This window comes from Gordonia sp. NPDC003504, from assembly GCF_053587995.1.
Window position 1 is genome coordinate 281093 of record NZ_JBSFPC010000005.1, and the last position, 85220, is coordinate 366312.

Consider the following 85220-nt stretch of genomic DNA (forward strand, 5'->3'; position numbering starts at 1 on the left):
GAGTCGGGCGGCCAGCGACATCTGACTGCCGAAGTCGAGGACCGCCTGCTCGGCCATGGTGCGCATCAGGGTGGCCACCAGCGGCAGCAGTTCGCGGCGTTCGTCGATGACCTCCTGCACGGTGCGCAGCGCGGCATTGGGTCCGCCACGTTGACGAGGCCCCTTGGGCAGCTCATCGACCATCCGGTAGAGGTCATCGCCCCACGCGGCGAGCGTGTCGAGATCCACCAGGTGCTCGGCCATCTCCCCGTAGAGGCGCAGCACCGCCTCGGTGACACTCGCCGGCATCTTGGTGGTGTGCAGGTCCCCGGTCCAGGTGGACACGATCGAGAACGCCATCTGCCACAACTCGGTCTCCGACAGCAGCGTCGCATGCGGTTCGACCGGCAGGAGCAATCCGTAGTCGGCGATCAGCCGCCCCGCGTACGCGTGGTAGGTGCTCACCTCCGGATCGCCGGCCCGCAGCCGCGCGGCGAGGCTGCCGTCGGGATCCCAGCCGATCAGCGCCGGGGATCCGGCGAGCATCGACAGTCGCCGTCGGATACGTGCACCGAGTTCGCTGGCCGCCTTCCGGGTGAAGGTGAGCCCGAGGATCTCGTCCGGTCCGACGATCTGATTGGCGACGAGCCACACCACCCGCGACGCCATGGTCTCGGTCTTGCCCGCACCGGCGCCGGCGACCACCAACATCGGTTCGCTGGGCGACTCGATGACCTCGATCTGTTCGGGGGTGGGCGGCGGCAGCCCGAGCGCCGCGGCCAGCGATGTTGCCGGGATACGTTGACGCACAACGGTATCGCGGTCAGCGGTATCGGGGTCAGCGGTATCAGGGTCAGCGGTATCGGGGTCAGCGGCTTCGGGGTCAGTCATCGGTGACCGCCTTGCCACGCAACTGGGCCGGGCAGCTCGTGACGAGACCGCAGTGCGCACAACCGGCGTTCGGGGTCGCCCGGAACTCCGGTCCGATACCCGAGCGCGCGGCATGGCGGACCACGCTCACCCACTCGTCGAGCAGTTCCGGCGTCAGCGCCGGCTGATCCCGTTGCGCCGCACCGGTGGACCGGTTCGCCGAGGACACATACACCAGCCGCCCACCACCGGGCTCGACCGATTCCCCGGCGAAATCCCGTGCGCCACCGTGCGCGATGGCCACCTGATAGGCCGCCAACTGTGGGTGTTCGGCAGCGTCGGCCTTGGACACCGGCGTCTTGGCGGTCTTGACGTCAACGATGACCGGCCGCCCCTCTGTATCGCGTTCGAGACGGTCGACGCGACCGCGGAGCCTGATCGGGAGATCGGATCCATCCTCGGCGGGCACCTCGCCGGCCGGCTCGGCCACCGGCGCGATCGTCGCGTCGATGACCGACTCGACGCCGACCTCGGTGAGATCGGCACGCGAGACCCGCAGCCATTCACGGAAATTCACCAACATCGCCTCGGCACGTTCGAGTTCGTGCGCCGAATGCCAGACGGCTCCGACCTCGACGCGATCCCAGATCTCACGCAGCGCGCCGGTCACCTCCTCCGTGTCGATCCTGCCGGCCACGGCCTGCACCAGGGTGTGCACGAGGCTGCCGGTGAGCGCGGGGGTGCCGTCACCGTCCCGGCCGCCGTTGCGTTCGAGCACCCACCGCAGCGAACAGTGCTCCAGCTGATCGACGTTGGAGGGAGACAACGTCACCGGGCCGTCCTCGCGCCGCCACAGTGGCGCGCCGGTACTCGATCCGGACAGCCCGAACCACTCCCGCGGATGTGCGCCGGCGATGTCGGAGTCGGCCAGCCGGGCCAGCAACTGCGCGGCGGCGCGAGTGCGTTCGTCGGGCTCCCCGGACTCTGGGCCCCCCGACTCTGGACCCCCCGCCTCTGTACCCCCCGACTCCATTCCCCCGACCACCACCGACCGCAGCGTCGCCACCAGCGACGGCAACGACAAGACGCGGTCCACACCGGGATCGATCGGCAGGTCCGACTCCGGGTCGGTGTCGAGCGAATCGCCGTCGGCGTGCTCCGCGTCACCGCCGTCGCGTCGTGCGTCGGCGCGCAGGGCGTCGGCAATCTCGGCGAGGAATCGCGAGGGCGACGAGTCCCCACCGCCGTCCTCGACCGCGGTGATGAGGAGTCGGCGTCGCGCACGGGTACAGGCGACCAGCAGGAGCCGGCGTTCGTCGGCGAGCGCTCCGGCGCCGCGCGCCACCTTGTCCACCGCATCGGGGTCGACGCCGTCCAGGATGTCGACCAATTGCGCTGTGGCCAAGACACTTCCACGGCTGCGCAACGACGGCCAGAGCCCGTCGAGCACGCCGGCCACCGCGACCACCTCCCATTCGCGACCGGCGGCCGCGTGTGCGGAGAGCACGGTGACCGACTCGGCAACGGCGGCCGGGGTGCGGCCGTCGCGCGGGATCTGCAGTTGGGACAGGTAGTGCACGAAGCCGGCCGGACCGGCGGCCGGCAGGTTGTCGGCGAATCCGCCGGCCGCCTCGAACATCGCCATCATCGCGTCGAGATCCCGATCGGCCTGCTCCCCGGCCGGGCCACCGCGGATGGCGGCTCCCGCCCAGCGCCGTTCCAGACCGGTGGCCTGCCAGGCCACCCACAGCGTTTCCTCGATGCCGCGGCCGGCGACGTGTGCGGCCACACCCGCGCCGATCACCCCCAGCGCCCGGGACAGTGGCGCACCCTCGTGCTCGGTGAGCGCGGCGAGGTAGTCGGCACCGAGATCCGGATCGAGCAGGGCCAGCCGCAACGAGGTGAGGGTGTCGCGGTCGGCGCGGTCACCGCCGGCCCGCTCGTCCCGGCGCCGGATGCCGCGACGCAACCGCCGCATCGCCCCGGGATCGGCCATCCCGATCGGCCCGCTCACCAGTGCGACGGTGTCCTCGACGGAGAAGTCCTCATCCGCCGGCTCACCGAGATCGCGGGCCGCGACCACCCGCAACACCAGCATCAACGCCGCCACTGAACGCTGACGGTGCAACGGGAGATCGGTGGTCGGCGTCGTCAGCGGCACCCCGGCCGACCGGAATGCCCGGCGCAACGCCGGCAACGCGAGGTGCGCGGACCGGACGATCACCGCCATCTGCGACCACGGCACCCCCTCGAACAGGTGGGCACGCCGCAGGAGGTCGGCGACCGCGGTGGCCTCCTTGGCGGCCGAGCTGAACACCCGCACCGAGGCGCCCCCGGGTATCACCTCCGCGTCGTCGTCGTCCGTACCGTCGATGTGCGGAAACGCGTGCGGCCGGGCCCCCGGCAGCCGGGCGGTCAGCGCCCGCCCGACGATGGCGATCTGGCGATGATGACGGAAGTCGCGGTCGAGCAGGATGTCGCGCTCGGTGCCCGGATCCACCAGTTCGTCGGCGAAACGTGCACTGGCACCGCGGAATCCGAAGATCGACTGATCGGAGTCGGCGGCGATGATCGTCGACGACGTGCCGGTACCGATCAGTTTCACCAGGGCGGCGGCCTGCGGGTCGAGGTGTTGGGCGTCGTCGACGATGAGGTGCCGGATGCGGCGACGCTGACCGGCGAGCAGATCCGGGTCGGTCGCGAACGCCGACAATGCCGATCCGACCAATTCGGCCGCGTCGACGGCGGGCGCCGACGCGCCCGGCGTCTGCGAACCGACCGCTCCGCGCAGCAGCATGTTCTGCTCGTACTGGGCGTAGGCGTGCCCGGCAGCGACCCACTCGGGGCGGCGATGACGACGTCCGAGGGCCGCGAGTTCCTCCGGGCCGACACCGCGTTCGGCCGCGCGCATCAGCAGATCACGCAGGGCCTGGGCGAATCCGTCGGTACCCAACGCCGGCCGCAGATGTTCCGGCCAGTAGAGGGCACCGTCCTCGATGTCGCCGGCGAGGAGTTCGCGCAGCACCACGTCCTGCTCGGACCCGGTGATCAGGCGTGGTGGCGGATTGCCGTGGGCCTGCGCCTGCAACCGCAGGATTGCGAAGGCGAACGAGTGCACGGTGCGGACCAGGGGTTCGCGCAGGGCCCCGCCGAGCGCCGGGGAATCGGATGTGGCGGCCAGCACCCGCCGGGTGATCTCCTCACGCAGGGCGACGACGGCCCGCCGGTTCGCGGCGAGGACCAGCACCGACTCCGGGTCCGTTCCGGGACGGGTCAGGCGTGCGACGGCGGCGTCGACCACGAGCGCCGTCTTACCCGAGCCCGGACCGCCGTGCACCCGATACGGCCGCCACGGCTGCGCCGCCGCCTGCCCCGCACCGGTATCGGAGGACGCATCGATGTCGTCGATCATGTGTTGCACGTGTGGCGCCCAGCTCCGGGGCGTCACCTCGTAGCGGCCCGACCCCACCAGATGCGCGCGCAGCGCCGTACCACCGGAACCGCCCGCCGTCTTCTCCGGCCGACGGGTGCGCCGCTTACCCGTCCCGGACGCGGCCGGGCCGGCGGCGGTGGAACGTGTGCGGGCCATGTGTCCATGCAAGCATGCCCCACCGACACATCCGTTCCCCCGGCTCCGTAGGGCACAATCGTCGGGGTGAGCGGACTGCAGCACGTCGAGTTCGGTGATCGCACCGGCCCCACCGTCCTTGCGCTGCACGGCCTCACCGGCCACGGGCTGCGCTGGGCGCCACTGGCCGCCGAACACCTGCCCGACCTCCACGTCGTCGCCCCGGATCTACTCGGCCACGGGCATTCGCCGTGGTGCCCGCCCTGGTCGATCGACGATCACGTCGCGGCGCTGTCGGCCTTCGTCGACGCCACCATCCCCGCCGAGAAGCGTCCACTGACCGTGGTGGCCCACTCGTTCGGCGGGGCGCTCGCCATCCATCTGGCCCACAAGCGACCCGATGCCATCGGCGGGTTGGTACTGCTCGATCCGGCGCAGGGACTCGACCCCGGGGTTGCGTTGACCGTCGCCACCGACAGCCTGCAAAACTGGGATTATCCCGACGCGGCGGCAGCTCGGGCCGCCAAACGCGCCGAGGGGTGGGCGGAGGTCTCCGACGCCATCCTCGACGCCGAGATCGCCGCGCATCTGATCGACCTCCCGAACGGGCGGGTCGGGTGGCGGGTCAGCGCCCCGATGGCCGCGACCGCGTGGAGTGAGATGAGCCGCCCGGCAGTCCTTCCGCCGGCCGGAGTGCCAACCCACATCGTCGTCGCCGACCGTGTCGAGCCACCGTTCGTCGGATCGGACTTCCTCACCGACTGCGCGCGAGACCACGGCTCCGAGGTCGAGATCCATCACGCCGACTGCGGCCACATGGTGCCCTTCGACGCACCGGAGTTGACGGCGTCGCTGATCAGATCACTGCTGTGAGTGCGATCACCGACGACGACGTCGAACGCGTGCGTGCGCTCGTCGCGGCCATCCCGCCGGGGCAGGTGAGCACCTACGGCGATCTCGCCGAGGCCGCCGGATTGTCCTCACCGCGCATCGTCGGCGCGATCATGCGTACCGATTCGGCGGATCTCCCGTGGCATCGGGTGATCTCGGCGAGCGGGCGCCCGGCGGCCCACCTCGCCCACCGGCAACTCGACCGACTGACACAGGAGGGCGTCCCGATTCGCGACGGCCGCGTCCTGCTCCGCGAATGTCGTTGGGACGCTGTGCTTTAGAGAAGTCAGGCCGGAGAGGATCAGCCCTACACCATCAACCGCACGATATCGACGACCCGCTTCAACCCCGGCAGCGCGCCGGCGGTGGACCGCGGATGCAGGGCATGAACGGCGAGGCGGAACATGGTGGCGCGCAACATCATCTGCGGCCACTCGGGCTCATCCGACCATCGCTGGACCAACTCGTCGTCGGCGCCACCCCAGGCCAGCGAATCCACCACCACGACGGCCGCGGCCCACGACGCCGGACGCCAGTACGGCACGATGTCGGTGATCCCCGGTGCCGCGGCCCCGGCGAACAATACGGTGCCGAACAGATCCCCGTGCACCACTTGGTTTTTGAGATCGACATTCTTACGCAGCGAGGCGAGGGTCTTGAGGATCTCGATACTTTCCTGGCCATCCGGCGACGTCGGCTCCGCCATCCCCGCCGCACGTGCCGAACGCATCGGCACGTCCTCCCACGCCGCCCGGTCCGCGGCCGCGAAGACGTCGACGTCGGTGTGCGGGGGTGCGGGCTGCTGCAACAGGAAACGGGGCCGCTCGAGATCGGCGATCGCCACATGCAGCCGCTCGGCCACCGACACCACCTCGTCGTGCCGCGGCTCCGGGGCGCCCGCGATATAGGTGTCGGCCCGCCACCCCGACACCACATAACGGCCGTCGGTGGCGCGGAACGGCCGGGCAATCCGCAGACCCTCGACAAACAGGTTCTCCCGCACCGACGCAGACCACGCGGCGCGCGCATGATCGGGTACCAACGACAGCACCACTTCACCCACGCGCCATCCACCGACCCAGGTATCGCCCATCGCGATGGGCGGGTGGGCGGTCAGCCCGAAGGTGTTGAGCACATGCTCGGGCGGCTCGACGCTGTTCACGTCTGCAGAGATTACCTCCGGGCACCGCCCGATCACGTGCAGCGACGCGGCGACATGCTCGATTCCCCGGCGTGAACCGACCGGGGAGTCAGTACACCGGCAGTTCCTTGTCGACCTGATTGGCCCAGGCGGTGATCCCGCCCTGCAGATGACGAGCATCGGCGAACCCGGCACGCTTGAGCGCCGCCAAGGCCTCCGCCGACCGGATACCGGTCTTGCAATACAGCACCGTCGGACGGTCCTGCGGGATCTCGGCCAGCGCCGCCCCCGACAGGATCCGGTCCTTCGGGATCAACGTCGCACCGTCGATGTGCACGATCTCCCACTCGACCGGCTCGCGGACATCGACCAGCGCGAGCGTCTCCCCCGCGTCGATCTTCTCCTTCAACTCCACGGCCGTCAGCGTCGCACCGGCAGCGGCCTGCGCGGCCTCATCCGACACGACACCACAGAATTCCTCGTAGTCGATGAGCCCTGCGATCCGCTCACCGTCGGGATCCTTGCGGATTCTGATGGTGCGGTAGGTCATGTCGAGGGCGTCGTACACCATCAGACGGCCCAGCAACGGCTCCCCGATCCCGCAGATCAGCTTGATCGCCTCAGTCCCCATGATCGACCCGATCGACGCGCACAGGATGCCCAGCACCCCGCCCTCCGCGCAGGACGGTACCATGCCCGGCGGCGGCGCCTGCGGATACAGATCGCGATAGTTCAGGCCACGCCCATCCGGCGCGTCCTCCCAGAACACCGAAGCCTGCCCCTCGAACCGATAGATCGACCCCCACACATACGGCTTGTGCGCCAACACCGCCGCATCGTTGACCAGATACCGCGTGGCGAAATTGTCGGTGCCGTCCAGGATCAGGTCGTACTGCGAGAACAACTCGATGGCGCCCTCGGGCTCGAGCCGCTGATCGTGGATGTTGACCGTCACGTACGGGTTGATCTCGGCGATCGAATCCCGCGCACTCTCGGCCTTCGGCCGCCCCACATCCGACTGCCCGTGAATCACCTGACGTTGCAGGTTCGACTCGTCGACCACGTCGAATTCGACGATGCCGATCGTGCCCACGCCCGCCGCCGCCAGATACAACAACGTCGGCGAACCGAGGCCGCCGGCCCCGATCACCAGCACCTTCGCGTTCTTCAGACGCTTCTGCCCCTCCATCCCGACATCCGGGATGATCAGGTGCCTGCTGTAGCGCGCAACCTCGTCATTGGACAATTCGGCCGCGGGTTCCACCAGCGGCGGCAAGGACGACACGGTACGGGCCTCCCGAAATAGATCAACCAAGAACTGGTGAGCACAACGACGGCCCGGACCCGGTCATTCCCCTCAGGTCGACGAACGCGCCGGGAACGGCCACGGATTGGGCTTGCAGACAAACGAACGATCCGCCTGCGAGATGTCCGGATCGAGCAGGATCAGCCCCGAATTCGACATTCCGTACGACTGCTGCATCATCACCGGCGCAAGAGCCCCGTTCGCCGGGCACGGCACATGATGCTCGTACCCGATGCCGTGGCCGGTCTCATGATTCACCAGGTACTGCCGGTACGCGACGTCATCACCCTGATACGACGTGGCCCCGCGCACCCACCGCGCCTCGTTGATCGTCACCCGCTCCATCGGCGGATAGAAACACGACGTCTCCGCCTGAACCTGATACCCGCACAACTCGCGCGTGGTCGCCGACGACGTCAATGAGATCCGCAGATCCGGCTCCCCCCGATCGATCCGCCGGAACGAGACCTTGCCGTCGCCGATCCAGCTGCGCTGATTGGCCAGAGTCGCATCCACCATCCGGCCGAACACCCGGTCCCCGCCATAATCGGCCGGGGTCAGCCCGTCCTCCACCTCGACGGTGTAGGTGTACACCTGACCACCGCTGCCGACCTGCGCGGTCGTACCCGGGACGACGTGAAACGTCTTCTTCCCGTCGACGGTGAAGTGGCCACCCTCCGGCAATACAGCCGCGGCCAGGTCGACACCCTGCCCATCCCCGGTCGGCGCACCGATCGCACGGGTCTCCGTCGTCACGTTGGCGTTGCGCGACATCGGGTCCGGGGTGATCGGAGCCGACGAATCGTCGTCACCGGTGTCACGCAGTGTGAACACCAACAACACGATCGTCAGGACCACCAGCACCGGGATCGCATACGCGCGCCACCCGTACGTCGTGACGAAGCGCCCTACCGCGCTCTGCTTCTTCCTGGTCGGGACCGCATCCCGGTCCGACCGTTGTCGCCCACTGTCATCGGTCGGATCCCAACGCGCCCGCAACGGTTGATCCGGAATCGGCCGACGACGCATCGGCGACTCGCCATCACCGCCATCTCCGGTGCCGGTCGCACCACTGCCGGTTCCTCCTTGAGTACGGCGAGCACCACCCGAGCGCGTACTCGACCGGGCCCGCGGCGCACGCGGACCCACATCCCTGGCCCGGACCCGACCGCTCGCCGCGCTCCCGGCGCCGGCGAAACCGGGCCCACTCGCATCGCTGTCGGCGCCCCCCAAACCGGGCCCGCTCGCTTCGCTCCCGGCGCCCGGCACGTCATCTGTGCGGCTCACGGTTCACACCCTCTCACAGCGACACGCCATTACCACGTAGGACATGAACCGACATCGACGATCCCTGTGCATTCACATGACGTCTCACCCGGTGATCCGGGGGCCATCGCCGAGGTTCACCCGAGTACCCTCGAACCATGTCTACCGCCGCAAACGTGTCCTCCGGACGCAATGGCGCCCGCCTGCCACGGAGTGCCCGGCGCCTGCAACTTCTCGAGGCCGCGAGCGAAATCTTCGTCGAACGCGGCTATCACTCCGCAGGCATGGATGAGATCGCCATCCACGCCGGCGTCAGCAAGCCGGTCCTGTACCAACACTTCCCGTCCAAGCTCGACCTCTACATCGCCGTCGTCGACTCCCACGCCGAAAAACTGGTCGTCGACGTCAACAACGCGCTGCTCACCACCACCGACAACCGGCAACGTGTCCGAGCCGCCGTCCAGGCCTTCTTCGACTTCATCGACTCCGACAACTCCGGCTATCGCCTGATCTTCGCCTCCGACGTGATGGATCCGGCCGTCATCCGGCGTACCGAAGGTGCCACCGAGGCCTGCGTCGACGCGGTGTACGGGCTGGTCATGCACGATTCCGGACTCGACCCCTACCGGTCCCGGATGCTCGCCGCCGGACTCGTCGGCGCCAGCCAGGTCAACGCGCGCTACTGGCTCGAGGCCAAGCGGCCCATCGACAAGCAGACCGCCGTCGACACCACGGTCGCACTGCTGTGGGGCGGCCTGTCCCACGTACCGCGCAACGACCTCGGTGACCCGGCCGACGACGACTCGTTCGCCGCCGAATAAAACCCGTCGAACGCAATCAGAGGCGCGACGCCTGCCACCCCACACAACGCGCCATCCCAAACGAAAGCGCACCGGGCCCCTTCGGCCGCGGTGCGCTTTTTCGTGGTCTGGACGCGGGTCAGGAACCGAATCCGACCCGGCGATTCTCGGCGGCTCCGACCTCCACATAGGCGATCTTGGTGACCGGCACCAGGTACCGGGCGCCACGGTCGTCGGTCAGGGTCAACAACTGTTCCTTGCCCGTGAGGGCCGCCTCCACCGCCGCAAGGGCCTTGTCACTGTCCAGGGGCGACTGGATCGCCAATTCGCGGGGGCTGTCGGTGATACCGATCTTCACTTCAATGGTCATGGCCAACCCTCTCTACGGCTTTCGTCGACATCACTGCGTGTCGAACACTCGGCTCGACGACGCTCGCGCCACGATCGGGCACGACCACGCCTGCGGCACCAGATTAATCGAGTCGTGCGCACCGGCGGCACCCACTCCGCTCACAGCGAAACGCGCCCGGACCGATCGCAGGTCAGCCCAGATCCATGTCCGACATCCGCTCGGCGTGACGCGCCGTCATCGAATCGAAGAAGTCGGCAACGCCGGACAACGACGACGTCGCGGAGAACAACAGGTCCATCACGCCTTCCTCGGCGGCCAGCACCCACTGCGCATGGGTCACCGCCTCGCCGAGCAACCGTCGTCCCCACAATGTCAGCGGTGACCGCAACGCCGGATCGGCGGCGATCGCCTTGCGGACCTGATCGCGGGCGAACTGCGAATTGCCGGTCTCGGCCATCACTTCGGAGATCACGTCGTGGGCCGCCGGCGGCAGCATCTCGGCGAGCTCGACGTAGAAATCGGCCGCCAGGCCGTCACCCACATACGCCTTGACCAGCACCTCGAGCCAGGTCTGCGGGGTGGTCGCCTCGTGATACTGGTCGAAGACGTTGCGATACCGCACGACCGATTCCGCCGGGTCCAGACCCCGACGGGTCACCTGCTCACTCAGCTTCTCGAAGTGCGCGATTTCCGAGGCCGCCATCCGGGCGATCGCGATGCCGCTGGGCACGTCGGGGGCCATCGCCGACTCCTCGATCAGCCGGTAGAAGGCGGCGTACTCGCCGGCCAGCAGCACGGCGAACAACTTGCCGACGGCAGCGTTCTCCTGCCCGACGGAGTCGGCCGGCAGTTCCGCGGCGGGGTCGGTCGGCACGGGCTCGGAGGAGGCGGAGGGCGACGACATGCCCCGATGGTAACGGGCCACCGGGCCGACCACGTACACTCGTGGTCGGTGTAGTACCGCGGACAACGGCGCTCGGGGGTCAAGGCCACCTGCGCCCGGACCGTCGCCAGGCCGCCGTCCGGCGCCCGACTCGTTCGCGGACCACCAGAAATGTGCGCGCACTTCGAGCCCACTGTCGCCCGCCGCGGCCTTTCCGCCGCGCGGTGACGCCGCGAGACGCCGGTATCCGTGGAACCCTTCGTGCGTGCTCGACGACACATGAAAGGCTCCACAACCCCATATGAGCGACTCCGACGTGCAGACAACCGACACGCAAACAACCGATGCGCAGACCAACGACGTCCAGACGACCATCGTCGACGACGCCCACACCTCGCCCACCTTCGCCGATCTCGGCGTCGACGACCGCATCGTCGACGCCCTCGCCAAGGACGGCAAAACCCACACCTTCGCGATCCAGGAACTGACCCTGCCGCTGGCTCTCGCCGGCGACGACCTGATCGGCCAGGCCCGCACCGGCATGGGCAAGACCTACGGGTTCGGTGTGCCCCTGTTGCACCGACTCGTCCATCCCGAACAGTCCGGTGTGCGACCACTCGACAACACCCCCCGCGCCCTGGTCATCGTGCCGACCCGGGAACTGTGTCTGCAGGTCACCGGTGACCTCGAGGTGGCCGCGAAGACCCTCGACGTGACACTTCCCGACGACACCCAGCGCCCGCTGAAGATCACCGCGATCTACGGCGGACGACCCTATGAATCGCAGATCTCCGAGTTGCGGGCCGGCGTCGACGTCGTCGTCGGCACCCCCGGTCGCCTCCTCGATCTCGCGCAGCAGGGGCACTTGATCCTGGGCAAGGTGGCAGTGCTGGTGCTCGACGAGGCCGACGAGATGCTCGACCTCGGCTTCCTGCCCGACATCGAGCGCATCATGGCGGCACTGCCTGAGAAGAAGCAGACGATGCTGTTCTCGGCGACCATGCCCGGTCCGATCGTCACCCTGGCCCGCACCTTCCTGCATCGGCCCACCCACATCCGCGCCGAACACGCCAACGATTCGGCCGTGCACGAGCGCACCACGCAGTACGTCTTCCGCGCGCACGCCCTCGACAAGGCCGAACTGGTCGCCCGCATCCTGCAGGCCGACGGTCGCGGCGCGACGATGATCTTCACCCGCACCAAGCGGACCGCTCAGAAGGTGGCCGACGACCTCGCCGAACGCGGCTTCTCCGTCGGCGCGGTTCACGGCGACCTGGGCCAGATCGCCCGCGAGAAGGCGCTCAAGAAGTTCCGGACCGGTGAGATCGACGTCCTCGTCGCCACCGACGTCGCGGCCCGCGGCATCGACATCGACGACGTCACCCACGTCATCAACTACCAATGCCCCGAGGACGACAAGACCTACGTGCACCGCATCGGCCGCACCGGTCGCGCCGGCCGTACCGGCACCGCGATCACCCTGGTCGACTGGGATGAGCTGCACCGCTGGGAGCTGATCAACTCAGCCCTGCAACTCGGTGTGCCCGAGCCGGTCGAGACGTATTCGACCTCGGAGCATTTGCGCGAGCAGCTCGGTATCCCCGCCTCGGCCACCGGCCGCGTCGCCAAGCCGAAACGCGAACGCGACTCGGCGGATACCGACGCCGGTGAACGCCGCCCCCGGTCGGAGCGACCGGCCCGCACCCGGACCCGTCGCCGCACCCGCGGGGGTCAGACCGCCGACAGCCACACCGCCGAGGCGGGTACCGCGTCGCCGGCGGCCACCTCGGATGCCACCGCCACCGACGCCGGATCGACGGGGTCGGAATCGGCCGATCCCGCAGCACGCAAGCGTCGACGCCGGCGCGGCGGTTCCCGCCGCCGAAGTGGGGCCGGCGCGAGCGACTCCTCGTCGAGCCCGGTGGCCTCCGCCGAGTAACCCGGCCGATCAACCCCTGACACGACCGACCAACACTGAACAGGCAAGGGACAACAAGCCATCTCGACGCCGACCGAACCCCGGACACCGCCGGTGAAACGGATCCGACCGGAGCGACGTACCCGGCTCGATCTCATCGTGAGCGCCCTGATCGTGGTGGTGCTCATCGTGGGTGCCGTGGTGGTGTGGTCGGTCAGCCCGGCTCGTCACACCACCAGCGAGCAGGCCGACGCCACCCCGTCGGCCGTTGAACCGGCGGCCGCGGTACCGGCCTCCTTTACCCCCCGCTGGCATGCCGCCTCCGGCGCGACGACGGTTCCCGCCGTGGCGGCGTCGACCATCATCACCGCCGACGATGGCACCGTCACCGGACGCGACCCGTCGACGGGCGGGCAACTGTGGACCTACTCCCGCGACGAACCCCTGTGCACCGCCGTCGCCGCCTGGCCGGACAGCCTCAACGAGGCCATCGCGGTCTACCGTAATTCGCGGGGATGCTCGGAGGTCACCGCACTCGACGCGGCGACCGGCGGGCGCAAGGGTGCCCGGACCAGTGACGCCGACGACGAGGTGACCGTGACCGCGGGATCGGGATACGTCCTGGCGCAGGGTTCGGGCCGGTTGGAGACCTGGGGATCGAACCTGGTCCGCGGAATCGAATACGGCCGGGTCACCGCACCGGTCAAGCCCGGCGTGCAGCCCGGACGCAGCGACTGCCACCTGTACTCCGCCGCGATCGCCGGTGATCGGATCGCGGTCATCGAGCGGTGCGCCGGCGACATCGGCTATCGACTGACGGTGCTCGGTGCGATCCTCGACAGCGACGAGCGGGTCAGCCAGTACGGATCCTCACTGATCACCGACCGCGCCACCGGCGCACCGCCGGTGGTCATCGGGATGAGCACCTCGGCCATCGCGGTCTACGACGGCGGCGCCAACGCCGCCGCACCCACCCAGCCGAGCGTGCGCCAGTTCGGTTCCGACGGCGCGCAGACGGGCTCCAACACCGTCAACGGGCTCGCCAGCCCGCCCGCCGACAGCGTCGCACTCACCTCAGGTGGGCTGGTCACCTATTTCACCGGCACCGACACCCTGGTCCTCGACGCCGGCACGATGCGCCCGAAGTATCAGGTCCCGGCGGCGCTCGGCCCCGGCGAGATGATGGGCGACGAACTCCTGCTTCCCGGGCCGTCGGGGATCAGCGTGCGCAACCCGGCGACCGGCGAACCGGTACGCACCATCCCGCTGACCCGCCACGACTACCAGCGTGGCGTGATCAGCCTGCGGGTGCTCGGCGACAACGTGATCGAACAGCGCGGCGGCATCGTCGAGGCGTTCGCACCGCAGAGCTGATCGACCGCAGGGCTTGCCGACCCGGGGGCGCGTCAGCTCAGATCCGAGTTGACCACGTCCGCGCCGCCATCCCAGTGCTTCCACAGATTCTCGGCCAGCTGACGATATGCGGTGGCGCCCTTGTTTTTTCGTCCCCGCATCACCGACGCACCGGATGCCGACGCCTCGGCAAAGCGTACGGTACGCGGAATCGGCGGATCGAGCACCGGCAGGTCGTAGCGATCGGCGACATCGGAGAGCACGTCACGGCTGTGGGTGGTGCGGGCGTCGTACAACGTGGCGACCGCACCGAGCATCGTCAGGTTCGGATTCGTGATCTGCTGCACCTCGGTGACCGTGCGCAGGAGCTGACCCACCCCGCGGTGGGCGAGTGTCTCGCACTGCAACGGCACCATGACCTCGTCGGCCGCGGTCAATCCGTTGAGCGTCAACACCCCCAACGACGGCGGGCAATCGATGAGGATCACGTCGAAATCCTCGGCCACCTCCGCCAGCGCGCGCTTGAGCGCGTATTCGCGCCCGGGTCGCATCAGCAATAGCGCCTCGGCGCCGGCCAGATCGATGGTCGCCGGCAGCAGGGTCACCCTGTCCTCGGTGTCGAGGAGGACATCGGCGATCTCCTCGTCCCCCAGCAGAACGTCATGTACCGATGCCTGGATCTGATCGGGATCGTGTCCCAACGAAAACGTCAGGCACCCTTGGGGATCCAGATCCACCACCAGAACCGACACATCCAAGTCGGCCAACGCCGCCCCCACGGATGCGACGGTCGTGGTCTTGGCCACGCCGCCCTTTTGGTTGGCAATCGCGAGAATGCGCGTCATGGCGTCCACCATACGGCCACCGGTGTGCTTATTCTGTGCGGCCGACCACATCGACGACGCGGATCCGATCGCACCACGCCGCGCACCGCCACACCCGCTCGGATCAGCGCGTTCCCCGCCGCTTCGACCCGGGCGGCGAACCCTTCGGGCGGCCCGATCGGGTGGGCGGCTCGGGTTCGGAGATCTCCAGATCGCCTGCGATCCAGCGCAGCGACGCCGGGGCGAACAGAAAGCCGAGTGTGATCAGCGCCAGCAGACCCAACGGCACCGCCCACAGCGGCTGATGGCTGGTGAACAGGTAGTAGGACACCGGTAGCAGCAGGATCTGGGCGACCACTGAGATCGCCCGACCCCACCGCCGTCCCGTCACCAGAGCCACACCGCCGGCCAGCACCCCACCGAAGATGATGGCCAGCCACAACGCCGTTCCGATGCCGTTGAACGCATCGTGCCGATCCTCGGTCAGTCCTCGGATCACCAGGACCGCCGCCACGATCAGTGCGAGCACTCCCTCGAGGGTCGTCAGGGCGCCGGCGACCCGGATCGGGGTCGGTGGCCGATCGGTGTCGGCCGCGTCCGTACCGGTGGCGGGATCACTGCGCTTGCTCACCCGTCCAGGGTAAAGGGGAAGGTGTGGCACGCCCTCGCCACCCGAACCTGCGCCGGTCGGGGTCGACCCCATATCCTCGGATGTCGTGCGCGTCATGCTCATCGTCAATCCATTCGCCACCGCGACCAGTCCGGCCGGCCGTGATGCGCTCGTGCACACCCTGGGCGCGCACTTCCCCGTCGACGTCGAACACACCACGCATCGGGGACATGCCGGCGAGCTCGGTGCCCGGGCGGTCGCGGAGAACTACGACGCGGTCATCGTCCACGGGGGCGACGGTTCGGTCAACGAGACGGTCAACGGCCTGCTCGGACCGCCGACACGCACGCCGCCCGCCCGACTTCCCGCGCTGGCGGTGATCCCCGGGGGCAGCGCCAATGTGTTCTCCCGCACCCTGGGCATCGACGCCGATCCCCTGCAGGCCACCCGGCAGGTGATCGATCTACTCGACCGCGGCAGCCACCGGCGCATCGGATTGGGACATTCCGCCGACCGCTGGTTCCTGTTCAACGCCGGTATGGGCATGGACGCGATCATCGTCCACGCGATGGAGGACAAACGCCACGCGGGCAAGCCGGCCACCCCGGTCCGCTACCTCGCGACGACCGTCACCAGTTTCTTCACCAATGCCGGGGGCACAAGCACTTTCACCGTCACCGCCGACGGCCACGAGCCGGTCGACGGGGTGCGTTTCGCATTCGTCAGCAACACCAGTCCGTGGACCTACCTCGGGCGCCGCGAGATCCGCACCAATCCGACGACCGGTTTCGGCACCCGCCTCGGCGTCTTCGCGGCCACCTCCACCGGAGTGCTGCGCAATCTCCCGTTGGCCCTACGACTTCTCGGCGGCGCCGACCCGAAGGCCCGTCACCTGTTCCGCGACGACGACGTGACGTGGGTGGCCTTTGCCGCCGCAGAACCGATCGACGTGCAGATGGACGGCGACTACATCGGCGCATTCACCGACATCCGATTCGACTTCCTGCCCGACGCCCTCGACGTCGTCGCACCCGAGCTCGATACACCCCAAGGGTGACCGACGCCACTGCACGTAACACCCGCGCCGCTTCGGTTGTGTCGCGAATCACTGCCCCTTGCGCGGGCGACGTGGCACCCATCGGTGACGACCTGCGAAAACACCTGACGAAAACGCCGAAGCCAGCGTAGAATAGATCATCGGAGTTCGAGGTGACACACTGCCCCCTGCAATTCGGGCGGCACCGACAGTGATATTGCACACGTGTTAACGGAACACCATTGACTTCGGCTGGATTCGTGAAAGTATTCACAAGCAACAGCGCGGAAACATTTGGTGCCTCCGCGTGAACTATCGGTTACAGCCAACACGAACCAACCAACGGTTATCGAGTGGTGCGCACGCGCACGTGAAGGAGAAGGAATGGACTGGCGTCACAAGGCCATTTGTCGCGACGAAGATCCGGAACTGTTCTTCCCGGTGGGAACCAGTGGTCCGGCCATCGCACAGGTCGCCGATGCGAAGCTCGTCTGCGCGCGGTGCCCGGTCACCGCAGAGTGCCTGTCGTGGGCACTGGAATCGGGCCAGGACGCAGGAGTCTGGGGCGGGATGAGCGAGGATGAACGACGCGCACTGAAGCGTCGCACCGCACGCACCCGCACACGCAGCAGCGTCTGAGCGATCAGATCAACACGCCGCCACTGTCCGGCGGCACCTAGAAGACCCGGCCACGGCAGGGTTTTTTGGTGTTCAGCGCATTGTCTCGCGTCGCAGCGGCACGGTGATCTCCACCTGTGCTCCCGCCCCGACCGGGTTGGGTCCCGCCGACACCTCGCCGCCGAGCTCGATCGACACGAGCGTCTGCACGATCCGCAACCCCAGCCGGTCCGACGACGCCAAGTCGAATCCTTCGGGAAGTCCCGAACCGTTGTCACGCACCAGGATTCGGAGTCGCCGCACATCACGATCGGCTCGGATCTCGATCAGCGCGTCGGGCCGTTCGGCCGCAAAACCGTGCTCGATCGCATTCTGGATCAGTTCGGTGAGGACCATCACCAGCGGCATCGCGAGATCCGAGGCCAGCACACCCAACCGATCTACCCGTCGCACCATCACCGGGCGTTCCCCGGAGGCCACGTCGACCAGCGTGGGGACCAGACGATCGACCGCTTCGTCGAGATCGACCTCCTCGTCGACACTGCCGGAGAGCAACTCGTGCACCAGGGCGATGGAACCGACGCGACGCACCGCCTCGGTGAGGGCCGCACGGGCCTCGGCGTTACTGGTCCGCCGGGCCTGCAGACGCAGGAGCGCCGACACCGACTGCAGGTTGTTCTTGACCCGGTGATGGATCTCGCGGATCGTGGCGTCCTTGCTGATCAGGGCCAGATCGCGACGTTTGACTTCGGTGACGTCGCGGATCAGGACAATCGCGCCGGTGCTCTCTCCACGGGGACGCAGCGGCACCGCACGCAGCAACACCGAGGCACGGCGGGCGTCGGCCTCCATCCGCATCCCGACGTCGCGGTACGGGCCGGCCGGCGGTGCGCTGACACCCGCCGCGGCGTCGATCATGAGGGCGGCGTCCTCGGAATCGAAGGGATCGGTGAGCAGCGAGGCGGTCACCGCCGACAGGCGCGCGCCGGTGAGTTCGGCGGTCCAGCCCATCCGGTGGAATGCCGAGAGTGCGTTCGGACTCGAATACACCACCATGCCGCGGGCGTCGACGCGCACGAATCCGTCTCCGGCGCGCGGCGTCGACAATCCACGCGGATTTCCCTCCAGTTGGGGGAACGTCCCGTCGGAGACCATCTGGCAGAGGTCGTTGGCGCAGTCCTGATAGGCCAGTTCCAGCGGCGACGGCAACCGCGGATGCGTGAGGTCCACCGCACGGGTGAGCACCCCGATCACCGCGCCGTCGTACCCCACCGGCACGGCCTCGCGCCGGATCGCCATCGCACCGAACCACGTCGGGTCCTCGTCACGCAGAATCCGCCGTTCCTCGAATGCACGGGGCACCTGCGGATTCTTGGCCGGGTCGACGACGGTACCCACCTCGTCGGCGGGGAAGACAGTGGAGGCGGTGTTGGGTCGGCATTGCGCCACGCTGACGATGTCGGAGGATTCGGTGCGCACCGACAACACGAAGTCCGCGAACGACAGGTCGGCGACCAGTTGCCACTCGGCGACCAGCCGCTGCAGATGGGCGGCGGCGTGATCGGAGAGTGTGGTGTGTTCGGCCAGCAGATCGGCCAGGGTCGACATGGGCGCCCGCGGTCACCGGTAGACGGCGATGACGTCGCCGGCTTGGACGACGTCGCCGACGGCGACCTTGACCTCGGCGATCACACCGGGTTCCTCCGCGAGAACCGGGATCTCCATCTTCATCGACTCCACGAGCACGATCGTGTCACCGACGTCGACTGATTGTCCCGCGGTGACCAGCACCTCCATCACGCTCGCGACGATCTCGGCCACGACGTCTTCTGCCATAGGGACAACCTAGCCGGGATGCGCGGGCGAGCCCCGACCACCGGCCGATTCTCGGATGCGGGCGACCTCATGGGACACTGGTGGGTACACATTTCGACGAAGGAGGCCCGCCATGGGTAAGCGCGGACGCAAAAAGCGCGCACGTAAGAAGAACGCAGCCAATCACGGCAGGCGCCCCAACTCCTGAGCATCTTGCGCAGCGACACGGGAAAACGCCCGGAACGGTGACGCCGGTCTGATCGACCGACTCCCGACCGGGCGTTTTTTGTGCCGTCACTCCCCGGTGGTCACTCCCCGGTGGAGTACCGCGTCTCGGTGACGACGACGGTCCGGCGGATCTCGACGCGCAGCCGGTCACGCAGGCCCTTCGGCGCCTGATCCCCTCCGCACTTTCGGTTGATCAGGGCCTTCAAGTCGCTCTCGATGCCGTAGTGGGCCAGGCACGACGGGCAGTTGTCCAGATGCGACTTGAGCCGCTCCCGCGCGTCGGGGTCGCATTCGTTGTCCAGCAGCAACCAGACGTCGGCGATGACCGCCGAGCAATCCAGCGAGGTGAACTCCGGGTCGTCGTCGGGTACCGGTGTAGTGGTGTTCTCGCTCACTGGGTCACCTCGCTCTTCGCCGTGGCCGACCGGTTGAAGCCGCGTTCACGTGCGACGTCGGCCAGCAGTTCCCGAAGCTGACGGCGTCCCCGGTGCAGCCGCGACATGACGGTCCCGATCGGTGTGTCCATGATCTCGGCGATCTCCTTGTACGGAAGACCTTCGACGTCGGCGTAGTAGACGGCCATCCGGAAATCCTCCGGCAACGCCTGCAGGGCTGCCTTGATCTCGTCGTCGGGGAGCGCGTCGAGGGCCTCGATCTCCGCCGATCGCAGCCCCGTCGAGGTGTGCTCGGCGGTGGCGGCGAGTTGCCAGTCGGTGATCTCGTCGGTCGGGTACTGCGCCGGTTGCCGCTGCTTCTTGCGGTAGCCGTTGATGTAGGTGTTGGTCAGGATGCGATAGAGCCACGCCTTGAGGTTGGTGCCCTCGCGGAACGATGCGAATGCCGAGAAGGCCTTGACGTAGGTCTCCTGCACCAGGTCTTCGGCGTCAGCCGGATTCCGAGTCATCCGCAGTGCTGCGCCGTACATCTGGTCGAGCAGCGGAAGCGCGTCGCGTTCGAACCGCTCGGTCAGGTCCTGGGACGATTCATTCGGATCGGCGCGGCGCGGCGCGGCGGATCCGGGTCCTTCGGCCGGCGCACCGGCAGCAGGAGCCGCGGCCTGGTCGGTCTGCTCCTGCTCGGTTGGGTCGGCTTCGGTCACTGCGATCCCTTCGACGCTGACGCTCGCGGGCACCGCCTCCGGCTGCCCGATGATGTCGATCAAGTCTAGCGAGCGCAGCCCGTCCAACGGCTCGCGACGGGGATCGAGGAGCATGTCCGCGGTCACCGGCCACCTGCCTTCCTCTGCATCGAGTGTGTTGCCGGACGCCGTGTCCGGTCAGTGTGGTGGGCGCCGCCGACGTCGTCACCGACGAATCGAGGTGCCCCGACATGTGGTCACAACAGGCTCGACGCGACAATTGTTCCGGTCTGTGCCAGACATGTTCGGTCCGCGCCGGACATCCGAACCCAGGAGGTAACCCGGTGGCCGCCACCCCCGCCATCGCCGCGCTCGTCGCGGCGGGCATCGCACACGAGGTGCACCGCTACGCCCACGACCCGCGCAACGACAACTACGGATCCGAGGCCGTCGAGGCGCTGGGGCAGGCGCTCGGCGTCACCGCCGAGCAGGTGTTCAAGACCCTGGTCATCGAACTGTCGGGATCCCGGTCGGGCCTGGCGGTCGCGGTGATCCCGGTGCCGCGGAAACTGTCGTTGAAGGCGGCCGCGGCGGCGTTGGGGGCGAGTAAGGCGGTGATGGGTGAGGCCAAGGCGGTGACCCGTTCCACGGGGTACGTCCTGGGCGGGGTCTCCCCGATCGGTCAGCGCACGGCACTGCCCACCGTCGTCGACGTCTCGGCGCTGTCCTGGCCGAAGGTCCTGTGCAGCGCCGGACGACGCGGCCTCGAGGTGGCCCTGGCACCGGCCGACCTGGTGTCGGTGACCGCCGCGGTGACCGCCGACATCTGCGCCTGACCAGCGACGACACCGCGGGTGTCGGGACCCCGTGCCACGATGGACCCATGTGTGGACGATATGCGGTGACCACCGACCCGGCCAAGCTCGCCGCCGAGATCGATGCCGTCAACGAGGTGCCGGCGGCGCCGGACGCCGCGACGGGCGACTCCGATGGCGGTGCGGCACCGCGGGCCCTGGGACCCAACTACAACGTCGCCCCCACCACGACGGTGATGTCGGTGGTCAAGCGGCACGACCATGACCATCCCGATGACGACCCCACGCTGCGCATCCGCGCGATGCGCTGGGGTCTGGTGCCGCCGTGGGCAAAAGAGGTCGGCAAGGGCCCGTTGCTGTTCAACGCGCGCGCCGAGAGCGCGGGTGAGAAGAGTTCGTTCCGGTCGTCGGTGAAGTCGCGTCGCTGCCTGATCCCGATGGACGGGTGGTACGAGTGGAAGAAGGGCCCGCCGGATACGAAGGGCAAGCCCACCAAGGTGCCGTTCTTCATGTCGCCGGCCGACGGTACCCGGCTGTTCATGGCCGGCCTGTGGTCGGTGTGGCACGACCGTACCGACGAGGCGGCCGCTCCCCTGCTGAGTTGCTCGATCCTGACCACCGACGCAGTCGGCGATCTGGTCCAGGTGCATGACCGGATGCCGCTGATCATGCCGTATGCGCATTGGGACGCCTGGCTCGATCCCGATCACCGGGCCCCCGACGAGCTGTTCGCACCGCCGAGCGCCGAGGTGGCCGCCGCGATCACGATCCGCGAGGTGTCACCGTTGGTCAATCGGGTCGCCAACAATTCCCCGGAGTTGCTCGAACCGGTGTAGCGCACACCGCCATCCGTCGTCCCGGCCTCACTCGTCGGCGACGAGCACCGCGGCGCCGTCGAAGCGCCCGGCCTTGAGGTCGGCGAGGGCCTCGTCGGCGCGGGTCAGTGGGTAGGGATGGGTGGTCGCAGTGATGCCGTATTCGGTGACCAGGCGCAGGAATTCGTGGCCGTCGGCCCGGGTATTCGCGGTGACCGAGCGGATCTCCTTCTCGTAGAACAACTCCCGCTCATAGTTGAGCTTCGGGATGTCGGTGAGGTGGATTCCGGCGATCGACAGCACTCCACCCCGGTCGAGGGCGGCCATCGCGACCGGCACCAACTCGCCGACCGGGGCGAAGGTGATCGCGGCGTCGAGCGGTTCTGGCGGTGCGTCGTAGGCACCGCTGACCGAGGCGACCCCCAGCGACCGCGCGAGTTCGGCGGCCTGCTCGCCGCGGGTCATCACGTGCACCCGGGCGCCCTGGGCTATCGCGATCTGCGTGGCCAGGTGCGCGCTGCCACCGAAGCCGTAGATGCCCAGCCGCCCACCCTCCGGCAGTGAGGCGCGCTTGAGTGCGCGATAGCCGATGATCCCCGCGCACAGCAACGGTGCGAGTGTCACGTCGTCGACGTCGTCGGGCAGGCGGTAGGCGAAGTCGGTGGGAACCGTAGTGAACTCGGCGTATCCACCGTCGACGTCCCATCCGGTGTATGTGGATGCCGGACAGAGGTTTTCCGCGCCGCGGCGACAGTAGGCGCAGGTGCCGTCGGTGTGGTGCAGCCAGGCCACCCCGACCCGATCACCGAGCGTGAACTCACCGGTGTCGGCGCCGGGGCCGAATCCGGCGACCTCGCCGACCACCTCGTGGCCCGGTGTCACCCCGGCGCGATGGACCGGCAGGTCGCCCTCGCTGACGTGCAGGTCGGTGCGACACACCCCGCACACACGTACCCGGACCAACAGTTCGCCGGTACCCGGTTCGGGTACCGGCCGCTCGATCAGGTCCAGCGGTCCGCTCTCGATCGGCCCCGGACGGTTGACTGCCCATGCGCGCATGACGCCACGGTAGTCCCGTGCATCGTCGAGCACGAGCCGTCAGCGAAAGCTGTAGTCCTCGAGCGGGAATCGTTCCATCTGACGCAGAGTGGTGAGGGTGGAGTTTGGCCGGAGCAGGGCGGCCTCCCCCTGGTGATTGAAGTAGTAACTGCGCGCCGACGCGCAGTCGCCCCGGTAGAAGACCGAGGACTGCAGGTGGTCGGTGACCTCGTCGAGGAACTCGGCGTTGGCCGCTTCGGTGACCTCGAACGTCTGCGCACCCCGGCGTCGCAACTCACCGAAGAGGCGCGCCATGTGGCGCATCTGTCCCTCGATGGTGGTGAAGTAGGACAGTCCGCTGTAGGAGTAGGGACTGTTGAGCGACAACAGATTCGGGAACCTCGGCATGGTGATGCCCTGATACGCCTGGAATCGGGTGTCGCGCCACCACCGGCCCAGATCGACGCCGTCGCGGCCGATGATCTCGAAGGCCGGGAAGTTGGTGTCCCACAGGTCGAATCCGGTGGCGAGCACCAGGGTGTCGATCTCGATCCGCCGGCCGTCGCCGGTGATGATCGCGTCCGGTTCGAGGTGTCCGATGCCGCCGGTCTCCAGGGTCACGTTCGGGCGGGTGAAGGACCGAAAGTAGGTGTTGGAGAAGGTCGGTCGTTTGCAGCCGAAGTCGTAGTCCGGCGTCAGCGCCCGGCGAAGGCCGGCGTCGGGCACCTGCGCCCGCAGATGCGCCTTGGCCAACAGGGCCGCGACACGGTTGCCGAGGCGGGCCTGCCGGAAGTGCAGCACACCGACCACCATCAGCAGTTCCAGCATCGAGGTGTTCACCAGGCGCACGGCCCGCTGCGTCAGCGGGAAACGGGCGAAGAGGCTCTGCACCCCACGTGGGATGGGAAAGTCGACCTTGGGCACCACCCAGATCGGCGTGCGCTGGAACACGGTGAGGTGGACCGCTTTTCGGGCCGCCTCCGGGATCAGCTGGACCGCGGTGGCGCCGGTGCCGATGATCGCGACGCGCCGGCCGGACAGATCCAGGTCGTCATCCCAGTCGGCGGTGTGGGCGATGGTGCCGGCGAAGGTGTCGAGGCCGTCGAAGTCGGGGGTGTGGGGTTGGGAGAGGAAGCCGGTGGCGGTGACCAGGTATCGGCAGGTGCGCTGCGCGCCGTCGGCGGTCGACACCATCCACGCCGCGGCCTCGTCGTCCCAGACGGCCCGTTCCACGACGGTCCCGAATTCCATCCGCCGCTTGAGGTCGTACTTCTCGGCGACGTCGGCCGCGTAGCGCTTGAGTTCGGGCCCGGGCGCGAACAGCCGCGACCACCGTGGATTGGGTTCGAAGGAGTAGGAGTACGTCGCCGAGGCGATGTCGACGGCTAGACCCGGGTAGTGGTTGACATGCCACGTGCCGCCGAGATCGTCCTCCCGTTCGAGGATCACGAAATCCTCGATGCCGAGCCGGCGGAACTCGATCGCGGCGCCGATCCCGCCGAATCCGGCGCCGACGATCACCGCCTCGTGGTCAACGCCCATGCCATCACCTCATGATTGTGTGTTACCCACGACAACACTAACGTGATGCGGTCGTCGACCGGAACCCCCGGCTCCCGGCGATCGGCGTCAGGCGATCGGCGAACCGTCGTAGAGCACGTCGAAGAACTGGGTCGCGACGAGCGTCTCACCCTTCTGACGGTTGATACCCAGCTGTTTGCGGTAGGCCAGGATGTGCTGCAGCGACAACGCCGAATACAGCAGCGGCATATGGTCCTTGCGCTGGTCGTAGACGCCCTTGGCGCCCTTGGCCGCGGCGACGTTGCCGCGGGCGTGCGACGGATGCATCAGTGCGTCGCGGATGACGGCGGCCTTGATCATCTTCTTACGGCCCGGCGGTACGACGACGAGCCCGCCGGGGTTGAACAGCGCGGTGTCGAACTCCTCGGCGGTGGCGACGGTGCAGCCGGCCGTCGGACGCGGGTTGCACTCCACCATGTGATGCACACCGTCGTCGGTCATCAGGTAGTCGAAGGAGAGTTGACCGTGCCAGTTGAGTTCCCGGGCGATGCGCTGTGCGGTCTCCAGCGACTCCGGCGAATCGACGGACTGGAAGATCACGCCGCCGCGGTTGTCGATCGCGAGGGGATGCTCGTAGCACGAGTGCAGCACCACCTCACCGTGGTGGACGACGCTCCAGCTGCAGCGGTCGACGCCGGAGAGGAACTCCTGCACGAGCCACGGGTCGTCGGCGCTGGGGTGAATGTCGTCGAGGTCGGTCTCGCCGGCCAGCGGGCCGGTGTTGGTCGCGATGTCCAGGCCGCCACGGCCGAAGGCGGCGCGGGCGAACCAGTGATCCCAGTGCCCGGCGGCCGCCCGCAGTTCGTCCTGGCTGGTCGCGGTGATCGTCTCGGCGACGGGCAGGCCGAGGGTGCGGCACAGGTCGGTGAAGCTGACCTTGTCGTGCACCCGGCGCAACGTCTCCAGGTCGGGGAAGAAGAGTTCGATGTCGCGCCCCTGGGCGAGCCGATCTCGGTGTGCGGCGAGGTAGAAGACGTCCTCGAACATCGGCAGCAGCCAGTTGATCTGGTACTCATCGAGGATCTCGACCACGGCGTCGACGAAGGCCAGGGTCTCCTGCGTGGGTGCGGGTACCGTCACATGCTTGCTCGCGCCCCGCGAGTGACTGCCGGGGGCAGCGCGGAAGGTGTCGGAGGCGACGACGAAGCGCCCGGTCTCGCCGAGTTTGTGGATCTCGTCGACGGCAAAGGGCATTCGGGAGGTGGTGGCGAGAATCAGCGGATCTGTCGACATGTTTGTGAAGGCTAGCGCACCCGGTGGCCTTGTCCGCGCCGCGTCGTGTCTGATTCTGTGCCGGAATAGATCGACGAGACCTCGTGCTTGGATGAGGCATGTCCGCTCACCGCACGATCGGCCCCTCGGCCGCATTCACCGCCGCGGTCGCCGCCTTCGCGGTGGTGATGCTGGGAACCACTCTCCCCACCCCGCTGTACGCGATCTACGGCGCCGAACTGGACTTCGGGGTCGCCACGACGACCATCATCTTCGCGGTGTACGCCGCCGGCGTCATCACGGCGCTGATCGTGTTCGGCAGGTGGTCCGACGTCGTCGGGCGCCGGCCACTGCTGATCACCGGTGTGGCACTCTCGGCGATCAGCGCGATCATCTTTCTCGCCGCGGGCGGACTGAGTCAACTCCTGGTCGGCCGCATCGTGTCGGGGTTGTCGGCCGGGATCTACACCGGCACCGCCACCGCGGCGGTGATCGAACTCGCGCCGCCGAATTGGCGATTCCGGGCACCGGCGATCGCCACGGCCGCCAACATCGGCGGGCTCGGCCTGGGACCGCTGCTCGCCGGCGTGCTCGCGCAGTACGCGCCGTCACCGTTGCACACCGTCTTCGTCGTCGACCTCGCGTTGCTGCTGGTGGTCGGGGTCGCGATCTGGTTCATCCCGGAACCGGCCCGGCCGACACCCGGCGCGCGCGTGGGAGTGCAGCGGCTGTCGGTGCCACCGCAGGTGCGTGCGGTGTTCACCGGGCCGGCCATCGCGGCTTTCGCCGGTTTCGCGGTGTTGGGGACGTTCACCGCGGTCGCACCGTCGTTCCTCGCCCACGTCATCGGGATCGACAATCACTTCATGGCGGGCGCCCTCGTCGCCATCCTGCTCGGCACGTCGGCTGTCACCCAGATCGTGGGGCGGCGCGCCCCCACCGGGACCGCCCTGATCGCCGGTTGCGCGGCGCTGACCGTCGGGGTGGGGGTGATCGCCTGGGCGCTGGCCGCCGAGTCCCTGCCGCTGCTCATCATCGGGGCCGTCATCTCCGGTGCCGGGCAGGGCATCTCGTTCAGCAAGGGCCTGGCCGCGGTGGTCGCGGCCAGTCCGGCCGATCGTCGGGCCGAGGTCACCTCCACCTACTTCGTGGTCGCCTACGTCGCCTTGTCGATCCCGATCGTCGCCCAGGGACTCGCCGCCGCCCGGTGGGGGCTGGTCCCGACGGGCATCGCCTTCAACATCGGAGTGGCGGTGCTGTGCGCCGTCGCCGCCGCACTGGTTGCCATCGCCATCCGGCGCGGGGCCACGGACGTCGACTGAGCGGCGGGGCGGGTCAGGCCCCGGCCGACTCCCCGCCCACCCCGACCGCCTCGAGCGCGGCCACCAGTGACGCGAACCGCGCGTTGGCGGGCAGGTCTTCGACGAGCACCGGACGCCGTTCGTCGTCGGCCAGCGGGATGCACCAGTTCGGGTACTGATCGGCGTCGGTGCCGGGCTGATTCTGGATGCGCCGCTCGCCCACCGCATCCACCAGTGCGACGCTGAGCAGCACCGACGGGCTCGCCGCGATCAGCTGATAGAGAGCGTTGATCGTGTGTTTGTCGGTCAGCGGGGTGTCGGGTGCAAGCAGACCACGTTCGATCGCCATCGCCAGGACCGCGTCGCGGTCGCGTTCCTCGCGGGCCCGGTCGTCGTCCTCGCTCTCGGTGAGTAGGCCTAGTTCGGAGCGCAGCGTGATGTGGTCGCCGGCCAGGTATCCGACCGTCGGCGGGAGGTCGTGGGTGGTGACCGCGGTCAGGCACAACTCGCGGTAGCGTTCCGGCGGGATCGGCGCGTACGGGCCGTGCTCGAACCACAGGATCGAGCAGCCGAGGATCCCGCGGTCACGCAGTGTGTCCTGCACCGAGGGTTCGAACACCCCGAGATCCTCGCCGATGACGACGGCACCCGCGCGTTGCGCCTCGAGCGCGAGGATCCCGATCAACGCGTCGTGGTCATAGCGGACGTAAGTGCCGTCGGCGGCCGAACCGCCGTCGGGGATCCACCACAGCCGGAACAGTCCGAGGATGTGGTCGACGCGTAGTCCGCCCGCGTGCCGCAGGACTGTGCGCAGCATGTCGCGGTACGGCGCGTACCCGGCCGACGCAAGCTTCTTCGGATGCCACGGTGGCTGATTCCAGTTCTGTCCCTGCTGATTGAATCCGTCCGGGGGCGCTCCGACCGTCGCCCCGGCCGCCAGGACATCGCCGAGCATCCACACGTCGGCGCTGTCGCGTCCGACGCCGACCGCGAGGTCGGCGATGATCCCGATGGACATGCCCGCCAACCGGGCCGCGCTCTGCGCGGCGGCGAGTTGTTCGTCGCAGATCCACTGGAGCCAGGTGTAGAACTCGATGCGGGTGGCCAGTCGCCGACGCTGGCGCGCCACATAAGCGGGATCCCGTAGCTTCCCCTGCCATTTGGGACTGTCCGAACCGAACTCCTCGACCAGCGCACACCAGGTGGCGAAGTCGGCGAGGCCGTCACCCTCGCGGCGCCGGAACGCCCGGTACGACGCCTCCCGGGCGGCACGTCGAGGCACCTCGTGGATCAACTCGAGCGCCGTCAGTTTGGCCCGAAATGCCTTGTTGCGCTTGATCTTCTTGGTCGACACATTGTCGCTCACAAAGCCTTTGGCCAGCCGGTCGATCAGTTTGCGGTGCCGCTTGGGCAGATCGGCCACCTCCGGGATGTCGACGACGGCGATGCAGAGCGGATTGACGAACCGCCGCGTCGTCGGCAGGTATGGGGAGTTCTCCACCGGGGGCACCGGCTCGGCGGCGTGCAGCGGATTGACCTGGATGAAGTCGGCGCCGTAGGTGCTGGCCGTGGACGCGGCGAGTTCGGCGAGGTCGGCGAAGTCTCCGACGCCCCACGACCGCGCCGACCGCACCGAGTACAGCTGCAGTGCCAGGCCCCACCGCTGGTCTCCGATCAGGTCATCGGCGGTGGTGAGGTGACGCGGGGTGACGATGAGTGGGGTGGTCTCGGTGCGCCCGGCCGCCGGATCGGTGGCGGTGATCTCGTGATAGCCCGCTTCGAGGTCGGTGGGCACGGCGAAGCTGGCACGTCCGGTGAGGACACCGTCGACCTCGACCGGTTCCCACCAGTGATCGACCTGATGCGGGCGACGCTGCACCCCGGATTCGGTGGTGATGTGCACATCGAGCGGATTGCCATGTGGCACATGGACCCAGAAGACGGCGCCGGCACCCTCGGTGACCACGGTGACCGGCGGGAGGAAATCCCGCCAGGGCGCCACCTCCGACTCGGCGATCGACCGCTCGATCTCCTCGTCGGAGCCGACGGCCACGCCCAGGGCGGTCAGCACCGACCTCAGAGTCTGATCGCTCACCGTGTGTTCGAGGGAATCCCATCCCACGTAGCTGGTGGCCACTCCGCTGCGGCGCGCCAACTCTGCCAACCGTGCATCCACGTGATCGGTCACGACTTGCATCGTCTCACCGACGACGGGTCCGCGCGCGGCTTGCCGCCAAAGGCTTCCGTGGTCTTCCATTGACTATGGCGCAGATCACCCGGCATTGTCTTCTGGGAGCCACCCCGCATCGCGCGAAGGAGAATCAGCATGACCGACACCCTCACCCTCGACCCCGCCACCACCGCCCTGGTGCTCATCGAGTTCCAGAACGAATTCACCTCCGACGGCGGGGTATTGCACGAGGCGGTGGCCGAGGTGATGGACAAGACCGACATGCTGGCCAACACCGTCGCGCTCGTCGATGCCGCGCGTGCCGCCGGGGTGACGATCATGCACGCACCGATCACCTTCGCCCCCGGATACGGCGAACTCACCCGCCACCCCTACGGAATCCTCAAGGGGGTCGTCGACGGCAACGCCTTCGTCAAGGGCACCTGGGGTGCGAGCATCGTCGACGACCTGACACCGGCCGACGGCGACATCGTCATCGAGGGCAAACGCGGGCTGGACACCTTCGCCTCCACCAACATCGATTTCATCCTGCGCAGCAAGGGAATCGAGACGGTGATCCTCGGTGGCTTCCTCACCAACTGCTGTGTGGAGTCGACGATGCGCTCGGCGTATGAGAACGGCTATCGGGTGATCACCCTGACCGACTGCACCGCCGCGACGTCGGTGGCCGAACACGACAACGCGATCTCCTTCGACTACCCGATGTTCTCGCATCCGCTGGAGTCGACGCAGGTGAGTGCCGCGCTCTGAGCCTCCCGCAACCGGTTCGGCTCAGCCGAAGATGACTCCCGGGTTGAGCAACCCGTCGGGGTCGAGTGCGTCCTTGATCGCCCGCATGGCCGCGAGGTCGACCGGCGATCGTCCCAGATGTGTCCACGCGGTCTTGGCGCGGCCGATCCCGTGTTCGGCACTGATACTGCCCCCGTGACCCGCGACGATGGTGAACACCCGGTCGGTGACCTCGGTGGTGTGCTCGACCGGCACGTCGAGCAGATTGACGTGTACGTTGCCGTCGCCGACATGCCCGAAAAGGATGGGGCGGCAGGCGAAATCGAGCTCGCCGGGCAACGCCTCGAGTTCGGTGACGGCGGCAGGCAACTCCCGGATCGGGAAGGACACGTCGAGTTTGACGACCGGTGTGGTGGTGGAGCGGGCGATGGATTCGGTGTGGCTTTCACGCACCTCCCACAGGGCCCGCGCCGGCCCGGGTTCGAGCACCGCGTCGACGATGCCGGTGCCGTTCTCGAGGAGGTCGACCACCAGTTCCTCGGGGTCGCCGGCCCCGGACACCTCGAGCAGCAGATAGTACGGGGCCGGGGTGGCCACCGGCCGCCGGGTTCCGTGCTCGTGCACCAGGTCCAGACCCGCCTGCGTCATCAGTTCGGCGGCCTCCACGGTCAGGCCCGCCTCCCGGGCCTGACCGATCAGGGCGATGGCGTCGTCGACGCGATCGTGCGCCGCCACCAGCACGACGGTGGCCGAGGCGGCGGTGACCAACCGGAACAGCACCCCGGTGATCACCGCGAGGGTTCCCTCGCTGCCGGCGAGGAGGCCCGGGATGTCGTATCCCACATTGTCTTTCACCAACGGCGACCAGCGTCGCAGCACCTGCCCGTCGGCGCGGACCGCCTCGATCCCGAGGATCTGCGCGCGGGTGTTGCCGTGCCGGATCATCCGCACCCCGCCGGCATTGGTCGACACCACCCCGCCGGCCGTCGCGGACTCCCGGGAGGCCAGGTCGACGGGAAACATCAGACCCACCGACTCGGCGCGGGCATCGATCGCGGCGATGGTGGCACCGGCCTGCGCTCCGACGGTCGCGCCGACCTCGTCGACGTCGTCGATGTCGGTCATGCGTGCGGTCGACAACAGGATGAGACCGTCGTCGCCCGGAGCCTCCGGCGGCGGAACCGAACCGCCGACCAGCCCGGTGTTGCCACCCTGCACGCAGATCCTAATCCGTTGTGCCGCAAACTCTCCGACGACATCCGCGACCTCGGCGGTGGTGCGCGGCCGGATCACCGCGTCGGCGTGGCCGTGGTAGCGGCCCATCCAGTCGGTCAGATACCCCGCCATCGCGTCGGGGTCGGTGAGGACGTTGGCATCGCCGACGATAGAACGCATCCGATCGAGGACACTCGGGTTGATGGTCACCTCTCCATTATCGACGCCGGGGCCACTCGTGCGGAGGAGTCGGATGTCCTCAGATCGCCTCGGTCACCGGAACGTCGCCGTCGTTGAATTCGATGACCTTGCCGACGGTGTCCGGTGCCGCGATCACCGCGGCGGCGACCTGCGCCACATTGTCCCGGCTCACCTCACCCTTCGAGTCGACCCCGCCACCGACCTCGACGCGGCCCGAACCGGGTTCGTCGGTGAGCCGCGACGGCCCGAGGATCGTCCACTGCAGTGGCGAGTCCTTCAGATGTGTGTCCGCGGCGGCCTTGGCCTCGGCGTAGGCGAAGAACGAATTCTCCTCCGGCACACCGTGATCTGGTCCGGCACCGTAGTAGGACACCATCACGAAACGATTCACTCCGGCCGAGGATGCGGCGTCGATGGTGCGGATCGCCGCATCGCGGTCGACGGCGTAAGTGCGGGCCGGGTCGCCACCACCGGCCCCGGCCGACCACACGATGACGTCGTGTCCGGCCAGCACCGACGCGATCGACGCGGTGTCCAGGTTCTCCACGTCCGCCACCACGGGGCTCGCGCCGGTGGCCGCGACGTCGTCGACCTGCGATTCCGTCCGGATCACCGAGGTCACCGAGTCGCCGCGTCCGGTCAGGATGCGGGCCAGCCGCAACGCGATCTTGCCGTGTCCTCCGATGATCACTACCTGTGTCATGTCGCCTCACTTCGTCGTCGTCGATGAATGTCTGCGTATCTCCCAACGTAGCGATCCGGACCTGTAGTCCGCTTTACCATTCGATTACTTAGCAACAAGCAACTATATTTGTCGGTATCCCACCCACCGAAAGGCGTCCGCCATGTCCGCATCCACCGATGAACTGCACACCGCGCCGACGGTCGATGTCGCCGTGCTCTACCACCAGTGGGTGCGCATCACACGGGCGTTGCGGGCCGGCGGGCAGGGAAACCTCAGCGCCGGGGTCGCCTCGGCACTGTGGACGATCATCAACCACGGCCCACTTCGCCTCTCCGCGCTGGCCAAACGTGAATCGGTCTCACTGCCGACGATGTCACGGATCGTGGGCAACCTCGAACAGGGCGGTTACGTCGAACGGCTCCCCGACCCCGACGACGGACGGGCCCGCCAGCTCGCCGCGACCCCGGCCGGCACCGAACTCATCAACCACGCCAAGTCGAAGAAGGCGCTGATGCTCGCGGACGCGCTGGACCGTCTCGACCCGCAGACCCGCGCCGAACTCACCCGCGGCATCGCCGCCCTCGCCGACGTCCTGACCGACGGCGAGTGCTCCACGCTCGGAGTCGATCGATGACGCGATCCGACGAGTGACGCCACGCCCCGTCAGCCGACCCAGCCCCACCACGTCAGGAGACACCATGACCGCCGCCACCGCGGCCCCCACGGCTTCCGATCTCGGGCCCCACTACAAGTGGATCGCCCTGTCCAACACCACCCTCGGCATGTTGATCGCGACGATCAACAGCTCAATCGTGCTGATCGCGCTGCCCGATATCTTCAAGGGCATCAACCTCAATCCGCTGGAGCCGGGCAACACCAGCTACCTGCTCTGGATGATGATGGGATTCCTCGTCGTCACCGCGGTTCTCGTGGTGAGCTTCGGCCGGCTCGGTGACATGTTCGGGCGCGCCCGGATGTACAATATGGGCTTCGCCATCTTCACCGTGTCGTCGATCTTCCTCGCCATCACCTGGTTCGACGGTCCCGAAGCGGCCATCTGGCTGATCTTCTGGCGCATCATCCAGGGCATCGGTGGTGCATTCCTGATGGCCAACTCCTCGGCCATCCTCACCGACGCCTTCCCGGCCAATCAGCGTGGTCTGGCCATGGGCATCAACGGCGTCGCGGCCATCGCCGGCTCCTTCCTGGGCCTGATCATCGGCGGCCTGCTCGCCCCGATCCAGTGGCACTACATCTTCCTGGTCTCGGTCCCGTTCGGCGTCATCGGCACCATCTGGGCGTACCTGAAGCTGCGCGACACCGGCGTCCGCCGCAAGGCCAAGATGGACTGGTGGGGTAACACCACCTTCGCCATCGGCCTCGTCGCGATCCTCGTCGGCATCACCTACGGCATCCAGCCCTACGGCACCTCCAACATGGGCTGGGGCAATCCCTGGGTGCTGGCCGCACTGATCGGCGGTGCGCTGATGCTGGCCGCGTTCGTCATCATCGAGACCCGGGTGGACAGCCCACTGTTCGAGCTGTCGCTGTTCAAGAACCGTTCCTTCACCTTCGGCAACATCGCGAACCTGATGGCGTCCATCGGGCGTGGTGGTCTGCAGTTCATCTTGATCATCTGGCTGCAGGGCATCTGGCTGCCGCAGCACGGCTACGACTACACCAAGACCCCGCTGTGGGCCGGTATCTACATGGTCCCGATGACTGTCGGCTTCCTGCTCAGTGCACCGGTGTCCGGCGCCCTGTCGGACAAGCTGGGCACCAAGTGGTTCACCACCATCGGCATGCTGATCACCGCCGGGACGTTCGCCGGCCTGATCGCGATCCCGGTTGACTTCAGCTACTGGGTGTTCGCACTGATCCTGCTCATCAACGGCATCGGCATGGGCCTGTTCGCCTCACCGAACCGCGCCGAGGTGATGAACAGTCTGCCGATCACCTCCCGCGGCTCCGGCGCCGGCATGATGACGACCTTCCAGAACGCGGCGATGGTGCTGTCCATCGGGCTGTTCTTCTCGATGATGATCGCGGGTCTCAGCGAGCACCTGCCCACCGCGATGTACGACGGCCTCACCGCCGGCGGAATGCCCTCGGCACCGGCCGACTCCATCGCGCACCTGCCCACGGTCGGCATCCTGTTCGCGGCGTTCCTGGGCGTCAACCCGATCCAGGAGGTCGGTGGCCAGGCGCTACAGGGTCTGCCGCAGGCCAGTATCGATCACCTCACCGGTCTCGAGTTCTTCCCGCACCTGATCAGCGATCCGTTCTCCGACGGTCTGACCGCGGCCTTCACCTTCGCCCTGGTGTGCTGCCTGATCGGCGCCGTCGCCTGCCTGTTCACCGGCTCGAAGACGTCGGTTCAGGAGTCCGTCGACGAACCCGCGGAGTCACTCGGTGAGGAGCTCGCCGCCGTGGCCGCCGACGCCTCCGGCGAGGCCCCCGCGGAGTTGGTGGTCGACGAGTACCCCGAGCAGGAACCCGCGGGGCGCCGGTAGGCGCGTGCTACCGTTCTCGGCGGTACATCGGGGCCCGCGGTGTTTGTGTCGCGGCTGTCTACTCCCCGATTTGTAACATGAGTACGCATGCCGTTCCCACCCGTCGGGTTCTGCCCGAGATCGGCCGGTCCGGTCCGTCCTGAGCGCCGCGATGCCGCCCATCGTGTACGCCTCCCTGGGCAGTTGGGAATTCGGTTGCTGCCGAACGGCTCCCCGAGTCGGGGGCCTGCTGGATGACTGTCACCGGCCCCCTGATGCTGAACGTGTCCTGGCATCCCGGCAATCCGCGGTGGCCGGCATACGACGTCCGGGTCGCGTCGATGTATGCCGACTATCGGCGTTGCCGCGTCGTCGGCGGCGGGATTGTGGCCGTTCCGGGTTCGCACATGTACGTCGAGGTCGACGCCGCGGACGAAAGGATCGGACACCAGCCGATTCCGCGGACCGAATTCGGGAACTTCATCAAGGATGAGTACCTGCTCGGGATCCGGGTCACCCCGCCTCGCCCGCTCAGCCGCTGACCGCCGACAGCATCGCCAGCTTCTCGTGACTGTCGCTGCCCGGTACGGCGGTATAAACCAGCAGGATCTGCGCGGTGTCCGGATCGAGGAGTGTCTGACAGAACACCTCGATGAGTCCGAGTTGCGGATGCACGATCCGCTTCTCGGTGTCGGCGAGCGAGGTTGCGACGTCGTGCCGGTCCCAGAGTTCGGCGAACTCCGCGCTCTCGCGACGCAGCGCATCGGCGATTTCCGCGGCCCGCGAGCGCGGCCCGTCGCGGGTGACGGCGGCCCGCAGGCGAGCGGTGTGGGCGGCGGCGTGATGGTCGTGATCCTCGGCCGGAAATCGACCGCGCGTCTGCGGGTCGGTGAACCATCGGTAGACGATGCTGCGTCGATACCCGGTCAGCACCGAATCGTCACCGAGCAACGCCACCGCCATTGCCGTCTGCCTCAACGTCTCCCCCGCACCGTTGACCACCATCGCCGGGGTGTCGGCGAGCCGGTCGACGATGCGCATCATGCCGGGACTGACATGATCGTCGCGGCTCACTCGGTCGGGCGCGTTCAACCCGGCGAGCCGGAACAGGTGGTCACGCTCGTCGAGACCGAGATGCATCGCCTGCGCGATGGCGGCAACCATCTGATCCGACGGGTGCGGTCCGCGTTGCTGTTCGAGCCGGCTGTAGTAGTCGGTGGACATTCCGGCGAGTGCCGCGACCTCTTCGCGCCGCAGTCCGAGTGCCCGACGTCGCGCACCGGGCGGCAGACCCACGTCGGCGGGTTGCAGTGCTTCGCGCCGGGCACGCAGGAACTGCGCCAGGCCCGCACGGTCGATGGACGTCATGACTCCACTGTTACCCGGTCGCCGCGACCCCGCCCAGGGATCGGCGGTCCCTGGATGACTGCGGCCTGGTGGCCGGTCGGTGAGCGCGATGAAGTGGAGTCATGAACCTCACCGACAACACCATCTTCATCCCCGGCGCCACCTCGGGTATCGGACTCGCCCTCGCATTGCGACTCCACGAGCGGGGCAACACCGTCATCATCGGCGGTCGACGCACCGCACTGATGGACGAGATCGCCGCAGCCCATCCGGGTATCGAGACTGTTCGCATCGACACCGCAGACGCCGACGACATCATGCGGGCCAGTACCGAGGTGCAGACCCGATTCCCCGACACCAATGTCCTCATCGCGATGGCCGGCATCATGCGCGCCGAAGATCTCACCGACCCGTCATTCCTCGACACCGCGGTCGCGGAGGTGACCACCAACATCCTCGGTCCCCTCCGCCTGGTCGCGGCGTTCACCGAATTCCTTTCGGGGACGCCGGGCGCCACCATCATCACGGTGTCCTCGGGACTCGCCTTCACCCCGATGGCCACCACCCCCACCTACAGCGCCACCAAGGCGGCCATCCACTCCTTCACCGACTCCCTACGAATGCAGCTGGCGCCCAACGGGATCAGCGTCCTCGAACTGGTTCCGCCGGCAGTGGCGACAGACCTGATGCCCGGTCAGGCGGAGGCCGAGTGGGCCATGCCGCTATCCGACTTCGTCGACGAGGTGCTGACCCTGCTGCCCGACGCCACCGACGAGATCCTCGTCGAACGCGTCAGGGCCCTGCGGTACTCGGAGACCGACGGAACGCGCCGCGACATGATGGGCGCCTTGGCCCGGTTGCACTGAGCTCCTCTGGGATCTCTACTGGCACGGTCAGATTGGTGATCGGCGTCGTCTGCGGGTGATGGTGCGGTTGTGGGTGGTTCGGCGGGGACGGCGTCGGATCGGTGGGTGGGGGCGTGCTGGTTGTGGCGCCGGTGGTTGGGGTCTGATGAGCGGTGGTGCGATGCTGCGGTAGGTGTGGCCGGTGGGGGTGCGGATGTCGAGGGTGTGGGGGCCGTCGGTGGTGGCGAGGACGGTGTAGGTCCAGCCGTCGGCTTCCTTGGAGTGGTTGTGGTCACTGCAGGTGCCGTCGCCGTTGGTGGCGGTGGTGGCGCCGCCGTGGCGGTGGGGGTCGGCGTGTTCGATCTCTTCGACGGGGGCGTCGCAGTACGGGACGCGGCATCGCTGGTCGCGCAGGGAGATGAAGTGCGCCAGGTTTTTGGGGAAGCAGCGGGAGCGGGCGTCCATGGAGACGAGGGTGCCGTCGGCGGGTCGGACGTAGAGTCGGCGGATGGTGGAGGTGGTGGTGGCGTCGGCGCCGAGGAGGAGCAGTCGTCGGGCGATCTCGGCGGGGATGGGGCCGTAGCCGGGGATGGCGGCGGGTGTGTCGCTGGTGCCGAGCATGGTCTCGGCGGACATGATCAGGTTGACCGCGACGGGGACGGCGTCGGCGGTGGTGTGTCCGGTGACGCGTTCGACGAGGGTGTCGGCCATGATCTGGGCGCGGGTGCGGCGGTCGGCGCCGATGATGGAGTCGGCGTGTTTTTTGAGGGCGGCGTACATGGCGATGCCTTGGGCCATGGGTAGCAGTGCCGAGAGGTGGGTCATGAGGTCGGGTGCGGGCCGGACGCTGACGCGACGGTCTTTGTCGACCTTGGCTTTGCGGTCGACGACGGTGCGGGGTTCGAGTTGGTAGGCGAGTTCTTTGGTTTTGGCCTCGAGTGCTTTGTCACCGACGCCGTCCAATGCTGTGGTGTCGCTGCAGAGTTCGCGGTCGATGGTTTCGCGGGTTTCGCGGGTGAGGTAGGCGGTTTCGCGGACGAGGATGGTGACTCGCCATTCGGTGAGGTGGCCGGCGGCGAGGGCGGCGAGGGTGTGTGGCATCTCGTGGGTCAGGGCGCGGGCGAAGCCGAGGTGGCTGGAGCCTTTGCGTCCGGAGGCTTTGCGGGCCAGGCCGATTTCGGCGCCGAGACCCTTGCCGCGCCGGCGTTGCGGTACGCGGCGGGCTTCTTCGTCGGCGGTGCGGAGTTCGTCGAGGCGGGCGGTTTCACGGACCTGCGCGGCGGTGGCCGCGGATTTCAGTTCCTCGAGGACGGTGAGGCGGTCGAGGGCGTCGGCTTCGGTTGCCGCCGAGGTCATCTCGACGAGTGAGGTGAGGACTTGACGGATATCGTCGGTCGTCTCGAACATCCCACCCCCACTTGATATCGAATATGTGTTCCATGGTACACGCGTGTGAGGATGCACGCCATAGGAAAATCGTTGACAGAGAACCTTTTTCCGTCGACCGAGCCGCAATTACGTTGACAGCGCTCGGTTTCCATTGATCGCGAGTGCGCCCACTGGATGTCACCCGCCGCGGGGCGATCGCGATCAGAAACCGCTCGGTGGTGTCGGGCCGGACTTCTTGCGTGAGGACCGGAAGAGCATGGCGCCGCCGTAGATCGCCAGGGCGATCAGGGCGACCCAGAACAGGCCCTTGAGGATCGGCCCGATCATCGCCAGGGCGATCAGTGCGACAGCGATGATGCCGAGGATCTTCCAGAAGGTCAGTCCGGATTCGGAGGTGGTCTTGTGTGATTCGGTTGATGTGTTCATGACTCCACGATGACGCGTCGGAAGGGAAATTTCACTGGTCAGAGCACGCTTTGGGGGAAAGATCAGGGGACTCCCCCATGCCGGGCACCGCACTCAGCCGATGTGCGGGGCCGCACTGGGCGCGGTGTAGCTACATCCGAGTGCCGTCGGACTCGGGAAGGCGCGGCGGTCGCGGAACCAGGCGACGCAGATTCCGGCCACGGTTCGCCGGGATCGACTGAGGAGGTAGCCGTGAGTGCAGTCGCGGAAGCGATCCTCGTAATTCCACCGGTCGAGCATCGCGTTCGGCACGGTGTACGCGGCCACCGCCGGAATATCCATCACCGCCGTCGACAACCGCACCATCATCGTCCGTTCACGCAGCACCACGATCTGAGCGCAGGGCACATCCAGGTCATCATCGTCGGCATCCCCGGACCCGTCATGATCGGACGGACCGAGATCGAGCACCGCACCGGCGGGCATACCGGCCAGGGAATCGACCAGCCAGTCGTACATCGCCGACCATGCCGCGGCCGGCCGGACACCCTCCGGATCGGAGCTGTGCGCGGCATCGGGGCCGTGTGCATCGAACATGAAAACCTCCTGGAGAAGATCGGATGTCCACAGTGAAGCACCGGCCACCGACAAGTTCGTCGAACGCGAGTGCGAAGCGTCGACGAGGCCGTCCCTACCGGGCGTCGTCCCCGGTCTCGCCACGCTCCCGGGCCGAATCCCGCTTCTGCTGCTCGTACTCCTCGGCGATGTTCTCGTCGTCGAAGGTGATGAGCGGCTCGCCGCCGAACTCCCGGTAGAGGGCAAAGGCGGCGAGCACCAGTCCCAGCACGCCACAGAGCCAGGTACTTCCCGGGACGTCGCCCACTCCGCGGTTGATGACGTCCACCAGCGCCCACACCACTCCGGTGAGACCGATGACGACCATGACCAGCCAGATCCCGATACCGCCCTGCGCGCTCGGTGCGCTACCGCCCTGAGGAGTGTTCACCCGGCGATCTTCCCACGATCGTCGATGCCGCGGGCCGATCCGACGGGCGCGTCGCCCGCCGGGCAAGATGGCACTCATGCCGATCCCCGAGTTCATCCGCGACCTACGCTCCCACGTCGGACATGCGCCGCTCTGGCTGTCCGGTGTCAGTGGGGTGGTCACCGATGACGCGGGACGGGTGCTGCTGACCCGACGCGCCGATACCGACGAGTGGGCCGTGGTCTCCGGGGTCCTCGAACCCGGCGAGGAGCCGGCCCGGGCGATCGTCCGGGAGATCGCCGAGGAGACCGGGGTGAGTGCCGAGGTCATCCGCCTGACCAGCGTCGATGTCACCGACATGATCACCTACCCCAATGGGGATCAGACCCGCTATCTGGACGTGTGCTTCCTCGCCCGACACATCTCCGGCGAGCCGCGGGTCGCCGACGACGAGAACACCGCGGTGGCCTGGTTCGCTACGGACACCCTCCCCGAACCGCTCGCCCAGACCTCGAGACTGCGCCTGGACAAGGCTCTCGCCGGCGACCCGCAGGCCTGGTTCCACCGCTGAGAAGATCGTCGGTCACCGAACCCCGGGAACCACGGGCGGATCACCCACCGGGCCGAGCGGCGTGGTGTCGGCTGCCACGCCGGTCGGCGCCTTGCCAACCTGGCCGAGGACCCGGGTCTCCCCCGGAAACTGCTCGAAATCACGGTCGTAGTCGCCGAACTCGTGATGGAGCGGGAGATTGAGGAACGGGCCGAAAGACGTGTGGTCGCCGGCGCCGTCGGTATGCAGGACCCTCGTCTGACCGTCGGGCAGATATTGATAGGTCTCCATTGACGGGTAATCGGTCACGTAACCCGAGATGCGGGCACCGCCCCCGTCACCCTCACCGGGCGTGATGATCGTCTGACCGTTGACCGACCAGCCGGCCTCCGCCGTCCCCGGCGGCGCAAGCGGATCCGCGGCGTCGTAGTTGACGAGAACGGTTCCGTCATCCAGTTGCGAAGCCCGAACCCGCGGCGTCCCGGTGCGCACGGTCGTCCCGTCGGCGGTCGCCGACGGATTCTGTCGGGCGATCACCAGTCCGGTCTCGTAGTCGACGACGTAGGTCACCCTCGTATCCTCCGGATCGAAGGCCGGGTCGAAACCGCGGTTGTCACCGAGGTGATCGTCGGTGCCGCCGTGCACCGTCGCAGTCGGGATGAACAGTCCGGTGGCCACAACCCCCTGCCCCGGAACCGGATTGATGCGCACCACGCTGATCTGCGGTGGTACGCCGTGGTTCTTCGGGGAGTAACTGTGCGGGTCGAGCACCTCGGCGACCCGCCAGTCGTTCTCCGAAATCGGCGGCCGCCCATAGAGCGAGCGGAACGCTGCGATCTGGTTGGCTTGTCGCGCAGCGGGATTGAAATCCGGGGTCTCGCCGTCGGCGGTGAGCGCGATCCCGCCGCTCGCGGCGTTGAGCAACGCCGCCACACCGTCGTCGAAACGCTCTGCCCGGCTGCAGATCTCGGCGACGCGACGCGTGATCTCGGCGATGGCATCCTGATGGGCCTGCCGCTCCGCAAATGACCACCCCGCCATCGACGGCCACAGCGGGTCGGTCACCGCACCGGTGACCGGATCGATGATGAATCCACGCCCATCGGCTTGCGCCTGAACACTTCTCGCGTCACGGACGAGTGCCGTCGCCTCGTTGAAGCAATCCCGGGCGGCGGCGGCCACCTTCGCGTTCTCCACACCGTAGCTGTCGATGTCGACGCGTACCCGCCCCGCTGCCGCGCGTGCCGCGTCGGCGGCATCACCCTGCCACGACGACAGACTGTCCAGTGAACGAACAGTGGTGCCCAGCGTCGAGCAGGTCGCCTGCTGCGCGGAGCAGATCGCGAAGATCGATGAGATCTGTCCAGGGTCGAACCGCAACACATCACCGAAACCGACCATCTACAACCGCAATTCGATGTCGGATGGTCCTGCCGCATCAGGGCGATAAGGCATCACGCGCAACGACGCAGCACTCGTGTCGTCGGCGGCGAGGTAGGCGGTATCGGCCGCGGTGAGCATGGTCCCGTGGTCACCGACCACGCCGGCCAGTCCCATCCCGCGCCGTCGCCACGATTCGGCGAGAGTCATCAGCGCCTGACCGCTGTTGTCCCACAATCCGGTTGAGATCTCACACAGCGATCGGTGATGGCCGTCGAACTCGCGCGCGGCGTCGTCGGCGCCCGCGACGAACACCGACGACATCCACCTGAGCTCCGAACCCACGGCCTCGACGCGTCTTTCGGTCATGCGCTCCCCCTTCGCGTATCCCTGTCTGCGTATCTCTGGCGGCCTCACGACTGCGCCGACCATACGGGGAATCCGACCCGCCGCCGGCGCTCCCGCGCCCGCCTGTGGACAACCGCCCGTGAACAACTCACGGTCACGCATTTCGGACAATCGTGAGCGCAACGGAATAGTCGATGACCCGCCCGCCTTGAAGCTGTCATGGCCGACACGAGTGAGACCAACGAGAACACCCTCGACATCGACTCCGCCGCCGTCACCGCACGGCAGATGGTCGCCACCGCCTACGGAGATCCCGCGCAGGTGATCGAGCTGATCAAGGTGGAGTTACCCGTCCCCGATCCGGGCCAGGTAGTCGTGACCGTGCAGGCCATCGGCGTGAATCCGTTCGACGCGAAAACGGTGAGCGGCGTGATGGGCACCGACAAGTCGAAACTTCCACTGCATCCGGGTAGCGAACTGGCCGGGGTCGTCAAGTCGCTCGGACCCGATGTCACCGAATTCGCCGTGGGCGACGCGGTGATCGGCTACCCGGTGGCCGGCGCGTACGCCGACCATGTGGTCGTCGACGCCGACCGGCTGCACCGGCGACCGGAATCGCTCGACGTCGAGCATGCCGCCGGGCTGCTCCTCGTCGGCGTCACGGCGGCCGACACGGTCGCCACCGCGGGCGTCGGCGACGGCGACGTGGTTCTCGTCCACGGGGGTGCCGGCGCTGTCGGGTCGATCGCGGTGCAGCTGGCGGTGCGCGCCGGGGCCACGGTGATCGCCACGGCCGCCGAGGCCAATCACGACGCGCTGCGCGCGCTCGGGGCGATCCCGGTGACCTACGGTGACGGCCTCGCCGACCGCGTGGGTGCCGCCGTGCCGGCCGCGGTGACCGCGGCCATCGACACCGCGGGCACCGACGAGGCGATCGACGTCTCGCTGGAACTCGGCGTCGAACCGTCGCGGATCGTCAGCATCGCCGCATTCGGCCGCGCCGACGACGGCATCATCGTGATCGACGGATCGTCGGAGGCGACAAAGCGCCACCACGCCGAGGCCGTCGAGCCACTCATCGCCGCGGCCGCCGACGGCTCGCTGACCACCGAGGTCGCCGCGACCTATCCGTTGGAGCAGGCCGGTCGGGCACTCGCCGACGTCACCGCCGGCCATCCGCGCGGAAAGCTCATCCTGCTGCCCTGAGCAGACCACGTCATCATCGTCCACAACAAGTGAAAGGTGTTCCATGACAGTCCCTTCCATCACCCTCAACAATGGTGTCCAGATCCCGCAGCTCGGCTTCGGGGTATTCCAGATCGAGCCGCAGGACACCGTCGAGGCCACCCTCTCGGCATTCGAGGTGGGCTATCGCCACATCGACACCGCGCAGATGTACGGCAACGAGAAGGAGGTCGGCGAGGCGTTCGCCAAGTCGGGCCTGCCTCGCGACGAGGTCTTCATCACCTCCAAGCTCAACAACAACAAACACGCCTACGACGACGCCCTCGCTGCGACCGATGAGACCCTGGAGCGGCTCGGCGTCGATCAGGTCGACCTGTTCCTGATCCACTGGCCGCTGCCGGAGGTCGGCGACTTCGTCGAGACCTGGAAGGCGCTGGAGAAGATCTACGCCGACGGCAAGGCGCGGGCGATCGGCGTCTCCAACTTCCAGAAGCACCACCTCGAGCGTCTGTTCGCCGAAACCGAGATCGTGCCGGCGGCCAACCAGATCGAGGTGCATCCGTATCTGACGCAGGACGAGTTGCGCGCCTTCAACACCGACCACGGGATCGCCACCGAGGCGTGGTCGCCGATCGCGCAGGGCGATGTGCTCGACGACCCGGTCCTGGTGAAGATCGCCGAGGAGAAGGGCCGCTCGACCGCGCAGGTCGCGCTGCGGTGGCACATCCAGCGCGGCGACATCGTCTTCCCCAAGTCGGTGACCCGGTCGCGCGTGGAGGAGAACTTCGCGCTGTTCGACTTCGAGCTGACCGCGGCAGACGTGTCCGCGATCGATGGCCTCAACAAGAACAAGCGCCGTGGCCCGGACCCGGACACGTTCAACTGGGTGCCCTGATCTGACGCCACCGGCCGAACCACCGCGCCCGTCGCGCAGAATGTACCCATGCACATCTCGCGACGGGCGCAGCACGTGGCGCCGTTCTACGCGATGGAGTTCGCCAAGAAGGCCGGCGCCGTGGAGGCGGCCGGGCATCGGGTGATCCGGCTCAACATCGGTGAACCCGACTTCGGTCCGACGCCGCAGTTCCTGGCCGCGGCCCGGGAGGCCGCCGATGGCAGGCCGATGACCTATACCGATGCGCTGGGTACCGCGCAACTGCGCGAGGCGATCGCCGGGTTCTACCGAACGCATTTCGGCGCCGACGTCGATCCGTCGCGGGTGGCGGTCACCACCGGCGCATCGGCGGCGCTGCTGCTGGCCTGCGCCGCCCTCGTCGACCCCGGTGACGGGGTGCTCATCGGTGACCCGTCCTATCCGTGCAATCGGCAGTTCGCCGAGAGCTTCGGCGCCGACGTCACCCTCGTGCCGACGACGCCCGACACCCGCTTTCAGCTGACCCCTGACCTCGTCGACGACGCGTGGCGGCCGTCGACCCGTGGTGTCATCGTGGCGTCACCGTCGAATCCGACGGGCACCTTGGTGCCGCACGACGATCTGGTCGAACTGTGTGCTCGGGTGGCCGCCCGCGACGGCTGGAGCATCGTCGACGAGATCTATCTCGGGCTCGCCGATCCGGGCCCGGACGGCCATCCGCCGCACAGCGTGCTCTCCGAACCCGGAGCGCATACCGCGAACACCGCGGTCATCAACAGTTTCTCGAAGTACTTCGGCATGACGGGCTGGCGACTCGGGTGGGCCATCCTCCCCGACTCCCTGGTCGATGTCACCGAGCGTCTGGCGCAGAACTTCTATGTCAGCCCGCCGACGCCGGCGCAGTACGCCGCGCTGGCCTGCTTCACGCCCGAGTCGCTGGCGGTGGCGGAGGACCGCCGCCGCGAGTTCGTCAACCGCCGGCGCCTGGTGCTCGACGGTCTGGAACACATTGGATTGCGGGTTCCGGTGCAGCCCGACGGCGCGTTCTACGTCTACATCGACGTCTCCGACACCGGCCTGACGTCGGCGCAATTCTGCGACCGGGCCCTCACCGACGCCCACGTGGCCCTCACGCCGGGCAAGGATTTCGGCATCGCCACCGCCGACGACCACGTGCGGTTGTCCTACGCGGCGTCCACCGCCGATTTGGAGGAAGCGCTGGCGCGGCTGGACGCGTTCATCGGCGTGCTGTCGCGAACCGTGTGATGGCCCAGAAGAAGCAACCGTCGGCCCGGACGATGCTCGTCTGGCAGGTCATCGTCGCAGTCGGCGGGCTGGGTCTGGGTGCGCTGTTCTTGACCATGGGGATCGGCGGCGGCTTCGTCCAGGGACCCACGTGCGCCGACCGGCCGATGGGGCCGCTGGATCGGTGCGTCTTGATGCCGGGCACCAAGTACACGCATCCGGAACTGCTGGTGCCACCGGCCTTCGACCCCGCACATCCGGGACAGGATGTGCCGGCGGCAGACGGCCGGACACCCGACGAGGTGATCCGGTCGCAGCGCATCGTCGGGGTGATCCTGATCGTCGTGGGGTCGGTGAGCCTGCTCATCGGGTTGTCATCGGCGCAGCTGGTCGCCCGCAAGATCATCGCGCACCGTCGCAGTTCGGACCCCTCCGGCGAGGTGCCGGCGCCCACGGGGCACGATGGCTGAGATGAGCCACGATCCGACACTGCCCGGCGTCATCACCGGGGTCACCAACCGCGACGCCACGATCCACCTCGATGCGCACGGTCCGCGGACGGTCGGCGAACCCGAGGAGTTGCGCACCGACGCGATCCTCGCGATGTATTCGGTCACCAAGTCGTTGACGGCGACCGTCGCCGTTCAGCTCGCCGACGACGGACTCCTGGATCTCGACGTCCCGGCCGCCGAGTACGAGCCCCGCCTTCGCGGCGTCGAGGTGCTCGACGGATTCGAGGCCGACGGCACAGTCCGACTCCGGCCGCCCCGAACGTCGTTCACCACCCGGCAGTTGCTCACGCACACATCCGGTTTCGGCTACACCTTCTTCGACGAGGCGACGTCCCGCGCGGCAGAGGCACTGTCGGTTCCCGACGTCGCCGCCGGCAGCGTCGAGTCGCTGGGCACTCCCCTGGTCTTCGATCCGGGGACCCGGTGGTTGTACGGGATCGGCCTGGACTGGGTGGGCCTGGTGATCGAGGCCGTCGCCGGACGCCGACTCGGCGAGGTCATGCGCGAACGTCTTCTCGACCCACTGGGCATGCGCGACACCGCGTTTGCGCGTGACGATGCGATGCTCGAGCGGGCCGCGAGTCTGCATGCACGGCTACCCGACGGCAGCCTCAAACCGCTGCGACGACCGACCCGGCCGGACGCTCCCGCGGTCGATCTCGGTGGTCAGGGACTGTATTCGACGGTCGACGACGTCCTGCGCTTCCTGCGAATGTGGCTGTCGGACGGTCGATCCGACGACGGCGAGCAGATCCTGCGCCCCGACACCGTGGGCGCAGCCACGGCCAATCAGCTCGGCGATCTCGCCGTGACGGCGCTTCCCGGGATCGATCCCCGACGCACACACGACATGGAGTTCTTCCCCGGCCTCCGCAAGGGCTGGTCACTCGTCGCGATGACCAACGAGCTCGACGCCCCGACCGGCCGGACCGCGGGCAGCCTCGGCTGGGCGGGTCTGGCCAACACCTACTTCTGGATCGACCGTCGGGCGCAGATCGCCGGTGTGTGGGCGACCCAACTGTTCCCGTTCGCCGATCCGGTGGCCCTGCACTCGGCCATGGAATTCGAGACGTCGGCGTACCGCGCGATGAGTTCCGGAGCCGGGATCGGTCCATCCTCCTGACCTCACCGCATCACCACCGGCTCAGCGGCAGCGGCCAACTGGTGCGCGCGATGCCGTCGGACGGCCTGATCGACGAACTGCACCTGCTCGTCTACCCGTCATCCTCGGTGCGGGCGCCCGGTTGTTCGACGGCACCGGCGAGGCGGGCTTGCAGCCACTGGACCAGGAATCCTTCGACAACGGCGTCGTGCATCTGAGCTACGGGCCGGTCCGACATTTCCCCACCCGCCATCCGGCGGGCATCAACCACCGATTTCGCGTCGGGTCGGCGGTACCGGGCACTCCACAACCCTGCCTAGACTGTGACCCATGACACGTCCGAGGCCCGAGTTCGATCCCGAGCTGCGGGCCGGTCTCGCCGTCGTCGGCGGAATGTTCCCACCCACCGTCACACCCGAGCTGATCGGTTTCATGCGGCAGTCCTATGCCTCCCGCCCCGTCGACGAGACAATGCACGGCCGAGAGGTCACCCACACCGATTATGAGGTCCCCGGATACCGCGGCGACCCGATCACGGTGTCGGTGTTCCGATCACCCCGAGCCAACGGAGAGCGGCCCGTCATCGTCTACGCCCACTCCGGTGGCCTGATGTTCGGCGACCGGTTCAACGCGCTCGACGCGACGCTGGACTGGGTGGAGCGTCTCGGCGCCGTCCTGATCACGCCCGAATACCGCCTGGCCCCCGAGTACCGGGATCCCTATGCCCGCGAGGACATGTACGCGACCCTCGAATGGACTGCCGGCCAGTCGAATTCACTCGGAATCGACTTGCGACGGCTGATGGTCGCCGGCGCGAGCTCGGGCGGCGGGCTGGCGGCCGGCCTGGCCCTGGCCGCACGCGAACGCGACGGCCCGGCGATTCGCGCCCAAATGCTCAGCTATCCCATGCTCGACGACCGCGGAATCGCGCCATCGACAACACAATTCGACGGCGTCGGAGTGTGGGATCGGGTATCCAACGAAACCGGTTGGCGCGCATACCTCGGCGATGCCTACCGGTCACCCGAGGTCAGTCCGCTCGCCGTCCCGGCACGAGCCACCGATCTCACCGGTTTGCCGCCCGCGTTCATCGACGTCGGCGACTGCGAGATCTTCCGCGACGAGGCCATCGACTACGCCGGAGCCCTGTGGGGTGCGGGGGTCAATACCGAACTCCACGTGTGGCCCGGCGCATTTCACGCCTGCGACATCTTCGCCCCGCACACCGCCCTGGCGAAATCCATGCTGCACACCAGATTCGCCTGGATTGCCCGCATGCTCGCCGACTGACCTCGTCGAGAACCCGGGACAACTTTCCACCGCCCCATCCGCTTCACGAGAAAGAGGAATCACCATGAGTACACCCATCGTCAGTTCCAAGCGGGTCGCCGACGCCGCGGACGCCGTCGTGGCAGCCGCATCCACCGGCGACGATCGAGTGCCCGGTGTGGTCGCCGGCGTCACCACCGACCGCGAGACGATCCATCTGAGCGCATCGGGTCTGCGAGCGCTCGACGAGGACACCCCGATGAGCACCGACTCGGTGTTCGCGATCTTCTCGACCACCAAGGCGATCACCGGGACCGCCGCGCTGCAGTTGCTCGAACGCGGCGAGCTCGACCTCGACGCACCCGCCCGCGACTACGAACCGCGGATCGGCGAGATCCAGGTGATCGAGGGCTTCGACGACGCCGGCCAACCCCGACTGCGCGCCCCGAAGTCCGATATCACCACACGCCAATTGCTCACTCACACAGCAGGCTTCGGCTACGACTTCTTCAACGAAACGTACGCCCGACTGGCCACCGAACACGGACAGCCGAGCATCGTGACCTCCAGCATGGCCGCACTCCAGTCGCCGCTGTTGTTCGACCCCGGAACACAGTGGGAATACGGCTCCAACATCGACTGGACGGGACTGGTCATCGAGGCCATCACCGGCAAACGCCTCGGCGAGGTGATGCGCACCGAGATCCTCGAGCCTCTCGGAATGACCGACACCGCGTTCACCCGCACCGACGACATGCGTGCGCGCACCGCCACCATGCATCACCGCAACGCCGACGGCTCGCTGACCCCCGATCACGACTTCGCCCTGCCGGACGATCCGGAGGTGCACATGGGTGGGCACGGCCTGTATTCGACGGTCGGTGATTACCTCACCTTCATCCGGATGTGGCTCAACGACGGCCGCTCGGATTCCGGGGAGCAGATCCTGCGTGCCGAGACGGTGTCACTGGCCGAGCAGAACCATCTCGGCGAACTGAAGGTGAAGATGCTGCCCGGCGTCATCCCGAGCCTGTCCAACGACGCCGAGTTCTTCCCCGGCATGCCCAAGTCGTGGGCGTTGACCTTCATGCTCAACGACGAGGTCGCCCCCACGGGCCGTCCGGCCGGCTCCCTGGCCTGGGCGGGTCTGGCGAATCTCTACTACTGGATCGATCGGCGCAACAAGATCGGCGGCTACTGGGCCACCCAGATCCTCCCCTTCGCCGATGCCAACTCGGTGGGCGGGTATCTCGACTTCGAGACCGCCGTGTACGGCGCGCTCGAGGGCTGACACGGCGTTCGAGGGCTGACACGGCGTTCGATCGCGCCGGGAGTCGCACCCAACGATTTCCCGGCGCGATCGCACCGTGCGCGAGACACTGGAGCGCGCACCCCGGCCGACGCATCATCGTCGGCCGACAGAGACGACGCCGACAGAGACGACGCCGACAGCGACGACGCCGACAGAGACGACAAGGACACCCACACGTGCAGGAACTCCTCGGACGGATCGCGGCGCTGGACCCGTCCGCGAGCCTCGGCCTGCGGGTGATCGCCTGCTTCGACGAACTCGTGGTGGGCAACGTCAACCTGCACGGACTGCTCGCCACCGCCGCCGCCCTGGCCGGATGCCCCGCCGGAGTGCGCCGCGGCGATGCGGTGACGCGGGTGTCGGTACTCGGTGAGGCCCTGAGCGGTGATGCGCCCGGCGAGGTGCACGCGCTGGAGGTCGACGCGGGCACCGGCGGCGTTGCCACCCGGGTGTGGCTGGAACGTCACGGCCCCGAACTGGCCAACGACGCCATCATCGTGGAGCGTTTGGCGCTGGCCGTCGGAATCCGATACTCGGGAGGGTCGGGCGGCGCCACCCGCGACGTCGCGCGGCTGCTCGATCGCGACGCCGATCTCGATCGCCGACGTGAGGCGGCGGCGCGGCTGCATCTGTCCCCGACCGCGTCCTACCGTGCACTGGCGACGCCGCTGTTCGCCGACTGGTCCAGCCATCCGTCGTGGCCGGCCGATGTGACCGCCACCGCCATCGGCACCATCCACGCCGTGATCGCCCCCGGGGATCTCAACGTGTCGGTCGCCCCATCGACACCGTGCGGGCTGGGCGTCGCGACGACGATCGACGGCCTGGCCGACTCGTTTCGCACGGCCCTGATCGCCCTGCAGCTGTGCGAGCGACCCACCACCACCGTCGTCGACGCGGCCGAGTACGGCGGTCTCGTCCACCTGCTGGCCGAGTCACCGTCGGACGCCCGCAACCCCGACGCCGACAGCCTGGAGTCGCTCATGACGCACGCGTGGGCGCGCCCAACCATCGCCGCGCTGCTCGATGCCTCCAGCGTCCGGCAGGCCGCCCGAGCGCTCGACATCCATCACTCGACCATGCAGACAAGGCTCGAAAACGTCAGTGCCGGATTGGGTTTCGACCCGTTGGACGGTATGGGCCGGGCGCGTCTGGGCGTGGCGTTCCTGACCTGGCGGATGCGACACTCCCGCGCCCTGGAGCTCCCGCCGCAGCGCTGAGCGGCACCGCCGGAGAACGTGGGTTCTGTTGGAGAATATGAGTGCTAGCGCCTCCACGTTCGCATACACGACCCACGTGCTGTTGGCGGTGGGTGACCCGGCTCATAACGCCATCATCTCCAGTTGGACCAGCCACTGACCGATGAGTTCGACGACGCGGCCGGCCTCGAGGTCTGCCCACGTCCAGCCGATGACCATGACGTCCATGCTGCGGAGCTTGTCCTCGCGGGCCTTCTCGCGCAGGCTTCGCCCCGAGGCGCAGCGCGGAGTCGAAGACGGCGAGTGCCTGCGGGAAGGTGGCTGTGGCACAGGCGATGTCGACTGCTGTTCGCTCGATGATGGTGACGGCGACCCCCGCCACACCACCGATCCAAGTCAGTGAATGTGTGGTCAGTCTCACAGTGAGACGGGTGTGATTGCCATCACGAGGTTGTATCAATAGCGCTTCAGCCCGCAGGCCGGCACGTAGCCGGCTCTTCTACAGGAGGCGCACATTGAGCAGGCAGAGCTTGACCAAGGCCCATGCGAAGATCACCGAGCTGTCGTGGGAGCCCACCTTCGCCACCCCGGCAACCCGGTTCGGAACCGATTACACCTTTGAGAAGGCACCGAAGAAGGATCCGCTCAAGCAGATCATGCGGTCGTACTTCCCGATGGAGGAGGAGAAGGACAACCGCGTCTACGGCGCGATGGACGGTGCCATCCGCGGCAACATGTTCCGTCAGGTGCAGGAACGCTGGCTGGAATGGCAGAAGCTGTTCCTGTCGATCATCCCGTTCCCGGAGATCTCGGCCGCCCGCGCGATGCCTATGGCCATCGACGCGGTACCCAACCCCGAGATCCACAACGGTCTCGCGGTGCAGATGATCGACGAGGTCCGGCACTCGACGATCCAGATGAATCTCAAGAAGCTGTACATGAACAACTACGTCGATCCGGCCGGGTTCGACATCACCGAGAAGGCGTTCGCCAACAACTACGCCGGCACCATCGGCCGCCAGTTCGGTGAGGGCTTCATCACCGGCGACGCCATCACCGCCGCCAACATCTACCTGACGGTGGTCGCCGAGACCGCATTCACCAACACACTGTTCGTCGCCATGCCCGACGAGGCCGCCGCCAACGGCGACTACCTGCTGCCGACGGTCTTCCACTCGGTGCAGTCCGACGAATCGCGCCACATCTCCAACGGCTACTCCATCCTGCTGATGGCCCTGGCCGACGAGCGCAATCGTCCACTGCTGGAACGCGATCTGCGTTACGCCTGGTGGAACAACCACTGTGTGGTCGACGCCGCGATCGGCACCTTCATCGAGTACGGCACCAAGGACCGCCGCAAGGACCGCGAGAGCTACGCCGAGATGTGGCGTCGGTGGATCTACGACGACTACTACCGCAGCTACCTGCTCCCGCTGGAGAAGTACGGCCTGACCATCCCCCACGACCTCGTCGAGGAGGCCTGGAACCGGATCGTCAACAAGCACTATGTGCATGAGGTCGCCCGCTTCTTCGCCACCGGCTGGCCGGTCAACTACTGGCGCATCGACGCCATGACCGACACCGACTTCGAGTGGTTCGAGGAGAAGTACCCCGGGTGGTACAACAAGTTCGGCAAGTGGTGGGAGAACTACAACCGTCTCGCCTACCCGGGCAAGAACAAGCCGATCGCCTTCGAGGACGTCGACTACGAGTACCCGCACCGCTGCTGGACCTGCATGGTGCCGTGCCTCATCCGTGAGGACATGGTCACCGACAAGGTCGACGGCCAGTGGCGCACCTACTGCTCGGAGACCTGCGCGTGGACCGATAAGGTGGCCTTCCGCCCCGAGTACGAGGGCCGGCCGACCCCGAACATGGGACGCCTCACCGGATTCCGTGAATGGGAGACCCTGCACCACGGCAAGGATCTCGCCGACATCATCACCGATCTCGGCTACGTCCGTGACGACGGCAAGACGCTCATCCCGCAGCCGCATCTGGATCTCGATCCGAAGAAGATGTGGACGCTCGACGACGTCCGCGGCATCCCGTTCGCCAGCCCCAACGTGCTGCTGAACGAGATGAGTGACGACGAACGCCAGTCGCACATCGCCGCGTACATGGCCAACAAGAACGGCGCCGTCACGGTCTGACCCGTCTGCGTCCGTCGGTCGAGTGGTCCGAGCCCCGTGGGGCGACTACTCGACCGACGGGCACGCGGATCAGGAATCGACCGCCCCAGCCCAGGAGATTTCATGGCCGATACGCATCGGATCAGTTTCGAACCCGTCGACATCGAGATGGAGGTGACCGAGGACGAGACCATCCTCGACGCCGCATTCCGGCAGGGGATCCACCTCATGCACGGATGCCGGGAGGGACGGTGTTCGGCCTGCAAGTCCTACATGCTCGACGGTGACGTGCAGATGGACGACTACTCCACCTTTGCCTGCAACGACTCCGAAGAGGCCGAGGGGTACGTACTCCTTTGTCGCACATACGCATACAGCGACTGCGAGATCGAACTCCTCAACTTCGACGAGGACGAGCTGCTCGGCGGCGCACCCATCCAGGATGTGCTCACCCGCGTCGCGGCGATCGAACCGATGACCCGGGACATCGTCTCGCTCAAGCTCGACGTCGTCGAACCCGAGACCATCGAGTTCAAATCGGGTCAGTACGTCGACCTCTTCGTACCGGGCACCGAGGAGAAGCGGTCCTTCTCCATCGCCACCACCCAGGCCACCCCCGACCGCCTGGAATTCCTGATCAAGAAGTATCCCGGCGGTCTGTTCGCCGGCATGCTCGAGGACGGACTGTCGGTCGGCGACGAGATCAAGGTGAACGGCCCGTACGGTTCCTGCACCCTGCGCAGCGGTCATGTGCTGCCGATCGTCGCGATCGGCGGCGGTGCCGGCATGGCACCACTTCTCTCCCTGGTACGCCACATCAGTGAGACCGGCCTGAGCCGGCCGGTGCGCTTCTACTACGGCGCACGCACCGCCGACGATCTGTTCTATCTCGACGAGATCGCCACTCTCGGTGAGAAGATCGCCGACTTCACCTTCACCGCCTGCCTGTCGGAATCGGTCGACGGTGCCCCCGACGGCGTCACCGTCGCGGCGGGCAACGTCACCGACATCGTCAACGACAACGAAGCCGACCTGGCCCGAACGGAGGTGTATTTCTGCGGTCCCCCACCCATGGTCGACGCGGCTCTCGCACTGGCTGAACAACATTCGATGCCCAGAGACCAGATCTTCTACGACAAGTTCACCAGCCCGGCATTCGACTCCTGACCCCTGGTCGCCGAGTCCGCCTGAACGACAGGAACGAAAGGTATGTCCGCACCAGCACAACCACGGGAACGCAGCTTCCCCTCCATCGAGTTCACCGACGCCGAGGCCGGCGCACGGGAATTCCCGAGCAGCCGCAGCCGCAAGTACAACTACTATCAGCCGGCCAAGAAGCGGGCCACGATCTACGAGGACGTCACCATCGACGTCCAGCCCGATCCCGAACGCCACCTGACCCAAGGCTGGATCTACGGCTTCGGCGATGGCCCGGGCGGCTACCCCAAGGAGTGGACGTCGGCGCAGTCGTCCAACTGGCATCAGTTCCTCGACCCCAACGAGGAATGGGAGCAGACGATCTACCGCAACAACTCGGCGGTGGTCCATCAGGTCGACCTGTGTCTTCAGAATGCCAAACGCGCCCGCGCCTACGACGGCTGGAATTCGGCCTGGCTCAAGTTCATCGAACGCAACCTCGGTGCCTGGATGCATGCCGAGAGCGGCATGGGCCTGCACGTGTTCACCTCGATCCAGCGTTCCGCGCCGACCAACATGATCAACAACGCGGTCTGCGTGAACGCCGCCCACAAGCTGCGGTTCGCCCAGGATCTGGCCCTGTTCAACCTCGACCTGGCCGATGCCGAGGAGGCCTTCGACGGATCGGCACACAAGGAGGTCTGGCAGTCCGCCCCGGAATGGCAGCCCACCCGCGAGGCCGTGGAACGACTGACCGCGATCGGCGACTGGGCCGAGTTGCTGTTCTGCTCCAACATCGTCTTCGAGCAGCTCGTCGGCTCGCTCTTCCGGTCGGAACTGGTGATGCAGGTGGCCGCCCGCAACGGCGACTACATCACCCCGACGATCGTCGGCACCGGTGAGTACGACTACGACCGCGATCTCAACTACTCCCGCGCACTGTTCCAGATGCTCGCGCGCGACGAGAAGTACGGGGTCGACAACCAGAAGCTGTTCGCCGACTGGATGGCGGTGTGGGTACCACGCTGCCTCGACGCGGCCCGCGGACTCCAGCCGATCTGGTCGCAGCCGGCGGACAAGTCGGTCACCTTCTCCTCCAGCCTCGATCACGCCAAGACCAAGTTCGCCGACGTGCTGACCGCCATCGGCCTCGACATCCCAGAGGAGCTGAACAAGTGAGCACAATGCAATTCGGGGCCGACACCGAGTTCTCCAACATGTGTGGGGTGACGCTGATGAACACCCCCATCGGCCGGATCGTTGCCGACGTGATGGGCGCCAAGGACGGCGTCGAACTCACCGAGTACCCGTCGATGATCCGCGTCGACGGCGTCAACCGCCTCATCTTCGACTACGACGAACTGACCGACGCCCTCGGCCAGGAATTCGACGGGTCGATCTTCGAGGAGATCAGCTCCACCCACTACGGACGGATGGTGCACCTCGACGAACAGACCATCCTGTTCGCCAGCCCGGAGGACGCGGCCGAGTTCATCGGCTTCGACCTCACCGCTTCCTGATCGGGTAGCGGATCAGACTTCGCCGCCGGGGCCCCGCCCGCCCCCTTGTCGGCCCCGGCGGCGAATTCCATCCGATCCACCTCTCAGCCAACAGTTTCCAGCCCCACAGTTTTCAGCCCCACAGTTTTCAGCCCAGTACCAGCCCCCACAGCCCCGTCAACGCCGCGAGAGAGCGAGTGAGACCGATGTATGAGAAGAACGGCGAGAAGTATTTCATCGTAGATGCCCATGTGCACCTCTGGGACGGACGCGAGTCCAACCACCGCAACATCCATGGCAAGCAGTTCATCGACTGCTTCTACGACTACCACCGCAACCTGAGCCCGGAATCGGAGCTGTGGGACTACGACACCTACTGCTACTACGGTCCCGAACGGCTCATGCAGGATCTCTTCGTCGACGGGCCGGCCGACCACGCGATCTTCCAGGCCACGATCCTCAAGGACTTCTACGTCAACGGCTTTGCGCAGGTGGACGATTCACTCAAGCTGTGCCAGGACAATCCGGGCAAGCTCACTTACAACCACGCCTACGATCCGCGCGACGGCGAGGACGGCCTCGAGCAGTTGCGTCGTGACGCCGAGACCATGGACCTCAAGGGCGTCAAGCTCTACACCGCCGAATGGCACGGCGATTCCCGCGGGTACAAACTCGACGATCACTGGTCGCGACGCTACCTCGAGGAGTGCATCGAGCTGGGTATCAAGAACGTTCACGTACACAAGGGACCGACGATCCGTCCGCTCGATCGCGACGCCTTCGATGTCGCCGACGTCGACAAGGTGGCCACCGACTACCTCGACCTCAACTTCATCATCGAGCACGTCGGCCTGCCCCGCCTGGAGGACTTCTGCTGGATCGCCACCCAGGAGTCCAACGTGTACGGCGGACTGGCCGTGGCGATCCCGTTCATCCACACCCGGCCCCGCTACTTCGCGCAGATCATCGGCGAACTCCTCTACTGGATCGGCGAGGACAAGATCCTCTTCGCCAGCGACTACGCGCTGTGGACCCCGCAGTGGCTCGTCGAACGGTTCGTGGATTTCCAGATCCCCGAGGACATGACCGAATACGCGCCGATCACCACCGATCAGAAGCGGAAGATCCTCGGCCTCAACGCCGCAGCGCTGTATCCGCACATCGAGGTTCCCGAGGAGCTGCGGATCCCCACCGACGCCGCCGATCCCGGTGCGGAGGTGGCGGCCGGCGCGCAGGAGGCGGTGAACGCATGACCGCGCTGTCGGACCGCCACCACGTCGAAAGCGGGACGGTGCAGATCGAGGACACGGTGATGATGACAGACGCCGTGCTGGGCGCACTCGATACCGTTCTCGATCCGGAACTCGACCAACCCATCACCGAATTGAACTTCGTCCGTTCGGTTTTCATCGACGACGACGGGGTCACCGTCCATCTGCGGCTGCCCACGTCCTTCTGTTCACCGAACTTCGCGTACCTGATGGCCTCGGATTCGCTGGATGCCCTCGAGGACATCGAGGACGTCGGTCAGGTGCGGGTGATGCTCGATGATCACCACGACTCGGACAAGATCAACGCCGGTCTGGCCGCGCACGCCGGCTACAAGGGCACCTTCGGGGTCGAGGCCGAGCAGGATCTCGAAGAATTGCGGATGACCTTCCTGCGCAAGGCCCACACCGCGTCGATGGAACGCGCGGTCAGTGCGCTCATAGCCTCGGGGGCGGCCACCGCCGCCGACTGCGAGCATCTGCTGCTGCGGGACCTGCCCGACGGGCCCGCGAAGTACGCACTGCTACGGCGACGGGTACAGATCGGTCTGGGTGTGTGCCCGAACTGCCGGGTCGTAGTAGACGAGGACGGCAGTCCGTTGCCACCGGAGCAGGTGCCGGTGCGGCTGAGATTCGCACGGTCGGTGCGGATCTCGGTGGAGGGCAACTCGCACTTCTGCCGCGGCCTACTCGCCACCCGCTACGCCGACGACGATGCATGCGACGGCACCAGCGGACCGGTCATCACCAACGTGCGCACCCGCGCACTCCCCGACAGCAATTTCCTTCAGGAGAGGTCATCATGAGAGCCGTCCAGGTCGTCGGATATCACGACAAACTGCAACTCAACGAGATCCCCGACCCGACGATCACCGGTCCGCTCGACGTGATCGTGCGGATCGGCGGGGCCGGGGTGTGCCGCACCGATCTGCACATCCTGGAAGGTCAGTGGGAGGCGAAAAGCGGTGTCACACTGCCCTACACCATCGGACACGAGAACGCCGGCTGGGTGGAGGCGATCGGAGATGCGGTCACCAACGTCTCCGTCGGCGACAAGGTGATCCTGCATCCGCTGATCACCTGCGGACTGTGCCGGGCCTGCCGCGACGGCGACGACGTCCACTGCGAGAACAACCAGTTCCCCGGGATCGACACCGACGGCGGCTACGCCGACTATCTCAAGACCACCGCCCGCAGCGTCGTCAAGATCGACGATTCACTCGAGCCGTCGGATGTGGCCGCGCTCGCCGATGCGGGCCTGACCGCCTATCACGCCGCGGCCAAGGTGGCCCGGATGACGCGTCCCGGCGACACCTGCGTGGTCATCGGCGCAGGTGGCCTGGGGCACATCGGGATTCAGCTGCTCGCCGCCATCTCCGGGGTGACCATCGTGGTGGTCGACCGCAACCCGGATGCGGTGGCCCTGGCTCTCGAAGTCGGAGCGCACAAGGGCATCGTCGCCGACGGCACTCAAGTCGACCAGGTGCTCGCACTGACCGACGGGAAGGGCGCCGAGGCGGTCCTCGACTTCGTCGGTGAGGGTGGTGCCACCGCCGAGGGGGTGGCGATGCTGCACCGGGCGGGCAACTACTTCGTCGTCGGCTACGGCGAGAACATCAACGTCCCCACCATCGACATCATCTCCACCGAGATCAACTTCATCGGTAATCTCGTCGGTTCCTACAACGATCTCACCGAGCTGATGACCCTCGCCGCGCAGGGAAAGGTCAAGCTGCACACCGCAACCTATGCACTCGACGACTACCAGAGCGCTCTCGACGATCTGGATGCCGGTCGGGTGCGGGGCCGCGCGATCCTGATTCCCTAGAACTCCGTCACGGGACCTGCCCCGAGCTTCCCGGCTGACACGTCGAGTCACGGAGGTGTCCTCGATACACCTCCTCGCTTCGCTCGTCGGCACTCGGAGGGCGGGCGGACAACTGAATACAGCCCGACCACAACAACACCGAACACAGAGAAGAGGTTGACGACATGGCCAAAGAGTTGCGCTACAACGCCGAAGCGCGGCTGCGGCTGGAGCGGGGCGTGAACGCCCTTGCCGACGCGGTCAAGGTGACACTGGGCCCCAAGGGCCGTAATGCGGTCCTGGAGAAGCTCACCGGTCCCCCGACGATCACCAACGACGGTGTCACCATTGCCCGGGAGATCCAGCTGCGCGACCCATTCGCCAACATGGGCGCCCAATTGGTCAAGGAGGTGGCGATGAAAACCAACGGTGTCGTCGGTGACGGCACCACCACCGCAACCGTGTTGGCGCAGGCGATGGTGCGCGAGGGGTTGCGGGCCGTCGAGGCCGGCGCGAACCCGATGCGGGTGCGCCGCGGCATCGAACGGGCCGTCGCCGCGGTACTGGAATCCTTGTCATCCCAGGCGGTTCAGATCGGTGGTCGCAGTGACCTCGAGCGCATCGCATCGCTGGCCGCCAGCGATGACGAGGTGATCGGTGCGGTCATCGCGGCCGCCGTCGAACATGTCGGCAAGACCGGGGTGATCACCACTGAGGAGAGCGACACCCTCGGCCTGTCCGTCGACGTCGTCGACGGCATCGAATTCGATCACGGCTACATCTCCGGCTACATGGTCACCAATCCGGAACGGATGGAGGCGGTCCTGGACAATCCGGTGATCTTGTTGACCAACAAGAAGATCACCTCGGTGCAGGAGATCATGCCGGCCATCGAGACGGCCAAACGCGCCGACCGCCCGCTGCTTGTCCTCGCCGAGGACGTCGACGGACCGGCGCTGCAACTGCTCGTCGGTGGCAACATGCACAAGACGATGCTGTCGGTGGTGGTGCGCGCACCGGGCTTCGGACATCGCCGCATCGCCGAACTCGAGGACCTCGCGGTGGCGCTCGGCGGCCACGTGATCGCCAAGGACACCGGCATCGATCTGCACGAGGTGTCGATGGAACACCTCGGCACCTGCGATCGGGTGACCGTCACCGAGAACGAGACGACCATCGTCGGGGCGCACGGCGATCAGGAACTCGTCGACTCCCGGGTCCGGCATCTGGAGGCCCAACTCGAACGTGCCCGCATCGACGCCGATCGCGACGCCCTCGAACTGCGCATCGCACGATTGACCGGCCGGGTCGCGGTGATCCGGGTCGGCGGTGTGACCAGCGTCGAACTCAAGGAGCGGATGCTGCGGGTGGAGGACGCCCTCGCCGCCACCCGCGCCGCGGTGGAGGCGGGCATCGTCTCCGGCGGCGGCACCGCGCTTGCCCAGGCGCATCGGGCGCTGGAATCCCTCGAGGCCACCGGCGACGAGAAGGTCGGCATCGAGGTCGTCCGCGATTCCCTCGCCGAACCGCTGCGCTGGATCGCCACCAACGCCGGCTTCGACGGTGACGAGGTGGTCACGGTGGTCTCCGGACTACCGCTCGGACACGGCTTCAACGCCCTGACCGGTGGTTACGGCGACATGTTCGACGAGGGCGTCATCGATCCGTGCAAGGTCACCCGGGCCGCGCTGGAGAGCGCGGCGTCCATCGCGGCGCTGCTGATCACCACCGAGACCGCCGTGGTCGAGGAGGTCATGGGCAATCCCGGCGCGATCCCGGCGCCCGGTTTCGGTGACCTGGCCGAGGGTATGGTCCGCCCGTCCAACATCTACTGAACTGATCTGATCTTGTCCGGTCGGGGACACCGCGTTCGCCCGGTGAGGTGATTCCCGACCAGCCCCGGACTGGGCCGACCGCGATCCGAACGGCATCTGCCGTTCGCGGCGTTGATCGCGGTCGGCCCTCCCCTTCCCCCGACGAGGTAGACTCGTCGGAGAGGTGAGATACAGATCACAGAGGAGTCGCTTGCTCGGTGATTTCACAGCCCCCAGCCCAGCCCAGTACGTCCACCGCCACGGTCGCCCGCGCCCGGGAGAAATTCCTGAGCGACGACGGACTCGATGACGCCGTCCGAGAATCGATCTCGACGTCGTGGCGGCGATCCCGCGCGTTCAATGTCCGCGCCGATCGCCTCGAACTGCCTTTCGTCCGGGAACCGAACACCGACGGGCCGTTGATGACGGCCGCACGCCCGATCATCGATCAGCTCGCCGGCGATCTGTCGTCGGAGCCGATGTCGATCATCCTGACCTCGGCCGACGGCGTGGTGCTCTCACGCACCACCGCCAGTACCGGACTGCGTCGGATGCTCGACGAGGTGAGTCTCGCACCGGGATACAGCTACAGCGAGGAGTTCGCGGGCACCAACGGCATCGGCACCGCACTCGAGACTCGCCAACCCACCGTGGTCAGCGGCTCGGAGCATTACGCCGACAGCCTCGGCCCGTTGACCTGCGCGGGCGTGCCGATCGTGCATCCGATCTCCGGAGCGGTGGTCGGCGCTCTCGATCTGACCTGTCGCAGCGAACTCGAGCAGCCGTCGACGTTGTTGCTCTCGCTGGCCAAGTCAGCGACCTCGCAGATAGTGCAGCGCATGGTGTCGCAGGCCAGCGAGCGCGAATCACGACTGTTGAACGCGTACCTGGCCACCTGCCGGCGGGCACCGAATGCCATGGTGCTCGCGATCTCCGGCGACGTGGTCCTGATGAACCGGCGCCTGCGTCACAGCGTCGACCCGGCCGACCAACTCGCCATCCTCGAGCACGCCGTCGACCAGTCGCCCACGCGCGGAACACCGGGCCGGGTGAGCACGCTGCCCAGCGGGCGGGTCGCGCGGCTGTCACCGGTGTCGGAGTACTGCGACGACGGTGCGCAGATCGCGGTCTTCCGGGTGCATCTCGTCGACGCCGCACCCGCACCGTCGGTGGCCGCGCCGAAAACGCCGACGGCAACCCTGCCCGGAGTGGTGGGGCGTAGTTCGTCGTGGCGGCAATGCTGTTCGCGGATCGTCGGTCACGTGCGGGCCGGCCAATGGATCGCGGTGTCGGGCGAGGCGGGATCGGGGCGGACCGCGACCTTGCGTGCGGCCGCCGAACGCTACCAACCGGCCACCACCCGGGTGTTCGCCGCCGACGACTTCGCCGCCGACGACTTCGCCACCGACGACTTCGCCACCGACGCCCTCGACGACACCACGGGCGTCGCCGAGGACACCCTCGACGCGCTGGCCACCGAACTCGATCGGGACGGCTTCTGCGTCATCATCCGCGACATCGACACCATCGGCGCCGACGCCCAGGCGGCCATCGCAGACCTGCTTCCCGGCCGCGAACACGCCGGGTGGCTCGGCGTCACCACCGCGGCGTCCGCGGTCGAGGCGGGGACCACGCTGCTGCCCTTCTTCGGCCACACCGTGGAACTCCCCCCACTGCGGCATCGGATCGAGGATCTGCAGGATCTGGTGCCGACGTTGCTGCGGCAGTTGACGCGCGGCCGTGAACTGAGTGTGGCACCGGATGCGATGCGCCAACTCAGCAAGTATTCGTGGCCGGGCAATGTGGCCGAACTGCGCCAGACACTGCGTGAGGTGGTCACCCATCAACGCTCCGGCGTCATCGGCGTCGGTCAGCTGCCACCGCGGTGTCGCACCACCAGCCGGCACACCCTGACCCGCATCGAGGCCCTCGAACGCGACGCGATCGTGCGCAGCCTCGAGGAGAACGGCAACAGCAAGGCCGACGCCGCGGCCGCACTCGGCATCTCGCGGGCGACGATCTACCGCAAGATCAAGGAGTTCGGGATCGTCACCTGACGACGACCCATTTCGTCTTTTTGCGACGGCGCGCGCTATTGTTCATGACAGTCATTTTCAATAAGGAGCTGTCATGAAGGTTCGCGTATCCCTCCGATCCATCAAGAATCAACCGGGCGCCCAGGTCATCCGACGACGCGGCCGTGTCTTCGTCATCAACAAGAACAATCCACGATTCAAGGCACGCCAGAAGTGAGCCCCGCGGCCGCGCACCTCGGGCACAATCGAGCCGCTTGTCCTCCACATGCATGTCGATGGGTCTAACGTCGATGGGGTGGGCATCGACGATCACCGCGCCTCTCTGTGCGCGGCCGCGCATCATCTCGCGGCCTCGGCCGGGCTCACCTCCCGCACCGACGGCAACCTGTCGGTCCGCTCCGGCGACCACATCCTGCTGACACCGACCGGATGCCGACTCGACACCGTCACACCGGATCAGCTGGTCATCGTCGACCTCGACGGCGTCGTCGCGGTTCCGACGCCGTACCGCCCGACCAGTGAACTCGGTCTGCATCTGGAGATCTATCGCACCACCTCGGTGTCCGCGGTGGCCCACGCCCACTCGATCGCATCGGTGTCGGCAGGCACCGTCGTCGACGAACTGCCGGCCATCCACTACACCGCGGCCATGCTCGGCGGCACCGTACGCGTCGCGCCCTATGCCGTCTTCACCAGCCTGGAACTGAGTGAGCTGGTGGGCGCCGCTCTGCACGAGCGCACCGCCGCCCTCATGCGCAACCACGGTTCGATCGCGGTCGGCAGCAACATCGAGACGGCATGCGAGCATCTCGAACTCCTCGACTGGCTGTGCGAGGTCTACCTCCGGTCCGTCAGCGCCGGCACACCGGCCGCGCTCGACGATGCACAACTCACCGAGATCGTCGCCTCGGCCGCGCGGCAGTACTACACCCCGTTCCCCGGAACCGATCACTGATCACTGATCACTGATCACTGATGGCCGACCTCAGGTCGCGAGCACCATCCGAAGGGCCATCCGCGCGTACATCTGCCCCACCGTCGCCGGGTCCCGGTGCGTCCGCGTGGGGAACCATCGGCACACGTCGACGCACAGCGACGAGATCGCGAGGACGACGTCGTCGGGATCGTCGGCCGCGAACTCACCCGCCTCGACCCCGCCGGCCACGATCGTCGCGATCATCTCGGTGGTCTTCCGCCGCAGTGCCGCGATCGTCCGGAAGTGCGACGGCGTCAACGCCCGCATCTCGTACTGCACGACCTTGGCCAGTTGTTGATGGCGCGCCTGCCAGCCGGCGAAGGCCGCCACCACCGCGGTCAACCGTTCGGTGTGCGACGCACTCGCGTCGTCGGCGGCGGCGATCGCCTCGTTCACCGATCGGTGCCCCTCCAGCGCGATCGAGTACAGCAGTTCCTCTTTGGAGCGGAAATGGGGATACATCGCCGCCGCACTCATCCCGAGGCCGGCCGCGATCTGCCGCGTCGAGGTACCGGCATAGCCGGACTCGGCGAACGACGCGATGGCTGCCTGCCTAATGCGCTGTGCAGCGGCGGATTCCGTGACGCGAACCGTGGTCACTCGAACCGGCCTCCTGTTGGTGATCGCCCGGCACTATTGACCCATCCGGGGGGTTACGGGCAGTATAAGCGAGTGCTTATAACTGAGCGAGTGCTTAGGTGCACGCACGACCGAACGGAGATGTGATGGCCGACCCCTTGTCGCGGCGCGACCTCGAATTCCTGCTCTACGAGTGGCTCGACGTCGAATCCCTCACCAGCAGGCCGCGCTTCGCCGACCACTCACGAGAGACCTTCGACGCGGTCCTCGACCTCTCGGCCGACATCGCGATCAGCCGGTTCGCACCGTTCAATCGTCTCGGCGACTCCCACGAACCGTTCGTCGGCGACGACGGCACGGTGGTACTGCCCGACGAGATCACCGCGGGCATCCACGAATACCTCAAGGCCGGCCTGGTGGCCGGCTCGTTCGACGACGCCCTCGGTGGCATGCAACTGCCCACCGTCGTCGGCCACGCCTCCTCGGCCTGGTTCCAGGCGGCCAACGCGGCGATGTCGTCGTACGCCTTCCTGACCGTCGGCAACGCCAACCTCCTCGCCGAATACGGCACCCCCGAACAGATCGACACCTGGGTTCGCCCCATGATCGAGGGCCGCTACTTCGGCACCATGTGCCTGTCCGAACCCCAGGCCGGCTCCTCACTGGCCGACATCACCACCAAGGCCGCCCCCGCCGACGACGGCACCTACCGCATCACCGGCACCAAGATGTGGATCTCCGCGGGCGATCACGAACTCGGCGAGAACATCGTGCACCTCGTCCTCGCCAAGGCCCCCGGCGGCGGCCCGGGCGTCAAAGGCATCTCACTGTTCATCGTTCCCAAGTTCCTGCCCGACGGCACCCGCAACGACGTCGCGCTGGTCGGCCTCAACCACAAGATGGGCAACCGGGCCACCACCAACTGCCTGCTCAACTTCGGCGACGGGAGTTTTGCCACCGCTCGCTCCGCTCCCGGCGCGGAATCCACTCCGCCCGCTCGCTCCGCTCCCGGCGCGGAATCCACTCCGCCCGCTCGCTCCGCTCCCGGCGCGGTCGGCTACCTGGTCGGCGAGGAGCACAAGGGCCTGTCCTACATGTTCCACATGATGAACGAGGCCCGCATCGGAGTCGGATTCCTCGCCACCTCACTGGGTTACGCCGGATACCTCGCCTCACTGGAGTACGCGAAGGTGCGCACCCAGGGCCGCCCGGTGGACCAGAAGGACCCAGACGCCAAGCCCATCCCGATCATCGAGCACGCCGACGTCAAGCGAATGCTGCTGGCGCAGAAGTCCTATGTCGAGGGCGCATTGGCACTCGGGCTGTACTGCAGCAAGCTCGTCGACCTGCAGCAGACCGGCGACGAGACCGAGAGCGCCCGCGCCGGACTGCTGCTCGACGTACTCACCCCGATCTCCAAGTCGTGGCCGTCGCAGTGGTGCCTCGAGGCCAACAACCTCGCCATCCAGGTCCTCGGCGGCTACGGATACACCCGCGAATTCCCGGTCGAGCAGTACTACCGCGACAACCGCCTCAATCCCATTCACGAAGGCGCGCACGGCATTCACGGCCTCGACCTGCTCGGCCGCAAGGTCACGATGGCCGGCGGGGCCGGGCTCGCGCTGCTCGCCGAGACCATCGGCGACACCATCACCCGCGCAGGCCGGGTTCCTGAACTCAGTGAATATGCTGCGGCGCTGCGTGATTCGATCGACACCCTCGTCGCGACCACGGCCACGGTCTGGTCGGCCGGCGACGTCGCGGTGTCACTGGCCAATGCGACCGCCTACCTCGAGGCGACCGGACATCTCGTCATCGCCTGGATGTGGCTCGAGCAACTCCTCGCCGTGGGCGGAAAGTCCGGGGACTTCTACGACGGCAAACGAGCCGCTGCGGCATACTTCTACCGCTACGAACTGCCCAAGACCGCGGTGCAGTTCACCCTGCTGGCAGCCCTGGACCGCACCACCCTCAACACCGACCCGGCCTGGCTGTAGCGCGCCCGATACAGTCAGCGAATCTGCATCATTCAACAGCTTCTCGACAACAGCTTCTCGACAACCAAGGAGTGACCGCGTGTCCGTTCTCGACCTGTTCTCCCTCACCGACAAGGTCGTCGTCGTGACCGGCGCATCGTCGGGTCTGGGCGTCTCGTTCGCCACCACCTTCGCCGAGGCCGGCGCCGACGTGGTGCTCGCCGCCCGCCGCACCGACAAGCTCGCCGACACCGCCGCCAAGGTGGAGGCGATCGGCCGAAAGGCGTTGTCGGTCACCGCCGACGTCGCCGATCCGGAGTCGTGCCAGAAGGTCATCGACACCGCGATGGAGACCTTCGGTCACGTCGACGTGCTGATCAACAACGCCGGCGTCGGCACCGCCGTCCCCGCCACCCGGGAAACCCCGGAACAGTTCCGCAGCGTCATCGACATCAACCTCAACGGGTCGTACTGGATGGCGCAGGCCGCCGGTCGGGTGATGACTCCGGGCAGCTCCATCATCAACATCTCCTCGATCCTCGGCATCACCACCGCATCCCTGCCGCAGGCGGCGTACGCGGCCAGCAAGGCCGGGGTCATCGGTCTCACCCGCGACCTCGCCCAGCAGTGGGGCGCCCGCAAGGGCATTCGCGTCAACGCCCTGGCGCCGGGCTTCTTCAAATCGGAGATGACCGACGGCTACAAGGACGGCTACCTGGACTCGCAGATGCCGCGCGTGCTGCTCGGCCGCACCGGCGACCCCACCGAACTCGCCGCCACCGCGGTCTGGCTGGCCTCACCGGCCGGCGGTTACGTCACCGGACAGACACTGCCCGTCGACGGTGGGATCACCGTCACGTAGCGTCGCCCGACGTCGCATTCTCCGCGCGCTGGCGCTAGAACTCGTCGTTCTGGAAATCATTTGCATTACAGGTCGACGGAGAGGTTCCACAGATGGCGATGCATGCACTGTTGGTGAAGGCGGGTTCGGCGGTGGCCACCGGGATTGTCGGCGCCGCGGCGTATGACCTCGCCCGCAAGGCCGTGGCGAAGGCCCCGCTGCGCGAGGGTGCGGTGGTGGTCACCTCGTGGGGACTGTTGGGAACCCGCAAGGCCGAGGCCATCGCCGAGGACGCACGCCTGCGCACCGCCGACATCATCGCCGAGGCGTAGGATCGCATCGGCGAAGAGGCGAATCCACCCGGGGTGTCGGAACCGCACGATCACGAGCACTGATCCGCGGTGACCGTCGTCGCAGCCGACATCCGCTCGGATGCCGCCGGCCGACTCCGGCTGATCACACCCGATCTCCGTGGCGCCCCTGCCCGGCGGGCGGTGGCCGTCGAGGACGCACTGATGGCCGTGCCCGGTGTCCGTGCCGCACACGTCTACCCGCGCACCGGATCGGTGGTGGTCTGGTATCGCTCGACCACCGATCGCGCCGCACTGCATTCGGCGCTCGCCGACGGGCTGTCGGTCGACCTGACCAGCGTCGCGCGGGCTCACCCGCATTCGGCCGACATCACCAACACCGAGCTGGTCCGGCTCGGTATCGGCGCCGGGGCTCTCGTGCTTCTGGGCTTGCGGCGCTACGGTTTCCGGCGTCCGCGGCTCCTCGGGCCCGCGTCACGCACCGTTGCCACCGGCGTCACCATCTTCTCCGGGTATCCGTTCCTCAAGGGTGCGCTGCGGTCGCTGCGCGGTGGTCGCGCCAGCACCGACGCACTGGTCTCCGCGGCCACTGTCGCCAGCCTGCTGCTGCGCGAGAACGTCGTCGCACTGACGGTGCTGTGGCTGTTGAACATCGGTGAGTTCCTGCAGGATCTGACGCTTCGCCGACCCGCCGGGCCATCTCGGATCTGTTGCGCGGCAACACCGACACCACCTGGATCCAGCTCGACGACGGTACCGAGGTGCAGGTGCCCATCGACTCGCTGGCCGTCGGCGACGTCATCGTCATCCACGACCACGTCGCCGTGCCGGCCGACGGGACGGTCGTCGACGGCGTCGCGGTGGTCGATCAGTCCGCCCTGACCGGCGAGAATCTGCCGGTGACCGCGGCGGTCGGTGATCACGTGCACGCCGGCTCGGTGGTGGTCAGCGGACGACTGGTGATCCGCACCTCCGCGGTCGGGACCGACACCGCCATCGGTCGCATCATCTCCCGAGTCGAGGAGGCCCAGCACGACCGGGCGCCGATCCAGACCGTGGGCGAGCAGTTCTCCCGGCGGTTCGTGCCCGCATCCTTCCTGCTGTCGGCGGCCACCCTGCTGGTGACCCGGGATCTCCGTCGCGCGATGACGATGCTGCTCATCGCCTGCCCGTGTGCTGTCGGCCTGTCCACCCCCACGGCCATCAGCGGCGCCATCGGCAACGGCGCGCGGCGCGGCATCCTGATCAAGGGCGGCTCGCATCTCGAGGCCGCCGGACGCGTCACGGCGATGGTGTTCGACAAGACCGGAACGCTGACCACCGGGCGTCCGATCGTCACCAACGTCATCTCCTTCGACGACGCCTGGACCCCCGAACAGGTGCTCGCGCACGCCGCGAGTTCGGAGATCCACTCGCGACATCCGTTGGCCGAGGCCGTGATCCGATCCACCACCGACCGTCGCATCGAGATCCCAACACACGCCGAATGTGAGGTCATCGTCGGGTTGGGGATGCGTACGCTGGCCGATGACGGCCGGGAACTGCTGTTGGGTAGCCCGGCCCTGTTCGCCCAGCATGACGTCGCCCTCAGCGACGACGCCCGGGACTGGGTCGATCGGCTCCGAAACGATTGCGAGACACCTCTTCTGCTGGCCGTCGACGGTCGGCTGGTCGGTCTGGTGAGCCTGCGCGACGAGGTCCGCGAGAATGCGCGCGAGGTCTTGGACGTCCTGCGGTCACGCGGTGTCGAACGCATCGCGATGCTGACCGGCGACCATGCCGCCACCGCCGCCGCGATCGCCGAGTCGCTCGGTATCGACGAGTGGCGTGCCGAGGTCCTCCCCTACGACAAACTCGCCGCCGTACGCGAACTACAGGCGCAGGGCCACGTCGTGGCGATGGTCGGCGACGGAGTGAACGACGCACCGGCGCTCGCCGCGGCCGACGTCGGCATCGCCATGGGTCTGGCCGGCACCGATGTGGCCGTCGACATCGCGCTGGCCCGGGACGATCTCGCGATGCTGCCCGCCGTAGGCGATCTGGGCGATCACACCCTGGGGGTGATCCGGCAGAACTACGGAATGGCCATCGCCGTCAACGCCATCGGTCTGCTGATCGGGGCGGGTGGTGCGCTGTCCCCGGTCCTGGCGGCGATCCTGCACAACGCCTCGTCGGTGGCGGTGGTCGGGAACTCCGCCCGGCTGATCCGGTATCGGCTGGACTGACCGATCACTCAGTCACCGGCGTCGTCGTCGGCCCCCGCGTCATCGCCACCGCGGGCCCGCGCCGCCGAGATCGCCGGCGCCATCACCACGGCGAGGTCGGCGGCCACGTCGCGGTCGCTCTCCGGTGGCATCGCCACGTAGCTCAGGGCCATGCGGACGATGGCCCGCGCGATCGGGAGGGCGTCGTCGTCACCGAGACCGATCCACGACGTGGTGAGCGTGTCGATGAGGGCCGCACTCGCGGTGGTGATCAATGGACCCGCGTCGGTGGTGATCAGGCGCAGCAGGTCGGGTTTGGCCTCGCCCCGCTGGAGGGAACCGATGAGAGGGTCGTCGGCTGCGGTGCCGAAGAAGTCGGTGAATCCCTGATACAGCGCGGCGTCGACATCGCCTGCGGTACGTGTGATCGCGTCGGAGACGATCGCGGAGAATTGCTGAGCCAACCGCATGGCGTAGGCCTCGGCGATCCCGTGCCGCGAGCCGAATTCGTTGTAGACGGTCTGGCGGCTCACCCCGGACACCCGCGCCACGTCGGCGACGGTCACCGACGGCCAATCCTGTTCGAGGAGCAGGTCATGCAGGCCGTCGAGCAGCGTCGTCCGCAGGAGTTCCTTGCTCGCCTCTGCGAATGTCCGCCTCGTCCTCACCCCGACGAGACTACCGAGGCACTCCCCGGCCGCCCGCCTCGCCGGGGTCGGGGCTCTCATACCGTCAGCCGGGTCAGCTCGGCGGTGATCTCCTCGCGCGCCGTACGACCCGCTCGCGGCCGCCCGATCGCCACCGCGCCGACGAGTTGTCGGTCGTCAAAGCACCGCACCACCGCATCACGTTCGGCGAGCGAGCCGTCGATCTCATACCGCGTCCCCGAGGCGGGCCACCCGGCGATCTGGAAGTTGACTCCGTAGTGAATCGTCCAGGCGAGTGGGACCTCGCGGTAGGCCGGCGCCGACCCTCCGGCGAGATCGGCGGACACGCTCAGCGCGGCCGCCATGCCCTGCTTGGTGGCCGACATCCAGTTCTCGGTGCGGGCGGGCCGCCCCGTACGCGGGTGCGGCGGCGCGGCCACATCGCCTGCGGCGTAGACGCCGTCGGCGCTGGTGCGCAGGTGGTCGTCGGTGTGGATTCCCGCCGCAGCCACCTCGATCCCCGCGGCAACGGCCAGCGTGACATCCGGGCGCAGTCCCAGCGCCGCCACCACCGGACCGTCGAGTCGCGCACCACCGCTCAGGGTGAGTCCGGCAGCGTCGGCCGAAGCCACCCGGGCGCCGCATCTCAGCACCACCCCCCGCTCGCTGTGCAGCTCGGCAATCACCTCGGAAACGATCTCGGGTACAACGCGTTCCATGACACGATGGGCGCGCTCGACGACATCGACCGGGTATCCGGCGGCCGCCGCGGATGCGGCGATCTCGAGGCCGATGAGCCCACCGCCGACGACCGACACACGCCCGGTGTCCGCGATCGACTCCCGGATTCGCTGCGCGTCGGACCGGGTACGCAGCGTCGGCACCCCGGCCATCGGTTCCGCGCTGGCGGCGCGACCGCCGGTAGCCAGGATGAGCGCATCGTAGGGCAGCGTCCGTCCGTCGGACAGTCCGACCAGCCGGCCGGCGGTGTCGAGGTCGGAGGCCATCACCCCACAGCACACCTCGATATTCTTCTCGGTCCAGAACGCCGACGGCCGCAGCCTTATCCGATCTGCCGACAGATCCGCGCGCAAGAGATCCTTGGACAGTGCGGTGCGCCGGTAGGGATCCTCGGGTTCGCTTCCGATCACCGTCACCGGACCACCGAACCCGTTGTCCCGCAATGTCTGGGCCGCCGTCATCCCGGCGATCCCGGTACCGACGATGACGACACCACCCGTCACGGCCGAGCCACCTCGATCATCTCGAAGTCGGATTTGGCGGCGCCGCAGTCCGGACAACTCCAATCGTCGGGGATGTCGTCCCAGCGAGTGCCCGGCGCGATCCCGTCGTCGGGCCAGCCGAGTGCCTCGTCATATTCGAAACCGCATTGGACGCAACGGAACAGCTTGAAGTTCATGATCGTTCTCCTGGAGTGAGTTGAGGAATGAGGGGCGGGCGATCGCTCACACCGCGGCGCGGACGGGCTCGAAGTCGACCTTTTCGCGGACGCCGCAGTCGGGGCAGGCCCAGTCGTCGGGGACGCCGTCCCACGTGGTGCCGGCCGGAAAGCCCTCGCGCGGAGCGCCGATCGTCTCGTCGTAGATGTAGTCGCAGATGGGGCATCGGTACGCGCTCATCGGGTGAGCCCCCCGCCGTTCGCGGCGGATGCTCCGTGCCGGGCCGCGATCCTGTCCGCCTTGCGCGGGTGCAGATTCACCCTGCTGATATCGCCGTCGTAGTGGTCGAGGACGCGGTGATCCATCACCCGCCGCCACAACGGCGGAAAGTAGGTGAGGCCGATCATGCTGGCATAGCCGCTCGGCAGGCTCGGCGCCTCGTCGAAGGACCGCAGTGTCTGATAACGCCGGGTGGGGTTGGCGTGGTGATCACTGTGTCGCTGCAGGTGATACAGGAAGATGTTGGTGCAGATGTGATCGGAGTTCCAGCTGTGCCGGGGCGCGCAGCGTTCGTAGCGACCGCTCGGGGTCTTCTGCCGCAGCAGTCCGTAGTGTTCGAGATAGTTGACGGACTCGAGCAGGCAGAATCCGTAGACCGCCTGGATAACCGCGAACGGCAGGACCTGCCAGCCGAAGATCGCGGTAAGGACACCCCACAGCACGATCGTCATCGCCCAGGCATTGAGCACGTCGTTGCTGTGGTGCCAGACGGGCCGCTCAAGGCGCCGCATGCGTGTGGCCTCCAACTCCCATGCCGACCGAAGGCTGCCGAAGATGCTGCGCGGCAGGAACATCCAGAAGGACTCCCCGAATCGTGAACTCGCCGGGTCCTCGGGCGTGGCCACCCGAACGTGATGTCCGCGGTTGTGCTCGATGTAGAAGTGGCCGTAGGCGGTCTGGGCGAGCGTGATCTTGGAGAACCAACGCTCGAGCTCGTCCTTCTTGTGTCCCATCTCGTGCGCGGTGTTGATCCCGATGCCACCCATGACGCCAATGGTCAGTGCCACACCGGTTTTCGAGACCAGGCCGAGGCCGCCGTCGATCCCGAGCCAGGACAGATCCGATGCCGTCCACAGGTAGCAGGCGAAGATCAGGCTGGCGAACTGAAACGGGATGAACGCGTAGGTGCAGTACCGGTAGTACTTGTCGTTCTCCAGTTGCTCCATCAACTCATCCGGCGGATTCTCCCCGTCGGGACCGAAGAAGATGTCGAGAATCGGCAACAGTCCGTAGATGAGGATCGGTCCGATCCACCACCACACCGGCGCGGCCACGTCCCAGCCGATCGCGGTGAATCCGGCGACCAGGCCGGCCGCGAGGAACAGCGCCGTGGGCGGGATCAGCCCCATCAACCACAGATACCGCTTCTTGTCTCGCCACTCGAGCGTGGGCGCGCTCGTCGACGTCGAGTCGTCGATGCTCATCGATTTACCTCCTGGTGTGTTGTGCATCACGAATGAACATGACAATAGATGGTGATTGATTCGTTGTCTAGACGAAACCGTGCTATTTGTACACTCTGGGAACTGATGACGGACCTATGTCAGGCACCTGCAGGCGTGAACCGACGCGTCACGACACGGAATGACCACGCGGACGGGCAGACCGAACAGCACGGAACGGCGCCCGCGACACCATCGGATCCGGCGCGGATTCAGACCTCGATCAGGCCGCGCAGACGATCGACGAACGCCACCTGGGCAGGGTTGAGCTTGATAGCCGCATCCGCAGTCGAAAACCATTGCGCCCGATCGACTTCCGGAAACTTCTGCACCCGCCCCGACCGCGGCGGCCAGACCATCTCGAAGGTGTTGCTCGCCACCATCGACACATCGAGATCACCCTCGACGGCGAAGGCGACGACCCGTTTACCGCTCTTGAGCCGGACCACGCCGAGATCAAGGACCTCGCCCTCAGGAGCGGGTTGCCCGATCTCCTCGGCGAATTCGCGTCGGGCGGCGGCCAGAAGATCCTCACCCTCGTCGACGAGGCCCTTGGGGATCGACCACGCGCCGTCGTCCTTGCGTGCCCATAACGGTCCGCCGGGATGGGCGATGAGGATCTCGATCCCGGTGCCGGACCGCCGGTACATCAGCAGCCCCGAACTGAGCTGGGAGGTTCGAGGCGCCATGCGGATATATTCTGCCGGAAACACATTCGACACACGAGCGCGTCAAATCGGAAATCTCGCCCTCGTAGACATGGGGAATGTCAGTTCTCGACACCATCAAGCACGGGCGCAGCACCGACCATCCGGTCGACGACATCCCCCCGTTCGCCAAGCTCTTCCCCCTCGGCCTGCAGCACGTCCTGGCAATGTACGCCGGTGCCGTCGCGGTGCCGTTGATCGTCGGTGGCGCGATGATCAGCGCGGGACAGATGCAATCCGACGAGATGGTGCATCTGATCACCGCCGACCTCTTCGTCGCCGGTATCGCCACGCTGCTGCAGGCGGTCGGGTTCTGGCGTTTCGGCGTGCGGCTGCCGCTGATGCAGGGTGTCACCTTCGCCGCGGTCGGACCGATGATCACCATCGGCCTCGGGCACGGCATCACCGCCATCTACGGTTCGGTGATCGCCTGTGGCCTCTTCATGATCCTGGTGGCCCCGATCGTCGGGAAGCTCATCAGATTCTTCCCACCACTGGTCACCGGAACCATCATCCTGATCATCGGCGTCTCGCTGATGCGCGTCGCGGCCGGCTGGTTCGGCGGCGGCACCGCCCAGGGTGAGGACTTCGGCGCACCCAAGGCCATCGGTTTCGGCTTCCTGACGCTGCTGATCATCATCCTGCTGGAGCGCTTCGCCCCGGCGACGATCAAGCGCGTCTCGGTGCTCGTCGGCCTGGTGATCGGCACCCTGATCTCCATCCCGTTCGGGATGACCGACTGGAGCAACGTCGGTTCGGCCTCCTGGGTGGCGATCCCCGAGCCGTTCTACTTCGGCCTGCCCACCTTCAACGTCAGCTCGATCATCGCGATGATCATCGTCGCTCTGGTGATCATGACCGAGACCACCGGTGACATCGTCGCCGTCGGCGAGATCGTCGACAAGAAGATCACCCCGCAGAAACTCGCCGACGGCATGCGCGCCGACGGTGTCGGCACCGTCCTCGGCGGCATCTTCAACACCTTCCCGTACACCGCGTTCGCCCAGAATGTCGGGCTCGTCGCCATCACCGGGGTCAAGACACGCCACGTCGCGACGTGCGCCGGCGTCATCCTGGTGATCCTCGGTCTGCTGCCGAAGATGGCCGCGATCATCGAGGGCATCCCGCAACCGGTCCTCGGCGGCGCGGGCGTGGCATTGTTCGGCATGGTCGCCGCCAGCGGTGTCCGGACCCTGACCAAGGTCAAGTTCAACAACACCAACATCCTGGTCGTCGCCATCTCCGTCGGCGTCGCGATGCTCACCGAGGCCAAGCTGTACTACACCGACCGCACCCTCAGTGATGCGCCGGTCAACGTCTCCCTCGACCTGTATCACCAGTTCCCCGACTGGTTCCAGACGATCTTCCACTCCGGGATCTCCGCCGGCGCGATCACCGCGATCGTGCTGAACCTGCTGCTCAACTGGCGCAGCACCTCCCCCGACCCGGTCGACTACCACAACACCGGCGAGATCGACGTCGCCGAGGCCGAGGGACTGTCCGGCTCCGACGCACCGCGTGGGGGCGCGTTCGACCCGCGCGACGCACTGGCCGCCGCCGACCCGAACACCCCGCCGGAGACCCTCAAGGTCCTCGCCGAACACGATCCCGGACTGCACCGATTCATCGTCACCAACCCGTCGGCACCCAAGGAACTGTGCGAGTGGATCAGGAGCCAGGGCGATCCGACCGCGACGGCTGTGCTGGACCGCTGGGACGGCGTCACCGACGGGAAATTCTCCAGTCGTGGTGAGGGATCGATGACCGTCGACTAGGAGTGTGCCTCGGCGCCGGTACCGCCGGTGCCGAGGCGATTGCGGCCGTAAACTTGACCCATGCCCCCCAGCCCACAGCCCGAAGAACTCGACCCCGCCGTCGACGATCCCGACATCCCGCATGACACCCCACACGAATCGGCGTTCGCCTTCGGTGACGCCACGCCGATCGGCGAGACCGACCGCATCGCCCGCGAACGGGCCATCTACGAGGCGGCCCGCCACGGTAACGACCTGAACCGGGGCCATGCCCTCGGCGGGAGTGACGGGACCACCGAAGGCCAGTGACCGCCCGGCCCGGCGCGTCGAACACCACGACCGGTGCGACGCGCCGGGCCGAGTCATGTCCGACCCGCCGGTAGCGGTGTAGACACTCTAGACATGGAGGTCCTCACCAGCCGCGTGTTGCTGCGTTCGGCCGATCCGGAGAAGCTGCAGCACTTCTATCGACATCAACTCCGGCTCTCGGTGGCGCGCGAGTACCCCGGCGGCATGGTCTTTCATGCGGGCAACGGACTCATCGAGATCCCCGGCCACATGAGTTCGGACATCAGCTCGGGCGTCGAACCGTCCGGAGCACTCTGGCTGCAGGTGCGCGATGCCGTCGCGACCGAACGTGAGTTGCGGGCCGCGCACGTCGACATCGAGCGTGAACCGGTGACCGAGCCGTGGGGTCTGATCGAGATGCACGTCCGCGACCCCGACGGGCGGTTGCTGATCGTCGTCGAGGTCCCCGCGAGCCATCCCCTGCGGCTCGACAACCGGTGACCGTCGCTCCCGGTCGTGTCGGCGCCCCATGACAGACTGGACCGCATGAGCACGTGGACCGCGCCCACCGTCGGCGGATCGGTGGACGCCATCGTCGAGTTGCCCGGCTCGAAGTCGATCACCAATCGTGCGTTGCTGCTCGCCGCCCTCGCCGACGGGCCGTCGACGATCACCGGCACCCTCCGCAGCCGTGACACCAACCTGATGCTCGCCGCGCTCACCGGGCTCGGTGTCGGCATCCGCGTCGACGCCGCCGACCCGACCACGGTGTCCATCGAACCCCGCGACATGCACGGCACCGACGTGTACTGCGGGCTCGCCGGAACGGTGATGCGATTCCTGCCCCCGGTCGCGGCGCTGGCCACCGGGCGGGTCGACTTCGACGGTGACGCACAGGCACGCCAGCGCCCCCTGTCCACGATCCTCGACGCGCTGCGTGATCTCGGAGTCGACGTCGACGGCGACTCGTTGCCGTTCACCGTCAACGGAACCGGGTCCGCACGCGGCGGCGAGGTCACCATCGATGCGTCCGGGTCGTCGCAGTTCGTCTCCGGTCTGCTGTTGACCGGCGCGCGGTTCACCGACGGCCTCACCATCCGGCACGTCGGTCCCCCGGTACCGTCCATGCCGCATATCGAGATGACCATCGCGATGCTCGAGACCGCCGGGGTCACCGTGGACGTCAGCGAACCCGACGTCTGGCGGATCGCACCGTCGCCGATCCGCGCGGTCGATTGGATCGTGGAACCCGACTTGTCCAATGCGGCAGCGTTTCTCGCCGCCGCCGCGGCCACCGGCGGCCGGGTGGGCGTGCAACGTTGGCCGGCGGTGACCACCCAGCCGGGCGCGCAGATCGCCGACATCCTCGCCGAGATGGGTTGCACCGTCGAACTTCTCGACGGGACGCTGACCGTGCGTGGGCCGCAACGGCTGACCGGGATCACCCGGGATCTGCGTGAGGTCGGCGAGCTGACCCCGACCGTCGCCGCCCTCGCGGCGCTGGCCGAGGGCGAATCACGTCTCACCGGGATCGCGCATCTGCGCGGACACGAGACCGACCGGCTCGCCGCACTGGCCACCGAGATCGGCCGCCTCGGTGGCGATGTCACCGAGATCGACGACGGCCTGATCATCCGACCGGCGGAACTCCATGGCGGGCGCTGGGAGTCCTACGCCGACCATCGGATGGCCACCGCTGGGGCCATCATCGGGCTGCGGGTACCGGCGGTCACCGTCGACGACATCGAGACCACCGCAAAGACGCTGCCGGACTTTCCGGGCATGTGGCAGAAGATGATCGGCCGTCCGTGAGTCGCCGCGCGGCGAGTTACGACGAATCCGACGTCCGGATCCGACCGGGCAAGGGTTCACGGCCGCGCACCAAGACACGCCCCGCCCACGACGACGCCGAATCGGCGATGATCGTCTCCGTGGACCGCGGCCGCTGGGGCTGCGCCCTCGGCGGCGACCCGGACCGCATCGTCGTGGCGATGCGCGCCCGCGAGATGGGCCGGACACCGGTGGTGGTCGGTGACGACGTGTCGGTGGTCGGCGACCTCTCCGGAAAACCCGACACCCTGGCCCGCATCGTCAAGGTGACCGACCGTCGAACAGTGTTGCGCCGCACCGCCGATGACACCGATCCCTACGAACGCATCGTGGTGGCCAACGCCGACCGCCTGCTGATCGTCACCGCCATGGCCGATCCTCCACCCCGCACCGGCTTCGTCGAACGCGCCCTGGCCGCCGCCTACGTCGGTGGGCTGGAACCGGTGCTGTGCCTGACCAAATCCGACCTCGCCGACCCGACAGAGTTCGTGGCGGCCTTCGACGGCCTCGATCTGCCGATCGTGCGTGCCGGGCGTGACGACGCCCTCGACGACCTCCTCGCCATCCTGCGCGGGCACCTCGCCGCCTTCATCGGACACTCCGGGGTGGGCAAGTCCACCCTCGTCAATCGCCTGGTGCCGGACGCGGATCGCGCCACCGGTGTGGTCTCCGGGGTCGGCAAGGGACGGCACACGTCGACGCAGTCGGTGGCCCTGCCGCTCCCCGCGTCGGCCGCCGATCCGGACGGCAGACGGTCCTGGGTGGTCGACACTCCGGGTATCCGGTCCTTCGGGTTGGCCCACGTCGAACCCGACGACATCATCGATGCCTTCGACGACCTGCACGAGGCGATCGAACGCTGCCCGCGGGGCTGTACCCATGTCGGCCCGCCCGCCGACCCGGAATGCGCTCTCGACGAGTTGACCGGTCCCTCATATCGGCGGGCAATGGCGGTGCGGCACTTACTGATCGCGGTCAGCGGAAGTGGCGGCAACAAAGACTCCGGCACCGGCGACGACGCGGCGCCCGATGCCCCCACCGGGTGAGGTCAGCGGTCGACGACAGTGGTCTCGAAGAAGTACCGGTCCGCGCGATAGGCGTGCCGGCCGACCTCGACCACTTTGCCCGCATCGTCGAATGCGGTGCGCTGCATGGTGAGTAGCGGCGCACCCTCGTCGACGCCGAGGAGGGCCGACTCGTCGGCGTCGGCCGCCTTGGCACCGATGACCTGACGCGCCAGCCGAATGTGCACACCGTTGGCCCGGAGCCCTTTGTAGAGGCCCCCGTCCTCGAGGTCGCCCGGGGGAGGGCAGATGTCGGCGGGCAGATGATTGGTCATCACCGCAAGCGGTTCACCGCCGGCGCTGCGCAGGCGCCGGATCGTCACGGCCTCCGCGTCGGCGTCGAGGCCGAGTTCGGTGCGCAGGGCGTCGTCGGGTACCGATCGGCGATACTCCAGCAACTGCGTCGCCGGATGCATCCCGGCGGAACTCAGGTCGTCGAAGAGGCTGGTCAGCTCGACCGAGCGATTGACCGGACTCTGCACCACCTGGGTGCCGACTCCCCGCTTGCGGACCACCACACCCTTGTCGACGAGTTCCTGGATCGCCTGCCGGATCGTGGGCCGGGAGAGCTTGAGTCGCTTGGCGAGATCGAGTTCGTTCTCGAGCCGGTCGCCGGGGGTCAATTCGCCGTTGATGATCGCCGACTCGATGGCCTGGGCGAGCTGATGGTAGAGCGGCACCGGGGTCGAACGGTCGAGATCCACCTGCAGCTGGGTGGCCTGTGTCATGCCTCACAGTATGTCATAACAACCAAACATTGGCCTCGGTTCATTCCGGCGGCATGTTGAACGGCGTGATCACCTGGATCTCCGACGCGCGCGGTCGATACTCCCCGGGCACCGCACCATGGTGACTCATCACCGTCTGGGCGACCTGTCGCATGTCCGCGCGCAGGTCATGATGCAGCACCGCGGTGAGATGCCCGCTACGCAACAGATCGCGATTCGACGGCCCGAGGTCGTGGCCGAGGAACACCTGGCATGTCTGGTCCGCGGCGGAGAGCGCCGTGACGATTCCCTTGTTCCCGCCACCGATCGAATAAACGGCCGCGATCCGCGAATTGTGTTCCAGCGCCGTGGTGGTCAGCCTCCGGCTGGTCACGTCCAGACCGTCGGAGCCGGAGACATAGGTGACGTGCCGGTGCGGATCGTCACGGCGCATCGCGGCACGAAAACCCATCTCCCGCTCCTCTTCGCCCCGGAACTCCGCGCTGCTGGTCATCACGAGGACGTCGGCATCGACGTGCCGCAGCCACTGCGACATCAGGTAGGCCGCGGTCGCGCCGGCCGCCCGATTGTCCATACCCACATAGCCGATCCTGGTACTCATCGGCACATCGCTCACCAGCGTGATCACCGGAATGCGGGCGGCGCTCAACCTGCCGATCGCGGCCGCGACCTCGGGTGCGTCCGGCGCCTTGAGGATGACCGCGTGGCTACCGTGGCGCGCGATCGCGTCGAGTTCGGCGACGATCGCCTCGACCTCCCACCGCTCGTGGCAGTGGTAGCGCGCCCGGAAGGTCGCCGGTCGTAGGCTCGGCATCTCGAGCTCCAACGCGGTGCGCACCATGGACGAGAACCGTTGCGGGGTCTCCATCACCAGGTCGATCATGAACTGCCGACCGGAAAGCCGGAGTTGGGTGCGCTGCCGGTCGAGGTCGGCGATGGCCTGCTCGACCTGACGGCCGGTGGCTTCACGCACGCCGGATCGCCCGTGCAGCACGCGGTCGACCGTTGCCTCACTCACGCCCGCCTGCCTGGCGATGTCGCGCACCGAATAGCGATGTGGCATGGCCCACTCCTGAGGTATTTTTGATGGAGATCTGCCCTTGTTAGGACATTAGGATCTTGCCAGGGTTGTGGCAAGGGATTCCCCATCGATCCCTCCTTCATGAAAAGGAGCGCACACCACATGACCGTGCACAACCCCTCCGGCGAGCGCACCTCGACTCACCGCGCCGACCGCTTCGGCCTCGACGAATGCCGCATCGACGACTTCGTCACCGCCATCGACGCCGAGACCGATCTCGCCGACTACCCGTACGCGACATCGGTCGACCACAACGTCCTCGTCTACGACGCGGCTGCTCTGCGGTCACAGATCGCCGATCCGGCCGTCCGCATCAGGGTCGGTGACGAGTTGGCACGAGCACTGCTGACCGGGCCGGGCATCGTCGTGTTCGCGGGCGCATTCGACGAGCGGCACGCACTGGCCGAATCCACCCGGATCTTCGCCGACATCATCGAGGAACAGCACGCCGCCGGCCGCAGTTTCGGCGACCATTTCGCCGCACCCGGAGCCAACGACCGCATCTGGAATGCCCTACAGAAACTCGCCATTCGCAACCCGGAGACCTTCACTCGGTATTACGCCAACGACATCCTCGCGCTGATCTGCGAGGCGTGGCTGGGCCCGATGTATCAGGTGACCTCGGCCATCAATGTCGTCAATCCCGCCGGCGCCGCACAGAATCCGCATCGCGACTACCACCTGGGGTTCATGTCGACCGACACCGCAACACAGTTCCGCGCGCACATCCACCGGTTGTCACCGGCGCTGACCCTGCAGGGCGCGGTCGCCCACGTCGACATGCCACTCGAATCGGGTCCCACGATGTATCTGCCGTACTCGCAGCGGTATGAGCCGGGCTATATCGCATTCAACCTGCCCGAGTTCCGCGATTACTTTGCTGCCCACCACATCCAACTTCCGCTCCGTGCCGGCGACGGGGTGTTCTTCAATCCCGCGCTGTTCCATGCCGCCGGCCACAACACCTCCGCCGACATCAAGCGAATGGCGAATCTGCTCCAGGTGTCGTCGGCGTTCGGGCGCGCGATGGATGCCGTCGACCGGTCGGCGATGCTGCGATCGCTGTATCCGTCGCTGCTCGACCTGGCGGCCTCCGGCGACCAGTCCGGCGTCGACCACGTCATCGCCGCCGCCGCGGAGGGATACGCCTTCCCCAGCAACCTCGACCTCGACCAGCCACTGTCGGGGCTGGCCGGCGAAACCCAGGCCGAACTGGTCCATCGTGCCCTCGCCGGCGGTTTCGACGCGGAGCGCTTCTCCCGCGAACTCGCCGAACTCGATCGGCGGCACACCGCATGAGCACCACGACCGGCCTCCGTATCGCCGCCGCCCCCATCTCCTGGGGTGTATGCGAGGTGCCCGACTGGGGCTACCAGGTTCACCGGGATCGGGTCCTGGGAGAGATGCGCGAACTCGGCGTGACCGCCGCCGAAACCGGCCCGGAGGGCTTCCTGCCCTCTGCCCCACAGGAACTGCGCGACACCCTCGCGTCGTTCGAGCTGACCTGTGTGGGTTCCTTTGTGCCCGTGGTCCTGCACGATGCCGACCACGATCCGGAACCGGAGGTCTCCGAGGTTCTCGACAGACTCGAGATCTCCGGGGGTGACGTCGTCGTACTCGCTGCCGCCACCGGTGTCGACGGTTACGACGCACGGCCCGATCTCGACGATGCGCAATGGTTCCCTCTGCTGGCCAACCTCGATCGCCTCGACCGGATGGCTGCGCGCAGAGGTGTAGTGGCAGCATTGCATCCGCATGTCGGCACGCTGATCGAGAATCGCGAGGAGGTGTATCGAGTGCTGGAGAACTCATCGATCGGGTTGTGCCTGGACACCGGTCACCTGCTCATCGGCGGATCCGATCCACTCGAGATCACCGCAGCCTTCACCGACCGCATCCGGCACGCGCATCTCAAAGACGTTCGTCTCGACCTCGCGGAACAAGTACAGCGTGGCGAACTCACCTACACCGAGGCCGTCGCCGCCGGTATGTACGTCCCGCTCGGCGCGGGCCGGGCCCGCATCTCCCAGGTGGTGGGCGCGCTCACCGACGCCGGGTACCAGGGATGGTTTGTCCTCGAACAGGATACGATTCTCGCCGACGAGGCCGCCGCCGACGCGGCCGCTGCCGATGTCGCGGTCTCCATGTCGTATCTGCGCCGCGTGGCCCGCGGAGAGATCTACGTATGAGCCGCACACGTTCGGTTGACGAACCGTTGCGGATCGGCGTCCTCGGCGCCTCCCGGATCGCCGAGAACGCGATCGTCGGCCCCGCACGCGAACTCGGCCATCGACTGGTCGTGGTCGCCGCCCGGGACCGGCGTCGCGCCGAGGACTTCGCCGCGACGTTCGGCGTTGAGCGGGTCGTCGACACCTATGACGAGGTGATTGCGGCCCCCGACGTCGACATGATCTACAACCCGCTCGCCAATTCGCTTCACGCGCCGTGGAATCTGGCTGCGATCCGGGCCGGCAAACCGGTGCTGACCGAGAAACCGTTCGCCCGCAATGCCTCCGAGGCCCGCGAGGTGGCCGATGCCGCCCGCGGGGCCGGCGTTCCGATACTCGAGGGGTTCCACTACCTGTTCCATCCGTTGATGGCGCGCACTCGGGAACTGCTGGGTGACGGCATAATCGGCGATCTCCGGCGCGTGGAGGTCGTGATGGGCATGCCCGAGCCGGCTCCGACGGATCCGCGATGGTCCTACGATCTTGCCGGCGGTTCGCTGATGGATCTGGGCTGCTACAGCGTCCATGTGTTTCGGCATCTGGGCGAGTTCGCCGGGGGTGAGCCGGTGATCACCGCGGCATCGGCCGTGGTCCGCGACGGCCAGGTCGACGAATCGGCGACGATCGACGTGCGGTATCCGTCCGGGGCAACCGGCGCCACGACCACGTCGATGGTCGACGCCGACTACACCTTCCGGTGTCGGATCGTCGGCGACACCGGTGAATTGATCCTGCACGACTACCTCTCGCCGAAGCGCGACGACCGCCTGACCATCATCAGAGACGGCACCGAGCACGTCGAGCACGTCAGTACCCGCGCGACCTACACCTTTCAGCTCGAGGCACTTGCCACCGCATTGCGGTCCGGCGAATCGCTGCCGATCGGGCCGGACGATGCCGTCGCCACCATGGAGTTCATCGATGCCGCCTATCGTGCCGCCGGGTTGATGCCGCGCTGAGTCACCGATCGGAGATCCATTGACGACTATTTGTTAGGACATTTGCACAAACTGGGTTACGATCCTCTTGTGACTGTCATCACTGACAGTGGAAGATGTAACCCAAGGCAAGGAGCACCATGTCCACCACCGATGACCATCCGGGTCTGAAACACGATCAGTCGACTCTGCCGCCGCTGGGAACGGGACCGTTCCGGCGGCGTCTTCATGCCGTGGCCCTGATCGCCACGCTGGGCGGTTTGCTCTTCGGCTACGACACCGGTGTCATCAACGGCGCACTGGAGCCGATGAAGACCGACCTCGGCCTCACCGCCTTCACCGAGGGTGTGGTCACCAGCTCCCTGCTGTTCGGCGCCGCGTTCGGTGCGCTGATCGGCGGTCGGCTGTCGGATGCCATCGGCCGCCGCAAGTCGATCATGGGCCTGGCGGTCCTCTTCCTCGCCGGAACCCTCATCTGCGTGTTCGCTCCGGGATTCGGTGTCATGGTGGTCGGACGTGTGGTGCTCGGACTGGCCGTCGGCGCCGCGTCGACCGTCGTCCCGGTCTACCTCGCCGAACTCGCGCCGTATGAGATCCGCGGCTCCCTCGCCGGCCGCAACGAGGTGATGATCGTCGTCGGTCAGCTCGCGGCCTTCATCGTCAACGCCATCATCGGCAACATCTGGGGCGAGGAGGACGGGGTCTGGCGCATCATGCTCGCCGTCGCCGCCCTCCCGGCGATCTGCCTGATGGTCGGCATGGTCCGCGTACCCGAGTCACCGCGCTGGCTGATCGCCCAGAACCGCCGCGAGGAGGCCTACGACGTTCTCGCCACCATTCGTTCGCAGCAGCGCGCCCGGGCCGAGGTCGACATGGTCGAAGAACTCCACGAGATGGAGGAGACCGCGATCCACGGCAGCTGGACGGCGTTGCGCGACAACAAATGGATTCGGCGCATCGTGCTGGTGGGCATCGGAATCGGTGTGGCCCAACAACTCACCGGCATCAACTCGATCATGTACTACGGCCAGTCCGTCCTGAAGGACGCCGGATTCGCCAGCAACGCCGCACTCATCGCCAACATCGCCCCCGGCGTCATCGCGGTCGTCGGCTCGATCACCGCACTCTGGCTGGCGCAGAAGATCAATCGGCGCACCACCCTCATCATCGGCTACAGCCTCACCACCACCTGCCACTTCCTCATCGGCATCGCATCGCTGGCGTTGCCCGAGGGCAATCCCGCCCGTCCGTGGGTGATCTTGACTCTCGTGGTGATCTTCGTCGGATCGATGCAGACCTTCCTCAACGTGGCCACCTGGGTCCTGCTGTCGGAGATCTTCCCGCTGCACATCCGTGGTCTGGCCATCGGCATCTCGGTGTTCTGCCTGTGGATCACCAATGCCCTTCTGGGACTGTTCTTCCCGACCCTGGTCGAGGCGACCGGCATCACCGGCACGTTCTTCATGTTCGGTGGCATCGGCATCATCGCGCTGCTGTTCGTCATCACCCAGGCCCCCGAGACCCGCGGCAAGACCCTCGAGGAGGTCGAGGACGAGGTGTCCACCGGCCGTATTTACCCGAGCCGACGGATCAGGGAACTCATCTGAGCAGCCAAGACATCACCCGAACACGCGCGATTCCCGCACCGGTATCCGGTGCGGTCCGATGCCGCGACGCCGGTATCGCCGCAAGGACGATCAGTCCGCCGACGATGG

General features: G+C 67.3%; 83 protein-coding genes and 2 pseudogenes (1 of these 85 cut by a window edge). 50 read left to right on the forward strand and 35 right to left on the reverse strand.

Features of this window, described 5'->3' with window-relative positions; translation table 11 throughout:
- Both ACWDPV_RS12495 and ACWDPV_RS12500 read right to left on the reverse strand, forming a co-directional pair.
- A protein-coding gene (locus tag ACWDPV_RS12495) for an ATP-dependent helicase (protein ID WP_449743216.1) crosses the window boundary here: on the reverse strand, nt 1–870 show its 5' end (the start). The gene continues 2628 nt to the left of window position 1, outside the view; only the first 870 of its 3498 coding nucleotides appear in the window; the start codon lies at nt 868–870; its stop codon lies off the left edge, out of view.
- Complete coding sequence (locus ACWDPV_RS12500) at nt 863–4438, reverse strand: ATP-dependent helicase (protein WP_449743217.1); 3576 nt, start codon at nt 4436–4438, stop codon at nt 863–865. Before ACWDPV_RS12500 ends, ACWDPV_RS12495 begins: the two co-directional genes overlap by 8 nt.
- Before the next feature lie 66 nt (nt 4439–4504).
- Here ACWDPV_RS12500 and ACWDPV_RS12505 point away from each other — a divergent pair, with 66 nt between their 5' ends.
- Nucleotides 4505–5290 carry an alpha/beta fold hydrolase gene (locus ACWDPV_RS12505; RefSeq protein ID WP_449743218.1) on the forward strand — a complete coding sequence of 262 codons (786 nt, stop codon included), beginning with the start codon at nt 4505–4507 and terminating at the stop codon, nt 5288–5290.
- Complete coding sequence (locus tag ACWDPV_RS12510; protein ID WP_449743219.1) at nt 5287–5589, forward strand: MGMT family protein; 303 nt, start codon at nt 5287–5289, stop codon at nt 5587–5589. The genes ACWDPV_RS12505 and ACWDPV_RS12510 overlap by 4 nt, the downstream gene beginning before the upstream one ends.
- Before the next feature lie 26 nt (nt 5590–5615).
- On the opposite strand, the gene ACWDPV_RS12515 is transcribed toward ACWDPV_RS12510, so the two are convergent.
- From ACWDPV_RS12515 to ACWDPV_RS12525, 3 genes are all read right to left on the reverse strand, one after another.
- Complete coding sequence (locus tag ACWDPV_RS12515) at nt 5616–6470, reverse strand: TIGR02569 family protein (RefSeq protein ID WP_348804375.1); 855 nt, start codon at nt 6468–6470, stop codon at nt 5616–5618.
- Nucleotides 6471–6558: 88 nt separating this feature from the next.
- Entirely contained in the window at nt 6559–7734 is a 1176-nt protein-coding gene (gene moeZ, locus ACWDPV_RS12520; protein ID WP_449743220.1) for an adenylyltransferase/sulfurtransferase MoeZ, read from the reverse strand.
- Between the two features lie 72 nt (nt 7735–7806).
- Entirely contained in the window at nt 7807–8784 is a 978-nt protein-coding gene (locus ACWDPV_RS12525) for a DUF3152 domain-containing protein (protein WP_449743221.1), read from the reverse strand.
- Nucleotides 8785–9179: 395 nt separating this feature from the next.
- On the opposite strand from ACWDPV_RS12525, the gene ACWDPV_RS12530 reads away from it, so the two are divergent.
- Nucleotides 9180–9842, forward strand: a complete 663-nt coding sequence (locus ACWDPV_RS12530; protein WP_449743222.1) for a TetR/AcrR family transcriptional regulator — start codon at nt 9180–9182, stop codon at nt 9840–9842.
- 118 nt (nt 9843–9960) lie between these two features.
- On the opposite strand, the gene ACWDPV_RS12535 is transcribed toward ACWDPV_RS12530, so the two are convergent.
- Nucleotides 9961–10191 carry a DUF3107 domain-containing protein gene (locus ACWDPV_RS12535; RefSeq protein ID WP_348804378.1) on the reverse strand — a complete coding sequence of 77 codons (231 nt, stop codon included), beginning with the start codon at nt 10189–10191 and terminating at the stop codon, nt 9961–9963.
- Between the two features lie 172 nt (nt 10192–10363).
- Nucleotides 10364–11077 carry a ferritin-like fold-containing protein gene (locus ACWDPV_RS12540; RefSeq protein ID WP_449743223.1) on the reverse strand — a complete coding sequence of 238 codons (714 nt, stop codon included), beginning with the start codon at nt 11075–11077 and terminating at the stop codon, nt 10364–10366.
- A 280-nt stretch (nt 11078–11357) separates the two neighbouring features.
- On the opposite strand from ACWDPV_RS12540, the gene ACWDPV_RS12545 reads away from it, so the two are divergent.
- Nucleotides 11358–12995 carry a DEAD/DEAH box helicase gene (locus tag ACWDPV_RS12545; protein WP_348809444.1) on the forward strand — a complete coding sequence of 546 codons (1638 nt, stop codon included), beginning with the start codon at nt 11358–11360 and terminating at the stop codon, nt 12993–12995.
- 93 nt (nt 12996–13088) lie between these two features.
- Nucleotides 13089–14348 (forward strand): Rv3212 family protein, encoded by a 1260-nt coding sequence (locus ACWDPV_RS12550; RefSeq protein WP_449743224.1) that lies wholly within the window; start codon nt 13089–13091, stop codon nt 14346–14348.
- Between the two features lie 32 nt (nt 14349–14380).
- Here the strand turns inward: ACWDPV_RS12550 and ACWDPV_RS12555 are convergent, their stop codons facing one another.
- Together ACWDPV_RS12555 and ACWDPV_RS12560 are read right to left on the reverse strand one after the other, a co-directional pair.
- Nucleotides 14381–15172 carry a ParA family protein gene (locus tag ACWDPV_RS12555; protein ID WP_449743225.1) on the reverse strand — a complete coding sequence of 264 codons (792 nt, stop codon included), beginning with the start codon at nt 15170–15172 and terminating at the stop codon, nt 14381–14383.
- Nucleotides 15173–15275: 103 nt separating this feature from the next.
- Nucleotides 15276–15782 (reverse strand): hypothetical protein, encoded by a 507-nt coding sequence (locus ACWDPV_RS12560; protein WP_449743226.1) that lies wholly within the window; start codon nt 15780–15782, stop codon nt 15276–15278.
- Nucleotides 15783–15867: 85 nt separating this feature from the next.
- Here ACWDPV_RS12560 and ACWDPV_RS12565 point away from each other — a divergent pair, with 85 nt between their 5' ends.
- Nucleotides 15868–16818 carry a diacylglycerol/lipid kinase family protein gene (locus ACWDPV_RS12565; protein WP_449743227.1) on the forward strand — a complete coding sequence of 317 codons (951 nt, stop codon included), beginning with the start codon at nt 15868–15870 and terminating at the stop codon, nt 16816–16818.
- A gap of 363 nt (nt 16819–17181) precedes the next feature.
- Nucleotides 17182–17436, forward strand: coding sequence for a WhiB family transcriptional regulator (locus ACWDPV_RS12570; protein WP_006330074.1), 255 nt, complete (start codon nt 17182–17184; stop codon nt 17434–17436).
- A gap of 72 nt (nt 17437–17508) precedes the next feature.
- Here the strand turns inward: ACWDPV_RS12570 and ACWDPV_RS12575 are convergent, their stop codons facing one another.
- Together ACWDPV_RS12575 and ACWDPV_RS12580 are read right to left on the reverse strand one after the other, a co-directional pair.
- Nucleotides 17509–19023, reverse strand: a complete 1515-nt coding sequence (locus ACWDPV_RS12575; RefSeq protein ID WP_449743228.1) for a sensor histidine kinase — start codon at nt 19021–19023, stop codon at nt 17509–17511.
- Nucleotides 19024–19035: 12 nt separating this feature from the next.
- Nucleotides 19036–19251 (reverse strand): biotin/lipoyl-binding carrier protein, encoded by a 216-nt coding sequence (locus tag ACWDPV_RS12580; protein ID WP_348809447.1) that lies wholly within the window; start codon nt 19249–19251, stop codon nt 19036–19038.
- A 112-nt stretch (nt 19252–19363) separates the two neighbouring features.
- Between ACWDPV_RS12580 and ACWDPV_RS12585 the strand changes: the two genes are divergently transcribed.
- Complete coding sequence (locus ACWDPV_RS12585) at nt 19364–19438, forward strand: 50S ribosomal protein bL37 (RefSeq protein WP_373279550.1); 75 nt, start codon at nt 19364–19366, stop codon at nt 19436–19438.
- Nucleotides 19439–19538: 100 nt separating this feature from the next.
- Here the strand turns inward: ACWDPV_RS12585 and rsrA are convergent, their stop codons facing one another.
- Together rsrA and ACWDPV_RS12595 are read right to left on the reverse strand one after the other, a co-directional pair.
- Nucleotides 19539–19853, reverse strand: coding sequence for a mycothiol system anti-sigma-R factor (gene rsrA / locus ACWDPV_RS12590; protein ID WP_348809448.1), 315 nt, complete (start codon nt 19851–19853; stop codon nt 19539–19541).
- A complete protein-coding gene (locus tag ACWDPV_RS12595; RefSeq protein WP_449743283.1) occupies nt 19850–20671 on the reverse strand; it encodes a sigma-70 family RNA polymerase sigma factor in 822 nt (273 codons plus the stop codon). Before ACWDPV_RS12595 ends, rsrA begins: the two co-directional genes overlap by 4 nt.
- Nucleotides 20672–20880: 209 nt before the next feature.
- On the opposite strand from ACWDPV_RS12595, the gene ybaK reads away from it, so the two are divergent.
- Together ybaK and ACWDPV_RS12605 are read left to right on the forward strand one after the other, a co-directional pair.
- Nucleotides 20881–21372: a Cys-tRNA(Pro) deacylase gene (gene ybaK, locus ACWDPV_RS12600; protein ID WP_348809449.1), complete on the forward strand. Its 492-nt coding sequence runs from the start codon at nt 20881–20883 to the stop codon at nt 21370–21372.
- Nucleotides 21373–21419: 47 nt separating this feature from the next.
- Nucleotides 21420–22187, forward strand: coding sequence for an SOS response-associated peptidase (locus ACWDPV_RS12605; RefSeq protein WP_348809450.1), 768 nt, complete (start codon nt 21420–21422; stop codon nt 22185–22187).
- A 27-nt stretch (nt 22188–22214) separates the two neighbouring features.
- Here ACWDPV_RS12605 and ACWDPV_RS12610 read toward each other — a convergent pair whose 3' ends face one another.
- From ACWDPV_RS12610 to ACWDPV_RS12620, 3 genes are all read right to left on the reverse strand, one after another.
- Complete coding sequence (locus ACWDPV_RS12610; RefSeq protein ID WP_348809451.1) at nt 22215–23225, reverse strand: zinc-binding alcohol dehydrogenase family protein; 1011 nt, start codon at nt 23223–23225, stop codon at nt 22215–22217.
- Between the two features lie 39 nt (nt 23226–23264).
- Nucleotides 23265–24746 (reverse strand): flavin-containing monooxygenase, encoded by a 1482-nt coding sequence (locus tag ACWDPV_RS12615; protein WP_449743229.1) that lies wholly within the window; start codon nt 24744–24746, stop codon nt 23265–23267.
- 87 nt (nt 24747–24833) lie between these two features.
- A complete protein-coding gene (locus tag ACWDPV_RS12620) occupies nt 24834–26018 on the reverse strand; it encodes an ATP-grasp domain-containing protein (protein WP_449743230.1) in 1185 nt (394 codons plus the stop codon).
- A gap of 98 nt (nt 26019–26116) precedes the next feature.
- Here ACWDPV_RS12620 and ACWDPV_RS12625 point away from each other — a divergent pair, with 98 nt between their 5' ends.
- A complete protein-coding gene (locus ACWDPV_RS12625) occupies nt 26117–27319 on the forward strand; it encodes an MFS transporter (RefSeq protein ID WP_449743231.1) in 1203 nt (400 codons plus the stop codon).
- A gap of 13 nt (nt 27320–27332) precedes the next feature.
- On the opposite strand, the gene malQ is transcribed toward ACWDPV_RS12625, so the two are convergent.
- On the reverse strand, nt 27333–29495 hold the full coding sequence (gene malQ, locus ACWDPV_RS12630; protein WP_449743232.1) for a 4-alpha-glucanotransferase: 2163 nt from the start codon (nt 29493–29495) through the stop codon (nt 27333–27335).
- Nucleotides 29496–29624: 129 nt separating this feature from the next.
- Between malQ and ACWDPV_RS12635 the strand changes: the two genes are divergently transcribed.
- The gene (locus ACWDPV_RS12635; RefSeq protein ID WP_449743233.1) at nt 29625–30239 is read left to right on the forward strand and encodes an isochorismatase family cysteine hydrolase; all 615 of its coding nucleotides are present in this window, start codon (nt 29625–29627) and stop codon (nt 30237–30239) included.
- 21 nt (nt 30240–30260) lie between these two features.
- Here ACWDPV_RS12635 and ACWDPV_RS12640 read toward each other — a convergent pair whose 3' ends face one another.
- Complete coding sequence (locus tag ACWDPV_RS12640) at nt 30261–31613, reverse strand: FAD-binding oxidoreductase (RefSeq protein WP_449743284.1); 1353 nt, start codon at nt 31611–31613, stop codon at nt 30261–30263.
- 79 nt (nt 31614–31692) lie between these two features.
- Nucleotides 31693–32337, reverse strand: a complete 645-nt coding sequence (locus ACWDPV_RS12645) for an SDR family oxidoreductase (RefSeq protein WP_348804395.1) — start codon at nt 32335–32337, stop codon at nt 31693–31695.
- A 142-nt stretch (nt 32338–32479) separates the two neighbouring features.
- Here ACWDPV_RS12645 and ACWDPV_RS12650 point away from each other — a divergent pair, with 142 nt between their 5' ends.
- The 3 genes from ACWDPV_RS12650 (at nt 32480) to ACWDPV_RS12660 (ending at nt 35353) form a co-directional block, all read left to right on the forward strand.
- Entirely contained in the window at nt 32480–32953 is a 474-nt protein-coding gene (locus ACWDPV_RS12650; protein ID WP_449743234.1) for a MarR family winged helix-turn-helix transcriptional regulator, read from the forward strand.
- Between the two features lie 64 nt (nt 32954–33017).
- Nucleotides 33018–34832 (forward strand): MFS transporter, encoded by a 1815-nt coding sequence (locus tag ACWDPV_RS12655; RefSeq protein ID WP_348804397.1) that lies wholly within the window; start codon nt 33018–33020, stop codon nt 34830–34832.
- A gap of 233 nt (nt 34833–35065) precedes the next feature.
- Nucleotides 35066–35353 carry a hypothetical protein gene (locus ACWDPV_RS12660; protein WP_348804398.1) on the forward strand — a complete coding sequence of 96 codons (288 nt, stop codon included), beginning with the start codon at nt 35066–35068 and terminating at the stop codon, nt 35351–35353.
- On the opposite strand, the gene ACWDPV_RS12665 is transcribed toward ACWDPV_RS12660, so the two are convergent.
- Nucleotides 35343–36179, reverse strand: a complete 837-nt coding sequence (locus ACWDPV_RS12665; protein WP_348804399.1) for a helix-turn-helix transcriptional regulator — start codon at nt 36177–36179, stop codon at nt 35343–35345. The two genes, ACWDPV_RS12660 and ACWDPV_RS12665, sit on opposite strands and share 11 nt — an antisense overlap.
- Nucleotides 36180–36280: 101 nt before the next feature.
- Between ACWDPV_RS12665 and ACWDPV_RS12670 the strand changes: the two genes are divergently transcribed.
- Nucleotides 36281–37024 (forward strand): SDR family oxidoreductase, encoded by a 744-nt coding sequence (locus ACWDPV_RS12670; RefSeq protein ID WP_348804400.1) that lies wholly within the window; start codon nt 36281–36283, stop codon nt 37022–37024.
- Nucleotides 37025–37051: 27 nt separating this feature from the next.
- On the opposite strand, the gene ACWDPV_RS12675 is transcribed toward ACWDPV_RS12670, so the two are convergent.
- From ACWDPV_RS12675 to ACWDPV_RS12690, 4 genes are all read right to left on the reverse strand, one after another.
- Nucleotides 37052–38410: an HNH endonuclease gene (locus ACWDPV_RS12675; protein ID WP_449743235.1), complete on the reverse strand. Its 1359-nt coding sequence runs from the start codon at nt 38408–38410 to the stop codon at nt 37052–37054.
- A gap of 183 nt (nt 38411–38593) precedes the next feature.
- The gene (locus ACWDPV_RS12680; RefSeq protein ID WP_348804402.1) at nt 38594–38818 is read right to left on the reverse strand and encodes a hypothetical protein; all 225 of its coding nucleotides are present in this window, start codon (nt 38816–38818) and stop codon (nt 38594–38596) included.
- Nucleotides 38819–38911: 93 nt separating this feature from the next.
- Complete coding sequence (locus tag ACWDPV_RS12685) at nt 38912–39394, reverse strand: hypothetical protein (protein WP_449743236.1); 483 nt, start codon at nt 39392–39394, stop codon at nt 38912–38914.
- A gap of 94 nt (nt 39395–39488) precedes the next feature.
- The gene (locus ACWDPV_RS12690) at nt 39489–39881 is read right to left on the reverse strand and encodes a hypothetical protein (protein WP_449743237.1); all 393 of its coding nucleotides are present in this window, start codon (nt 39879–39881) and stop codon (nt 39489–39491) included.
- On the opposite strand from ACWDPV_RS12690, the gene ACWDPV_RS12695 reads away from it, so the two are divergent.
- On the forward strand, nt 39880–40353 hold the full coding sequence (locus ACWDPV_RS12695; protein WP_449743238.1) for an NUDIX hydrolase: 474 nt from the start codon (nt 39880–39882) through the stop codon (nt 40351–40353). The genes ACWDPV_RS12690 and ACWDPV_RS12695 overlap by 2 nt on opposite strands.
- A 12-nt stretch (nt 40354–40365) precedes the next feature.
- Here ACWDPV_RS12695 and ACWDPV_RS12700 read toward each other — a convergent pair whose 3' ends face one another.
- Together ACWDPV_RS12700 and ACWDPV_RS12705 are read right to left on the reverse strand one after the other, a co-directional pair.
- Entirely contained in the window at nt 40366–41733 is a 1368-nt protein-coding gene (locus tag ACWDPV_RS12700) for a hypothetical protein (RefSeq protein ID WP_449743239.1), read from the reverse strand.
- The gene (locus ACWDPV_RS12705; protein ID WP_449743240.1) at nt 41734–42081 is read right to left on the reverse strand and encodes a hypothetical protein; all 348 of its coding nucleotides are present in this window, start codon (nt 42079–42081) and stop codon (nt 41734–41736) included.
- Nucleotides 42082–42279: 198 nt separating this feature from the next.
- Between ACWDPV_RS12705 and ACWDPV_RS12710 the strand changes: the two genes are divergently transcribed.
- The 20 genes and pseudogenes from ACWDPV_RS12710 to ACWDPV_RS12805 all read left to right on the forward strand — a co-directional run bounded on the left by ACWDPV_RS12710 (nt 42280) and on the right by ACWDPV_RS12805 (nt 63406).
- Nucleotides 42280–43266 (forward strand): NADP-dependent oxidoreductase, encoded by a 987-nt coding sequence (locus tag ACWDPV_RS12710; RefSeq protein ID WP_449743241.1) that lies wholly within the window; start codon nt 42280–42282, stop codon nt 43264–43266.
- Nucleotides 43267–43309: 43 nt separating this feature from the next.
- Nucleotides 43310–44140 carry an aldo/keto reductase gene (locus tag ACWDPV_RS12715; protein WP_449743242.1) on the forward strand — a complete coding sequence of 277 codons (831 nt, stop codon included), beginning with the start codon at nt 43310–43312 and terminating at the stop codon, nt 44138–44140.
- Nucleotides 44141–44188: 48 nt separating this feature from the next.
- Complete coding sequence (locus ACWDPV_RS12720; protein WP_449743243.1) at nt 44189–45385, forward strand: aminotransferase class I/II-fold pyridoxal phosphate-dependent enzyme; 1197 nt, start codon at nt 44189–44191, stop codon at nt 45383–45385.
- Nucleotides 45385–45834 carry a hypothetical protein gene (locus ACWDPV_RS12725; RefSeq protein WP_449743244.1) on the forward strand — a complete coding sequence of 150 codons (450 nt, stop codon included), beginning with the start codon at nt 45385–45387 and terminating at the stop codon, nt 45832–45834. The genes ACWDPV_RS12720 and ACWDPV_RS12725 overlap by 1 nt, the downstream gene beginning before the upstream one ends.
- A 1-nt stretch (nt 45835) precedes the next feature.
- Nucleotides 45836–46999 (forward strand): serine hydrolase domain-containing protein, encoded by a 1164-nt coding sequence (locus ACWDPV_RS12730; protein ID WP_449743245.1) that lies wholly within the window; start codon nt 45836–45838, stop codon nt 46997–46999.
- Between the two features lie 20 nt (nt 47000–47019).
- Nucleotides 47020–47201 (forward strand): annotated as a pseudogene (locus ACWDPV_RS12735) (dihydrofolate reductase family protein); the annotation flags it as partial.
- A gap of 107 nt (nt 47202–47308) precedes the next feature.
- A complete protein-coding gene (locus ACWDPV_RS12740; protein WP_449743246.1) occupies nt 47309–48268 on the forward strand; it encodes an alpha/beta hydrolase fold domain-containing protein in 960 nt (319 codons plus the stop codon).
- Nucleotides 48269–48332: 64 nt separating this feature from the next.
- Complete coding sequence (locus ACWDPV_RS12745; RefSeq protein WP_449743247.1) at nt 48333–49538, forward strand: serine hydrolase domain-containing protein; 1206 nt, start codon at nt 48333–48335, stop codon at nt 49536–49538.
- Nucleotides 49539–49735: 197 nt separating this feature from the next.
- Nucleotides 49736–50779: a helix-turn-helix domain-containing protein gene (locus ACWDPV_RS12750; protein WP_449743248.1), complete on the forward strand. Its 1044-nt coding sequence runs from the start codon at nt 49736–49738 to the stop codon at nt 50777–50779.
- 494 nt (nt 50780–51273) lie between these two features.
- The gene (locus tag ACWDPV_RS12755; RefSeq protein WP_348809259.1) at nt 51274–52911 is read left to right on the forward strand and encodes an aromatic/alkene/methane monooxygenase hydroxylase/oxygenase subunit alpha; all 1638 of its coding nucleotides are present in this window, start codon (nt 51274–51276) and stop codon (nt 52909–52911) included.
- A 102-nt stretch (nt 52912–53013) separates the two neighbouring features.
- On the forward strand, nt 53014–54057 hold the full coding sequence (locus ACWDPV_RS12760) for a 2Fe-2S iron-sulfur cluster-binding protein (RefSeq protein WP_449743249.1): 1044 nt from the start codon (nt 53014–53016) through the stop codon (nt 54055–54057).
- Nucleotides 54058–54099: 42 nt separating this feature from the next.
- A complete protein-coding gene (locus ACWDPV_RS12765; RefSeq protein WP_348809257.1) occupies nt 54100–55206 on the forward strand; it encodes an aromatic/alkene monooxygenase hydroxylase subunit beta in 1107 nt (368 codons plus the stop codon).
- A gap of 5 nt (nt 55207–55211) precedes the next feature.
- Nucleotides 55212–55547, forward strand: a complete 336-nt coding sequence (gene mimD, locus ACWDPV_RS12770) for a propane 2-monooxygenase effector subunit MimD (protein WP_348809272.1) — start codon at nt 55212–55214, stop codon at nt 55545–55547.
- A 185-nt stretch (nt 55548–55732) separates the two neighbouring features.
- Nucleotides 55733–56779, forward strand: coding sequence for an amidohydrolase family protein (locus ACWDPV_RS12775; protein ID WP_348804421.1), 1047 nt, complete (start codon nt 55733–55735; stop codon nt 56777–56779).
- Complete coding sequence (locus ACWDPV_RS12780; protein ID WP_425476220.1) at nt 56776–57600, forward strand: iron-sulfur cluster assembly protein; 825 nt, start codon at nt 56776–56778, stop codon at nt 57598–57600. Before ACWDPV_RS12775 ends, ACWDPV_RS12780 begins: the two co-directional genes overlap by 4 nt.
- Nucleotides 57597–58622 carry an NAD(P)-dependent alcohol dehydrogenase gene (locus ACWDPV_RS12785; protein WP_449743250.1) on the forward strand — a complete coding sequence of 342 codons (1026 nt, stop codon included), beginning with the start codon at nt 57597–57599 and terminating at the stop codon, nt 58620–58622. The genes ACWDPV_RS12780 and ACWDPV_RS12785 overlap by 4 nt, the downstream gene beginning before the upstream one ends.
- A gap of 164 nt (nt 58623–58786) precedes the next feature.
- Nucleotides 58787–60436: a chaperonin GroEL gene (gene groL / locus ACWDPV_RS12790; RefSeq protein WP_348804423.1), complete on the forward strand. Its 1650-nt coding sequence runs from the start codon at nt 58787–58789 to the stop codon at nt 60434–60436.
- A gap of 197 nt (nt 60437–60633) precedes the next feature.
- A complete protein-coding gene (locus ACWDPV_RS12795; protein ID WP_449743251.1) occupies nt 60634–62472 on the forward strand; it encodes a sigma-54-dependent Fis family transcriptional regulator in 1839 nt (612 codons plus the stop codon).
- 73 nt (nt 62473–62545) lie between these two features.
- On the forward strand, nt 62546–62668 hold the full coding sequence (gene ykgO, locus ACWDPV_RS12800) for a type B 50S ribosomal protein L36 (protein WP_348804425.1): 123 nt from the start codon (nt 62546–62548) through the stop codon (nt 62666–62668).
- Between the two features lie 78 nt (nt 62669–62746).
- Nucleotides 62747–63406 carry a class II aldolase/adducin family protein gene (locus ACWDPV_RS12805; protein ID WP_449743252.1) on the forward strand — a complete coding sequence of 220 codons (660 nt, stop codon included), beginning with the start codon at nt 62747–62749 and terminating at the stop codon, nt 63404–63406.
- A gap of 30 nt (nt 63407–63436) precedes the next feature.
- Here the strand turns inward: ACWDPV_RS12805 and ACWDPV_RS12810 are convergent, their stop codons facing one another.
- Nucleotides 63437–64027 carry a TetR/AcrR family transcriptional regulator gene (locus ACWDPV_RS12810; RefSeq protein WP_348804427.1) on the reverse strand — a complete coding sequence of 197 codons (591 nt, stop codon included), beginning with the start codon at nt 64025–64027 and terminating at the stop codon, nt 63437–63439.
- Nucleotides 64028–64152: 125 nt separating this feature from the next.
- On the opposite strand from ACWDPV_RS12810, the gene ACWDPV_RS12815 reads away from it, so the two are divergent.
- The 4 genes and pseudogenes from ACWDPV_RS12815 (at nt 64153) to ACWDPV_RS12830 (ending at nt 69359) form a co-directional block, all read left to right on the forward strand.
- A complete protein-coding gene (locus ACWDPV_RS12815; protein WP_449743253.1) occupies nt 64153–66003 on the forward strand; it encodes an acyl-CoA dehydrogenase in 1851 nt (616 codons plus the stop codon).
- 79 nt (nt 66004–66082) lie between these two features.
- Complete coding sequence (locus ACWDPV_RS12820) at nt 66083–66844, forward strand: SDR family NAD(P)-dependent oxidoreductase (RefSeq protein ID WP_348804429.1); 762 nt, start codon at nt 66083–66085, stop codon at nt 66842–66844.
- A 92-nt stretch (nt 66845–66936) separates the two neighbouring features.
- Nucleotides 66937–67155, forward strand: a complete 219-nt coding sequence (locus ACWDPV_RS12825) for a DUF1490 family protein (RefSeq protein ID WP_425476219.1) — start codon at nt 66937–66939, stop codon at nt 67153–67155.
- Nucleotides 67156–67245: 90 nt separating this feature from the next.
- A pseudogene (locus ACWDPV_RS12830) lies at nt 67246–69359 on the forward strand (heavy metal translocating P-type ATPase).
- A gap of 8 nt (nt 69360–69367) precedes the next feature.
- On the opposite strand, the gene ACWDPV_RS12835 reads toward ACWDPV_RS12830, so the two are convergent.
- The 6 genes from ACWDPV_RS12835 to ACWDPV_RS12860 all read right to left on the reverse strand — a co-directional run bounded on the left by ACWDPV_RS12835 (nt 69368) and on the right by ACWDPV_RS12860 (nt 73576).
- The gene (locus tag ACWDPV_RS12835) at nt 69368–70006 is read right to left on the reverse strand and encodes a TetR family transcriptional regulator (protein WP_348804430.1); all 639 of its coding nucleotides are present in this window, start codon (nt 70004–70006) and stop codon (nt 69368–69370) included.
- Nucleotides 70007–70062: 56 nt separating this feature from the next.
- A complete protein-coding gene (locus tag ACWDPV_RS12840; RefSeq protein WP_449743254.1) occupies nt 70063–71229 on the reverse strand; it encodes an NAD(P)/FAD-dependent oxidoreductase in 1167 nt (388 codons plus the stop codon).
- Entirely contained in the window at nt 71226–71408 is a 183-nt protein-coding gene (locus tag ACWDPV_RS12845) for a rubredoxin (protein ID WP_348804577.1), read from the reverse strand. The genes ACWDPV_RS12840 and ACWDPV_RS12845 overlap by 4 nt, the downstream gene beginning before the upstream one ends.
- A 43-nt stretch (nt 71409–71451) precedes the next feature.
- A complete protein-coding gene (locus ACWDPV_RS12850; protein WP_449743255.1) occupies nt 71452–71625 on the reverse strand; it encodes a rubredoxin in 174 nt (57 codons plus the stop codon).
- Nucleotides 71622–72869, reverse strand: a complete 1248-nt coding sequence (locus ACWDPV_RS12855) for an alkane 1-monooxygenase (protein WP_449743256.1) — start codon at nt 72867–72869, stop codon at nt 71622–71624. Before ACWDPV_RS12855 ends, ACWDPV_RS12850 begins: the two co-directional genes overlap by 4 nt.
- 230 nt (nt 72870–73099) lie before the next feature.
- The gene (locus ACWDPV_RS12860) at nt 73100–73576 is read right to left on the reverse strand and encodes an NUDIX domain-containing protein (protein ID WP_449743257.1); all 477 of its coding nucleotides are present in this window, start codon (nt 73574–73576) and stop codon (nt 73100–73102) included.
- 77 nt (nt 73577–73653) lie between these two features.
- Here ACWDPV_RS12860 and ACWDPV_RS12865 point away from each other — a divergent pair, with 77 nt between their 5' ends.
- The 5 genes from ACWDPV_RS12865 (at nt 73654) to rsgA (ending at nt 78512) form a co-directional block, all read left to right on the forward strand.
- Entirely contained in the window at nt 73654–75369 is a 1716-nt protein-coding gene (locus tag ACWDPV_RS12865; protein WP_449743258.1) for a nucleobase:cation symporter-2 family protein, read from the forward strand.
- Nucleotides 75370–75429: 60 nt separating this feature from the next.
- Nucleotides 75430–75657, forward strand: a complete 228-nt coding sequence (locus ACWDPV_RS12870; RefSeq protein WP_348804436.1) for a hypothetical protein — start codon at nt 75430–75432, stop codon at nt 75655–75657.
- Between the two features lie 93 nt (nt 75658–75750).
- Nucleotides 75751–76137 carry a VOC family protein gene (locus ACWDPV_RS12875; protein ID WP_348804437.1) on the forward strand — a complete coding sequence of 129 codons (387 nt, stop codon included), beginning with the start codon at nt 75751–75753 and terminating at the stop codon, nt 76135–76137.
- A gap of 45 nt (nt 76138–76182) precedes the next feature.
- Complete coding sequence (gene aroA, locus ACWDPV_RS12880; RefSeq protein ID WP_449743259.1) at nt 76183–77448, forward strand: 3-phosphoshikimate 1-carboxyvinyltransferase; 1266 nt, start codon at nt 76183–76185, stop codon at nt 77446–77448.
- The gene (rsgA, locus tag ACWDPV_RS12885; RefSeq protein WP_449743260.1) at nt 77445–78512 is read left to right on the forward strand and encodes a ribosome small subunit-dependent GTPase A; all 1068 of its coding nucleotides are present in this window, start codon (nt 77445–77447) and stop codon (nt 78510–78512) included. Before aroA ends, rsgA begins: the two co-directional genes overlap by 4 nt.
- Before the next feature lie 2 nt (nt 78513–78514).
- On the opposite strand, the gene ACWDPV_RS12890 is transcribed toward rsgA, so the two are convergent.
- Nucleotides 78515–79258, reverse strand: a complete 744-nt coding sequence (locus tag ACWDPV_RS12890) for a GntR family transcriptional regulator (protein ID WP_449743261.1) — start codon at nt 79256–79258, stop codon at nt 78515–78517.
- 40 nt (nt 79259–79298) lie between these two features.
- Nucleotides 79299–80321 carry a LacI family DNA-binding transcriptional regulator gene (locus tag ACWDPV_RS12895; protein ID WP_449743262.1) on the reverse strand — a complete coding sequence of 341 codons (1023 nt, stop codon included), beginning with the start codon at nt 80319–80321 and terminating at the stop codon, nt 79299–79301.
- 120 nt (nt 80322–80441) lie between these two features.
- On the opposite strand from ACWDPV_RS12895, the gene ACWDPV_RS12900 reads away from it, so the two are divergent.
- From ACWDPV_RS12900 to ACWDPV_RS12915, 4 genes are all read left to right on the forward strand, one after another.
- Nucleotides 80442–81638, forward strand: a complete 1197-nt coding sequence (locus tag ACWDPV_RS12900) for a phytanoyl-CoA dioxygenase family protein (RefSeq protein ID WP_449743263.1) — start codon at nt 80442–80444, stop codon at nt 81636–81638.
- The gene (locus tag ACWDPV_RS12905; RefSeq protein ID WP_449743264.1) at nt 81635–82528 is read left to right on the forward strand and encodes a sugar phosphate isomerase/epimerase family protein; all 894 of its coding nucleotides are present in this window, start codon (nt 81635–81637) and stop codon (nt 82526–82528) included. Before ACWDPV_RS12900 ends, ACWDPV_RS12905 begins: the two co-directional genes overlap by 4 nt.
- On the forward strand, nt 82525–83526 hold the full coding sequence (locus ACWDPV_RS12910) for a Gfo/Idh/MocA family protein (protein WP_449743265.1): 1002 nt from the start codon (nt 82525–82527) through the stop codon (nt 83524–83526). Before ACWDPV_RS12905 ends, ACWDPV_RS12910 begins: the two co-directional genes overlap by 4 nt.
- A gap of 119 nt (nt 83527–83645) precedes the next feature.
- Nucleotides 83646–85112, forward strand: a complete 1467-nt coding sequence (locus ACWDPV_RS12915; protein WP_348804445.1) for a sugar porter family MFS transporter — start codon at nt 83646–83648, stop codon at nt 85110–85112.
- Nucleotides 85113–85220 lie beyond the last annotated feature (108 nt).

What these genes read in the sequence shown, in the direction of transcription:
- ACWDPV_RS12785 (WP_449743250.1), top strand. Translation starts at nt 57,597, where the DNA reads ATGAGAGCCGTCCAGGTCGTCGGATATCACGACAAACTGCAACTCAAC.
- ACWDPV_RS12545 (WP_348809444.1), top strand. Translation starts at nt 11,358, where the DNA reads ATGAGCGACTCCGACGTGCAGACAACCGACACGCAAACAACCGATGCG.
- ACWDPV_RS12875 (WP_348804437.1), top strand. Translation starts at nt 75,751, where the DNA reads ATGGAGGTCCTCACCAGCCGCGTGTTGCTGCGTTCGGCCGATCCGGAG.
- ACWDPV_RS12570 (WP_006330074.1), top strand. Translation starts at nt 17,182, where the DNA reads ATGGACTGGCGTCACAAGGCCATTTGTCGCGACGAAGATCCGGAACTG.
- ACWDPV_RS12525 (WP_449743221.1), bottom strand. Translation starts at nt 8,784, where the DNA reads ATGCGTCGTCGGCCGATTCCGGATCAACCGTTGCGGGCGCGTTGGGAT.
- ACWDPV_RS12730 (WP_449743245.1), top strand. Translation starts at nt 45,836, where the DNA reads ATGAGCCACGATCCGACACTGCCCGGCGTCATCACCGGGGTCACCAAC.
- ACWDPV_RS12705 (WP_449743240.1), bottom strand. Translation starts at nt 42,081, where the DNA reads ATGACCGAAAGACGCGTCGAGGCCGTGGGTTCGGAGCTCAGGTGGATG.
- ACWDPV_RS12860 (WP_449743257.1), bottom strand. Translation starts at nt 73,576, where the DNA reads ATGGCGCCTCGAACCTCCCAGCTCAGTTCGGGGCTGCTGATGTACCGG.
- ACWDPV_RS12500 (WP_449743217.1), bottom strand. Translation starts at nt 4,438, where the DNA reads ATGGCCCGCACACGTTCCACCGCCGCCGGCCCGGCCGCGTCCGGGACG.
- ACWDPV_RS12625 (WP_449743231.1), top strand. Translation starts at nt 26,117, where the DNA reads ATGTCCGCTCACCGCACGATCGGCCCCTCGGCCGCATTCACCGCCGCG.
- ACWDPV_RS12595 (WP_449743283.1), bottom strand. Translation starts at nt 20,671, where the DNA reads ATGCTCCTCGATCCCCGTCGCGAGCCGTTGGACGGGCTGCGCTCGCTA.
- aroA (WP_449743259.1), top strand. Translation starts at nt 76,183, where the DNA reads ATGAGCACGTGGACCGCGCCCACCGTCGGCGGATCGGTGGACGCCATC.
- malQ (WP_449743232.1), bottom strand. Translation starts at nt 29,495, where the DNA reads ATGCAAGTCGTGACCGATCACGTGGATGCACGGTTGGCAGAGTTGGCG.
- ACWDPV_RS12915 (WP_348804445.1), top strand. Translation starts at nt 83,646, where the DNA reads ATGTCCACCACCGATGACCATCCGGGTCTGAAACACGATCAGTCGACT.
- ACWDPV_RS12855 (WP_449743256.1), bottom strand. Translation starts at nt 72,869, where the DNA reads ATGAGCATCGACGACTCGACGTCGACGAGCGCGCCCACGCTCGAGTGG.
- ACWDPV_RS12740 (WP_449743246.1), top strand. Translation starts at nt 47,309, where the DNA reads ATGACACGTCCGAGGCCCGAGTTCGATCCCGAGCTGCGGGCCGGTCTC.
- ACWDPV_RS12635 (WP_449743233.1), top strand. Translation starts at nt 29,625, where the DNA reads ATGACCGACACCCTCACCCTCGACCCCGCCACCACCGCCCTGGTGCTC.
- ACWDPV_RS12670 (WP_348804400.1), top strand. Translation starts at nt 36,281, where the DNA reads ATGAACCTCACCGACAACACCATCTTCATCCCCGGCGCCACCTCGGGT.
- ACWDPV_RS12530 (WP_449743222.1), top strand. Translation starts at nt 9,180, where the DNA reads ATGTCTACCGCCGCAAACGTGTCCTCCGGACGCAATGGCGCCCGCCTG.
- ACWDPV_RS12775 (WP_348804421.1), top strand. Translation starts at nt 55,733, where the DNA reads ATGTATGAGAAGAACGGCGAGAAGTATTTCATCGTAGATGCCCATGTG.
- ACWDPV_RS12575 (WP_449743228.1), bottom strand. Translation starts at nt 19,023, where the DNA reads ATGTCGACCCTGGCCGATCTGCTGGCCGAACACACCACACTCTCCGAT.
- ACWDPV_RS12665 (WP_348804399.1), bottom strand. Translation starts at nt 36,179, where the DNA reads ATGACGTCCATCGACCGTGCGGGCCTGGCGCAGTTCCTGCGTGCCCGG.
- ACWDPV_RS12715 (WP_449743242.1), top strand. Translation starts at nt 43,310, where the DNA reads ATGACAGTCCCTTCCATCACCCTCAACAATGGTGTCCAGATCCCGCAG.
- ACWDPV_RS12745 (WP_449743247.1), top strand. Translation starts at nt 48,333, where the DNA reads ATGAGTACACCCATCGTCAGTTCCAAGCGGGTCGCCGACGCCGCGGAC.
- ACWDPV_RS12905 (WP_449743264.1), top strand. Translation starts at nt 81,635, where the DNA reads ATGAGCACCACGACCGGCCTCCGTATCGCCGCCGCCCCCATCTCCTGG.
- ACWDPV_RS12780 (WP_425476220.1), top strand. Translation starts at nt 56,776, where the DNA reads ATGACCGCGCTGTCGGACCGCCACCACGTCGAAAGCGGGACGGTGCAG.
- ACWDPV_RS12645 (WP_348804395.1), bottom strand. Translation starts at nt 32,337, where the DNA reads ATGACACAGGTAGTGATCATCGGAGGACACGGCAAGATCGCGTTGCGG.
- ACWDPV_RS12910 (WP_449743265.1), top strand. Translation starts at nt 82,525, where the DNA reads ATGAGCCGCACACGTTCGGTTGACGAACCGTTGCGGATCGGCGTCCTC.
- ACWDPV_RS12700 (WP_449743239.1), bottom strand. Translation starts at nt 41,733, where the DNA reads ATGGTCGGTTTCGGTGATGTGTTGCGGTTCGACCCTGGACAGATCTCA.
- ACWDPV_RS12680 (WP_348804402.1), bottom strand. Translation starts at nt 38,818, where the DNA reads ATGAACACATCAACCGAATCACACAAGACCACCTCCGAATCCGGACTG.
- ACWDPV_RS12690 (WP_449743237.1), bottom strand. Translation starts at nt 39,881, where the DNA reads ATGAGTGCCATCTTGCCCGGCGGGCGACGCGCCCGTCGGATCGGCCCG.
- ACWDPV_RS12615 (WP_449743229.1), bottom strand. Translation starts at nt 24,746, where the DNA reads ATGGGCGTTGACCACGAGGCGGTGATCGTCGGCGCCGGATTCGGCGGG.
- ACWDPV_RS12580 (WP_348809447.1), bottom strand. Translation starts at nt 19,251, where the DNA reads ATGGCAGAAGACGTCGTGGCCGAGATCGTCGCGAGCGTGATGGAGGTG.
- ACWDPV_RS12760 (WP_449743249.1), top strand. Translation starts at nt 53,014, where the DNA reads ATGGCCGATACGCATCGGATCAGTTTCGAACCCGTCGACATCGAGATG.
- ACWDPV_RS12865 (WP_449743258.1), top strand. Translation starts at nt 73,654, where the DNA reads ATGTCAGTTCTCGACACCATCAAGCACGGGCGCAGCACCGACCATCCG.
- ACWDPV_RS12720 (WP_449743243.1), top strand. Translation starts at nt 44,189, where the DNA reads ATGCACATCTCGCGACGGGCGCAGCACGTGGCGCCGTTCTACGCGATG.
- ACWDPV_RS12655 (WP_348804397.1), top strand. Translation starts at nt 33,018, where the DNA reads ATGACCGCCGCCACCGCGGCCCCCACGGCTTCCGATCTCGGGCCCCAC.
- ACWDPV_RS12890 (WP_449743261.1), bottom strand. Translation starts at nt 79,258, where the DNA reads ATGACACAGGCCACCCAGCTGCAGGTGGATCTCGACCGTTCGACCCCG.
- ACWDPV_RS12695 (WP_449743238.1), top strand. Translation starts at nt 39,880, where the DNA reads ATGCCGATCCCCGAGTTCATCCGCGACCTACGCTCCCACGTCGGACAT.
- ACWDPV_RS12540 (WP_449743223.1), bottom strand. Translation starts at nt 11,077, where the DNA reads ATGTCGTCGCCCTCCGCCTCCTCCGAGCCCGTGCCGACCGACCCCGCC.
- ACWDPV_RS12895 (WP_449743262.1), bottom strand. Translation starts at nt 80,321, where the DNA reads ATGCCACATCGCTATTCGGTGCGCGACATCGCCAGGCAGGCGGGCGTG.
- ACWDPV_RS12725 (WP_449743244.1), top strand. Translation starts at nt 45,385, where the DNA reads ATGGCCCAGAAGAAGCAACCGTCGGCCCGGACGATGCTCGTCTGGCAG.
- ACWDPV_RS12710 (WP_449743241.1), top strand. Translation starts at nt 42,280, where the DNA reads ATGGCCGACACGAGTGAGACCAACGAGAACACCCTCGACATCGACTCC.
- ACWDPV_RS12650 (WP_449743234.1), top strand. Translation starts at nt 32,480, where the DNA reads ATGTCCGCATCCACCGATGAACTGCACACCGCGCCGACGGTCGATGTC.
- ACWDPV_RS12605 (WP_348809450.1), top strand. Translation starts at nt 21,420, where the DNA reads ATGTGTGGACGATATGCGGTGACCACCGACCCGGCCAAGCTCGCCGCC.
- ykgO (WP_348804425.1), top strand. Translation starts at nt 62,546, where the DNA reads ATGAAGGTTCGCGTATCCCTCCGATCCATCAAGAATCAACCGGGCGCC.
- ACWDPV_RS12660 (WP_348804398.1), top strand. Translation starts at nt 35,066, where the DNA reads ATGACTGTCACCGGCCCCCTGATGCTGAACGTGTCCTGGCATCCCGGC.
- ACWDPV_RS12555 (WP_449743225.1), bottom strand. Translation starts at nt 15,172, where the DNA reads ATGACGCGCATTCTCGCGATTGCCAACCAAAAGGGCGGCGTGGCCAAG.
- ACWDPV_RS12900 (WP_449743263.1), top strand. Translation starts at nt 80,442, where the DNA reads ATGACCGTGCACAACCCCTCCGGCGAGCGCACCTCGACTCACCGCGCC.
- ACWDPV_RS12535 (WP_348804378.1), bottom strand. Translation starts at nt 10,191, where the DNA reads ATGACCATTGAAGTGAAGATCGGTATCACCGACAGCCCCCGCGAATTG.
- ACWDPV_RS12765 (WP_348809257.1), top strand. Translation starts at nt 54,100, where the DNA reads ATGTCCGCACCAGCACAACCACGGGAACGCAGCTTCCCCTCCATCGAG.
- ACWDPV_RS12850 (WP_449743255.1), bottom strand. Translation starts at nt 71,625, where the DNA reads ATGAGCGCGTACCGATGCCCCATCTGCGACTACATCTACGACGAGACG.
- ACWDPV_RS12815 (WP_449743253.1), top strand. Translation starts at nt 64,153, where the DNA reads ATGGCCGACCCCTTGTCGCGGCGCGACCTCGAATTCCTGCTCTACGAG.
- ACWDPV_RS12675 (WP_449743235.1), bottom strand. Translation starts at nt 38,410, where the DNA reads ATGTTCGAGACGACCGACGATATCCGTCAAGTCCTCACCTCACTCGTC.
- ACWDPV_RS12610 (WP_348809451.1), bottom strand. Translation starts at nt 23,225, where the DNA reads ATGCGCGCATGGGCAGTCAACCGTCCGGGGCCGATCGAGAGCGGACCG.
- ACWDPV_RS12685 (WP_449743236.1), bottom strand. Translation starts at nt 39,394, where the DNA reads ATGTTCGATGCACACGGCCCCGATGCCGCGCACAGCTCCGATCCGGAG.
- ACWDPV_RS12620 (WP_449743230.1), bottom strand. Translation starts at nt 26,018, where the DNA reads ATGTCGACAGATCCGCTGATTCTCGCCACCACCTCCCGAATGCCCTTT.
- mimD (WP_348809272.1), top strand. Translation starts at nt 55,212, where the DNA reads ATGCAATTCGGGGCCGACACCGAGTTCTCCAACATGTGTGGGGTGACG.
- ACWDPV_RS12870 (WP_348804436.1), top strand. Translation starts at nt 75,430, where the DNA reads ATGCCCCCCAGCCCACAGCCCGAAGAACTCGACCCCGCCGTCGACGAT.
- ACWDPV_RS12640 (WP_449743284.1), bottom strand. Translation starts at nt 31,613, where the DNA reads ATGCGTTCTATCGTCGGCGATGCCAACGTCCTCACCGACCCCGACGCG.
- groL (WP_348804423.1), top strand. Translation starts at nt 58,787, where the DNA reads ATGGCCAAAGAGTTGCGCTACAACGCCGAAGCGCGGCTGCGGCTGGAG.
- ACWDPV_RS12825 (WP_425476219.1), top strand. Translation starts at nt 66,937, where the DNA reads ATGGCGATGCATGCACTGTTGGTGAAGGCGGGTTCGGCGGTGGCCACC.